The organism is Sphaerochaeta globosa str. Buddy, from assembly GCF_000190435.1.
Lineage (GTDB): Bacteria > Spirochaetota > Spirochaetia > Sphaerochaetales > Sphaerochaetaceae > Sphaerochaeta > Sphaerochaeta globosa.
This window is the reverse complement of sequence record NC_015152.1, coordinates 2,992,056-3,104,235: the sequence shown is the minus strand read 5'-3', so window position 1 is coordinate 3,104,235 and position 112,180 is coordinate 2,992,056. Positions and strand designations below refer to the sequence as shown.

Annotated in this window: 120 protein-coding genes and 2 tRNA genes (2 of these 122 only partly in view); 90 read left to right on the top strand and 32 right to left on the bottom strand. The window is 50.2% G+C overall.

What is annotated here, in order from left to right; all coding sequences use genetic code 11:
- From SPIBUDDY_RS14515 to SPIBUDDY_RS16460, 3 genes are all read left to right on the top strand, one after another.
- Positions 1-206: the end of an IS1/IS1595 family N-terminal zinc-binding domain-containing protein gene (locus SPIBUDDY_RS14515; protein WP_013606063.1), read on the top strand. Its footprint begins 802 nt before the window's first position; only the last 206 of its 1,008 coding nucleotides appear in the window; the start codon falls outside the window, past its left edge; the stop codon is at positions 204-206.
- A 127-nt stretch (positions 207-333) separates the two neighbouring features.
- Positions 334-1,335 carry an ornithine carbamoyltransferase gene (gene argF / locus SPIBUDDY_RS14510; protein ID WP_013608526.1) on the top strand — a complete coding sequence of 334 codons (1,002 nt, stop codon included), beginning with the start codon at positions 334-336 and terminating at the stop codon, positions 1,333-1,335.
- A 55-nt stretch (positions 1,336-1,390) separates the two neighbouring features.
- A complete protein-coding gene (locus tag SPIBUDDY_RS16460; protein ID WP_013608525.1) occupies positions 1,391-1,516 on the top strand; it encodes a hypothetical protein in 126 nt (41 codons plus the stop codon).
- Here the strand turns inward: SPIBUDDY_RS16460 and SPIBUDDY_RS16245 are convergent.
- Positions 1,506-1,682 carry a hypothetical protein gene (locus tag SPIBUDDY_RS16245; protein ID WP_155816130.1) on the bottom strand — a complete coding sequence of 59 codons (177 nt, stop codon included), beginning with the start codon at positions 1,680-1,682 and terminating at the stop codon, positions 1,506-1,508. The genes SPIBUDDY_RS16460 and SPIBUDDY_RS16245 overlap by 11 nt on opposite strands.
- A 321-nt stretch (positions 1,683-2,003) precedes the next feature.
- On the opposite strand from SPIBUDDY_RS16245, the gene SPIBUDDY_RS14505 reads away from it, so the two are divergent.
- Complete coding sequence (locus SPIBUDDY_RS14505; protein WP_013608524.1) at positions 2,004-2,429, top strand: Hsp20/alpha crystallin family protein; 426 nt, start codon at positions 2,004-2,006, stop codon at positions 2,427-2,429.
- 61 nt (positions 2,430-2,490) lie between these two features.
- Here SPIBUDDY_RS14505 and SPIBUDDY_RS14500 read toward each other — a convergent pair whose 3' ends face one another.
- Complete coding sequence (locus tag SPIBUDDY_RS14500) at positions 2,491-3,924, bottom strand: M20/M25/M40 family metallo-hydrolase (RefSeq protein WP_013608523.1); 1,434 nt, start codon at positions 3,922-3,924, stop codon at positions 2,491-2,493.
- A gap of 97 nt (positions 3,925-4,021) precedes the next feature.
- Between SPIBUDDY_RS14500 and SPIBUDDY_RS14495 the strand changes: the two genes are divergently transcribed.
- Complete coding sequence (locus SPIBUDDY_RS14495) at positions 4,022-4,633, top strand: TetR/AcrR family transcriptional regulator (protein ID WP_013608522.1); 612 nt, start codon at positions 4,022-4,024, stop codon at positions 4,631-4,633.
- A gap of 84 nt (positions 4,634-4,717) precedes the next feature.
- Positions 4,718-7,291: an ATP-dependent chaperone ClpB gene (gene clpB, locus SPIBUDDY_RS14490; RefSeq protein ID WP_013608521.1), complete on the top strand. Its 2,574-nt coding sequence runs from the start codon at positions 4,718-4,720 to the stop codon at positions 7,289-7,291.
- Here the strand turns inward: clpB and SPIBUDDY_RS15915 are convergent.
- Complete coding sequence (locus tag SPIBUDDY_RS15915; protein WP_013608520.1) at positions 7,257-7,850, bottom strand: nucleotidyltransferase family protein; 594 nt, start codon at positions 7,848-7,850, stop codon at positions 7,257-7,259. The two genes, clpB and SPIBUDDY_RS15915, sit on opposite strands and share 35 nt — an antisense overlap.
- A gap of 48 nt (positions 7,851-7,898) precedes the next feature.
- On the opposite strand from SPIBUDDY_RS15915, the gene SPIBUDDY_RS14480 reads away from it, so the two are divergent.
- Entirely contained in the window at positions 7,899-8,627 is a 729-nt protein-coding gene (locus SPIBUDDY_RS14480) for a DUF554 domain-containing protein (RefSeq protein WP_013608519.1), read from the top strand.
- Here SPIBUDDY_RS14480 and SPIBUDDY_RS14475 read toward each other — a convergent pair.
- Together SPIBUDDY_RS14475 and SPIBUDDY_RS14470 are read right to left on the bottom strand one after the other, a co-directional pair.
- Positions 8,596-8,946: a helix-turn-helix domain-containing protein gene (locus tag SPIBUDDY_RS14475; RefSeq protein ID WP_013608518.1), complete on the bottom strand. Its 351-nt coding sequence runs from the start codon at positions 8,944-8,946 to the stop codon at positions 8,596-8,598. The two genes, SPIBUDDY_RS14480 and SPIBUDDY_RS14475, sit on opposite strands and share 32 nt — an antisense overlap.
- 171 nt (positions 8,947-9,117) lie before the next feature.
- Entirely contained in the window at positions 9,118-11,631 is a 2,514-nt protein-coding gene (locus tag SPIBUDDY_RS14470) for a glycogen/starch/alpha-glucan phosphorylase (RefSeq protein ID WP_013608517.1), read from the bottom strand.
- 186 nt (positions 11,632-11,817) lie between these two features.
- Between SPIBUDDY_RS14470 and SPIBUDDY_RS14465 the strand changes: the two genes are divergently transcribed.
- The 45 genes from SPIBUDDY_RS14465 to SPIBUDDY_RS14250 all read left to right on the top strand — a co-directional run bounded on the left by SPIBUDDY_RS14465 (position 11,818) and on the right by SPIBUDDY_RS14250 (position 42,708).
- A tRNA-Thr gene (locus SPIBUDDY_RS14465) sits at positions 11,818-11,890 on the top strand.
- Positions 11,891-11,955: 65 nt separating this feature from the next.
- The gene (rpmG, locus tag SPIBUDDY_RS14460) at positions 11,956-12,135 is read left to right on the top strand and encodes a 50S ribosomal protein L33 (RefSeq protein ID WP_013608516.1); all 180 of its coding nucleotides are present in this window, start codon (positions 11,956-11,958) and stop codon (positions 12,133-12,135) included.
- A gap of 24 nt (positions 12,136-12,159) precedes the next feature.
- Positions 12,160-12,233 (top strand) — tRNA-Trp (locus tag SPIBUDDY_RS14455).
- Between the two features lie 34 nt (positions 12,234-12,267).
- Complete coding sequence (secE, locus tag SPIBUDDY_RS14450; protein ID WP_013608515.1) at positions 12,268-12,447, top strand: preprotein translocase subunit SecE; 180 nt, start codon at positions 12,268-12,270, stop codon at positions 12,445-12,447.
- 9 nt (positions 12,448-12,456) lie between these two features.
- On the top strand, positions 12,457-13,017 hold the full coding sequence (gene nusG, locus SPIBUDDY_RS14445; RefSeq protein WP_013608514.1) for a transcription termination/antitermination protein NusG: 561 nt from the start codon (positions 12,457-12,459) through the stop codon (positions 13,015-13,017).
- Between the two features lie 180 nt (positions 13,018-13,197).
- Positions 13,198-13,629, top strand: coding sequence for a 50S ribosomal protein L11 (rplK, locus tag SPIBUDDY_RS14440; protein ID WP_013608513.1), 432 nt, complete (start codon positions 13,198-13,200; stop codon positions 13,627-13,629).
- A 1-nt stretch (position 13,630) separates the two neighbouring features.
- Positions 13,631-14,320, top strand: a complete 690-nt coding sequence (rplA, locus tag SPIBUDDY_RS14435) for a 50S ribosomal protein L1 (protein ID WP_013608512.1) — start codon at positions 13,631-13,633, stop codon at positions 14,318-14,320.
- Between the two features lie 15 nt (positions 14,321-14,335).
- Positions 14,336-14,860 (top strand): 50S ribosomal protein L10, encoded by a 525-nt coding sequence (gene rplJ / locus SPIBUDDY_RS14430; RefSeq protein ID WP_013608511.1) that lies wholly within the window; start codon positions 14,336-14,338, stop codon positions 14,858-14,860.
- Between the two features lie 70 nt (positions 14,861-14,930).
- Positions 14,931-15,314, top strand: a complete 384-nt coding sequence (rplL, locus tag SPIBUDDY_RS14425) for a 50S ribosomal protein L7/L12 (RefSeq protein WP_013608510.1) — start codon at positions 14,931-14,933, stop codon at positions 15,312-15,314.
- A 173-nt stretch (positions 15,315-15,487) separates the two neighbouring features.
- Positions 15,488-19,006, top strand: a complete 3,519-nt coding sequence (gene rpoB / locus SPIBUDDY_RS14420; RefSeq protein ID WP_013608509.1) for a DNA-directed RNA polymerase subunit beta — start codon at positions 15,488-15,490, stop codon at positions 19,004-19,006.
- 15 nt (positions 19,007-19,021) lie between these two features.
- Positions 19,022-23,302, top strand: coding sequence for a DNA-directed RNA polymerase subunit beta' (rpoC, locus tag SPIBUDDY_RS14415; RefSeq protein ID WP_013608508.1), 4,281 nt, complete (start codon positions 19,022-19,024; stop codon positions 23,300-23,302).
- A 175-nt stretch (positions 23,303-23,477) separates the two neighbouring features.
- The gene (gene rpsL, locus SPIBUDDY_RS14405) at positions 23,478-23,852 is read left to right on the top strand and encodes a 30S ribosomal protein S12 (RefSeq protein ID WP_013608506.1); all 375 of its coding nucleotides are present in this window, start codon (positions 23,478-23,480) and stop codon (positions 23,850-23,852) included.
- Between the two features lie 18 nt (positions 23,853-23,870).
- The gene (rpsG, locus tag SPIBUDDY_RS14400; protein ID WP_013608505.1) at positions 23,871-24,341 is read left to right on the top strand and encodes a 30S ribosomal protein S7; all 471 of its coding nucleotides are present in this window, start codon (positions 23,871-23,873) and stop codon (positions 24,339-24,341) included.
- A gap of 394 nt (positions 24,342-24,735) precedes the next feature.
- A complete protein-coding gene (gene tuf, locus SPIBUDDY_RS14395) occupies positions 24,736-25,926 on the top strand; it encodes an elongation factor Tu (RefSeq protein ID WP_013608504.1) in 1,191 nt (396 codons plus the stop codon).
- A gap of 64 nt (positions 25,927-25,990) precedes the next feature.
- Complete coding sequence (gene rpsJ / locus SPIBUDDY_RS14390) at positions 25,991-26,299, top strand: 30S ribosomal protein S10 (protein WP_013608503.1); 309 nt, start codon at positions 25,991-25,993, stop codon at positions 26,297-26,299.
- Between the two features lie 17 nt (positions 26,300-26,316).
- On the top strand, positions 26,317-26,937 hold the full coding sequence (gene rplC / locus SPIBUDDY_RS14385; protein WP_013608502.1) for a 50S ribosomal protein L3: 621 nt from the start codon (positions 26,317-26,319) through the stop codon (positions 26,935-26,937).
- Between the two features lie 11 nt (positions 26,938-26,948).
- The gene (gene rplD / locus SPIBUDDY_RS14380; RefSeq protein WP_013608501.1) at positions 26,949-27,578 is read left to right on the top strand and encodes a 50S ribosomal protein L4; all 630 of its coding nucleotides are present in this window, start codon (positions 26,949-26,951) and stop codon (positions 27,576-27,578) included.
- 11 nt (positions 27,579-27,589) lie between these two features.
- Positions 27,590-27,892: a 50S ribosomal protein L23 gene (gene rplW / locus SPIBUDDY_RS14375; RefSeq protein ID WP_013608500.1), complete on the top strand. Its 303-nt coding sequence runs from the start codon at positions 27,590-27,592 to the stop codon at positions 27,890-27,892.
- Positions 27,893-27,906: 14 nt separating this feature from the next.
- The gene (gene rplB / locus SPIBUDDY_RS14370; protein ID WP_013608499.1) at positions 27,907-28,731 is read left to right on the top strand and encodes a 50S ribosomal protein L2; all 825 of its coding nucleotides are present in this window, start codon (positions 27,907-27,909) and stop codon (positions 28,729-28,731) included.
- 9 nt (positions 28,732-28,740) lie between these two features.
- Positions 28,741-29,013, top strand: coding sequence for a 30S ribosomal protein S19 (gene rpsS, locus SPIBUDDY_RS14365; protein ID WP_013608498.1), 273 nt, complete (start codon positions 28,741-28,743; stop codon positions 29,011-29,013).
- 17 nt (positions 29,014-29,030) lie between these two features.
- The gene (rplV, locus tag SPIBUDDY_RS14360; RefSeq protein ID WP_041380836.1) at positions 29,031-29,393 is read left to right on the top strand and encodes a 50S ribosomal protein L22; all 363 of its coding nucleotides are present in this window, start codon (positions 29,031-29,033) and stop codon (positions 29,391-29,393) included.
- On the top strand, positions 29,394-30,101 hold the full coding sequence (gene rpsC, locus SPIBUDDY_RS14355; RefSeq protein WP_013608496.1) for a 30S ribosomal protein S3: 708 nt from the start codon (positions 29,394-29,396) through the stop codon (positions 30,099-30,101).
- A gap of 6 nt (positions 30,102-30,107) precedes the next feature.
- Positions 30,108-30,524 (top strand): 50S ribosomal protein L16, encoded by a 417-nt coding sequence (gene rplP, locus SPIBUDDY_RS14350; protein WP_013608495.1) that lies wholly within the window; start codon positions 30,108-30,110, stop codon positions 30,522-30,524.
- A gap of 4 nt (positions 30,525-30,528) precedes the next feature.
- The gene (gene rpmC / locus SPIBUDDY_RS14345; protein WP_013608494.1) at positions 30,529-30,735 is read left to right on the top strand and encodes a 50S ribosomal protein L29; all 207 of its coding nucleotides are present in this window, start codon (positions 30,529-30,531) and stop codon (positions 30,733-30,735) included.
- Between the two features lie 15 nt (positions 30,736-30,750).
- Positions 30,751-31,002 (top strand): 30S ribosomal protein S17, encoded by a 252-nt coding sequence (gene rpsQ / locus SPIBUDDY_RS14340; protein WP_013608493.1) that lies wholly within the window; start codon positions 30,751-30,753, stop codon positions 31,000-31,002.
- Between the two features lie 15 nt (positions 31,003-31,017).
- Positions 31,018-31,383, top strand: a complete 366-nt coding sequence (gene rplN / locus SPIBUDDY_RS14335) for a 50S ribosomal protein L14 (RefSeq protein ID WP_013608492.1) — start codon at positions 31,018-31,020, stop codon at positions 31,381-31,383.
- Positions 31,384-31,393: 10 nt separating this feature from the next.
- Complete coding sequence (gene rplX / locus SPIBUDDY_RS14330) at positions 31,394-31,699, top strand: 50S ribosomal protein L24 (protein WP_013608491.1); 306 nt, start codon at positions 31,394-31,396, stop codon at positions 31,697-31,699.
- Complete coding sequence (rplE, locus tag SPIBUDDY_RS14325) at positions 31,699-32,250, top strand: 50S ribosomal protein L5 (RefSeq protein WP_013608490.1); 552 nt, start codon at positions 31,699-31,701, stop codon at positions 32,248-32,250. The genes rplX and rplE overlap by 1 nt, the downstream gene beginning before the upstream one ends.
- Positions 32,251-32,262: 12 nt before the next feature.
- Positions 32,263-32,448, top strand: a complete 186-nt coding sequence (locus SPIBUDDY_RS16085) for a type Z 30S ribosomal protein S14 (RefSeq protein WP_013608489.1) — start codon at positions 32,263-32,265, stop codon at positions 32,446-32,448.
- Positions 32,449-32,457: 9 nt separating this feature from the next.
- Positions 32,458-32,856: a 30S ribosomal protein S8 gene (rpsH, locus tag SPIBUDDY_RS14320; protein ID WP_013608488.1), complete on the top strand. Its 399-nt coding sequence runs from the start codon at positions 32,458-32,460 to the stop codon at positions 32,854-32,856.
- Positions 32,857-32,867: 11 nt separating this feature from the next.
- Positions 32,868-33,413, top strand: coding sequence for a 50S ribosomal protein L6 (gene rplF, locus SPIBUDDY_RS14315; RefSeq protein ID WP_013608487.1), 546 nt, complete (start codon positions 32,868-32,870; stop codon positions 33,411-33,413).
- 16 nt (positions 33,414-33,429) lie between these two features.
- The gene (gene rplR, locus SPIBUDDY_RS14310; protein WP_013608486.1) at positions 33,430-33,789 is read left to right on the top strand and encodes a 50S ribosomal protein L18; all 360 of its coding nucleotides are present in this window, start codon (positions 33,430-33,432) and stop codon (positions 33,787-33,789) included.
- A gap of 9 nt (positions 33,790-33,798) precedes the next feature.
- Complete coding sequence (gene rpsE, locus SPIBUDDY_RS14305; RefSeq protein WP_013608485.1) at positions 33,799-34,311, top strand: 30S ribosomal protein S5; 513 nt, start codon at positions 33,799-33,801, stop codon at positions 34,309-34,311.
- 4 nt (positions 34,312-34,315) lie between these two features.
- Positions 34,316-34,504: a 50S ribosomal protein L30 gene (gene rpmD / locus SPIBUDDY_RS14300; protein ID WP_013608484.1), complete on the top strand. Its 189-nt coding sequence runs from the start codon at positions 34,316-34,318 to the stop codon at positions 34,502-34,504.
- A gap of 1 nt (position 34,505) precedes the next feature.
- The gene (gene rplO, locus SPIBUDDY_RS14295) at positions 34,506-34,937 is read left to right on the top strand and encodes a 50S ribosomal protein L15 (RefSeq protein ID WP_013608483.1); all 432 of its coding nucleotides are present in this window, start codon (positions 34,506-34,508) and stop codon (positions 34,935-34,937) included.
- 14 nt (positions 34,938-34,951) lie between these two features.
- Positions 34,952-36,268: a preprotein translocase subunit SecY gene (gene secY, locus SPIBUDDY_RS14290; protein ID WP_013608482.1), complete on the top strand. Its 1,317-nt coding sequence runs from the start codon at positions 34,952-34,954 to the stop codon at positions 36,266-36,268.
- Positions 36,269-36,283: 15 nt separating this feature from the next.
- Positions 36,284-36,397 carry a 50S ribosomal protein L36 gene (gene rpmJ, locus SPIBUDDY_RS16080; RefSeq protein ID WP_013608481.1) on the top strand — a complete coding sequence of 38 codons (114 nt, stop codon included), beginning with the start codon at positions 36,284-36,286 and terminating at the stop codon, positions 36,395-36,397.
- A 55-nt stretch (positions 36,398-36,452) separates the two neighbouring features.
- Entirely contained in the window at positions 36,453-36,818 is a 366-nt protein-coding gene (rpsM, locus tag SPIBUDDY_RS14285; RefSeq protein ID WP_013608480.1) for a 30S ribosomal protein S13, read from the top strand.
- Positions 36,819-36,832: 14 nt separating this feature from the next.
- Positions 36,833-37,210 (top strand): 30S ribosomal protein S11, encoded by a 378-nt coding sequence (gene rpsK, locus SPIBUDDY_RS14280; protein ID WP_013608479.1) that lies wholly within the window; start codon positions 36,833-36,835, stop codon positions 37,208-37,210.
- Positions 37,211-37,228: 18 nt separating this feature from the next.
- The gene (rpsD, locus tag SPIBUDDY_RS14275) at positions 37,229-37,870 is read left to right on the top strand and encodes a 30S ribosomal protein S4 (RefSeq protein ID WP_013608478.1); all 642 of its coding nucleotides are present in this window, start codon (positions 37,229-37,231) and stop codon (positions 37,868-37,870) included.
- Between the two features lie 9 nt (positions 37,871-37,879).
- Positions 37,880-38,932: a DNA-directed RNA polymerase subunit alpha gene (locus SPIBUDDY_RS14270; protein WP_013608477.1), complete on the top strand. Its 1,053-nt coding sequence runs from the start codon at positions 37,880-37,882 to the stop codon at positions 38,930-38,932.
- Positions 38,922-39,380, top strand: a complete 459-nt coding sequence (gene rplQ, locus SPIBUDDY_RS14265) for a 50S ribosomal protein L17 (RefSeq protein ID WP_013608476.1) — start codon at positions 38,922-38,924, stop codon at positions 39,378-39,380. Before SPIBUDDY_RS14270 ends, rplQ begins: the two co-directional genes overlap by 11 nt.
- A 211-nt stretch (positions 39,381-39,591) precedes the next feature.
- On the top strand, positions 39,592-41,124 hold the full coding sequence (gene rny / locus SPIBUDDY_RS14260) for a ribonuclease Y (protein ID WP_013608475.1): 1,533 nt from the start codon (positions 39,592-39,594) through the stop codon (positions 41,122-41,124).
- A 7-nt stretch (positions 41,125-41,131) separates the two neighbouring features.
- A complete protein-coding gene (locus tag SPIBUDDY_RS14255) occupies positions 41,132-41,932 on the top strand; it encodes a TIGR00282 family metallophosphoesterase (protein ID WP_013608474.1) in 801 nt (266 codons plus the stop codon).
- On the top strand, positions 41,932-42,708 hold the full coding sequence (locus SPIBUDDY_RS14250; RefSeq protein ID WP_013608473.1) for a TlyA family RNA methyltransferase: 777 nt from the start codon (positions 41,932-41,934) through the stop codon (positions 42,706-42,708). Before SPIBUDDY_RS14255 ends, SPIBUDDY_RS14250 begins: the two co-directional genes overlap by 1 nt.
- Here the strand turns inward: SPIBUDDY_RS14250 and SPIBUDDY_RS14245 are convergent.
- Positions 42,701-43,231, bottom strand: a complete 531-nt coding sequence (locus SPIBUDDY_RS14245; RefSeq protein WP_172634209.1) for a GerMN domain-containing protein — start codon at positions 43,229-43,231, stop codon at positions 42,701-42,703. The genes SPIBUDDY_RS14250 and SPIBUDDY_RS14245 overlap by 8 nt on opposite strands.
- Positions 43,232-43,307: 76 nt before the next feature.
- Here SPIBUDDY_RS14245 and ptsP point away from each other — a divergent pair, with 76 nt between their 5' ends.
- The 14 genes from ptsP (at position 43,308) to SPIBUDDY_RS14175 (ending at position 61,740) form a co-directional block, all read left to right on the top strand.
- Positions 43,308-45,041, top strand: a complete 1,734-nt coding sequence (gene ptsP, locus SPIBUDDY_RS14240; protein WP_013608471.1) for a phosphoenolpyruvate--protein phosphotransferase — start codon at positions 43,308-43,310, stop codon at positions 45,039-45,041.
- On the top strand, positions 45,010-46,554 hold the full coding sequence (gene der, locus SPIBUDDY_RS14235) for a ribosome biogenesis GTPase Der (RefSeq protein WP_013608470.1): 1,545 nt from the start codon (positions 45,010-45,012) through the stop codon (positions 46,552-46,554). Before ptsP ends, der begins: the two co-directional genes overlap by 32 nt.
- 2 nt (positions 46,555-46,556) lie before the next feature.
- Entirely contained in the window at positions 46,557-47,264 is a 708-nt protein-coding gene (locus tag SPIBUDDY_RS14230) for an HAD family hydrolase (protein ID WP_013608469.1), read from the top strand.
- A 17-nt stretch (positions 47,265-47,281) separates the two neighbouring features.
- Positions 47,282-49,177 (top strand): SpiroCoCo family coiled-coil protein, encoded by a 1,896-nt coding sequence (locus SPIBUDDY_RS16350; RefSeq protein WP_013608468.1) that lies wholly within the window; start codon positions 47,282-47,284, stop codon positions 49,175-49,177.
- Positions 49,178-49,347: 170 nt separating this feature from the next.
- The gene (locus tag SPIBUDDY_RS14220; RefSeq protein ID WP_013608467.1) at positions 49,348-49,980 is read left to right on the top strand and encodes a nucleotide exchange factor GrpE; all 633 of its coding nucleotides are present in this window, start codon (positions 49,348-49,350) and stop codon (positions 49,978-49,980) included.
- Between the two features lie 90 nt (positions 49,981-50,070).
- Entirely contained in the window at positions 50,071-52,002 is a 1,932-nt protein-coding gene (gene dnaK / locus SPIBUDDY_RS14215) for a molecular chaperone DnaK (RefSeq protein ID WP_013608466.1), read from the top strand.
- Between the two features lie 101 nt (positions 52,003-52,103).
- On the top strand, positions 52,104-53,243 hold the full coding sequence (gene dnaJ, locus SPIBUDDY_RS14210) for a molecular chaperone DnaJ (RefSeq protein WP_013608465.1): 1,140 nt from the start codon (positions 52,104-52,106) through the stop codon (positions 53,241-53,243).
- Between the two features lie 57 nt (positions 53,244-53,300).
- Entirely contained in the window at positions 53,301-54,056 is a 756-nt protein-coding gene (gene rlmB / locus SPIBUDDY_RS14205) for a 23S rRNA (guanosine(2251)-2'-O)-methyltransferase RlmB (protein WP_013608464.1), read from the top strand.
- A 172-nt stretch (positions 54,057-54,228) separates the two neighbouring features.
- Positions 54,229-55,446: a DUF3798 domain-containing protein gene (locus SPIBUDDY_RS14200; protein WP_013608463.1), complete on the top strand. Its 1,218-nt coding sequence runs from the start codon at positions 54,229-54,231 to the stop codon at positions 55,444-55,446.
- A 141-nt stretch (positions 55,447-55,587) separates the two neighbouring features.
- Positions 55,588-57,222, top strand: coding sequence for a sugar ABC transporter ATP-binding protein (locus SPIBUDDY_RS14195; protein ID WP_013608462.1), 1,635 nt, complete (start codon positions 55,588-55,590; stop codon positions 57,220-57,222).
- A complete protein-coding gene (locus SPIBUDDY_RS14190; protein ID WP_013608461.1) occupies positions 57,219-58,280 on the top strand; it encodes an ABC transporter permease subunit in 1,062 nt (353 codons plus the stop codon). Before SPIBUDDY_RS14195 ends, SPIBUDDY_RS14190 begins: the two co-directional genes overlap by 4 nt.
- Complete coding sequence (locus SPIBUDDY_RS14185; RefSeq protein ID WP_013608460.1) at positions 58,277-59,392, top strand: ABC transporter permease; 1,116 nt, start codon at positions 58,277-58,279, stop codon at positions 59,390-59,392. Before SPIBUDDY_RS14190 ends, SPIBUDDY_RS14185 begins: the two co-directional genes overlap by 4 nt.
- Positions 59,389-59,874, top strand: coding sequence for a DUF6672 family protein (locus SPIBUDDY_RS14180; protein WP_013608459.1), 486 nt, complete (start codon positions 59,389-59,391; stop codon positions 59,872-59,874). Before SPIBUDDY_RS14185 ends, SPIBUDDY_RS14180 begins: the two co-directional genes overlap by 4 nt.
- A gap of 90 nt (positions 59,875-59,964) precedes the next feature.
- Positions 59,965-61,740, top strand: a complete 1,776-nt coding sequence (locus SPIBUDDY_RS14175) for a hypothetical protein (RefSeq protein ID WP_013608458.1) — start codon at positions 59,965-59,967, stop codon at positions 61,738-61,740.
- A gap of 383 nt (positions 61,741-62,123) precedes the next feature.
- Here the strand turns inward: SPIBUDDY_RS14175 and SPIBUDDY_RS14170 are convergent, their stop codons facing one another.
- The 4 genes from SPIBUDDY_RS14170 to SPIBUDDY_RS14155 form a co-directional block, all read right to left on the bottom strand.
- Positions 62,124-64,052: a putative bifunctional diguanylate cyclase/phosphodiesterase gene (locus tag SPIBUDDY_RS14170; protein WP_013608457.1), complete on the bottom strand. Its 1,929-nt coding sequence runs from the start codon at positions 64,050-64,052 to the stop codon at positions 62,124-62,126.
- Between the two features lie 123 nt (positions 64,053-64,175).
- Positions 64,176-65,432, bottom strand: coding sequence for a phosphoribosylamine--glycine ligase (purD, locus tag SPIBUDDY_RS14165; RefSeq protein ID WP_013608456.1), 1,257 nt, complete (start codon positions 65,430-65,432; stop codon positions 64,176-64,178).
- 50 nt (positions 65,433-65,482) lie between these two features.
- On the bottom strand, positions 65,483-66,481 hold the full coding sequence (gene dusB, locus SPIBUDDY_RS14160) for a tRNA dihydrouridine synthase DusB (protein ID WP_013608455.1): 999 nt from the start codon (positions 66,479-66,481) through the stop codon (positions 65,483-65,485).
- Positions 66,478-67,263, bottom strand: a complete 786-nt coding sequence (locus SPIBUDDY_RS14155; RefSeq protein ID WP_013608454.1) for a TatD family hydrolase — start codon at positions 67,261-67,263, stop codon at positions 66,478-66,480. The genes dusB and SPIBUDDY_RS14155 overlap by 4 nt, the downstream gene beginning before the upstream one ends.
- A 187-nt stretch (positions 67,264-67,450) precedes the next feature.
- On the opposite strand from SPIBUDDY_RS14155, the gene SPIBUDDY_RS16455 reads away from it, so the two are divergent.
- The 12 genes from SPIBUDDY_RS16455 (at position 67,451) to SPIBUDDY_RS14095 (ending at position 78,986) form a co-directional block, all read left to right on the top strand.
- Entirely contained in the window at positions 67,451-68,551 is a 1,101-nt protein-coding gene (locus SPIBUDDY_RS16455; protein WP_013608453.1) for a PSP1 domain-containing protein, read from the top strand.
- A gap of 126 nt (positions 68,552-68,677) precedes the next feature.
- Positions 68,678-68,959 carry a 30S ribosomal protein S20 gene (gene rpsT, locus SPIBUDDY_RS14145; protein WP_013608452.1) on the top strand — a complete coding sequence of 94 codons (282 nt, stop codon included), beginning with the start codon at positions 68,678-68,680 and terminating at the stop codon, positions 68,957-68,959.
- Between the two features lie 74 nt (positions 68,960-69,033).
- Positions 69,034-69,360, top strand: a complete 327-nt coding sequence (locus tag SPIBUDDY_RS14140) for an HU family DNA-binding protein (protein ID WP_013608451.1) — start codon at positions 69,034-69,036, stop codon at positions 69,358-69,360.
- A 32-nt stretch (positions 69,361-69,392) separates the two neighbouring features.
- Entirely contained in the window at positions 69,393-71,057 is a 1,665-nt protein-coding gene (gene lnt, locus SPIBUDDY_RS14135) for an apolipoprotein N-acyltransferase (RefSeq protein ID WP_013608450.1), read from the top strand.
- Positions 71,054-72,319 (top strand): nicotinamide-nucleotide amidohydrolase family protein, encoded by a 1,266-nt coding sequence (locus SPIBUDDY_RS14130; protein ID WP_013608449.1) that lies wholly within the window; start codon positions 71,054-71,056, stop codon positions 72,317-72,319. The genes lnt and SPIBUDDY_RS14130 overlap by 4 nt, the downstream gene beginning before the upstream one ends.
- A 140-nt stretch (positions 72,320-72,459) precedes the next feature.
- The gene (gene rho, locus SPIBUDDY_RS14125) at positions 72,460-74,397 is read left to right on the top strand and encodes a transcription termination factor Rho (RefSeq protein ID WP_013608448.1); all 1,938 of its coding nucleotides are present in this window, start codon (positions 72,460-72,462) and stop codon (positions 74,395-74,397) included.
- Between the two features lie 70 nt (positions 74,398-74,467).
- Positions 74,468-74,671: a 50S ribosomal protein L31 gene (gene rpmE, locus SPIBUDDY_RS14120; RefSeq protein WP_013608447.1), complete on the top strand. Its 204-nt coding sequence runs from the start codon at positions 74,468-74,470 to the stop codon at positions 74,669-74,671.
- A gap of 176 nt (positions 74,672-74,847) precedes the next feature.
- Complete coding sequence (locus SPIBUDDY_RS14115) at positions 74,848-76,017, top strand: galactokinase (protein WP_013608446.1); 1,170 nt, start codon at positions 74,848-74,850, stop codon at positions 76,015-76,017.
- Positions 76,014-76,814: a 5'/3'-nucleotidase SurE gene (gene surE, locus SPIBUDDY_RS14110; protein WP_013608445.1), complete on the top strand. Its 801-nt coding sequence runs from the start codon at positions 76,014-76,016 to the stop codon at positions 76,812-76,814. The genes SPIBUDDY_RS14115 and surE overlap by 4 nt, the downstream gene beginning before the upstream one ends.
- Complete coding sequence (locus SPIBUDDY_RS14105) at positions 76,807-77,160, top strand: CxxCxxCC domain-containing protein (RefSeq protein ID WP_013608444.1); 354 nt, start codon at positions 76,807-76,809, stop codon at positions 77,158-77,160. The genes surE and SPIBUDDY_RS14105 overlap by 8 nt, the downstream gene beginning before the upstream one ends.
- Positions 77,161-77,220: 60 nt before the next feature.
- Entirely contained in the window at positions 77,221-78,381 is a 1,161-nt protein-coding gene (locus SPIBUDDY_RS14100) for a cysteine desulfurase family protein (protein WP_013608443.1), read from the top strand.
- Positions 78,378-78,986 (top strand): iron-sulfur cluster assembly scaffold protein, encoded by a 609-nt coding sequence (locus SPIBUDDY_RS14095; protein ID WP_013608442.1) that lies wholly within the window; start codon positions 78,378-78,380, stop codon positions 78,984-78,986. Before SPIBUDDY_RS14100 ends, SPIBUDDY_RS14095 begins: the two co-directional genes overlap by 4 nt.
- Before the next feature lie 45 nt (positions 78,987-79,031).
- Here the strand turns inward: SPIBUDDY_RS14095 and SPIBUDDY_RS14090 are convergent, their stop codons facing one another.
- Together SPIBUDDY_RS14090 and SPIBUDDY_RS14085 are read right to left on the bottom strand one after the other, a co-directional pair.
- A complete protein-coding gene (locus SPIBUDDY_RS14090; RefSeq protein WP_013608441.1) occupies positions 79,032-80,525 on the bottom strand; it encodes a tagaturonate epimerase family protein in 1,494 nt (497 codons plus the stop codon).
- Between the two features lie 13 nt (positions 80,526-80,538).
- On the bottom strand, positions 80,539-82,224 hold the full coding sequence (locus SPIBUDDY_RS14085) for a nucleoside kinase (protein WP_013608440.1): 1,686 nt from the start codon (positions 82,222-82,224) through the stop codon (positions 80,539-80,541).
- Between the two features lie 135 nt (positions 82,225-82,359).
- On the opposite strand from SPIBUDDY_RS14085, the gene SPIBUDDY_RS14080 reads away from it, so the two are divergent.
- Positions 82,360-84,099: an aldehyde ferredoxin oxidoreductase N-terminal domain-containing protein gene (locus tag SPIBUDDY_RS14080; RefSeq protein ID WP_013608439.1), complete on the top strand. Its 1,740-nt coding sequence runs from the start codon at positions 82,360-82,362 to the stop codon at positions 84,097-84,099.
- Here the strand turns inward: SPIBUDDY_RS14080 and SPIBUDDY_RS14075 are convergent.
- The gene (locus SPIBUDDY_RS14075) at positions 84,087-84,617 is read right to left on the bottom strand and encodes a YfcE family phosphodiesterase (RefSeq protein ID WP_013608438.1); all 531 of its coding nucleotides are present in this window, start codon (positions 84,615-84,617) and stop codon (positions 84,087-84,089) included. The genes SPIBUDDY_RS14080 and SPIBUDDY_RS14075 overlap by 13 nt on opposite strands.
- Positions 84,618-84,737: 120 nt before the next feature.
- Between SPIBUDDY_RS14075 and SPIBUDDY_RS14070 the strand changes: the two genes are divergently transcribed.
- Both SPIBUDDY_RS14070 and SPIBUDDY_RS14065 read left to right on the top strand, forming a co-directional pair.
- On the top strand, positions 84,738-85,664 hold the full coding sequence (locus SPIBUDDY_RS14070) for an alpha/beta hydrolase (RefSeq protein ID WP_013608437.1): 927 nt from the start codon (positions 84,738-84,740) through the stop codon (positions 85,662-85,664).
- Positions 85,643-86,908 carry a YihY/virulence factor BrkB family protein gene (locus tag SPIBUDDY_RS14065; protein ID WP_245523782.1) on the top strand — a complete coding sequence of 422 codons (1,266 nt, stop codon included), beginning with the start codon at positions 85,643-85,645 and terminating at the stop codon, positions 86,906-86,908. The genes SPIBUDDY_RS14070 and SPIBUDDY_RS14065 overlap by 22 nt, the downstream gene beginning before the upstream one ends.
- Here the strand turns inward: SPIBUDDY_RS14065 and SPIBUDDY_RS14060 are convergent.
- Entirely contained in the window at positions 86,905-87,708 is an 804-nt protein-coding gene (locus SPIBUDDY_RS14060) for a ZIP family metal transporter (protein WP_041381400.1), read from the bottom strand. The genes SPIBUDDY_RS14065 and SPIBUDDY_RS14060 overlap by 4 nt on opposite strands.
- Positions 87,709-87,802: 94 nt before the next feature.
- Here SPIBUDDY_RS14060 and SPIBUDDY_RS14055 point away from each other — a divergent pair, with 94 nt between their 5' ends.
- Complete coding sequence (locus SPIBUDDY_RS14055; protein ID WP_013608434.1) at positions 87,803-88,294, top strand: hypothetical protein; 492 nt, start codon at positions 87,803-87,805, stop codon at positions 88,292-88,294.
- Here SPIBUDDY_RS14055 and SPIBUDDY_RS14050 read toward each other — a convergent pair.
- Both SPIBUDDY_RS14050 and SPIBUDDY_RS14045 read right to left on the bottom strand, forming a co-directional pair.
- On the bottom strand, positions 88,256-88,651 hold the full coding sequence (locus SPIBUDDY_RS14050; RefSeq protein ID WP_041380832.1) for a hypothetical protein: 396 nt from the start codon (positions 88,649-88,651) through the stop codon (positions 88,256-88,258). The genes SPIBUDDY_RS14055 and SPIBUDDY_RS14050 overlap by 39 nt on opposite strands.
- Complete coding sequence (locus SPIBUDDY_RS14045; RefSeq protein ID WP_013608433.1) at positions 88,652-89,314, bottom strand: Crp/Fnr family transcriptional regulator; 663 nt, start codon at positions 89,312-89,314, stop codon at positions 88,652-88,654.
- An 87-nt stretch (positions 89,315-89,401) separates the two neighbouring features.
- On the opposite strand from SPIBUDDY_RS14045, the gene SPIBUDDY_RS14040 reads away from it, so the two are divergent.
- A complete protein-coding gene (locus tag SPIBUDDY_RS14040) occupies positions 89,402-90,097 on the top strand; it encodes an ATP-binding protein (RefSeq protein WP_013608432.1) in 696 nt (231 codons plus the stop codon).
- Here SPIBUDDY_RS14040 and SPIBUDDY_RS14035 read toward each other — a convergent pair.
- The 9 genes from SPIBUDDY_RS14035 to SPIBUDDY_RS13995 all read right to left on the bottom strand — a co-directional run bounded on the left by SPIBUDDY_RS14035 (position 90,094) and on the right by SPIBUDDY_RS13995 (position 98,158).
- Positions 90,094-91,167: a hypothetical protein gene (locus tag SPIBUDDY_RS14035; protein WP_013608431.1), complete on the bottom strand. Its 1,074-nt coding sequence runs from the start codon at positions 91,165-91,167 to the stop codon at positions 90,094-90,096. The genes SPIBUDDY_RS14040 and SPIBUDDY_RS14035 overlap by 4 nt on opposite strands.
- Positions 91,161-91,907, bottom strand: a complete 747-nt coding sequence (locus SPIBUDDY_RS14030; protein WP_013608430.1) for an outer membrane lipoprotein-sorting protein — start codon at positions 91,905-91,907, stop codon at positions 91,161-91,163. Before SPIBUDDY_RS14030 ends, SPIBUDDY_RS14035 begins: the two co-directional genes overlap by 7 nt.
- Complete coding sequence (locus SPIBUDDY_RS14025) at positions 91,900-93,135, bottom strand: ABC transporter permease (RefSeq protein WP_013608429.1); 1,236 nt, start codon at positions 93,133-93,135, stop codon at positions 91,900-91,902. Before SPIBUDDY_RS14025 ends, SPIBUDDY_RS14030 begins: the two co-directional genes overlap by 8 nt.
- 12 nt (positions 93,136-93,147) lie before the next feature.
- Positions 93,148-94,404: an ABC transporter permease gene (locus tag SPIBUDDY_RS14020; RefSeq protein ID WP_013608428.1), complete on the bottom strand. Its 1,257-nt coding sequence runs from the start codon at positions 94,402-94,404 to the stop codon at positions 93,148-93,150.
- Complete coding sequence (locus tag SPIBUDDY_RS14015; protein WP_013608427.1) at positions 94,404-95,084, bottom strand: ABC transporter ATP-binding protein; 681 nt, start codon at positions 95,082-95,084, stop codon at positions 94,404-94,406. The genes SPIBUDDY_RS14020 and SPIBUDDY_RS14015 overlap by 1 nt, the downstream gene beginning before the upstream one ends.
- The gene (locus SPIBUDDY_RS14010; protein WP_013608426.1) at positions 95,081-96,187 is read right to left on the bottom strand and encodes a slipin family protein; all 1,107 of its coding nucleotides are present in this window, start codon (positions 96,185-96,187) and stop codon (positions 95,081-95,083) included. The genes SPIBUDDY_RS14015 and SPIBUDDY_RS14010 overlap by 4 nt, the downstream gene beginning before the upstream one ends.
- Positions 96,184-96,606 carry a GntR family transcriptional regulator gene (locus SPIBUDDY_RS14005; RefSeq protein WP_013608425.1) on the bottom strand — a complete coding sequence of 141 codons (423 nt, stop codon included), beginning with the start codon at positions 96,604-96,606 and terminating at the stop codon, positions 96,184-96,186. Before SPIBUDDY_RS14005 ends, SPIBUDDY_RS14010 begins: the two co-directional genes overlap by 4 nt.
- A gap of 125 nt (positions 96,607-96,731) precedes the next feature.
- The gene (locus SPIBUDDY_RS14000; RefSeq protein WP_013608424.1) at positions 96,732-97,568 is read right to left on the bottom strand and encodes a pirin family protein; all 837 of its coding nucleotides are present in this window, start codon (positions 97,566-97,568) and stop codon (positions 96,732-96,734) included.
- Between the two features lie 77 nt (positions 97,569-97,645).
- Positions 97,646-98,158, bottom strand: a complete 513-nt coding sequence (locus SPIBUDDY_RS13995; RefSeq protein ID WP_013608423.1) for a ferritin — start codon at positions 98,156-98,158, stop codon at positions 97,646-97,648.
- A 128-nt stretch (positions 98,159-98,286) separates the two neighbouring features.
- Between SPIBUDDY_RS13995 and SPIBUDDY_RS13990 the strand changes: the two genes are divergently transcribed.
- Both SPIBUDDY_RS13990 and SPIBUDDY_RS13985 read left to right on the top strand, forming a co-directional pair.
- Positions 98,287-99,585, top strand: coding sequence for a TrkH family potassium uptake protein (locus tag SPIBUDDY_RS13990; protein WP_041380829.1), 1,299 nt, complete (start codon positions 98,287-98,289; stop codon positions 99,583-99,585).
- An 18-nt stretch (positions 99,586-99,603) separates the two neighbouring features.
- Complete coding sequence (locus SPIBUDDY_RS13985) at positions 99,604-100,275, top strand: potassium channel family protein (RefSeq protein ID WP_013608421.1); 672 nt, start codon at positions 99,604-99,606, stop codon at positions 100,273-100,275.
- Here SPIBUDDY_RS13985 and SPIBUDDY_RS13980 read toward each other — a convergent pair.
- Complete coding sequence (locus SPIBUDDY_RS13980; RefSeq protein ID WP_013608420.1) at positions 100,272-100,793, bottom strand: gamma carbonic anhydrase family protein; 522 nt, start codon at positions 100,791-100,793, stop codon at positions 100,272-100,274. The two genes, SPIBUDDY_RS13985 and SPIBUDDY_RS13980, sit on opposite strands and share 4 nt — an antisense overlap.
- A gap of 123 nt (positions 100,794-100,916) precedes the next feature.
- Here SPIBUDDY_RS13980 and SPIBUDDY_RS13975 point away from each other — a divergent pair, with 123 nt between their 5' ends.
- The 4 genes from SPIBUDDY_RS13975 to SPIBUDDY_RS13960 are packed head-to-tail and all read left to right on the top strand — an operon-like array spanning position 100,917 to position 103,844.
- Positions 100,917-101,819 carry a metal ABC transporter solute-binding protein, Zn/Mn family gene (locus SPIBUDDY_RS13975; protein WP_013608419.1) on the top strand — a complete coding sequence of 301 codons (903 nt, stop codon included), beginning with the start codon at positions 100,917-100,919 and terminating at the stop codon, positions 101,817-101,819.
- Positions 101,820-101,823: 4 nt separating this feature from the next.
- Positions 101,824-102,591, top strand: a complete 768-nt coding sequence (locus SPIBUDDY_RS13970) for a metal ABC transporter ATP-binding protein (RefSeq protein ID WP_013608418.1) — start codon at positions 101,824-101,826, stop codon at positions 102,589-102,591.
- Positions 102,584-103,471, top strand: a complete 888-nt coding sequence (locus SPIBUDDY_RS13965) for a metal ABC transporter permease (protein WP_013608417.1) — start codon at positions 102,584-102,586, stop codon at positions 103,469-103,471. Before SPIBUDDY_RS13970 ends, SPIBUDDY_RS13965 begins: the two co-directional genes overlap by 8 nt.
- The gene (locus SPIBUDDY_RS13960) at positions 103,443-103,844 is read left to right on the top strand and encodes a Fur family transcriptional regulator (protein WP_013608416.1); all 402 of its coding nucleotides are present in this window, start codon (positions 103,443-103,445) and stop codon (positions 103,842-103,844) included. Before SPIBUDDY_RS13965 ends, SPIBUDDY_RS13960 begins: the two co-directional genes overlap by 29 nt.
- Here SPIBUDDY_RS13960 and SPIBUDDY_RS13955 read toward each other — a convergent pair.
- The 4 genes from SPIBUDDY_RS13955 to SPIBUDDY_RS13940 are packed head-to-tail and all read right to left on the bottom strand — an operon-like array spanning position 103,825 to position 109,133.
- Entirely contained in the window at positions 103,825-104,742 is a 918-nt protein-coding gene (locus SPIBUDDY_RS13955) for a helix-turn-helix domain-containing protein (protein ID WP_013608415.1), read from the bottom strand. The two genes, SPIBUDDY_RS13960 and SPIBUDDY_RS13955, sit on opposite strands and share 20 nt — an antisense overlap.
- Positions 104,743-104,779: 37 nt before the next feature.
- Entirely contained in the window at positions 104,780-106,024 is a 1,245-nt protein-coding gene (locus tag SPIBUDDY_RS13950; protein WP_013608414.1) for a hypothetical protein, read from the bottom strand.
- Positions 106,024-106,785, bottom strand: coding sequence for an outer membrane lipoprotein-sorting protein (locus tag SPIBUDDY_RS13945; RefSeq protein WP_013608413.1), 762 nt, complete (start codon positions 106,783-106,785; stop codon positions 106,024-106,026). The genes SPIBUDDY_RS13950 and SPIBUDDY_RS13945 overlap by 1 nt, the downstream gene beginning before the upstream one ends.
- Positions 106,782-109,133, bottom strand: a complete 2,352-nt coding sequence (locus SPIBUDDY_RS13940) for an efflux RND transporter permease subunit (protein WP_013608412.1) — start codon at positions 109,131-109,133, stop codon at positions 106,782-106,784. Before SPIBUDDY_RS13940 ends, SPIBUDDY_RS13945 begins: the two co-directional genes overlap by 4 nt.
- A 150-nt stretch (positions 109,134-109,283) precedes the next feature.
- Here SPIBUDDY_RS13940 and pyk point away from each other — a divergent pair, with 150 nt between their 5' ends.
- Positions 109,284-110,717, top strand: coding sequence for a pyruvate kinase (gene pyk, locus SPIBUDDY_RS13935; RefSeq protein WP_013608411.1), 1,434 nt, complete (start codon positions 109,284-109,286; stop codon positions 110,715-110,717).
- On the opposite strand, the gene SPIBUDDY_RS13930 is transcribed toward pyk, so the two are convergent.
- Together SPIBUDDY_RS13930 and SPIBUDDY_RS13925 are read right to left on the bottom strand one after the other, a co-directional pair.
- Positions 110,718-111,461, bottom strand: coding sequence for a hypothetical protein (locus SPIBUDDY_RS13930; RefSeq protein WP_013608410.1), 744 nt, complete (start codon positions 111,459-111,461; stop codon positions 110,718-110,720).
- Between the two features lie 127 nt (positions 111,462-111,588).
- A protein-coding gene (locus SPIBUDDY_RS13925; protein WP_013608409.1) for a GGDEF domain-containing protein crosses the window boundary here: on the bottom strand, positions 111,589-112,180 show its 3' end. It continues 1,076 nt past the right edge of the window; the window shows 592 of its 1,668 coding nt (coding positions 1,077-1,668); the start codon falls outside the window, past its right edge; it ends in the stop codon at positions 111,589-111,591.

Here is a 112,180-nt window from a genome sequence, read left to right as displayed (position 1 = left end):
ACGAAATCAACCAGCGCTGTCGACAGCTCAAGCAGTTCCTGAACTCGCATTCCGGTTTTGACAGAGCCAATCTCTCTGATTACTTGAACCTCTTTGCTTTTATTGTCAATCCTCCCAACGACCCGTACAAAAAGATTGAAACTCTACTCAACAGGGTTTTCGAAAACCCTATTTCGCTCAGTTACAGAGAGAAATACTCAAACTAACGCTCTATTTGCAGTTGGCGACCAACACTGTGCAAAAGAGGGTTTATAAAATAGGATAAATATGCATATAAATTGACAGATATTGTATAAATATGTACAATTGATATTCATTACTCCGGAGGAACCCATGAAAGGACGCAGTTTTCTCACGCTCAAGGACTTCACGACAGAAGAGATACTCTCTCTTTTGCAATTGTCGATTGATTTGAAAGCGAAAAAGAAAGGCCAAGGCTGCCCCTCCAAATTGGAAGGGAAGTTGCTTGCAGACAAAAACATCGTACTTATCTTTGACAAGAGTTCCACCCGCACCCGTTGTTCTTTTGAGGTGGCTGCATTCGATGAAGGGGCACAAGTCACCTTTCTGACCAACAGCCAGATGGGCAAGAAGGAGTCGATCGAGGATACCGCCAAGGTGCTGGGAAGATTGTACGATGGTATCCAATACCGCGGCTTTTCTCCGCAGGTAATTCGCGATCTTGCAAAGCACAGCGGCGTCCCTGTATGGAACGGGCTTACCGATGACGACCATCCCACCCAGGTGTTGGCCGATGTACTGACTGCTATGGAGCATACCGGCAAAGAGCCTAAGGATATTACGTTTGCCTATATCGGTGATGGCCGAAACAATGTCTGCAATGCCCTGATGATCGGCGCTGCCAAGTTGGGTATGGATTATCGCATTGCAGCACCCAAAAAGCTGTTTCCCTCCCCGGTTCTCCTTGCTGAACTTAAAGCGGCGGCTCTTCAGTCGCAAGCCAAGATTTCAGTAACCACCGATCCGTACGAGGCAGTGAAGGGTGCGGATGTCATCTACACCGATGTTTGGGTCTCCATGGGGGAAGAAGATCAGACAGCGGACAGGATTGCACTGCTTAAGGACTATCAGGTAACCATGGACCTTTTAAAGGCTTCAGGCAAAGCTGATGTACTGTTCGAGCACTGCCTGCCTTCCTTCCACGACCTGAATACCACCGTAGCACAACAGATTCATGCACAGTTCGGTCTGCGCGAGCTAGAAGTCACCGATGAGGTCTTTAGAAGCAAGCACTCGGTAGTCTTCGATGAGGCAGAGAACCGCATGCATACAATCAAGGCCGTAATGGTTGCAACCCTGACGGATTTGACCTGATTTTTCTGTTGCCTTGCTCCTCTTTGATGATACAGCACAAAGAGGGGCAAAAAACATGACTGTCTATCACACGCTTCTTGAGGAACTGTACCAACGACTCGGATCGTCTAAGCAAATGGTTCTTGCAACCAGTCGCAAAGACCGTACTACGGCAAGAATGATGAGCTGTGTCATCCCCTGAGAAGTGGCAATGAGTTCTTTGCCAAAGCGTACCAAGGCGAGTATCCCGGTTCTTTTGCCTTGTATTCAAGGATTGCCACAGAAGTTGTCTTCAAGGTTGACCCTACCTTGATTACGTTGTACGAGTATGAGAACCAAGAGCCGGTGAGAAAGATATTTTGTTGCAAAGAAAAAAATAGTATGAGAATTCACCGCTTGGTGGCTCTTGATGGACCGCTTTGGTAGAGTCAGAAAGGCTCTACCGTATCAAATTGACCCAATAACAGTGTATTCCCTCCAATGGGGGTATCGGATTGCCCCATGTAGGTTCCGCAGGGTGCTGAATGTATGAGGTTATGTGGGTATGATAGAATAATATAAAATAATATTATATAAGTAGATAAAAGCAATTATACCGTGTTTATCGGAACTTGGCACGCTTGTTGCAATTGTGTTATCGAACCCGAAAAGGGAGAGAAACAGAATACAACAGAACACGGAGGTGTACTATGAAATACTTAGCAAAACGTGATTACGATTCCCCGATGGTGTCAGCTTTTGACTCGTTGTTCAATGACATGCTTGGCGACTGGGGTCTGACGCCTTCCAGGTTTCCTGCTGTAGACATCATCGAGAATGAGGATGCCTATGTCTTGGAAGCTGAGCTTCCAGGCTACAAGCAGGAGGAAGTGAAGGTACATGTCGAGAAACACGTACTGAAGTTAAGTTCCACCAAGCAGGGCAAGAAGGAAGAGAAGGAAAAGAGAAGGCTCGTAACCGAACGCTGCTACCAGTGCTTTGAACGTTCCTTCACCCTGCCTGAGGATGTGGATGAGGAGAAGATTGAAGGAGTATTTGCCGATGGTCTTCTGAAGCTCACCCTCCCAAAGAAGGAAGTGGCCAAGCCGAAAGCAATTGAAGTAAAGATTAAATAAACGGTTGAGGAAACCTATCCTGTACATGCAAGACCCCGCTTTGAGTGGGGTCTTCGCATGTTCAGGCTTCGATCAGCGTTGCATAGAAATTAACTGCATGTTGGATATTTTCCACACTGATGCGCTCATCGGGGGCATGCATGCGGGCAACTTCACTTGTATCCATACGTACCGGTGTAAAGCGATAGATACACTGGCTCAAGTTCTGGTACTTGCGGGCATCGGTGGCTCCGAGCATCAGATAGGGGGTTACCAAGACATTGCCGAAACACGCAGTGATGGTTTTCCGTATGTCCGTAAACGCTTCTGCTTCGACGGGGCTCACCTCGGATGGGGCTGTAAAGCGAACTACCTCGAGTTTGACCGCAGGATTGCCGATGACCTTTTTTATCCACTGAAGCACTTCTTGCTGTGTTTGGGTGGGTAGCAGTCGGATATTCACGGTTGCCGTTGCCTTCTCTGCAATGACATTGCTCTTGTCGCTTGCCGCAATCATCGTCGGTACAATGGTGGTTCGTATCAAGGCATTCATTGTTGCATTCCTGCTGAAGACGAGCTTCAGCAAAGGCTTGGTGATCCAACGATTCAAAAAGAGCAGCCGGTAGGCAAAAGGCCCCCGCCTTCCGAGTGATTCCAGCATCGCCTTGACGGGGGACGTACATCTGGGGGGCATGGCTTTCCTCTCCAAACGGGAGGCGGCCCGGCTGACCAATCCCAATGCGGTGGGGAAGGAGGGGGTGGAAGAATGGCCTGCTTTGCAGGACGCAGACAGCTCGACATCCATGTAGCCTTTCTCGGCTATACCCACTACTGCAATATCCTGTTTGAAACCCTTGATGTATCGTTGGCTGACCACGCCTCCTTCATCGAGGACGTACGCGAATTGCTGCCCTTGTTTCTCAAAATAGGAAGCGATGGTATGGGCTCCCTCTTTCGATCCGTTGCATTCCTCATCGCAGCCGAAGGCGACAAAGAAGGTTGTTTTTGGGTGTTTCCCCTCTTTGAGCAGTGACTCAAATGCGGTGAGGATGGCGATTGTCTGCACCTTGCAGTCGAAACTGCCTCTTCCATAGAGAAATCCGTCTTCGATGACACCGCTGAACGGAGGATGTGACCATGCTTTTTCCTGCGCTCCTACGACATCGAGGTGTGCAGTCAAGAGAACCGGCAGGACTTGCGTGTTCTCACCTTCAAAACGATACACAAGATTATAAGCACCCACATCCGTTGTGATGCGGCATTTTTCACAGAGGGGATAAGCCTTGGCAAGCAAATCGGCAAGACGGGTGAATTCGTTCCAATCGGTTTGATTTGTGTCTTGGTGGGAAACGGTTCTGCACTGTACGGCCTTGCTCAGCACCTCAAGGGCTTTTTCCCCATCGATGGTCCTCCCAGGCTGTGATGCCATTCCCTCTGGTTGTTGGAGAACAATCGTACGTATGATTACGATGGACGCAAGGAGCAGAAATATACCTGCAAGGAGAGATAAAACCATGCTGATTCTCCAAATCCATTCTAGTGTTTTTTACATTATAATGATATATTGTACAGTAACAATAGTTTTGTAGCGGAACCAGGGAGTAATAACACGCATGCCCAAGAAGATAGATCATGAGCAGAGGAAGGAGAAAATCCTGCAAACAGCCCTGAAAGTGTTTGCGCGCGAAGGGTATCGTGACTCCAATCTCTCCTTGATTGCCACCGAATGTGGCATTTCCCGGCCTACCATCTATCAGTACTTCAAGGACAAGGAAGAAATTTATTACTATGCGGTGAAACTGGTTACCGGCCGGATGTTCAATAAGTACGCCACGTTTGCCTGGTCGACCGATCAGAACTATATCGTGCGCATCACCAACATCTGCCTGGATATCATGCAGACAGCCAGTGAGCATGACGGAGAGCTGACCAGCTTGGTCGATGTCATGCTGCAAATGAAGAAGGAAGGCAGGGATTTCAACGAGATAATCCTGCGCCGAACCGCAAAACTCACCATTCTCTTCAAGCGACTGCTTCGGATGGGAATCAAGGCGGGAGACATCATTAGTTGTGATGTGAACCGGGTGGCGGATCATTTGCTTTTGCTGCTTGAGTCCTCCTGTTTCCAGGTGGCGTTCCTCGATACCTTCGATATGCAGCACTCCAAGCATCTGGTAAGCACCTATCTGGCTTTCTATAGTGCGAAGGCTGTTCCTAGCCGGTAAGGCAAAATCTCAGTATATTTGCTGTGTACAGGATAGGGCCCGACATGGGCCAGGTTTCTTCATGCCTGAAGATGAGGAGCATCCATGAATATTGATACGATGACCATCAAATTGCGTCAGGCACTCTCTGATGCAGATGTACTAGCGAATGAACACGGTAATGCAGAGATTACCACCGAACACCTGATCTTGGCCCTGCTGGACCAAAAAGAAGGGCTGCTGCCGCCGCTTCTGGAGCGGTTGGGGGTTCCTTTGAAGCAGGTGAAAGAGAAGATCGAGGACCTGGTTAACCGACTTCCCAAAGCCTATGGCTCGAATGTCCAGCGGTCTCTTTCCGCCCAGCTGGGCAGCGAGTTGTATGCAGCGGACAAGGTGGCTGCTGAATTCAAGGACCAGTATCTGAGTGCCGAGCACGTTTTGCTCGCGATTTTGGATGATGGCAGCCAGGCAAGCAAGACGCTCAAAGCCTTGGGATTGACCAAGGATGCGGTAATGCAGGCTTTGCAAAGCATCCGGGGGAACCAGAGTATCCAAAGCGAGGACCCTGAAAGCCGCTACCAAGCCCTAGAGAAGTACTGCAGGGATATGACGACTCTTGCCCGTCAAGGAAAGTTGGACCCTGTTATCGGCCGTGATGAGGAGATCCGCAGATTGATGCAGGTCCTCTCCCGAAAGACAAAGAACAATCCAGTTCTTATCGGTGAACCCGGTGTAGGAAAAACCGCCATCGTTGAAGGGCTCGCCCTGCGCATTGCCTCCGGTGACGTACCTGAGTCGCTCAAGGGCAAACGTTTGCTCAGCCTGGACGTCGGTTCATTGGTGGCCGGTGCCAAGTACCGTGGAGAGTTTGAGGAGCGACTGAAGGCTGTAGTCAAGGAAGTCACTTCCAGTGAAGGGGCGATCATCCTGTTCATCGATGAATTGCATACCATCGTTGGGGCGGGGGCCAGTGAAGGTTCAACCGATGCTTCAAACCTCATCAAGCCAGCTCTCAGCCGCGGCGAGCTTCATACCATCGGGGCAACAACCTTGGATGAGTACCGCAAGTACATCGAACCGGATAAAGCCTTGGAGCGTCGCTTCCAGCCGGTCTATACCAAGGAACCATCGGTGGAGTCGACGATAGCCATCCTTCGCGGGCTTAAGGACCGTTACGAAGTGCACCATGGGGTGCGGATAAAGGATGAGGCGTTGGTGGCGGCGGCTACATTGAGCAACCGGTATATCACCAACCGCTTCCTTCCGGACAAGGCAATCGACTTAGTGGATGAGGCGGCAAGCCAGCTGAAAATGGAGATTGAGAGCCAACCGGATGAGTTGGACCAGGCCGAGCGCAAGATACTGCAGTTGAACATCGAGGACCAAGCTCTGAGCCGTGAGACCGACAAGGCAAGCAACGAACGGCGTGAAAAATTGCACAAGGAGCTTGGGGAGCTGAAGAACAAGCGTGATGCCATGCATCTGCAGTGGGTCAACGAACGATCGTTCATTGCCAAGCTTCGTGAGCATAAAGCCAGGTTGGAACAGTTGAATCTCGAGGAGCAACGAGCGGAGCGCGAAGGCGACCTTGCAAAGGCTGCCCAGATCAAACACGGCCAGATTCCTGAGTTGATGCATCAGATCGAAACGATGAACCAGCAGTTGGCCGGCGTGCAGACAGAGGGCAAGCAGATGCTGCGTGAAGAGGTCAGCGAGGATGATATCGCCCGCATCGTCAGCAATTGGACGGGCGTACCGATTGCAAAAATGAAGGGCAGTGAGATGGAAAAATTCCTGCATCTGGAAGAGACGCTTGCCAAACAGGTGGTCGGTCAGAGACAGGCGATACAAGCGGTAAGCAATGCCATCCGACGTAATAAGGCCGGGATTGCCGACGAGCACAAGCCTTTGGGGACCTTTTTGTTTGCCGGACCTACGGGAGTGGGAAAGACTCTGCTCGCTAAAGTCCTTGCGCAGCTGCTTTTTGACGATGAGAAGTCCTTGACCCGTATCGATATGAGTGAGTATATGGAGAAATTCTCGGTCAGCCGACTCATTGGTGCGCCTCCGGGATATGTAGGATATGATCAAGGCGGTCAACTTACCGAGGTAGTCAGAAGGAGGCCCTATTCGGTCATTCTTTTCGATGAAATCGAGAAGGCTCATCCGGATGTCTTCAATGTACTGCTCCAACTGCTTGACGATGGTCGTCTGACCGATGGGCAGGGCAGAGTGGTCGACTTCACCAATACGGTGATCATCATGACCAGCAACCTGGGTAGCCAGCAGCTGCTTGCTTCCCAAGACCATGCAGAGGGGGTGAAGTTGGTGACCCAGATCATTAACAACTCCTTCAAACCGGAGTTCATCAACCGTCTGGATGAGATCATCGTTTTTGAACGATTGGGAGAGGACCAGATACGCCAAATTGTAAGCCTGCAGCTGAAACAGCTCCAATTGCGGCTTGAAAAACGCGGTTTCTCACTGAGTTGGGATTCCGAAGTGGTGGAATTGCTCTATCGCGAAGGTTACAATCCTGCGTTTGGGGCGAGACCCATCAAGCGGGCCATCCAAAGGCTGGTAGAGGATCCATTGTCGATCCAGCTGCTTGGCGGCCGTTTTGCCCCGGGTTCTGCAATCCGTCTTACTTTGCAAGGCTCTGAGGTGGTTGCTCTCTAGATAGCAGTGTCTGATAGTCTTGCAGCGTATCGATGTCCAGGATGTAGGCTTCATCGTCTACCTCTATTTCCTGAACGGGATACGCTGCAAGCAGTGTTCGCATGGTGAACGGGTCATTCTGGCTTTTAATAACCTCCAGGAAGGTCGATGAAAGCAGGACCGGATGGCCCAGTCTGCCTTTGTAGCTGGGTCTGGCTGCCTGAGCTGTGCAGTGCTGCATGAGGAATCGATAGTGCCTCTCCTCGATGAGGGGCATGTCCGAAAGGGAGATGAAAAAGCTTTCCGTCTCTCTGAGGTGACAGGCACCGCAGCGGGTGGAGCTTCCCTGACCCCTCTCATACTCAGGATTGTGTACGACCAAAAGGTTGTCACAGAATAGGTCCTTTATTGCCTCTTGTACTGCATCGGCCTTAAACCCGGTCACCACTACCGTGTAGAGGCCGGCGAGCAATGATTGCCTTACCGAGCGATGGACCAACGTCTCTCCTTGATAGGAGAAAAGCAATTTTTTTCCTTCGCTGCGTGAACCAAGACCGGCGGCCAACAAGAGATTTTGCATGCTGCTTCCTTGAGTGAGTATTGCAAAACTATTATACTCGATGCCATTATGATTGCTACCTATTTCAATGCCCTCATGATTATTGTCGGGTCCTTGCTCGGATTATTACTGAAGAACAAGCTCAAGGCTTCGTATCAGGAGGTGGTTTTCACCTCGTCAGGCCTTGTTACCTTGGTTATCGGCATTTCCATGGCGATGCAGACAGGTTCGTATCTGATCCTGCTCTTTTCTGTGGTCCTTGGCGGTTTTATCGGGTATGCCTTACGAATCGAGGACGGGGTGCTCGCACTCGGCACGTGGATGGAAAGACGTTTGTCCAGGGGTAGGGGCAATGCAGAGAGTGGACGCAATTTTGCCTTGGGCTTTCTCAACGCATCCCTCTTGTTCTGTAGTGGTGCCATGACGGTTGTAGGGTCCATCCAAGCAGGGACTGTGGGGGATTATCAGCTTATTCTGGTCAAATCAATCATGGATGGATGCATGGCGATTATTTTCAGTGCAGTGTATGGGCCCGGGGTTTTGGCAAGCGCGTTGTTTGTGTTGCTGTATCAGGGGTTCTTCACGCTTGCAGGGGGAGCCATAGCCCCGGTACTCGGCGATGCAGGGATTAACGAACTCGCTGCAGTAGGGGGCGTGTTGTTGATGATGATCGGTTTTGGTTTGCTGGACATCCGCAAGAGTAAAACAGGTAATTTCCTCCCTGCAATGATTGTTGCACCGCTGTTGGCTCTAGCCTCACCGATGTTCAAATCTTTCGTGCAAGGGATTGGTTTCTGAGATAGGCAAGCAATGGTTTGAGACAGTACACTTCTTCCGGTTCAAGATCGTCGATCCAGGTCTTGAGCTCCTTCTTGCATTCCGGGATATCCTCGGCAGCTTCGTCCTCGTCTTGAAGTTTGTAATCAAGGCCGTATTCAAGCTGCTCTATGGTAACGCCGGACTTCTCTGATATTTTGAGTAGAACACTCATGGGAGGACGTCTGTCTGTCTGTACCCAGCTGGAGAGTGTACTCCGCTTCACGCCGAGTTGGTTGGCTAAATCAACCACCGATGGAGCGCGCAGCAACAGTTTTACTCTCTCCCAGAATTTTTGCATGCTATGAATATAGCAGTGGAGAGGCTGAAATGACGATAATGTGTCATTAAAACATACTATTTTAGTAACATTAAACTAAGTCTTTTAAATAGAAAACAATAAAATATCAGTGTATGACGAAAAAATATCACCTCGCTGGCCGAGGTGATAATCCTTCGTCGATAGTGTTGTCTACTTGCGTTTTCTTGCGTCCTGCAGAGCAGTATCTTCATCTGTATCCTTGGCAACCGGACATGCCTGAATATTCCAGATATCCTTGGCATACTCAGCGATGGTACGGTCACTGGAGAATTTTCCGCTTGAGGCAACATTGAGAACGGCCCGATGATTCCATTCCGTACTGTCCTTGGCATACAGTTCCCTTGCTTTGCGGTGGGCATCGCTGTACATCCGTAGGTCTGCAAAGTGGTAATATCGGTCCCCTTCCTCAAAGAGGCTTCTGCGAAGAGGCTCAAAGATGTTGGGTTCATTCACATTGAAGTAGCCGCTGAACAACAAGTCGATTGCCTTCTTGATTTCATCATCCGCCATGACAACAGAGAAGGGGTCGTAGGTATGGCTGAGTTTGGCAATTTGCTCTTCGGTATGTCCAAAGATGAACATATTTTCCTTTCCTGCTTCCTCTGCAATTTCCACGTTTGCACCATCCATCGTACCGATGGTCAAAGCCCCGTTGCACATGAATTTCATGTTTCCGGTTCCTGAGGCTTCCGTGCCTGCAGTTGAGATTTGCTGGGAGAGGTTCGTGGCGGGGATGACGATCTCAGCCATGGAGACTCGGTAGTTGGGCATGAAGTGAATAGCCAGGCGGTCGCGGGTGACAGGATCTACATTGATCACCTTGGCAATATTGTTGATGAGTTTGATGATCAACTTTGCATTCACATACCCGGGTGCCGCCTTACCTCCGAAGAGGAATGTGGTGCTTTCCATGTTCTTGGTAGCCTCACCGTCGTTCTTCAGGTCGTTGTAGATGAGCAGAATGTTCAGCGCATTGAGCAGCTGCCTCTTGTACTCATGTATTCTTTTGACCTGCACATCAAAGAAGGAGTGAGGGTTTATGATCATCCCACTTTCCGTTTTCAGGAAAGCAGCACAACGGACCTTGTTCTCCTCCTTGATTGCCTTGAAATCCAAAAGGAAGTTCTTGTCTGCAGCAAAGGCCTTGAGATCGGAGATTTTGCTGAAATCGGTAATCCATGCATCACCGATGGCACTCTTGATCAGGTCGGCAAGTTTGGGGTTTGAGGCCAGCAGCCATCTCCTTTGGGTGATGCCGTTGGTCTTGTTGTTGAATCGATCGGGGAAAATCAGGTTGAACTGGGGGAACATCTGCTTTTTAAGCAGTTCGGAGTGCAAGGCTGCAACGCCGTTGGTGCTGTGGCTGCCGATGATCGCCAAGTTAGCCATTCTGACCTGCTTCGGATTGGACTCCTCGATAATACTGATTTTTCCGAGCATTTGCGGTTGCAGCGGGAAGTAGGAGACGGCCTGTTGCAGGAATCGATGGTTGATCTCATACATGATTTGCATATGACGCGGAAGAATTTTCGCCAGCATCGGCAGAGACCATTTCTCCAAGGCTTCAGGCATGAGCGTATGGTTGGTGTATGCCAGCGTCCTGGTTGTGATATCCCATGCACTGTCCCAATCGAGTAACTCCTCATCCAAGAGGATACGCATCAATTCAGGTACTGCGAGGGAAGGGTGGGTGTCGTTGAGCTGGATGGCTGCAAAGTCGGGAAGGAGAGACCAGCTTTTGTTTTCGCGTTTGAAGCGTCTGATGATATCAGCCAGTGAACAGGCGACAAAGAAATATTGCTGCTTCAGCCGCAATTCCTTGCCCATATACTGCGTATCGTTGGGATAGAGGACTTGGCTGAGGTTCTCAGCGGAAATTTTGGAGCGCACCGCTTCGGTGTAGTCACCATCGTTGAATTCATGAAAGTCAAACTCATCGGGGCTTTTGGCCGACCACAGCCGCAAGGTATTTACCGTCTTGCAGCCATAGCCGATGATCGGGGTGTCGTATGCAATGCCGTGTACGGTTTCACTGCCGATCCATTTGAATTGGTCCTTGCCGCGTTCACGGATGACCCGCACCTCTCCACCGAACTGTACGGGGTAGACTACATCCGGTCGCAGGACCTCCCAAGGATTTCCGTCCCGCAACCAGTTGTCCGGTTGCTCTGCCTGCCAGCCGTTCTTTATCTGCTGACGGAAAATGCCGTAGTTGTAGCGGATGCCGTATCCATAGGCAGGAATCTCAAGTGTTGCCAAGGAGTCCAGAAAGCAGGCAGCCAGTCGACCGAGTCCCCCGTTCCCCAATCCTGCATCGGGTTCCATTTCACTGAGTTCCTCATAGGTGTAGCCGAGAGAGGCGAGGGCTTCCCGTACAGGTCCCTCCAAGCCGAGATTGATGACATTATTGGTCATAGCCCGTCCCATGAGGAATTCAAGGGAGAGGTAATAGACGCGCTTTGCGCTTTGCTGCCTCTGTGTCTTTCTGCTGAGGTTCCATTGATGGATGATTCTATCGCGGACCGTGAGGGCGAGGGCGGTATAGCGGCCCTCTTGGGTGGTATGGTACATATCAGCGTCTTGGCTGTACTTGAGGTGCTCAGCGAAGTCCTGAGCTATGTCTTTCGCAGTATGGCCGTAACGTGTTTTTATCTGATCCTTCATAGGAACTCCTTGTAATTGGTACAAATAACGCTTATAAACTATATATGATAGAGGAGTTATGGGCAACAGGTCCAAGTTTTTCCCTAATATTGGTGATGTATATTGACAAAAAGAACGCACTCTGGTAAGTTTGCTTCTGCATGTTGCAGGTTGGTTTACTCGTGGATGCCCTGTAATATGACCGACGCCCTTGTAGCTCAGTCGGTAGAGCACCACCATGGTAAGGTGGGGGTCAACGGTTCAAATCCGTTCGAGGGCTCTTTTTTTATCCCCTTCCGGTTTAGTTGGATGGGTATGAGGTGAAAACTCACCGAGGAGCATGAAATGGGTGAAGCAAAGAAGAAAGGTCCCGTGGAGAAAATTGCTCTCCAGTGCACCGAATGCAAGCAGAAGAACTATACCACCGAGAAGAATCGGAGAAATACTCAAGGTAAGCTTGAGTTGAGCAAGTATTGTCCGTTTGAGCGCAAGCATACCTTGCACCGCGAGACAAAGATTAAATAAGGTAGTTTCGATCGAGAAGCAAATAGGCCAATAGCTCCAATTGGTAGAGCGCTGGTCTCCAAAACCGGATGTTGAGGGTTCGAGTCCTTCTTGGCCTGTTGGCTTCTCGATCTTATCCACAAGGAGCCTTTCATGAAGAAGTTTTTTAAGTATTTCAAGGAGTCCCACCAGGAACTAAAAAAGGTTGTCTGGCCCTCCCGTGAAGCTGTCATTTCTTCGACTAAGGTCGTACTTGTTTCCACAGTCATCGTCGCAGTATTCCTTGGGTTGGTGGATTTCCTCCTGCTCAAGGGTGTGTTGTTCGTTCTGTAAGGCGGCGACATGGCAAAGGGCTGGTACGTAGTACATACTTATTCGGGATACGAACAAAAGATTGAGCGAATCATCAACAAGATGCGCGAGACCGATACGGACTTCGCGCTCGTTTGCACTGATGTGAAGGTCCCCTTTGAGACCGTCGTTGAAGTGAAAGACGGGGTGAGACGTGATGTGAAGCGCAAAATTCTTCCTGGATACATCCTCGTTGAGCTCGACTTGCCTGATCACAGTTGGAAAACCTGGTGTTCCCAGGTTAAGCGCATTCAAGGGGTAACCGGTTTTGTTACACCCAACGATAGTGTGAAACCGCAGCCGTTGAATGCCGCCGAGGTGAAGAGCCTCTTCCAGAAGACCGGTGATCTACCTGCTGAAAAGGTATTCAAGCCTAAGCAGTCGTTCTCCATTGGGGAACAGGTTCGTATCATTGAGGGTCCGTTCGACTCCTTTACCGGAGTCATTGAAGAAGTCAATCTTGAAAAGGCCCGCATGCGGGTCAGCGTTGGAATTTTCGGACGCTCCACTCCGGTTGAGGTGGATTTCCTGCAAGTAGAAAAGATTCTGTAGTCGTCTTAAGGACTGGATGCCTACAAGAGAGTTTTCTGATTTTTTACAACCGAGTCCTTTTGTGTGTGATTACTCCCTCATCTTGTATGAGGTGGGAGCCTGATCGTATGACAGGCGTTAAGACCAGCGCGAAATCGAAAAACCACCCGATGGGTGGGATTGTCGCGTAAGGAGAGAAACATGGCAAAGAAAAAGGTAACTGCAGTCATCAAATTGCAGTGCCCTGCCCAGAAGGCTACGCCGGCACCCCCGATTGGGCCCGCGCTTGGACCTCATGGTGTCAGTGCCCCTAAGTTTGTCCAGGAGTTCAACGAAAAAACGAAGAACTACGAAGCTGGACTTATTCTTCCCGTCATCATTACTGTGTATGCCGACAAGAGCTTCACGTTCATCCTGAAGACTCCCCCTGCTGCCGTCCTTATCAAGAAAGCTCTTGGTATTGCCAGCGGAAGCGGTAGTCCCAACAAGGTGAAGGTTGGCAAGCTTTCTCAGGCACAGCTGACCGACATTGCACAGACCAAGCTTGAAGACCTCAACGCCAATGACATTGAGGCCGCCAAGAAGATCATTGCAGGAACTGCCCGCAGTATGGGCGTAGAGGTGGAGCAGTAAGATGAAACACGGAAAGAATTATCGCGAAAGCATCAAGAAAATTGACCGTTCCAAGCTCTATACCTTCGAAGAGGCTTCCGCCCTGGTAAAGGACGTTGCATTTGCAAAGTTTGATGAGACCGTTGAGATCTCTGTCAAACTTACCCTCAAGAAGAGCCAGAGTGTTCGTGACACGGTAGTACTCCCCCACCAGTTTTCCGCCCAGAAGCGTGTACTTGTATTCGCAAAGGGTGAGAAGGCAGAGGAAGCTCGCCAGGCCGGTGCCGCATTTGTCGGTGACGACGACCTGATCGAGAAGATCCGTGGCGGTTGGATGGATTTTGATGTGGCTGTAGCCACCCCTGATATGATGAAAGACGTCGGTCGTCTCGGTCCTATCCTTGGTCGCAGAGGCTTGATGCCGAACCCCAAGACACAGACGGTAACTTTTGACCTGAAGGCTGCTCTCGCTGAGCTTACCAAGGGCCGTGTAGAGTTCCGCTCCGACAAGACCAACGTTATTCACATCGCTGTAGGAAAGATTTCCATGGATGCCGACAAGGTGAGCGAAAACGCTCGTGTTGTCGTCAAGGAAATCATCCGCAAGAAGCCTTCCGATGCTAAGGCTGACTTCGTAGTCAGCATCGCCCTTTCCTCCACGATGGGTCCTGGTGTCAGGGTCAACGTGAAGGACCTGATGGCTTCGGTATAAGAGGAGATGCATACAATGGATTACAAGACTCGTATTACCCCCGCCAAGGAAGAGGCCGTAAAGGCATTGAAGGATGAGTTCAGCCAGTATACCGGATACATCTTCACCGATTACCGTGGAATGACTGTTGAACAGATTACCAATCTGCGAAGAACCCTCATGAAGAAGGACGCTGCCTACCGTGTTGTAAAGAACCGGTTTGCAAAGATTGCTTTGACCGAACTGAACAACCAGGCTGATGCTCAGCTGGTTGGTCCGACCGCCATTGCACTTGTCCGTGGTGATGAGGCGAATATTGTAGCTAAGGACCTGTTTGCCTCTAGCAAGGAGGGTTCCCCCCTCCAGGTTAAGGGTGCAATGCTCGATGGTAAGTTTTTCACTCCTGAAGAGGTTGAGGCTTTCAGCAAGCTCCCGACCAAGCTGGAATTGATTGCTTCCTTGATGGGCACCATGAAGGCCCCGGTGCAGAAGCTGGCAGCAACTTTGCTTGCCTATGTCGAGAACAATGGCGGTTCTGTTTCCGCCACCGAAGAGAACTGAACACAGTCTTAGTCTTCACAGGTAACCTGCTATGACTGTGCAGACAAAACTTCTATAAGGAGAAGATAATATGGCTACTAAAGAAGAGATTTTGGAATCGATCGCAAAAATGTCCGTAATGGAAGTCGCTGACCTCATCAAGATGATGGAAGACAAGTTTGGTGTAAAGGCTGCTGCCGCCGCTGTTGCTGCCGGCCCCGTTGCTGAAGCTGCTGCTGCAGTGGAAGAACCCACTGAATTCAACGTCATCCTCAAGGCTTGCGATCCGACCAAGAAGATTGCAGCAATCAAGGAAGTCCGTGCTATCACCGGCCTCGGCCTGAAGGAAGCAAAGGACCTGGTTGAAGCAGGTGACAAGGTTGTTAAGGAAAGCGTCAGCAAGGCCGATGCAGCTGCTCTCAAGGAGAAACTTGAAGCTGCTGGTTGTACTGTTGAAGTTAAGCCCGTTGACTAATCTTGGCATGGGGGACCGGATTGCTATCTGGTTCCCTGTTCTTGATTTTTGTAAAAGGGCCAACGCCCGGTTCATTGAGCCACCGGATAGACACCGGTGGCCTGTTGTGTCTATCGTTTCCCTCTCCATAGAGGGATGCTGTCTGTTTCTCAATTGACTTTGGAGGGTACATGATGGTTGCCAAAGGCAAATCCATAACACGCACGTACATCGGTTCTGAATTACATGAAGTCTGTGAACTGCCCAACCTTATCGGGATCCAGCTTGATTCCTATGAGAGATTTTTGCAGCTTGAACGTTGCAAGCAGGGATTAGGTCCGGATTCGTCGTACGGGCTTGAGGAAGTGTTCCAGTCGACATTCCCCATTGACAGCCCCAATGGTGAGATGCGTCTCGCTTATAAGGGGTATACGATTGACCTTGATAATATCAAGTTCTCCGAAACGGAGTGCAAGAAGAAAGGTCGATCCTTTAGTGTGCCCATCAAAGTCACGATCAGCCTTGAGTTCTCCAATGGAGAAATGAGGGAGAAAGAGATTTTCTTTGGTGATATTCCGCTGATGACCGACCGTGGTACCTTTATTATTAATGGTGCCGAGCGCGTTGTGGTCAGTCAGATTCACCGCTCCCCCGGTGTCATTTTTTCGAATGAGAAAGATGTCTACTCCTCCAGGATTATTCCCTATCGGGGTTCTTGGTTGGAGTTTGAGATTGATGATAAAAAGCATTTGATCTTCACCAAGATTGACCGAAAGAAGCGTATTCTAGGTACGCTCTTTCTGCGTGCAATCGGGTTTGACACCCGTGAGAAGATTCTTGAGCAGTTTTACAGTTCCGAAACAGTAGAGCTTGCAGATGATTCAGACTTGAAGTCAAACTTGGAAAACAGGTATCTCTTCAAGGATGTCTATGCACAGGTCGAAAAAACCGAGAAGAAGGTTTTGCGCGCCGGTGACATGCTGCATGCCCACGAAATCGACGAGTTGCTCAAGCTCAATGTTCATGAGGTGCAATTAGTCAACCTCCGTGGTGAAGGAACCCTGCACAGTGACATGATTCTCAATTGTTTCGAGATTGAGGATGCCAAGTATACTCGTGAAGGCTGCGATGAACCTACCAAGGAAGACGTACTTTCCCCGATTTTCTCAGTCTTGATGCCTGGTGAGATGATTGCCATCGAGCGTGCAGAGAAGGACCTTCCTGATATGTTCTTCTCCAACCGCCGCTATGATCTCGGTTCTGTAGGACGTTACAAGTTCAATAAGAAGTTTGGAACCGGCACTGAAGAGGAAGAGGAGAATGCTTCCACCGATTTGACCGTTCTCACCCCGCAGGATATCGTCAATACGATGGATTTCCTGATCAAGGTGTTTATCCGTGAACATAACGTCGATGATATTGACCACTTGGGCAACAGGCGTGTCCGCTCGGTCGGTGAGCTTTTGCAGAATGCGCTGAAGAGTGCTTTCGCCCGCATGGAGCGCATCGCCAAGGAGCGAATGAACCTGGAGACCGGTTCGGTCAAACCGCAGGACCTGATTTCGATCAAGCCGATTGTGGCAGCCATCAAGGAATTCTTCGGAAGCAGCCAGCTTTCGCAGTTCATGGACCAGGTCAATCCGCTTGCTGAGCTTACTCATAAGAGAAGGCTCAATGCACTCGGTCCCGGTGGTCTATCACGTGATCGTGCGGGCTTTGAGGTTCGTGACGTTCACTACACCCACTATGGTCGTATCTGTCCCATCGAGACTCCTGAAGGACCAAACATCGGTCTGATTGTCTCGTTGGCAAACTATACCCGCATCAACCAGCATGGCTTCTTGGAAACCCCCTATCGCAAGGTAGTAAACGGTGTGGTGTCCAAGCAGTATCGCTATTTGGATGCAAACGATGAAGAGAAATTCTTCATCGCCCAGGCTTCGGCAAAGCTGGATACTGATGGAAACTTCCAGGAAAAAGAAGTTCCGGTGCGCAGAAGTGGTGATTACTCCACCAAGCCGCCTGTCGAAATCAAGTACATGGACGTTGACCCGAAGCAGGTAATCAGCGTTGCAGCCTCCTTGATTCCATTCCTCGAGCACGACGACGCCAACCGCGCCCTGATGGGTTCGAACATGCAGCGTCAGGCAGTTCCCCTTGTATTCCCCGAAACCCCGCGCGTGGGTACCGGCATGGAAGCAAAGACTGCTTATGACAGCGGTGTATTGGTGAAGGCAAAGCGCAGTGGAACGATTACCTACGTCAGTTCGGACCGTGTAGTGATCCAGCCTGATTCGGCGCAGATCCAGGGTCAGTTGGATACCTATGAGATTCAGAAGTACCAGAGGACAAACCAAGATACTTGTTTCAATCAGAAGCCGATTGTTTCTTTCGGCCAACATGTTGAAGCCGGTGCTGTTCTTGCCGATGGACCTGCAACGCAGAGTGCGGAGTTGGCCCTCGGTCGTAACATTCTTGTCGGATTTGTTCCTTGGAACGGGTACAACTATGAGGACGCCGTCCTTATTAGTGAACGGGTAGTCAAGGACGATATTTTCACTTCTGTGCATATCAAGGAGTTCACCACCGATATCCGCGAGACCAAGCTCGGTCCTGAGAAGCTGACCAGGGATATTCCCAACACCAGCGAAAAAATGCTCGAGCAGCTCGACGAGGATGGTATTGTACGTATTGGAACCGCAGTCCGTCCGGGCTCGATTCTGGTAGGCAAGGTAACACCCAAGAGTGAAAGCGATACTACTCCTGAGTTCAAGTTGCTCAACTCGATATTCGGTGAGAAGGCCAAGGAAGTCCGTGACACCTCCCTGAAGGTTCCCCATGGAACCGAGGGTACCGTCATTGACATTCAGCGGTTGAAGCGAAGCAATAATGATGAGCTTCCCCCGGGTGTCGAGGAGACGGTGAAGGTCCTCATTGCCACCAAGCGCAAGCTGAGGCAGGGTGACAAGATGGCAGGACGACACGGTAACAAGGGTGTTGTAAGCCGAATTCTTGCCGAGGAAGACATGCCTTATATGGCCGATGGCACGCCTCTGGATGTCTGTTTGAACCCGTTGGGTGTTCCTAGCCGAATGAACATCGGACAGCTGATGGAGACCCAGCTCGGTTGGGCTGCTGTGAAACTGGACAAGTGGTATTCCACTCCGGTATTCCAGAGTGCTTCCATGGCTCAGATTGAAGAGAAAATGCGCGAGGCAGGTTTGCCTGAGAACTCCAAGACTGTTCTCTATAATGGTCTTACGGGTGTCCCCTTCGTGAATCCTGTATTCTGCGGATATATCTACTATTTGAAGTTGCACCACCTGGTCGATGACAAGATGCATGCCCGTTCAACCGGTCCCTATTCACTGGTAACCCAGCAGCCGCTTGGCGGTAAGGCTCAGTTCGGTGGTCAGAGACTTGGAGAGATGGAAGTATGGGCACTTGAGGCGTATGGCGCTGCCAACACGCTGCAGGAGCTTTTGACCATCAAGAGTGACGACATGAACGGACGTGTCAAGATTTATGAGAGTATCGTCAAGGGAGAACCGGCCACTACTGCAGGAATGCCCGAGGCATTCAATGTATTGGTTCAGGAGATCCGTGGCTTGGCTCTGGATATGTCTGTGTATGACTCCAAGGGTCGGCAAGTGCCACTTACTGAACGAGATGAAGAGTTGATCGCCAAGCAGTCGAAAGGCTCCCTCAACTAACCAGGAGAAGTACGGATGAAAGAAATTCAAGATTTCGATAGCATCATGATAAAGCTGGCTTCGCCGGAGCAGATCAAGGATTGGTCCTACGGTGAGGTGAAGAAGCCGGAGACGATCAACTACCGCACCCTCCGTCCGGAGCGCGATGGTCTCTTCTGTGAAAAGATTTTCGGTACCACCAAGGAGTGGGAATGTTACTGCGGCAAATTCAAGTCGATCCGATACAAGGGTGTGATTTGTGATCGTTGCGGTGTTGAGGTAACCAATACCAAGGTTCGTCGTGAACGTATGGGTCATATTACCTTGGCAGCTCCCGTTTCCCACATTTGGTATTACCGTTCCGTTCCAAGCCGCATGAGCATGCTGCTCGATATTACCCGCAACTCGCTGCAGAGTGTTCTCTATTATGAGAAGTATGTAGTGATCAATGCAGGAGACACCAACCTCAAGCCCAAGCAACTCCTCTCTGAAGAGGAGTATTGGCAGGCACGTGAGCAGTACGGTGACTCTTTTGAGGCCGGCATGGGTGCTGAGGCTGTCAGAAAGCTTTTGGTAAACCTTGACCTGGAGGAACTCTCCCGCGAACTTCGCGAACAGATGCGCCTCAAAGGTGACAAGGCTGACAAGCGCCTGCTCAAGCGTATTGAGGTATGTGAGAACTTCCGCGACAGCGGCAACCGCCCTGAGTGGATGATCCTTACCGTTATTCCTGTAATTCCCCCCGATCTCAGACCTATGGTCCAGCTCGATGGCGGCCGTTTCGCCACCAGCGATCTGAATGACCTGTACCGTCGTGTGATCAACCGTAACAACCGTCTCGATCGTCTGGTCAAGCTGAATGCTCCGGACATCATCATCCGTAATGAGAAACGAATGCTTCAGGAAGCGGTTGATGCTCTCTTTGACAACTCCAAGCGCAAGCGGGTAGTCAAGGGTGCGAGCAACAGGCCTCTGAAGAGTCTGTCTGATATGCTGAAGGGCAAGCAGGGGCGATTCCGTCAGAACTTGCTTGGAAAGCGTGTTGACTACTCCGGTCGTTCGGTTATTGTTGTCGGTCCCGAGTTGAGAATGCACCAGTGCGGCCTTCCTTCGAAGATGGCTCTTGAACTGTACAAGCCCTTCATTATGAAGAAGCTGGTACAGGATGGCGTTGTCTACAACATCAAGAAGGCAAAGAGCCTGGTTGAGGAAGAGACTGATGCCGTGTGGTCCATCCTTGATGAAGTAGTCAGGGAGCATCCGGTACTGCTCAACCGTGCACCTACGTTGCACCGTTTGGGCATACAGGCCTTCGATCCCGTTCTCGTCGATGGAAAGGCAATCAAGTTGCATCCGTTGGTATGTCATGCCTACAACGCTGACTTCGACGGTGACCAGATGGCTGTCCACGTACCGTTGACGCATGCTGCTCAGCTCGAGTGCTGGACACTGATGCTCAGTGTTACCAACCTGCTCGACCCAGCCAACGGCAAACCAATCGTATATCCTTCTCAGGACATGGTTCTTGGTATCAACTACCTGACCCGTGACATGAAAGGGGCTGCCGGCGAGGGCAAGTATTTTGACAACATCGGAGAGCTGGAAATGGCCATTGATAGTGGTTTGCTCTCCTATAATGCAAAGATTCGCTATAAGTTTGCCAATGGTACCAAAATTGATACCACTCCGGGCCGTGTGCTCTTCAATGCCGTCCTTCCCAAGAGTGTTCCGTTCCAGAACGCAACCCTCGGTGATAAGGAGCTTAAGGCATTGATTGGTGATACCCTGAAGGCCAATGACAACTCCATCGCCGTTGAGATGCTCGACTCCATCAAGGATGTCGGTTACAAGTATGCAACGCTCTTTGGTGCAACCATTGGCCTGTCGGATATGATCGTGCCTGCTGCAAAGCAGGAACTGGTCACCAAGGCGAACAACGAACAGCAGAGAATCCTTGAGCAGTATCGTCAGGGTCACATCACCCAGGAAGAACGGTACAACAGGGTCATCGAGGTCTGGACCCAGACCAATGACCAGCTTACCGATGCTTTGATGGGTGAGTTGCGTGTAAGCCAGAACGGCTTTAACCCGCTCTTCCTGATGGCTGACTCCGGTGCTCGTGGATCGAAGACGCAGATCAGGCAGCTCGGTGGTATGCGTGGTTTGATGGCAAAGCCGTCGGGCGACGTCATCGAGTTCCCCATCAAGTCGAACTTCAAGGAAGGACTGTCGATCATCGAGTTCTTCATCTCCACCAACGGTGCACGCAAGGGTCTGTCCGATACCGCACTCAAGACTGCTGAGGCAGGTTACCTTACCCGTCGTTTGGTTGATATCAGCCAGGATGTGGTGATCAACGAGGACGACTGTCACACGATCAATGGTATTTGGCGAGGAGCCCTTAAGGATGGTGATGAAACCGTCGAATCGCTTGCTGAGCGCATTGTCGGCCGCTGTCCTGTTGAGGATGTTCTGCACCCCTTCTCCCGTGAAGTCATTGCTATGGCGAACGTCGAAATCGATGAAGCTACTGCAACGAAAATCGAGGAAGCCGGTATCGAAAAAGTATTGCTGAAGACCGTGTTGACCTGTGAGGCCAAGCATGGTGTATGCCGTAAGTGTTATGGACGCAACCTTGCTACCAACCGACCGGTTGTTATTGGCGAAGCAGTGGGAATCATTGCCGCCCAGTCCATCGGTCAGCCTGGTACCCAGCTTACGATGCGTACCTTCCATGTCGGTGGTACTGCTTCGACGAGTTCTGAGGATAACAAGCTTACGTTCAACTATCCTGTGCTCATCGGTACTATTACCGGAACCAGAGTCATTCGCGAGAGCGACTCGGTCAATGTATTCACCCGAAAGGGTCACATTGAGTACTTCCGTGTCAATGCCATCATCGATGAAGGAAGTTACGATAAACTGCTGGTTGAGGATGGATCCATCGTAGCCAAGGGAACTCCGTTGTACCTGAAGAAGGGCAAGGAAGTGACCAGTGAGGAAAATGGATCGGTGAAGATTGTTGGCCCAAGGGCCTATCTTGTCGGTCATTCCACCAGTCAAGTGGTCAAGACTGGTTCCGAGCTGTTGGTTGCAAGTGGACAATTTGTGGATGCAAAGTCTCCGATTGTCTCCTTCGACCCGTTCAGTGAACCTGTGTTGGCTGAAGTAGCCGGTTTTGTCAACTTCGTTGATATCAAACTGGGCACTACCTTGATTGAGGAAGTGAACGAGGAAACCGGTAACATCGAGAAGAAGATTACCGAGCACAGCTTGGAGTCACTCCAGCCCCGTATCGAGATTACCAGTGCTGAGCATGGGAAAGGCGATGTCGAGGCAGTGTATCTGCTCCCTGGTGGTTCCTATCTGCAGATCAAGGATAATACCAAGGTCTTCAAGGGTACCATTCTGGCAAAGTTGCTCAAGGAAGGTATCAAGACTAAGGATATCACCGGTGGTCTTCCCCGTGTTGGTGAACTTTTCGAGGCACGCAGGCCCCGCAATGCTGCAATTCTTGCCCAGGTCTCAGGCTTGGTCAGTTTTGCCTCGATTGTCAAGGGAAAGCGAACCATCGTGGTTACCGACCCCTTTGGACATGAGTACAAGCACATGGTACCGATGGGAAGGAACCTCCTGGTCCGTGACGGTGACTCGGTAGAGGCTGCAGAAGCATTGTGTGACGGCGCTGTCGATCCACACGACATCCTGGACATCCTTGGGGAGAATGCACTGCAATCCTTCCTCGTGGACGAGGTTCAGGAGGTCTACCGCATGCAGGGTGTACAGATCAATGATAAACACCTTGGTGTTATTGTCAGGCAGATGCTCCGCAAGGTCGAGGTTGTCCATGTTGGTGATACCAACCTGATTCATGGGCAGCAGGTTGATAAGTATCGGTTCTTTGAGGAAAATGATCGGGTAATTACCGAAGGTGGTGAGCCTGCAGTTGCACGCCCGCTGTTGCTTGGTATCACTCGTGCTTCCTTGAGCATCGACTCGTTTATCAGCGCAGCCTCCTTCCAGGAGACTACCAAGGTCTTGACAAACGCAGCAATTGCTGGTAGTAAAGATGAGTTACGCGGTCTGAAAGAGAACGTCATCATCGGCCACCTTATTCCTGCTGGAACCGGCATGAAGAAGTACCGAGATGTAAAACTCAAGGACGAAGAATTGCTTGCACTGCAGCAGAAAGTTGATGCGGTCAAGGAATCCAGGCGTCAAGAGATGATTGATGACGATGATTTCGACGTCGAAGATTTGGCAGACATGAAATCCGTAGGTGATACCGTGGATGTGGACGATTCGGACGAGGAATGATGGATGCGCCTGTCGGCGTATTCTGAAGCCTGGGAAGATTCGTGTAAAAACCACACTATTGTGTCCATGCTGGGTACGGATTTTACATACGAGGTGCTGCCCGTAGGGGCGGCACAGATCCCTGCTTTTGTGAGAGGCGGTGGATCAAAGAAAGAAAAGGGAGTGTGTCTACAAGATGCCTACTATTAATCAGCTGATCAGAAAGGGGAGGACAAGTGTCCGCAACAAGACTAAGTCCCCAGCCCTTGAAGGTTGTCCCCAGAAGCGTGGTGTTTGCACCAGGGTCATGACCGTCACCCCGAAGAAGCCGAACTCTGCTCTGAGAAAGGTTGCACGTGTGCGCCTTTCAAACGGTATTGAAGTAACCGCGTACATCCCCGGTATCGGACATAACCTGCAGGAGCACTCTGTTGTTCTTCTGCGTGGTGGAAGGGTCAAGGACCTTCCCGGTGTTCGCTATCACATTGTTCGTGGTGCCAAGGATACCCTCGGTGTTGCAGATCGGAAGAGAAGTCGTTCCAAATATGGTGCGAAGAGACCCAAGGCTTGATAAGGGAGGAGATAGAATATGTCAAGAAGAACTACTGCTCCCGTTAGGGAAGTTTTGCCCGATCCCGTATATGGGAGTGTCATTGTTGAGAAGTTCATCTGCCGCATGATGGTGGATGGCAAGAAGTCCATCAGTACCAGGATCATCTACCAGGCTATGGCTAGCCTTGGTGAGAAGACTGGAGATAAGCCGTTGGATGTATTTCTCAAAGCTTTGGAAAACGTAAAACCTGTTGTAGAAGTTAAGAGCCGCCGTGTCGGTGGTGCCACCTATCAGGTTCCTGTTGAGATTCGCGACAATCGCCGTGAGGCGCTTGCCATGCGCTGGGTTATTACCGCTGCTCGTAACCGCAATGGTCGCAGCATGGCTGAGAAGCTTGGTGCCGAACTCCTTGATGCTTACCAGAATACTGGTTCTGCTTTCAAGAAGAAGGAAGATACCCACAGAATGGCAGAAGCCAACAAGGCCTTCAGCCACTACCGCTGGTAGTCCTGCAAACCCGACAAGAACCGGCTTTTTTCAAAAAAAAGGCCGGTTTTTTCGTATCTTTATATAATTAAAGAGTATTGCTTGACATAAAAACTGCTTTCGCATATAGTGCATAAGGTGTCCGCAGAGCTATGTCTATGCGGTGCTATGAAGAGCCAAACCAATTATTGCAGAAGCAATAGTAAGGTGGTTTCAGGCAGTACGAAGTTTTTTTTAAAACTTATACTATGTCGTCAGGATGGATTCTCCAGGCCTGAGGACCTCTGGAATCCTCTTATGTTTTGTTTCCAAGTAATTAGTTTGTCTCAACCGGAATGGTAAAGGCTTTGGGCCTTTATGAGCACATATTAATTATTTTTTGTGACAGTCAATGGAACGTCACAAGGAGGAAATGATGGCAAAAGAGAAATTTCAGAGGAACAAGCCACACGTAAACGTAGGAACCATCGGTCACGTTGACCATGGTAAGACTACCCTTACTGCTGCAATCACCATGCACTGCGCTAAACTGTTTGGCGATAAGGCTCTTGCTTACGATGCGATTGACAACGCCCCTGAAGAAAAAGAGCGTGGTATTACCATTAACACCAGACACGTTGAGTACCAGTCTACCAATAGGCACTATGCTCACGTTGACTGCCCGGGACACGCTGACTACATCAAGAACATGATCACCGGTGCTGCACAGATGGACGGCGCCATCATCGTCGTTGCAGCAACTGACGGTGCAATGGCACAGACCAAGGAACACATCCTTCTCGCTCGTCAGGTTGGTGTACCCTGCCTCGTTGTATTTATCAACAAGTGCGACCAGGTAGACGATCCTGAATTGATCGACCTCGTTGAGGAAGAGATGCGTGACCTTCTTCGTGCACAGGGATTCGATGGTGACAATGCTCCTGTAATCCGCGGTAGCGCTTACGAAGCAATGACCCAGCCCGACAACCCCGAAGCCACCAAGTGCCTCGACGAACTGCTTGATGCAATGGACAACTATGTTCCCCTTCCGGAACGTGCTGTTGATCTGCCCTTCCTGATGCCGATCGAAGACATCTTCTCCATCTCTGGTCGTGGTACTGTTGTTACCGGTCGTATTGAACGCGGTATCATCAGAGTAAACGAACCCGCCTCCATCGTTGGTATCAAGGATACTCGTGATACCGTCGTAACTGGCGTTGAGATGTTCAACAAGTTGCTTGATGAAGGTCAGGCAGGTGATAACATCGGCGCACTGCTGCGCGGTGTTGACAAGAAGGACGTTGTTCGCGGCCAGGTCTTGGCAAAGCCCAAGTCGATCATGCCCCATGCAAAGTTCCTCGGTACTGTCTACGTCCTGAGCAAGGATGAAGGCGGCCGTCACTCTCCGTTCTTCGGTGGATACCGCCCGCAGTTCTATTTCCGCACCACTGACATCACTGGTACGGTAAACCTGCCTGAAGGCAAGCAGATGGTTCTGCCTGGTGACCACACTGAGATTATCGTTGAGCTGATCCACCCGATCGCCATGGACAAGGGCCTCCGCTTCGCTATCCGCGAAGGTGGTAGAACCGTTGCTTCCGGTCAGGTTACCGAGATTACCGACTGAGTGTATTGACGATTGTCTTGCCATCATCGGCTGATGGTGGCAAGGCCCGTTTTTTGGAGGAATAATGGCTAAAGAAAGAATTCGAGTAAGGTTGAGAGGCTTTGATATTGAGCTTGTTGAACAGAGCTCCAAAGCAATCGTAGAAACTGTCGTCAGGGCTGGCGCTACCGTGTCAGGACCTGTTCCTCTCCCGACTCGTATTAACAAGTACACTGTCCTGAGATCGCCCTTTGTCAATAAAAAGTCTCGTGAACAGTTCGAGATGAGAACCCACAAAAGGTTGATTGACATTTTGGATCCTACATCAAAAGTCATGGATGCCCTCATGAAGCTTGAGCTCCCTGCCGGTGTGGATGTAGAGATTAAACAGTAAGAGAGTTGAGGTAAGAGATGTTAGGGCTTATCGGCAAAAAAGTTGGAATGACACAGGTGTTTGATGCGCAAGGCAGGCTCACACCCGTGACTGTAATAAAAATTGAGGGCAATGTTGTTGTCGGGGAACGCACTGACGAGAAGCACGGATATAGTGCTGCCGTTTTGGGTTCTGTTGACAAGAAAAAAAGCACTATCACCAAGCCATATGCTGGCCAGTTCACCGATGTGTGTGAGCCGAAGAAGCATGTCATTGAGTTCCGTGATTTTGATAAGGAACTCACTGTTGGCGAGGTATTGGGCGTGGATATATTTAAGGACGCCACTTTTGTGGATGTCACTGGGACTACGAAAGGTAAGGGTTATGCCGGCGGTATCAAGCGTCATGGCTTCTCTGGCGGTCGCGCTACCCACGGTTCCAAGTTCCACCGAGATATCGGTGGTACCGCAATGTCATCCACCCCTGCTCGCACGTTCAAGGGTCACCGAATGGCTGGCCATATGGGTAATGAGAGGATGACAGTTCAAAACTTGAAAGTCGTCCGTGTCGATGAAGAGATGCAGGTCCTTATGGTTAAGGGTGCTATCCCTGGCCCCGCCCAGAGTGTCGTCATCGTCAAGAAAGCGATCAAGAAGTAGGGGCGAGATATATGGAAACGAAAGTCTTTTCAATCGACGGCAGTGAAGTCAGAAGCATTGAGTTGAATGATCAAGTGTTCAACAGAGAGGTTAGTGACGGATCCATTTATTATGCCGTAAACAACGAGCTTGCAAACCGCCGTGTCGGCACTGCATGCACGAAGACCCGCGCTGAGGTCCATTACAGCAACGTAAAACCATACAAGCAGAAGGGAACTGGTAACGCACGTGCCGGTGACAAGAAGTCTCCCGTCTGGGTTGGTGGTGGTACGATTTTCGGACCCAGACCGCGTGATTATAGCTACACCCTTCCCAAGAAGATGAAGAGGCTTGCTATGAAGAGCCTGCTTTCTTTGGGAGTCAAGGAGGAGCGCCTCGTAGTAGTTGAGGATTTCTCCATTGATAGTGGCAAAACCAAGGATTTGGACCTGATCATCAAGAATTTTGTGAAGGATGAGACGAGAACTATTCTTATCCTGAAGGATGATGATGTGATGGTACGCCGCGCTGCGAAGAACATTCCGTACCTGCGTGTTCTCTCATACAACAGACTTTCTGCAAAGGAACTGCTGTATGGAAGAAAGCTCTTGGTTCTGGAAGGTGCCGCTAAAAATCTTAACGATTTCTACGGCGACAAATAAGGGGACCGGAAATGAGAGCAGACCAAATTATTATTGAGCCCGTTCTGAGCGAAAAAACAAACATTGCTCGTGAGGGTGAGACAAAAAAGTACACGTTCAAGGTCCGGATGGACAGCAACAAATTCCAAATCAAGGCTGCTGTAAAAGAGCTGTTTGGTGTTGAGGTTGCAGATTGCAATGTGATGATCGTAAAGGGCAAGCCGAAGTATTCCCGCGGCAAGGGTGGTAGCATCCTTGGCAACACCGGTGATTGGAAGAAGGCTGTCGTAACCTTGGCCAAGGGTGCATCCATCCAGGCCATCGAAGGCGTATAAGGAGAAGTTGGAAAATGGCTCTAAAAACTTACAAGCCCAATACTCCCGGCCTTCGCCAGAAGACCACTTTGGTCTTCAGCGAGCTGACTGTCAGCAAGCCTGAGAAGTCCTTGACCATCGGCCTCACCAAGAAGGCAGGTAGGGATACTTTCGGGCGGATCAGTGTTCGCCGTAGAGGCGGTGGCCATAAGCGTGCATATCGTATTATCGACTTCAAGCGCGACAAGTACGGGATTCCCGGAACTGTCAAAACTATCGAATACGATCCGAACCGCAGCGTTAACATTGCCTTGGTATTCTATGCCGACGGCGAGAAGCGCTACATGATTGCTCCGAAGGGACTGACTGTAGGAACCACTGTGGTTTCCGGACCCGATGTATCGATTCAGAGTGGCAATGCTCTTCCCTTGAAGAAAGTTCCCCTTGGATTGATGGTTCACAACGTTGAGCTCACTCTTGGCCGCGGTGGACAGCTTGTTCGCTCTGCTGGTCTTGGTGCAACCGTTGTTGCTAAGGAAGGTGACTATGTTACCCTCCGCCTCCCCTCCGGTGAAATGCGCATGGTGTTTGGTGAATGCTACGCTACCCTCGGGCAGCTCGGCAATGAAGATCATATGAATGTCAGCCTCGGTAAGGCAGGTGCAAGCCGCCACCTGGGAAGAAGGCCAAAGGTTCGCGGTGTTGCAATGAACCCGATCGATCACCCACATGGTGGTGGTGAGGGTAAGACTGCAGCTGGACGCAACCCTGTTACCCCATGGGGTAAGCCGACCAAGGGTGGAAAGACTCGTTCCAAGAAGAAGCCTTCCGGTGCCTTTATTGTGAAGAAGCGGAAGTAGGAGTAGAAAGTGGCTAGATCAATCAAAAAAGGTCCTTTTATCGAGAAGAAATTGTATAAGAGGATTCAGGAGTCTCTCAAGACTAATCAGAAGCAGATGATCAAGACTTATTCCCGCTGTTCAACGATCATCCCTGAAATGGTGGGATTCACGATTTCTGTTTATAACGGAAAAACCTGGATTCCTGTATTTGTGACGGAAAACTTGGTAGGACACAAGCTCGGTGAGTTTTCACCTACCAGAATCTTCCGCGGGCACGCATCCGACAAGAAGGTTGGTTAAGCGCAATGGGTACTAATATGGAAGAAAAGAAAGGTTACTCAGCAACTGCAAAGTATCTGATGGTATCTCCTTCCAAGGTTCGCCCCGTCGCCAATCTTGTGAGGAATAAGTCCTATGTGGAGGCTGTTGCAATACTTGAGGCTATGCCCCAGAAGGGATCAAATTTGATCCTTAAGGTTTTGCAATCCGCTTGTGCAAATGCTCTTGATCAGAACAAGAAGATCGATGAAGAGAATCTTGTGATCATGGAGTTGCAGGTTAACGAGGGTCCGAGGCTCAAGAGAGTCTGGCCGAGATCCCATGGAAGACGGGATATTCTGCTTAAGAGGATGTCACACATTACCGTCGTCGTTGACGAAAAAGCAAGCGTGAGGAAATAAATGGGCCAAAAAGTTAATCCTATTGGACTCCGTCTTGGAGTCAACAAGACCTGGAAGTCCAAATGGTATGTGGACCCCAGGGAGTATGCAGAAACTCTGCATGAAGATTTGAAGCTGAGAAAAGCTTTGATTGAATGCCCGGAAGTTCAGGGTGCTGAAATTTCGGATGTGGAAATCATTCGCAAGCCTCAGCGCATAACGATCGTAATCACCACCAGTCGCCCCGGCATCATTATCGGAAGCAAGGGCGCCAATGTTGAGAAGCTTGGTGCACGTCTGCAGAAGCTTTCCAACAAGAAAGTGCAGATTAAGATCAAGGAGATCAAAAAGCCCGAGGCAGATGCCCAGTTGATCGCCATGAACGTTGCCAAGCAGCTTGTTTCCCGCGGTTCTTTCCGCAGAGCAATGAAGACTGCTGTTTCCAAGGCAATTCAGAGTGGTGCTCAGGGTGTAAAGATCAGGCTCAGCGGTCGTATCGGTGGTGCGGAAATTGCACGCTCTGAGTGGATGAAGGAAGGACGTGTTCCTCTTCATACGCTACGCAGCGACATCGACTATGGTTTTACTACTGCTAATACTACCTTTGGTGTCATTGGTGTCAAGGTTTGGGTATTCAATGGTGAAATCTACGATCGCGCAATCAAAGACGACGCCGGCGGGTTGGTAAGAAAACCCGGCAAGAGCGAAAGCCTTGAGGCAAGGAGTTAGTAGGCCATGCTTAGTCCAAAGAGAGTAAAATATAGAAAGAAGCAGCGTGGCACCACCGATGGTGTTGCACATCGCGGTATTACGATTGCTTTTGGTGAGTATGCCCTGTTGGCTCTCGAGCCGAAGTGGATCACAAACCGCCAGATTGAGGCAGCACGTGTTGCGATGACCCGTCATATTAAGCGTGGTGGTAAGGTATGGATCAGGATTTTCCCCGACATGCCCTACACTAAGAAGCCCGCTGAAACCAGACAGGGTAACGGTAAAGGTGCCCCCGAAGGGTGGGTTGCTGTAGTAAAGACCGGTGCTGTCATGTTTGAAATGGGTGGCGTTACCGAAGAGTTGGCTCGTGAAGCACTGGCGCTTGCAGCGTCCAAGCTTCCGATCAAGACGAAGTTTGTCGCCAGAAGGGAAGTGGAGTGAGATTATGAAAAATTCATACAATGATTTAACCCTTGACGAACTGGCTGCCAAGAAGGAAACCCTGCATAAAGAGTATTTCGACCTTCGTATGGGAAGAGTGCTCGGGCATGTGGAAAATCCTCTTGCTGTTCGTACCATTAGACGGAACATCGCTCGTGTGAATACCCGCATTCGCGAATATGAGCTCGGAATCCGGAAAGCGGCAAAGTAAGGGAGAGCGATTCAGATGGAAGCTAACAAGAAAAGTTTTACCGGCCAGGTGGTCAGTGACAAGATGGACAAGACAATCGTCGTGGCTATCTCCTCCAGAAGACTGCATCCCCTGTATAAGAAGTATGTGACCACCACTAAGAAAGTGAAGGCACATGATGAAAGGAACGAGGCCAATATCGGCGACACAGTACGTGTTGTTGAAAGCCGCCACATCAGCAAAGATAAGTGCTGGCGTCTCGTGCAGATCGTCGAGCGCGCTCGGTAATAGGAGAGAGACGATATGGTACAGATGCAGACGTATTTGAATGTTGCGGACAACAGTGGTGCCAAGCAGGTGCAGTGCATCAAGGTGCTTGGCGGTAGCCACCGGTATGTTGCTGGTGTCGGCGATATTATTGTAGTTGCTGTAAAAAATGCCTTGCCCCACGGCGCCATCAAAAAAGGTGACGTTATGAAGGCAGTCATTGTTCGAACAAAGAAGGAATACCGCCGACCTGACGGTACCTATATCAGGTTCGATGACAACGCTTGTGTTATCATCGATGCCAACAATAACCCGCGCGGCAAGCGTATCTTCGGGCCCGTAGCTAGAGAGCTGCGTGACAAGTACATGAAGATCGTTTCACTCGCGCCGGAAGTGTTGTAGGAGTGTGCACATGAAGCTTAAGAAGAACGACACCGTACTGATTATTGCTGGAAAGGACAAAGGTAAGTCTGGCAAGATCGTAAAGGTAGACCGTGAGAATGAGAGGGTCGTCGTCCAGGGTGCCAACATGGTCAAGAAGACCATGAAAAAGAAGAATCCGCAGGATAAGGGCGGCATCATGGAAATCGAGGCTCCGATCCACGTTTCCAACGTTGCGTATGTCACCGGCAAAGGTGAACCTACCAGGATCGGGTACAAGTTTGATGAAAGTGGAAACAAAGTCCGCTACGCCAAGAAAACCGGGGAAGTAATCTAATGGAAAAGTTCGTACCAAACCTTAAAACGAAATACCTTGAAACTGCGGCACCTGCCCTGTTCAAGGAACTTGGCTACACCTCCAAGATGCAGATTCCTGCCCTGGAAAAGATTGTTGTCAGTGTTGGTGTCGGCGAAGCTATTACCAATAAGAAGCTTCTCGATGCTGCTGTTAAAGAGCTCGAGCAGATCACCGGTCAGCATGTCTTGAAGACTAAGGCCAGAAAGTCCATTGCTAACTTCAAGGTCCGCGAGGGCCAGGAAATCGGCGCTATGGTCACCTTGCGCGGTGACAACATGTGGTTCTTCCTGGAACGGTTGATTAGTGTTGCTCTTCCCCGCGTCAAGGACTTTAAGGGTGTAAAGCCCAATGCCTTTGATGGTCATGGAAACTATTCGCTTGGTATCACTGAGCAGATTATTTTCCCGGAAATCGACTTCGACAAAATCGAGCGTGTCAGCGGCTTCAATATTGCCATTGTTACGACCGCGAAGACCGATGAAGAAGGCTACGCCCTGCTTGCAAAGCTCGGCATGCCCTTCAGTAAATAAGGGTGGAGACATATGGCAAAAAAATCATTGATCGTAAAGGCCAATAGGGAGCCCAAGTTTAGTTCCAGACACGTTAATCGCTGCAGAGTTTGTGGCAGACCCCGTGGCTATATGCGCCAGTTCGATATGTGCAGAATCTGCTTCCGCAAATTGGCAAGTGAAGGCCAGATTCCTGGTGTTACCAAATCTAGTTGGTAGGAGAGAAAAATGGCTGTAAGTGATCCAGTTGCTGATATGCTGACCAAAATCAGAAATGCTAGTTTGGCTAAGCATGAAAAAGTAGATATTTCCACTTCTAAGATGAAGCTTCAGATTGTGAAGATTCTCAAGAATGAAGGATTTATCAAGAACTTCAAGAAAGTAACGAAGGATGGTATTTCCTACATCCGCGTTTTCTTGAAATATGATGAGACGCAGGGTCCTGTATTGCACGGGATTGACCGCATTTCTACCCCTGGCCGCCGGATTTATACCGGTTACAGGGATATGCCCCGTGTGTACAACGGACATGGTGTTGTTGTAGTATCCACTTCTGCTGGTATCATAACCGGTAAGAAGGCGACTGAGAACAAGGTCGGTGGTGAGCTGATCTGCTCTATTTGGTAAGGTGGTATAAAATGTCCAGAATTGGAAAATTGCCAATCACAGTACCTCAAGGGGTCAAGATTGCCGTCACCGATGGTGTTATCCATGTTGAAGGTCCGAAGGGAAAGCTCAATTGCCCTACCCGTCCTGAAGTGGTACTCACCATTGAAGGTTCTGTCGTTAAGGTTGCTCCTAAGGATGAGTCCAAGGAATCTAATGCTTTCCAGGGTCTCTATCGCCAGTTGATCAACAATATGGTTTTGGGAGTTTCCAAAGGTTTCTCTCGCACCCTTCTGATCAACGGTGTTGGCTATCGTGCCGACCTGAAGGGAAATCTGCTGACTTTGAACCTCGGGTACTCCGTAATGATTGAAGTTGTTCTTCCCCAAGGAATCACTGCTGTTGTAGAGAACCCCAACAAGGTTACCTTCAGCGGAATTGATAAGCAGCTTGTCGGGCAGACTTGTGCCGAGATTCGTTCCCTCCGTGGACCTGAGCCGTATAAGGGTAAGGGTATTCGGTATGATAACGAGGTCATCCGTCGCAAGGCTGGTAAGACCGCTTCGGCAAAGAAATAGTGGGTAGGTAAGAAAGATGAATAGAGTAATCGACAAGAGAAAGAAGCTTGCTCGGCGCAAGCATCATATTCGCAAGAACATCTCCGGTACTGCCAGCAAGCCAAGGATGAGCGTATTCCGCAGCAACTCCCACATGTATGTTCAGGTTATCGACGATGTAGCAGGTAGCACCCTTGTGTCTGCCAGCTCCATGGAAGCTGAACTGAAGGGCTTGAAGAACACGATTGCAGATGCTGCTAAGCTTGGTGAGGCTGTTGGGAAGAAAATGCTCGAGAAGAACATCGATACTTGTGTGTTCGACCGTAACGGCTATCTGTTCCACGGCATTGTCAAGAGCATCGCTGACGGCGCACGTAAAGCCGGCGTCAAGTTCTAGGGGGAAACTGTGGAAAGATCGAGAGAAAGAGATAACAATAAGAACGACGGGTATGTTGAAAAGCTGATCAAGCTTAACCGTGTTGCCAAGGTTGTCAAGGGTGGTAGAAGGTTCTCCTTCTCAGCTCTGGTAGTCGTAGGTGATCAGAACGGTAAGGTTGGATACGGATTTGGCAAAGCCAATGACGTAACTGAAGCTATCCGCAAAGCCGTCGATCGTGCAAAGGCTAGTATGATTGTCGTCGCTGTGAAGAAGACTTCCATTCCTCACGAGATCATTGGCAATTACAAGAGTGCAAGCGTATTGCTTAAGCCCGCAGTGCCCGGTACCGGTATTATTGCCGGTGGTGCAGTGCGTGCCATTTGCGATGCATGCGGCATTAATGATATCCTGAGCAAGAGCCTTGGATCTAAGAACTCCATCAATACGGTTAAGGCTACATTTGATGCGCTTGAGCACCTATTTGATGCGAAGCTTGTTGCTAAGAATCGGGGCAAGTCCCTGAGTGAGATGTGGGGGTAATATGATGGCTGAAGTTAAGAAGATCAAGGTCACCCTGATCAAAGGCCTATCAGGTCGCCTGCCAAATCAGCGCAGGACTATCAAGGCTTTGGGGCTCAACAAGATTTCCAGCTCGGTTGTACATGATGCCACCCCTGCAAACCTTGGGATGGTCCGTGTAGTAGCTCACCTTGTGAAAGTCGAGGAGATGTAAGATGGGACAGATTAATGCACCGAAGGGTGCAAATATGAAAAAGACTATCGTAGGTCGTGGCGCTTCCTCAAAGGGTCGCTCCTGCGGTAGAGGTCATGATGGACAGAACTCCCGCTCCGGCGGCGGCGTCCGTCTTGGCTTTGAGGGCGGTCAGAATCCTCTGTATCGCCGTGTCGCTCGTAGGGGTTTCTCGAACAGCGTCTTCGGTCAGGAGTACGTAGTCGTGTCCCTGGATGTGATTTCCGCCAACTTTGAGGATGGAGATGTAGTTACCCTCGACGCCCTTAAGGACGCTGGGTTGGTTAAGGGTTACAATGCACAGGCCAAAATCCTGAGCAATGGGGAACTGACCAAGAAGGTAGTCATTGACGGACTGAAGGTTTCCGCAAGCGCAATCGAAAAGATTAAAGCTGCGGGCGGCGAAATCAGATAACAAAGAAGGGCTTTATGGCAAACTCCTTAGTTGAGATGTATAGAATTAAGGATCTTCGGAAGAAGATTTTCATTACCCTGGGCCTGTTGATTGTCAGCAGGGTCGGGGCCGTGATTCCTATTCCCGGGATTGATCCGGAAGTTCTGAAACTGTTTTTTCTTTCACAGAGTTCAAGTTCTAACATCGGTTTGACTGAGTATCTGAACTTTTTCTCTGGCGGAGCATTTTCCAACTTCTCACTCTTTATGCTTGGCGTTATGCCTTACATCAGCACACAGATTATTGTGCAGCTGTTGATGTTGGTCATTCCCTCGTTGAAGAAGCTGGCTCAGGACCCGTCAGGCCATAAGAAGATTCAACAGTATACCAGGTATGGTACTATTGTTGTTTGTCTGATTCAGTCGTATGTAGTAACCATCTACGCCAATTCCATTCCCGGCGTGATGACTATGGGTATCGTTCCCTTCACGTTGGTAGCAATGCTGACTGTGACAACCGGTTCGATGCTCTTGATTTGGATCGGTAATAAGATCACCCAGTGGGGTATCGGAAACGGTATCAGCTTGTTGATCTTCGCCGGTATCGTCGCAAGATTCCCCGAGGCCATGTCGGTCTTGTTCAGAAGCATCTCCGCGGGTGTTCTGAATCCGATTGTAGTCTTGGTGGTGTTTGTGATGTTCTTGGTGGTTGTCGCTCTCGTCGTGTATGAAGAGCAGGGTGTCCGCAAGATTCCCGTGAACTACGCTAAGCGTGTGGTAGGCCGGAAGATGTATGGTGCACAGAGCACATATATCCCTATCAAGGTCAACCCCTCGGGCGTAATCCCGGTAATTTTTGCAAGTGCATTGCTCTCCTTCCCGCTGCAGATCGCTACTACCTTGGGCCCAGAAGTAAGGTGGCTTGCCGCCTTTGCTAATTGGCTGAATCCGCAGGGTGCCCCCTATCTGATTATCTACGCCCTGTTGATCATAGCGTTTGCTTTCTTCTATACGCAGGTGTCTATGAACCCGGTTGAGATGGCCAAGCAGATTCGTGAGAATGGTGGCTCGGTGCCCGGTGTCCGGACCGAGAAATTGGAAGAGTACCTTACCAGGGTTCTCAACCGCATCGTTCTTCCCGGCTCCCTTTTCTTGGCTTTTATCGCCTTGATTCCCACGCTGGTACAGAAGTTCTTTAACTTCCCTTCGACTGTGGCCATGCTCTTTGGTGGAACGTCACTGCTGATTCTTGTCGGCGTTGACTTGGATACCATGCGTCAGATTGAGGGTATCATGAAAATGCACCACTACGATGGGTTCAATGTGGGTGGCAAGAAGTCAAAACATATTTAGGCTAGGAGCTAGAACATGAAAGTAAGAGCAAGTGTCAAACCGATTTGTGACAAGTGCAAAGTAGTCAGACGGAATGGGGTAGTCCGCATTATTTGTGACAATCCCAAGCACAAGCAGAGACAACGATAACAGGGTTCGCGGCGCAAGCCTTCCAACTCTATAAGAGAAATTCAGGAGGCCATGAATGGCGAGAATTGCAGGTGTAGATTTGCCGAACAAGGCAGTGAAAATCGCCTTGACCTATATCTACGGGATCGGTAGGTTTTCGGCGGTTGAGATTTGTGAAAAAACAAATATTAATCCCGATACCAACATCAACACCCTTTCCAGTGAGGATCTTGCAGTACTTCGTAAGGTAATCGAGGAAGAGTACAAGGTTGAGGGACGTCTGAGAACAGAAGTCGCTCTGAATATTAAGCGCCTTATGGACATCGGCTGCTATCGTGGCCTTCGTCATCGTAAGGGTCTTCCGGTACACGGACAGCGGACGAAGACCAATGCCCGTACTCGCAAGGGTAAGAAGAAGACCGTTGCGGCTAAGAAGAAATAAGGAGCAGGTACCATATGGCTACAGCAAAACGTAAAGTCAAAAAAACGGTATACGAAGGAAACGTCTATATTCAGGCGACCTTTAACAATACCATTGTTACCGTAACCGACCTCAACGGGAATGCGGTATCTTGGGCAAGTGCTGGCGGACTTGGGTTCCGCGGTGCTAAGAAGTCCACTCCCTATGCAGCACAGACCACTGCCGAGAAGGCAGCCAAGGCTGCTATGGATAGTGGGTTGCAGGAAGTGAATGTATTTGTGAAGGGACCTGGTGTTGGCCGTGAAAGCGCCATCAGGACGTTGGGTGTGCTCGGACTTAAGGTTCGCTCCATTCGTGACGTCACCCCCATCCCCCACAATGGATGCAGACCTCGCAAGAGTAGAAGAGTCTGATGAGGAGATAGCAGTTACATGGCAAGATATACTGGACCTAAGTGCAGATATTGCAGAGCCGAGAGGACCAAGTTGTTCCTCAAGGGAGAGCGTTGCCACAGCGGCAAGTGCCCGATGAACGACACCAAGTCCACCGGCCTTCCGGGCAAGGATCCCCGAGCCCGTTCAAAGAAGCCGACCGACTACGGTTTGCAGCTGCGCGAGAAGCAGAAGCTGAAGAGAACCTATTGCATGCTCGAGAAGCAGTTCAAACTGACCTTCGACGAAGCAGCAAGAATTCCCGGTAAGACTGGTGAGAATTTGATCATGCTTTTGGAGCAGAGGCTCGACAACGTGGTGTTCCGTCTCCACTTTGCAGCCAGCCGCAACCAGGCAGCTCAGTTTGTCAACCACGGCCACATTTTTGTGAATGGAAAGCGTGTGAGCATTCCTTCCTATCGCCTTCGCCCCGGTGACGTAGTCAGCGTTGGAGTAAAGGGTCAGAAGATGCTTATGATTAAAGAAAACCTCAAGGAATACACCAAGTCCGGTGTCTGCCAGTGGCTGAGTCTGGATGTGGATGCAATGAAGGGTACCTTCGTAGCAGTTCCGAGAAGAAGTGAAGTCACCGAGCTCGAGAAGATTAACGAGCAGCTGGTTGTCGAGTTGTATTCCAGATAAGGAGTAACCATGGCACGCAAAAACCTTCTGAAGGGCTTCAAGAAGCCCAAGGGGATTACCTTCGAACACAGCGCAGTTGAGCCGAATTATGGTAAATTCATCGCCTATCCATTTGAGAGAGGTTTTGGAACCACGATTGGTAACACGCTTAGGAGGGTGCTCCTCTCATCGATCCAGGGGTATGCCGTCACTGCCGTAAAGTTCACCAGCTTCAATGAGGATGGTGTTCCCCACCTGATTTCCAGCGAGTATGAACAGCTTCCTGGTGTCCGCGAAGATATCGCTGACATCATTGCTGCTCTGAAGAAGTTGCAGATTAGGATGCCCGAAGATTCGGAGGGAACCAACCTCCTTATCGAGTGCAAGGGACCCGGCATTGTAACCGGCGCAAACTTCGAGCGTGACCAGGTTGAGATCACCAACAAGGATTTGGTTCTCTTCACGATGATGGATGATGCCAACATCGAGATGGAAGTCCAAATCGACCTTGGCAGGGGCTATGTCCCGTCTGAAATCAACGAGAAGTATGTGGAAGAGATTGGGACTATACCCATCGACGCCACGTTCTCACCGGTTACCCGCGTTAAGTATTCAATTGAACCCACCCGTGTCGGCTATCGTAGCGATTACGACAAGTTAACACTGGAAATCTACACTGATGGTACGATTGCACCACAGAATGCTCTTGCTGAAGCTGCAAAGATTGCGAAGGAATACTTCCAGATCTTCATCAATTTCGACGAGACTCTGATCAGCAATAACGATGAGGTGGACGAAGAGGAAGAGAGAGTTCGCAAGATTCTCAATACCTCGGTTGAAGAGCTCGAACTTACTGTTCGATCCAGCAACTGCTTGAAGAACGCCAATATCCGTACGATTGGTGATCTCACCAAGAAGACTGAGGAAGAGATTGCAAAAACGAGGAACTTCGGTAAGAAGAGCCTCCAGGAAATCAAGGAAAAGCTGAAAGAATGGAATCTCAGTCTCGGGATGACAGACTACAGTGTTCTGAAGACAGCAATCAAAGTACCTGGGAACAAGGAAGAAGAGAATGAAGCATAGGATTGGATTCAATGCGCTTAGTAGGAACTCTGCTCACCGCAAGGCCCTCAAGCGCAACATGGTGACCTCCCTGTTCAGATATGAACGGATTGAGACCACCAAGGCAAAGGCTCTGGAAGTTCGCAAAATGGCAGAGAAGATGATTACCCGTGCCAAGATTGACAGCGTTGCAAATCGCCGTCAGATCGCCCGGGACATCACCGATGAAGCAATTTCTGCAAAGCTTTTCACAGAGATCGCCCCTTTGTTTGTCGAGCGGAAGGGCGGTTATACCCGCATCCTGAAGACCGGCAACCGACTCGGCGACGCTGCCGAGATGGTAATCCTCGAGCTGGTTGAGAAGACCGCAAAGCCCGAGAAGAAGGCTGAAAAGAAGTCTGAAAAGGCTGAGAAGAAAGCCGAAAAGCCAGCCAAGAAGGCTGAGAAGAGTGACAAAGAGGAAAAATAAGCCTCTTATGGGCCTCTTCACTGACTCTAAAACCCGTATGGGTGAAGCCGCTGTTGTAATGACGGCGGTTTTTTTATTGGCATGTATACCGGTACGATTATCCCTAATTATCTGAACAATCTGTACTTATAGGCATGATAGTGTTACTTTCAAGCCTTGACAATTCCAACAAGCGTACGTATCATTGTACCATTATAATAGGGGGTAGTATATGGAACGTATACTTATCATCCTCCTTAGTTGTCTTATTGGTATCATCTTAGGTTGGTTAAGCCGTTGGCTGTATGCGAAATTTAAGCTTACCTCGGTCGAACAGAGAGCGATCAGGCTGAACGAGGAAGCGATAAAGGAAGCGGAAGCAAAGAGCAAAGAGCTCTTGCTTGAGACTCGGGATCAGTTGTTGAAAGAACAACAACAGCAGGAACGAGAGGCTAGAGAAAGGCGAAGTGAGCTGCAACGCTTGGAGAGGAGACTTCTTCAGAAGGAAGAGAATCTCGAGCACAAGCAGACTGAATTAGATGCTATCAGGAAGCAATTAGGAGACCGGGAAGCAGGACTTTCCCGGAAAGAACTTGAGGTTGCCGAGAAAGAAGGCAGCCTGATTACAGAACTTGAACGTATCGCTGGTATGTCCGCTGATGAGGCTAAGAACATCATCATGGAGACAATGTACAACGATGCGAGGAGAGATGCGCAGCTCATGATCAATAAGATTGAGCAGGAAGCGCAACTTTCCGCTGACAAAAAAGCGCGTGATATCGTAGTAACCTCAATCCAGAGGCTTGCCACGGAAGTCGTCGGTGATGTGACAATCAGTTCGGTAAGTCTGCCCAGTGATGAAATGAAGGGCAGGATTATTGGTCGTGAGGGAAGAAACATCCGTACGCTTGAAACCCTCACCGGGGTTGATGTCATCATCGATGATACTCCAGAAGCTGTGGTCATCTCGTGTTTTGACCCGGTCCGCAAGGAGATCGCCAGAGTGGCTTTAGAGCGTCTGGTTCAGGATGGACGTATTCATCCTGCACGTATCGAAGAAGTCGTCAACAAAGTCACCAAAGAAATTGGAAGAATTATCGCCGACGAAGGGGAGAAGGTCATTTTCGATCTTGGTATCCATAATGTCGGTCCGGAAACCATTCGTGCATTGGGAAGGTTGCATTTCAGGACCAGTTATGGCCAGAACGTGCTTAGCCATTCCAAGGAAGTAGCTATACTTTCCGGTATGATCGCCAGTGAGATCGGAGCAAACAGCGAGCTTGCGATGCGCTCTGGGTTGCTTCACGACATCGGCAAGGGTATTGAGACTGAGAGTGATGCGAACCACGCAGAACTTGGCGCCGATATGGCCAAGCGTCTTGGTGAGGACCCGAGGGTGGTTAATGCCATTCTGGCTCACCACAATGATACCGATCCTCAGACTATTGAGGCGGTCATTGTGCAGATTGCAGATGCAATCAGTGCCGCACGCCCTGGAGCCCGTCGTGAAACTTTGGACAACTACATCAAACGCCTTGAATCTCTTGAGCAGATTGCTGAGAGCTTCTCCGGTGTTGACAAGGCCTATGCCATCCAGGCAGGTCGTGAGTTGAGGATTCTGGTGAACAACGACCAGGTCACCGACGATGGAGCCAAGGAGATCGCCAAGGGCATCGCCGGCCGCATTGAAGCTGAACTGAGATATCCGGGCCGAATCAAGGTGACCATCATCCGTGAGATGAGGGTCGTCGAATACGCTAGGTAGGTTGTTCGTGGCTGATGCAAAAACATGTGTTGCCCTGCTGCTTGGGGATGTCTGTGGACAGCCCGGAAGCAGGGCGCTTTTTCTTGGATTACATACTCTGGTCAAGGAGTATCGTGCTGATGTGATCGTAGTCAATGGCGAAAATGCAGCCAATGGCTTCGGTCTTTCAGCCGCTCTGATGGACCAGTTTTTCTCCCTCGGGGTCAATGTGATTACCAGTGGCAATCATATCTGGCAACAGGATGACCTCAGGCCTCTGCTCGATAGCGAAAAGCGCTTGCTCAGACCTGCAAACTACCCACCCCAGGCTCCCGGGCATGGGGCGGTGGTGGTAGACATCAAGAACTATAAAGTTGCTGTGCTGAATCTTCAAGGTCGCCAATCGATGAGCAGTATTGACTGCCCGTTCCGAGTGGGCATGGATCAGGTACAGCGCTTAAGAAAGCAAACACCCTTGATTCTGGTCGATTTTCATGCGGAAAACTCCGAGGAAAAGGAAGCACTTGCCTTTCACTTGGATGGCAAGGTCTCCGCTGTGGTGGGAACACACACCCATGTTCAGACTGCTGATGAGAAAATACTCCCCGGAAAAACCGCCTATATCACCGATTTGGGTCTCTGTGGTCCATCGGCAAGCGTCATCGGTTCCGATCCCGCTGTCTCGATTGCCAAACAACTGACACAGATGCCCCTGCGTACCGAGATTGCCAATACAGCACCCCTGTTGCAAGGAGTATGTATCAGCTTGGATGTCGCAAGCGGACAGGCCCTTTCGATTGAGAGATTCTCAAGGTTGTACGATATCTGATGAAAGCTCGCAAGGTTGTACTGCTTCAGGCCTTGAGCCGGCAGTTTGACGAGTACACCAAAGACCAGCTCACTGCTTTCATTGTATGCCGCAATGTGTTGGTGGACGGGGTACTCGCTACCGATCCCCGCTTTTTGGTTGACCCCAACGCATCGTTCTCTTTTACGTTTGATACCTATGTTTCCCGTGGTGGCTACAAACTGGAACATGCACTCGACCAATTTGGGTTGGGTGTGCAGGATTTGATTATGCTCGATGCCGGTTCTTCCACCGGAGGTTTCACCGACTGCCTGCTCAAGCGGGGTGCCAAGCTGGTGCACAGCGTCGACGTTGGGTACAACCAGCTCGATTGGCGGCTGAGAACCAACAGCCAAGTCATGGTGCACGAGAAACAGAACATCATGACCCTCGAAGCGCTCGATCCTGCTTGTGACGCCGCTGTGTGTGACCTCTCCTTCCGTTCGATTGCAGGGGCTGCAAGCCATATTCTCTCGTTGTGCAAGGATGGATGGTTGGTCTCATTGATCAAGCCGCAGTTCGAGGTTCCCAAGGGATTGGCAAATTTCAATGGAGTGGTTCAAGATTGCACTATTCTCATGCAAGTCATGCGTAAGGTGTATGATTTGCTTGCAGAAGACGAGGTGGGGATACATCAATTGGCTAAGAGTCCGATAACCGGACACAAGGGAAATATTGAGTTTCTTGCATTGTTGAAGCTGAAGCCTGGCTTGAGCAAGAGCGAGCTGGATGAACACTTGGAAATCTTGGTCAGGTAAGCCGCTTCCCTTCGACGAGAATCACCACATCTTTGACCCGGGAGAAGTTGAGTGCAGTCCGACGTATTTGGTGCCTGGCCGATTCGAGATCGGAGGAGAGCAAATACTCCTTGGAGAAGTCCACGAAGAGGATTCTCGATGAAAGGGTGACTCCTCGGAGTGTAGTATCGGGGTGTATGTAGCTGACTGCTCCAGACTTTAGGATTTCCAATGTAGGACCGGCAAGCAGTGCTTCAAAGGTGTCGTGGTATGCACTTCCTCCCAAGCGTTCCTGGCGAACGGCATATTTCTGGTAGGTTTCTGGAAACAGTACAAACACCACTTCCACATTGCGTTTGTTTGTTTGGGTGGATTGTTCGGTCATGCTGCCTTTCAGCACCGCCAGCACACCACTATCGTCAATGGATTTCTTGACTCGCGGATAGCTGAGCACCACCACTGCGAGGGTGAAAAGCAGCCAGATGAGAAACAACACCAAGGTGTGGCGTTTTCTCGGTTTTTCTGTGACGATTGGATTTTCCATCGGATGCATTCTAACAAATCGTAGGTAGTGTTTCCAGCTTTACATCAGTAGATAAAGTCCGTATAGTACATTACATATGAGGATATTCAAGGGGATAGCAGCTTCCGAGGGGTTGGCGAAGGGAAAGGCGTTGGTGCATCATCACGCTTTGATGACTGCAGAGAAGCAACATATCCTGGCCGATGGTGTCCCCGGGGAGCTGGAAAAGTTTCGGGGTTCACTAGTGACGGCAAAGCATACCCTGCAAGAGCACAATGTAAGTGATATCTCCAAGGAGTCGAAAGATATTCTGGAGACGCACTTGCTCATGCTCGAAGACCCTGAGTATATCCAGCAGATTGAAGCGTATATCACCACCAACCTCGTCTGTGCCCAATGGGCTATCGATTCAGTTACCTCCAGCATGGTAAGTCTGCTCGACCAAACTGATGATGAGCTGTTGCGGGAACGTGCCGTGGATTTCAAGGATGTCTCACTGTATTTGATTGATGCCATCAAAGGCAAAGGTCAGCGACGGATGGAGCACCTGAATGAGGATGTAATCCTTGTTGCCGATATCCTGATGCCCAGTGAACTCTTTGCCATGGACAAGACTCATATTTTGGGTATTTGTCTCGATGGCGGGGGAAGGGCCAGCCATGTGGCGATTCTGGTACGTGCCTTCAATATTCCCACGGTACTTGCTGCAGGCGGGGCCTCAAAAACGGTCAGCGACGGCGACGAGATGATCATTGACGGTACCTATGGTGAGGCGTTCATCAGACCCGACCATACCGTTTCGCAGATGCTCGATGAGCGGTATGCGCGTTGGCAGCAACATGAGGTGGAGCTGCATCAGATGGCTACTCTGTCGAGCACCACAACCGACGGCCACGAGGTGCTGCTGAAGACCAATATCCAGACAGCCAATGAGGTGGAGGCGGCTCGGGCCTGCGGTGCTTCCGGTATCGGTCTGTTCCGTTCTGAGTTCCTGTTTATGGAGTCTTTGGAAAATCCGTCAGAAGAACGGCAGTTTGAGGCTTACAAGCAGGTCATTGAAGCTATGGCACCCAAACCGGTAACCATCCGAACCATCGATATCGGTGGGGACAAGGTGGTCAGCGGTTTGGGTATCGATGAAAAGAACCCGATCCTCGGATGGAGGGCGGTCAGGTTCTGTCTCTCTCGCAAGGATATCTTTACCGTACAGCTAAGGGCGTTGCTCCGCGCCAGTGTCTACGGAAAATTGCAGATTATGTTCCCCATGATTAGCGGGGGGGAAGAGTTGAATGCGGTCTTGCACCTCCTTGAGCATGTCAAGGAAGAGTGTCGAAGTGAACGCATTCCCTTTGACCCCTATATCAAAGTGGGGACCATGATCGAGGTACCGTCTGCAGCCTTGTGTGCAGACATTCTGGCCAAGAAGGTGGACTTCTTTTCTATTGGAACCAATGACTTGATCCAATATACCATCGCCGTTGATCGGGGAAATGAGAAGATTGCCTACCTGTATCAGCCATTTCACCCCGGTGTGCTGCGATCGATCAGAATGATCGTCCAAATGGCACACCAAAACAATATACCGGTAAGCCTCTGTGGGGAGATGGCTTCCGATCCGTTCTGTTCCGTGCTGTTGGCAGGAATGGGACTGGATGAATTGAGTATGGGATCCCAAAGCCTGCTTCAGGTTCGAAAAATTCTTCGCTCTGTCTCCTACCAGGAAGCGAAGGAGCTTGCCGAGCACGTGCTGGAAATGGACTCCTATCTGACGATTACCACCTATATAAGGGAGTGGATGCATGACCGATTCGATCATTTCACCACCATCTGAGAACGTTGATACCCAGGTAAAGATTCCTGTGGTATCCATCATAGGACGGCCCAATGTGGGCAAGTCCACCCTCTTCAATCGCCTTATTGGAAAACGACGAGCCATTACCGACCCCACGCCCGGGGTTACTCGTGATCTGATACCCGAACGCTGGCTGTTGGGCAACCATCCGGTTACCCTCATCGACTCCGGCGGAGTGAAAGTAGATCGTGACAGCATGGATGACCTGGTCGCCCAGAAGAGCCTTAGTCTCTTGGAGCTCAGCGATGCTATCGTTTTCATGATGGACTGCACTGAAGTAACAGCCGAGGACCGGGAGTTGCTTGAATACTTGCGCCCGTTCACTGAGAAGATTGTCTTGGTAGTCAACAAGGTTGATGACCCCAAGCGAGAAAACCTGCTCTGGGAATACTATGAGTACGGGTATCAACGGATATTGGGTATTTCAGCAGCACATGGACTGGGTATCGAGGAGTTGGAAGACACTCTTCTGGGCATGCTCAATCTTGTAAGTCTCGAAGAGGCTCCCGAAGAGGAAGAACGGGTAAAGATTGCCATCCTTGGCAAACCCAATACCGGCAAATCTACCTTGACCAACCTGCTCGTCGGAAAAGACATCTCAATCGTCAGCGATATTGCAGGAACCACCCGTGATGTAGTCATGGGCTCCTTCAACTACAAGGGCAGTGACTTTACGGTGCTCGATACTGCTGGTATCAGGCGCAAGAGCAAGGTCGATGAGGATGTTGAGTACTACTCCGTCAACCGTGCAATCAAGACCATTGATGAAGCAGACGTAGTGCTGCTGATGATCGATAGCGTGGAAGGCCTTGCCGACCAAGACAAGAAGATTGCCAATCTCATCGTGCGCCGTGGCAAGGGTATCATTCTGGTACTGAACAAGATTGACTTGCTCACAGGAATCGGCAATGAGTTGGAAGCAATCAAGGACCGCATCAGGTTCTTGTTCCCCATTCTAAGCTTCGCACCGCTGACTTCCATCAGCGCCTTGAAGGGTCAGGATATCGGTAAGTTGCTTGATATGGTCTGGACTGTCTGGAAGCAGCTCAACAAGCGTGTGGAGACTGCACGGCTTAACGAGGCGATCAAGGAGTGGGGCGAGGCCTACCAGCCCCCGCGCGGCAGCACAGGCCACTACAAGGTGTACTATGGCACGCAAATCAGCGCAAACCCTGTGAAGTTCCTGTTTTTTGTAAACAGGATTAAGGACTTCCCGCAGATTTACATCCAATATTTGAAGAACTGCATCCGCAAGGACTTGGGCTTTACGCTCATTCCCATCGAGGTTGATCTTCGTGAGCGAAGACGCAATCCCTCGCTGAATGAACGCGGACCGAAACCGCAGGCCAATCCTACGCCCCAAAAAGAGGTCAAGCGCAACACCGGCGGCAAGGCTTTTGCCAAGCCGAAAGCTAATAAGCCTGGAAACAAGGCCTCTGTCGACAAGACACGCAAGCGAAACGAGAAGCAGGGCAATCGGGGGCGGGGTTAGGGATGGGGTTCTTGATTGAACAGGGCATCAGGGTTCTATGCCTCGATATTGATGGAACCCTCTATCCCAAGCGGATGCTCAATACTAGGATGCTTCGCTCTTCATTCCCTTCGCTTCGCTTAGCTATGGCCTTCAATTGGGCGCGAGCCGAGTATCGTCGAATCCAGGATGAGGAGCCGACACTCAAACCGAGTCGTGAAGGGTTGCTCGACCTCCAGACTCGGTTGGTCTGTGGTCGGCTGGGACGTCCATTGTCTGAACAGAGTCTGCAAAAGACTCGTAGTGCCATCGATAGGCAGTTCTATCAGGCTTGGGAGCGATCTTTTCGTTCGATCAAGGCATATGATGGAATGCGGGATGCTCTGGTGCAGGCGAAGCAACATGGTCTTGTCATAGCCGTGTTCAGTGATTTTCCTCTTGCCAAAAAGCTTGAAACACTCGGTATCGTCGACCTGGTGGATATAGCCTACAGTTCGGAGGAGAGTGGGTATCTGAAACCGAGTGGCAATGCATTCTCTTTCTTGCTTGAGCGTCTGGCTGTCCAACCGGACCAAGTCCTCTTTATGGGAGACAGCTATTCCAAGGATTGTCAGGGTGCAAAGAGGGCTGGTATGTACTCCTGCCTGATAACCTCGGCAAGGACGAAAGTCTACCCTGATGCTGATCTCGTGATCGGCTCTTGGAAGGAGTTTGCTTCTCTGGTACTCTGACTACATGGAGGTGCGGTATGGGACTTGAACTATTGCTTCCTGTGATTCTCTTTCTGATTACGTTGGTCATTATCTACTTGTTGAGAGTGGAGGATAAACGAGACCGCCGTCTGGATTTGATGAAGCAGAAGGTCAGTCTCTTTTCCCGAGAAGTGGAATCGGCTCGATCCCAGTTCAAGGATACCGCCCAACAGGTCGAGGAGCGTGTCAATCATAGGATTGAGGCTTCGAACCAGATGCTCATGCGTCTTGACAGCCAACTTACAGAACTCGAAGTTCGCAGTGATGACCTTGCCAAGCTGCAAGGAGTGCTTACAACCTATCGCGACTCTTTAACTAAATTGGGTGCCACCACTGCACAGGTTGAGGCACGTATTGAGCAGGTAAAGGAAGAGGTGCAACGCATTGAAGCGGTGCAGACAATTATTGATGGATTTGATGCAAGAATTGAATCCTTCAGGAATTCACTCGCTTCAATGATAGAAGAGGGAAGTGAAGCAATCTCCAATCAACAGCTGAAAGTGAAGCAGCTGTTGGATACTTCCTATGCAAAACTGCAGGAATATGAGAGTGAGGTCCAGGAGGTTGAGAGGGCCAATCAAGCGCGAGTCGCCTCTCATGCTGAGATGCTCAAGAGCCATGAAGCTGCTTCATTGGCAGTGCTCTCCGGCCAGCTTGCCAAAATTCGTCAGCTCGGCGATGAGAGTGATCAGATTATTGCTTCCAACGAGCATGCTCTTCAACTTTCGCGCGAGCAGGCTTTCCAGGATTTGAACGAACAAAAGAAAAACTATGAAGCAGTCAAGACTGATGTCGAAAAAGCATTGGTTCAGCAGAAACAGACCATGCAGCAGCTGGCAGAAGAAGTCAACACGCAGTCGCTGCAATCCTTGAAGGCTTTCTCCCAAGAATGCAATGCCGAGATGGAGAATCTGTTTACCCATACCATCACCAAGACTGATCAGGCGTTCCAAACCATGATTCACACGATTACCAGCTTCATCCAGGAGTTGCAGGAACGAGTCGTGCAGGCCCAGCAGATGAGCGAGCAGCTTAAGACGCAGGAGCACGTGAATCTGGAAACGTATGCCAACGAGATTCAGGAATTGGTCAAGCGCTACGATGACGTCCAGGAGAATCTTAGAAGAGGCAATCGCAAGCAGGAAGAACTTGGCCAGGTGATAGCATATCTTAAGGATGAAGCAACATCGTTGCATAAAAATCTGGAGCATCTGAATAAAGAGAAAGAAAGTATTATCACATCCAATACTCAGCAGAGCAGCAATGTTGCAGCTCTTGCCGCTTCATTGGCTGCCCTCGCTTTGCAATTGAATCAGAAGCAGGATGAGTTGGATACGATTAACGAAACCATCCAGGAGCAACAGCAACAGTTACAAGCTCATGTATTGAAAGCTGAGGCTCAAGAGAAGGCTAGTTCTGAAACAGAAGAACTGCCTGAAACAGAAGAACTGCCCGAAACAGAAGAACTGCCCGAAGCAGAAGAGCTGCCCGAAACAGAAGAACTGCCTGAAACAGAAGAGCTGCCTGAAACAGAACAGCTGCCTGAAACAGAAGAGCTGCCTGAAACAGAAGAGCTGTCTGAAACAGAAGAACTGCCCGAAACAGAAGAACTGCCCGAAACAGAAGAACTGCCCGAAACAGAAGAGCTGCCTGAAACAGAAGAGCTGCCTGAAACAGAAGAGCTGCCTGAAACAGAAGAGCTGCCTGAAACAGAAGAGCTGCCTGAAACAGAAGAGCTGCCTGAAACAGAAGAGCTGGATGATGCAGAAGAGCTGGATGATGCAGAAGAGCTGGATGATGCTTTAAAGAATAAAAATGCCTGGGTTGAGTACGTTCCTGAAGGGGAAGAAGAAGAGATTACTTTGGATGAGGAAGAGGATAAAAATACTTGACGCTTCCTCTTGAGTGTGAGTATGTTATCTGCATGCCCGAGATCGGGCTACTCTTTATGATATGAATGGTTATGATTCAGAGCCTGGCATGAAGATCTTTCTGTATGCCGGGCTTACAAATAGACATGTGCCAATTTCTGATTTTGGTGTGTGGGAAATCGAGGGACGGAATGGATAAGAAAGAAAAGAAAAGCAAGTCTGATGATCAGAGTGAAGTGAAAACCGCAACCCAACAGGCTGTTGAAAATCAACAAGAGGTGCCGACTTCCTCAGAAGCTGCAGGACAGGAAGCTCAGAGCCCGTCTGAACTTGAACAGAAGGAGTTGGAAATCGTGCGATTGAAAGAACAGCTTGCGACGGCTCAGAGTGATCTCGCTTCCCTGAAGGAACAGATGCTTCGTGACCGTGCAGACCTTGAGAATTATAGAAAGCGACTCATCCGTGACAAGGATGATTCAATCAAGTTTTCCAATGAGAGTCTGATTAAGGACCTTTTGCAGCCGCTTGATGATTTTGGACGTGCTTTGGAAGCTGCAGAGTCTACCAAAGATTATGCTAAAGTGCATGACGGCGTACTGATGGTGAATGCTCAACTCTATGCAACCTTGGAGAAGAATTGGGGCCTTCAGAGAATTGAATCAGTCGGAAAAGAGTTCAATCCTGAAGAACATGAATCCTACATGGTTGTTGTTGATGATTCACTGGAAACGGAAACTGTTTTGGAAGAGTTCATCAGCGGGTACAAATTGCATGGTCGTGTCATTAGGCCTGCAAAGGTAAAAGTCGGTAAGCCAAACGTTTGACGATTGACTGCCGTATGAGTACCTTAGGTGCAAGGGAATACATCCCTCAACTGAAAATTGTTAGTTAATTTGGAGAGGAGAAATATAAAAATGGGAAGAATTATTGGAATTGACTTGGGTACCACCAATAGCTGTGTTGCAGTTATGGAAGGTAATGATCCAGTGGTCATCGCAAACAGCGAAGGCCAGAGGACAACTCCCAGTATTGTTGCATTTACCTCCAAGGGAGATCGCTTGGTAGGTCAGCCTGCAAAAAACCAGATGGTCACGAATGCAGAGAACACTGTTTGGTCCATCAAGCGCTTTATGGGACGCAAATACCATGAAGTTCCTTCTGAACTTGGAAAAATACCCTATAAAGTAACCACCAAGAATGGTGATGAGATAAAAATTGATATCCGTGGTGAGTCTTATTCTCCTCAGGAAATCTCTGCAGCAGTCCTGCAGAAAATGAAGAAGACCGCTGAGGACTACCTTGGTGAAAGTGTTACCGAAGCTGTCATCACGGTTCCTGCTTACTTCAACGATGCTCAGAGACAGGCAACCAAGGATGCCGGAAAGATTGCCGGTCTTGATGTAAAGCGTATCGTCAACGAACCTACCGCTGCAGCCCTTGCCTATGGTTTGGGAAAAGATGCATCCAAGGAAGAAAAGATTGCAGTGTACGACCTTGGTGGTGGTACGTTCGATATTTCCATTCTTGAATTGGGCGATGGCGTTTTTGAAGTAAAGTCTACCAACGGTGATACCCACCTCGGTGGCGATGACTTTGACCAGAGAATCATCGAATGGATGGTCAGCGAATTCAAGAAGACCAACGCCATTGATCTGGCCGGTGATAAGATGGCATTGCAGAGACTGCGTGAGGCAGCAGAAAAGGCGAAGATCGAGCTCTCCAACTCGACCAGCACTGACATAAATCTGCCGTTCATTACCGCTGACAGTACCGGTCCGAAACACCTGCAGATGACGCTTTCCCGTGCAAAGTTCGAGCAGATTGTTGCTGACTTGATTGAGCGCTCCAAGCTCCCTGTCAAGAATGCACTCCGAGATGCCGGTCTGACTGCTGCTGATATCGATGAGGTTATCCTCGTTGGTGGATCAACCAGAATCCCCGCTGTCCAGGCTGTAGTCCGTGAACTATTCGGCAAGGAACCCCACAAGGGTGTAAACCCCGATGAAGTTGTTGCCATGGGCGCTGCCATTCAGGGTGGAATTCTTGGTGGAAACGTCAAGGACGTACTGCTTCTGGATGTTACTCCGCTCTCCTTGGGTATTGAGACCCTCGGTGGTGTCTGCACTCGTTTGATCGAGCGCAATACGACCATCCCTACCCGCAAGAGCCAGATTTTCTCCACTGCAGCTGATGGTCAGACTGCTGTGAGCATTCATGTTCTGCAGGGTGAACGCGAGATGGCATCCCAGAACAGAACGTTGGGCAAGTTCGACCTGATTGGTATTCCTGCAGCTCCTCGCGGCGTTCCCCAGATTGAGGTCACCTTCGACATCGATGCAAACGGTATTGTCCACGTTTCTGCAAAGGATCTGGGCACCGGCAAGGAGCAAAAGATTCGCATTGAATCCTCTGGCGGTCTCAGCGATGCTGATATCGAAAAGATGGTCAAGGAAGCTGCTGCTCATGCTGAAGAAGACAAGAAGGAACGCGCCCGAATCGATGCCCGCAACGAAGCTGACAGCCTGATCTACTCAACCGAAAAGTCCCTGAAAGAGTACGGTGACAAGATCACTAGCGAAGACAAGGCAAAGATTGAGAGTGCCATCACCGACCTCAAGAGAGTGATGGAGAACCAGGGTGCAACTGCTGAGGAAATCAAGGCAAAGAATGAAGCCCTGCAACAGGCAGCCTACAAGCTTGCCGAAGAAGTGTACAAGCAGAGTGCTTCTCAGGGTGCTGCCCAGGGTGCCGATGCTTCCCAAGCGCAGGAAGAGCCTTCTGAAGCTCCGAAGTCGAAGCACAAGAAGGACGGCGTTGAGGATGCAGACTTCGAAGTCGTAGACTAAGGAGTCGGTAACAGGGTACTATAACGCAACGGCTTACCATCATGTCGGCTTCGGGCCGACATGATGTTTCTAAGGCCAATCTGTTCTAAGGAAGTCGCATCGTGGCGAAACGTGATTATTATGAAGTGTTAGGGGTCGCCAAGGCCGCAACACTTGAAGAGATTAAGAAGGCATACCGCAAATTGGCGATTGCCAACCATCCCGATAAGAATCCGGGGGATAAGGCAGCAGAGGAACGCTTCAAGGAAGCTACCGAAGCCTATGATGTCCTTGGAGATGATAAGAAGCGCAAAATGTATGATCAGTACGGCTTTGCGGGTGTCGATGGTGCCAATGGTGGCAATCATGACTACTCCAATGTCTACCGTGATTTCAGCGATATTTTCGGTGGTGGATTTGGTGGCGGCGGTTTCGAGGACATTTTCAGCTCCTTCTTTGGAGGAGGTTCTCGAACACAGGGCCGAAGTAACCAGCGTGGCCCGGAAGCCGGGTCTTCCCTGCGTTATGATGTGGATATTGATTTCAAGGATGCTGTATTTGGGACGAAAATCGAGGTTGCTTATTCCCATCAGGTAGCCTGCGAGGAGTGTCACGGTTCTGGCTCCGAAGGGAGCAGTGGAACCAAGATTTGCCCCACTTGCAACGGTAGCGGTCAGGTAAGACGCAACAGCGGTTTCTTTGCCATCGCAAGCACCTGTCCCACCTGTAATGGAAGCGGCCAAGTGATTGAGAACCCCTGTTCCTCCTGTCATGGGACGGGCTTGAAGCGGAAACAGCAAAAGGTCAAAGTGACCATTCCTGCAGGAGTCGATACGGGAAGCAGGGTAGTACTGCGCGGCATGGGCGATACTGGCCCTAACGGCGGTCCCTCTGGTGATTTGTATGTATACATCAATGTGAAGCCTCACAAGTATTTTGTAAGGCAGGATTATGATTTATATTGCCAGATTCCAATTTCGATTACCCAAGCTTCATTGGGAGCCGAGATGCAGGTCCCCACTATCGATGGTCAATCGATCAAGGTCACTATTCCCTCGGGTATCCAACACGGGAAAATGCTTCGGGTGAGGGAGAGGGGAGTTACCAAGCTCAACTCAACCGATCGAGGCGATATGTATATCAAGCTGATGGTGCAAGTCCCCAAACGTTTGGGTATGAAGGCAAAGAAGCTGATGCAGGAACTTTCGGATGCAATGGGTGAAGACACATCCCCGAATCCGGTTCCATTTGATGAAGAATAACATGGCCAGGGCTACCGAATTCGGTAGCCCTGTTGCCCACATTACGAGGAGCACCATATGGGTGAGAAGATTATTGGCTTTCATGCCATTGAAGAAGGACTAAAAGGAGCAGCCTCAGGGTCTGTTCTCTATCTTGTACGTGGCATGGGAAGCAATACCCAGGCGTTGGAGCGACAAGCTCTGCTTACCGGCAAGGTACTCGTTAAGAAGATTGCAAAGGTTGAGATGGACCGCATGGTCGACCAAGCCGACCATCGGGGAGCGGTACTGGACCTTATGGTGCCCGGCAAGGGATCAGGGGCTCGGATTCCTGCCATGTCGGTGAAGGAATATTGCGCCACCCTCAAGGACGATGATTCGGCTTTGGTTTTGGTACTGGATGAGATTACCGATCCGCAGAACCTTGGTGCGATACTTCGTTCGGCAGACCAATTCTCCGTTTCGTTGGTAATCATTCCCGAACGACGCAGCGCCCAAGCCAATACCACCGTAGTGAAGGTTTCCTCCGGTGCTGCCCAGTACGTGCCATTGGCTACGGTTACCAACATGAATCGTGAAATTGAGTACCTCAAGAGCCAGGGTTTCTGGGTCTACGGTGCATCCATGAGTGGGCAGGCTGTGTATAAGACAGTATTCCCCAAAAGAACCGTGTTGGTAATGGGCAATGAGGGTAAGGGAATCGGGCAGCTAACACAGAAGCTCTGTGACCATATGGTTACGATTCCGATGAGCGGGCATATCGATTCTCTGAATGTATCCGTTGCGACCGGGATTCTGCTCTATGAAGTGAGAAGGCAGCAAGCTACCAAGTAAGACAAATCAAGTTGTGTGTATAGGGGTACAGGGTTCTTCTGTACCCTTTTTCTATATCTATGCATACATTTTGCATTGAGTTGCATAAATAAAACAAACTTTTCTTGTGTTATGGCTATCTTTTTCGTATCATGGTTTGTGGGATATATCCCAATCAAGGAGATAAGTAGAAATGAAAAAGACGTTAGCTCTTGTTCTTTGCATCCTGCTGGCCTCTGGTTTCTTGTTTGCACAAGGTGCACAAGAGACTGCTGCCGCAAAACCTGCTGCCAGTGACTTCCATGTTGGTATTGTCACCGGTACAGTTTCCCAGTCTGAAGATGACCTGCGTGGTGCTGAACGCCTGATTCAGGAGTACGGTTCTGTTTCCACCGGTGGCATCATCCAGCACGTCACCTATCCTGATAACTTCATGGATGAAGCCGAGACAACCATCAGCGTAATCAGCGGCCTCGCCGACGATCCGAAGATGAAGGCAATCATTGTCAACCAGGCAATTCCTGGAACCACTGAGGCTTTCCGCCGCGTCAAGGAAAGAAGACCCGACATTTTCACCATCGCTGGTGAAGCTCACGAGGACCCGGGCGTAATCCAGACTTCTGCAGACCTTGCTGTCAACAACGACTTCGTGGCCCGTGGCTATCTGATCATCCGCACCGCTCACGAGCTCGGATGTGACACATTCGTACACATCTCCTTCCCCAGACACCTCAGCTATGAGACCATGAGCCGCCGCGTTGCCATCATGCGTGCAACCTGTGAAGAACTTGGTATGAAGTTCGTGCTTGAGACCGCTCCCGATCCGACCTCCGACGTCGGTGTTGCCGGTGCCCAGCAGTACATTCTCGAGAAGGTTCCCGCGTGGATTGAAACCTATGGCAAGAAAGCAGCCTTCTTCTGCACCAACGATGCTCACACCGAGCCCCTGCTCAAGCAACTTCTGGCTTACGGTGGTTACTTCATTGAAGCCGACCTCCCCAGCCCGTTGATGGGCTATCCTGGAGCTCTGGGCATCGACCTTGCTGCTGAGGCTGGCGACTTTGCCGCTATTCTCAAGAAGGTTGAAGCTTCTGTTGTTGCCAAGGGTGGCGCAGGCCGCTTTGGTACCTGGGCTTATTCCTATGGTTACACCACCACCGCCGGCCTCGGCCAGCATGCCATCAACGTACTCAAGGGCGAGAGCGAACTGCTCAAGCTTGCTGACATCATGAAGGCATATGGTAAGTACACCGCTGGCGCAAAGTGGAATGGCGCATTCTACACCGATGTCAACACTGGTGTTCGTGCTCGCAACCACATCCTCATTTATCAGGACACTTACATGATGGGTAAGGGTTACATGGGCAATGCTGACCTCATTGTTCCCGAGAAGTATTTCTCCATCAAATAAGGTATTCTAGTTGAAACTTTGAGGGGGAGAGTGATACTCTCCCCCTTTGTACCGCTACATGAAAGTTAATGTTGGAACGTGGTCGTGACTGTTGTCTGCTTGCAGGCAAGAGCCACAACCAAGTTTGGAAGGATAGAACAGATGAATGAGAACGATGCTCCCTTGCTGGAGATGAGACACATCAGCAAGGACTTTTTCGGTAATCAAGTACTCAGCGATATCAATTTCTCCCTGAAAGAAGGGGAGATTTTGGGCCTCGTCGGGGAGAATGGTGCTGGAAAGTCCACCTTGATGAAAATTCTCTTTGGCATGGATGAGATCCATCAAACCGGTGGATTCGGCGGGGAAGTCTTGATGCATGGACAGAAGGTTGCATTTTCTTCCCCCATTGATGCCTTGGCGAAAGGAATTGGCATGGTGCACCAGGAATTTTCCCTGTTGCCGGATTTTACAGCCACAGAAAATATTTTGCTGAATCGTGAACCGCTTAAATACACTTGGCTCAGCGAAGTGTTCGGAGAGCGGATGAATCTCCTCAACCGTGTAGAGATGGAAGAGATCTCCAAGCGTGCCATCGGGCGTCTGAATGTTCCCCTTGACGCCGACATGGTAGTTTCACAGATGCCTGTAGGACATAAGCAGTTCACCGAAATCGCACGAGAACTGAGCAAGGAAGCTACCGAGGCTACAGAAGGAATAAAACTCCTGGTACTCGATGAACCGACCGCGGTACTTTCTGAACAGGAAGCCGACAGTCTGCTTGCTGCCATGCGTAAGCTTAGTGACGCAGGGATAGCCATTATTTTCATTACCCACCGCTTACAGGAAATTATCGATGTCTGTGATACCATCATGGTCATGCGTGACGGTAAGATTATCAAGACCGTTCCTGCCAAAGGTGTTGTGATCACGGAAATCGCACGATGGATGGTCGGTCGTGATGTAAATACCGCTCAGCGGCAAGCTCGAAATTTCGACTATGAGAAGTCCCCGGTAATTCTTTCAATGGAGAACCTGTGGGTGAACATGCCCGGTGAAACGGTCCGGAATGTGAATCTTGAGGTCCATAAGGGTGAGATTCTGGGTATCGGCGGCATGGCTGGCCAAGGAAAGCTCGGCATCCCCAATGGTGCGATGGGGCTGTTCCCTGCCGGTGGGAAGATTACCTTTGAGGGGAAGCAGATTGAGTTGAACAACCCCCGTAATTTTCTGGACGCCGGTATGGCTTTCGTGAGTGAGGATCGTCGTGGTGTTGGCCTGTTGCTCGATGAGACACTGGAATGGAACGTCTCGTTTACAGCGATGCAGGTTCAGGAGAAATATCTTAAGAAGTACCTGGGTGGGGCCATCAAATGGCGTGACCAGGATGCAATCGAAGAAGAAACAAACAGCTATGTAAAGCAGTTGGAAATACGCTGCACCAGCACCAAGCAGAAAGCGAAGGAGCTGAGCGGTGGCAATCAGCAGAAAATCTGCCTTGCAAAGGCATTTGCTGTTGCTCCGAAACTTTTATTTGTCTCCGAGCCCACGCGGGGCATCGACATCGGGGCCAAGAGCCTCGTGCTCAAAGCCCTGAGGAAATACAACGAGGAGAGTGGGACCACCATAGTCATGATATCCAGTGAACTTGAAGAACTTCGAGCGATTTGTGACCGGATCGCAATTATCAGCGACGGTAAGGTGTTTGGCATTCTTCCGGCATCCACCGACAGTGCGGAATTTGGACTGTTGATGGTTGGACAGACAAGTCAAGCGCAACAAGGAGGGAGTCTATGAACTTCGAAAAGCTGACAGCTTCGATCAAGGGCATGGTGCACTCCTTTGGGCTTCCCCGTGTAATCATCGCCTTGTTCTTGTTGGTTCTCTTCATTCTTGCTCCGTTTGTGGGGGTAAATGTAGGAACCAGTCTCTCTGATACGCTCAATCGCTTTGGCATGAACGCAGTCATGGTTTTGGCCATGGTACCGATGATTCATAGTGGTTGCGGGCTGAACTTCGGTCTTCCCCTGGGCATTATTGCAGGCCTTCTTGGTGCAACCATCAGCCTGCAAATCAATGTTCCGGGGCCGTTCTCATTTGTTTTGGCAATCCTGCTTGCCACTCCGTTCGCCGTCATTCTCGGCTGGGGGTACGGGCAGTTGCTCAACCGGGTCAAAGGTGGGGAGATGATGATCGCCACCTATGTTGGATTCTCCAGCGTAGCTTTCATGTGCATCATGTGGCTTCTGCTGCCGTTCAGCAATCCCACCATGGTCTGGGGGTTCAGCGGGTCCGGCCTTCGTACCACCATTTCGGTGGAAGGGTACTACCTGCATGTACTCAACGATTTACTGTCGATTCGGGTTAGTGACCATTTGCTCATTCCTACCGGTATGATTTTGTTCTTTGCTCTTCTTGCCTTTGCCATTTGGGCCTTCCTGCATACCAAAACAGGTACCGCTATGACCGCTGTCGGGTCGAACCCGGTGTTTGCCCGAGCTAGCGGCATCAACGTCGACCGTATCAGGACCTTGAGTGTGGTCATGTCAACCTGGCTCGGGGCAATCGGCATTCTGGTGTATCAGCAAAGCTTCGGATTCATCCAGCTTTATATGGGTCCCTTCTACATGGCCTTGCCGGCAGTTTCGGCAATCCTTATCGGAGGTGCTTCGGTTAATAAGGCTTCGATCCTGAATGTTGTAATCGGTACCTTCTTGTTCCAGGGTATTGTCACCATGACTCCGTCAGTCATGAACTCGATGATTCACACTGACATGAGCGAGGTTATCAGAATTGTGGTTTCAAACGGTATGATCCTCTACGCCCTGACCAGAAAGACGGAGGCAGTACGATGAAACTCCAGATGACTACTATGCAAAAAGTACTTCGTTTTATGGCAAACAATACCGTGCCAATCCTATTCTTGGTGATTTGTGCATTTGGTATTCCTCTCAGTGGATACTCTGCTAATTATTTGCTAAGTGAAATTATTATCCGTATTGTCAGGAACTCCTTTTTGATTGTAAGCCTCCTGATTCCCATTTTGGCGGGCATGGGGCTGAACTTCGGTATGACTCTAGGCGCGATGGCAGGCCAAATCGGCTTGATCTTCATCAGCGACTGGGGCATCGTAGGTATTCCGGGTATGCTGCTGGCGATGATTATTTCCACCCCCATCTCCATTGTGCTGGGGTGGTGGTGCGGTAAAATCCTGAACATGGCCAAAGGCCGTGAGATGGTTACCAGCTATATCATCGGTTTTTTCATGAACGGTATTTATCAGCTGATCGTTCTCTATGGTATGGGAGCCATCATTCCAATCCGTTCAAACGCCTTGTTGCTTCCCCGTGGGTATGGTATTCGCAATACCGTCAACTTGATTGGTATCCGCAAGAGCTTGGATGACCTGTTGACGGTTAGGCTTTTCAATATTCCCATCCCTCTTGCCACCTTTGCTCTCATTGCGATTCTCTGTCTATTTGTGCTTTGGTTCAAGAAAACCAAGCTCGGACAGGATATGCGGGCGGTTGGCCAGGATATGGAGGTTGCACGGGCAGCTGGAATACGCGTTGAGCATACCCGTATTATCTCGATTATCATTTCCACCGTATTTGCCGGCTTTGGCATGATTGTGTACATGCAGAATATTGGAACGCTTAACACCTACAACAGTCATATGCAGATTGGTATGTTCAGTGTGGCGGCCCTTCTTGTAGGTGGCGCAACGGTTGCAAAGGCAAATATCAGAAACGTATTTCTTGGTGTCATTCTGTTCCACCTGATGTTCATTGTTTCTCCGATGGCAGGCAAGAACCTCATCGGACAAGCCCAGCTTGGCGAGTATTTCCGGGTCTTTGTCTCCTATGGCGTCATCACCATCTCACTGGTTCTTTATGAAGTGAGAAAGAAGCGGGACGAGAATATTGCAGGTCTTGAGCTTGCAGCCGAGCAGGAGGTGAAAGCATGAGTATTACCTTCAATCGAAAAACATGGATTCGTCTTGCCTGTATTGTTTTAATTCTTGTATTCTCCGTTTTCCTCTTCTTCATCGGAAGAATGCATACAGTTCTCGTCGACAACAAGACTGTTACGGTCAATGGAACCGAGGTCAAGGCTCTGCAGTTGGTGGAGGTTCAGCTCAACAAGCTTGATGGACTTGAACTAGCCGCCCGCGACCGTGACAAGTTCGAGGTAACCGGCCAGACCCATAAGGTGACCGTAATCTATACGGACTCCAATTGGGAAGAGCACACGATTACCCGAAAGTTTACAGTCCCCTTGATGCAGGACATGGTTATGGTTCTTGTTCCTGCCTTGGTTGCCAATGCAGATGCGGATCAAAGCGTCTGGCTTCAGAACTATGCTCCTCCTACCTATGCTATTACCGCAGCTCAAGTGGAGGAATCAGTAGTAACCGATGACCTGGCCGGCTTGATTACCGAATTGTAACTTCAACAGAAAAAGAATTGAATTATTGGGGGGGTGCTATTTGGCCCCCCTTCATTTATACTGGTGAAAATTATCAAAAAGAGGTCTCTCATGCGAATGTTTCGTGCATCGTTACTCGTTTTGCTTATTGCACTGACGCTTTCACCACTTTCTGCATTCTCAAATCAGCAGAAAATATTTAGTTTGGATAGCGATGTCTATTCAGCCATACAAACTCTCTATATTGCCCAAGGGCTCTCCCTCCCTTCAACAACCGGACCTTATAGCCAAGCTGAGTTGGCCTTGATGCTAACGAAGCTCAAACCTGACAACCTGAGAGGAAGTCTTGCTGCAACCTATGACTATGTAGTTCAACAACTGGATATCCAGCCTAAAGTTTTGGGTGACGGCATAGGCCTCTCCTGGAACCTCGATGTAAACCTGGAAGCCTATTACCATACCGATACCACCAATTTCACCGGCAGGGATACCTGGGAAAGAGGGTATATTGATCAGAAACCTCTTTTGGCCATCGGCTTGGAAACCTGGCCTGCCGACCATTTCTATGGGTATTCGGAATTTACTGTGGCAAACACCAATACCTTGGAGAATGGGTTTGGGACTACCCCCTTCGCCAGTAATGTGATCATGCTGCCTCCAGCTCTGATGCCGGATTTGGACTTCAACATGCCTTATAGGGCCTTCGTTGCAGCAGGAGGGGACCATTGGACCTTCCAGCTTGGTCGTGATAGGCTGAATTGGGGTGCAGGAACGAGTGGCAACCTTATGCTCAGTGATACACTGAAGTATCACAACATGGCCCGTCTCACCACGTTTTCTGACAAGTTCAAATATACCTTTGTGGCATCGTTTTTCCCGCATCCTTCGAGTTATTTCGATACCCCGACAAATTCACAGACTGATGGCCCTCTTCTGGGTGATGGACAAGGATCTGTACTCAAGGGAATCTACATGTTCATGGCCCATCGCTTGGAGTGGAGAATGCTTCAGGACAAACTGGGGCTTACTGTCACTGAAAGCATCATGTACCAGAGTGAAGAAAATCTTTTGGATCTGAGGATCTTCAATCCTGCCATGATTTTCCATGACTACTACATCAGAAGCAATGCCAACTCCATCCTTGGCTTTGAGCTAGACTTCACCCCATTTCGTGGCTTGAACATCTATGCCCAAGTCGCCGTTGATGAATTTTCGCTTCCCGGTGAACCCGTACCAAGTGCAACGGTTACCAATTATCCGAATACGTTTGGGTACCTTGCAGGAATCCAAGGAGTACTGCCCATGAAGAAGCATGTAGGGTACGCATCGCTTGAGTTTGCCTATACAGATCCGTATCTCTACCTTCGTTATGCCTCTACAAGCGAGCCTGATACGAGTGCGTATGACGCCTATGGGATACAGTATGTAGGGGTAATCCGCGAATTCACCAATTACCAAGGTACACGCTACAACCCGGAGTTCCTTGGCTATACCTATGGCAACGATGCTTTGGTTGTGAATCTCAATGGGGGCGTGAAGTCGTTTGGAAGATGGAGTGTCTCATCCAATATATTCTATATGGCTCACGGTACTTTCGACATGTTCACTATCTGGGATCGTGTAGGAGGCAGCACGGGATCTCCCTTGGTTACTACTCCCACTGACAATGGTGGTGATAGTGCAGGAAACTACAACGACAATACCTATGCATCCCGAAACGCAGTATCCTATACCTTTGTTGCAGGTGTGAATGGCTCCTATCAGCTTACCAACGGTCTCTCGGTCTTTGGCCAGGTTGATTACATCAGCATCAGCAACTACAAGAACAAGAGCGGTGTTACCGCCGGAGATGTGCAACTGACCCTTGGTGCTATGTATCGAATATAAAGGAGAATATGTATAGATAATCGGCAAGTATATGTATATAAAGGAATGGTATAGCAAGAATAATCGGGATTCTGGAACGTCCCATGATCCCCTTTGTTTCTGAAAATCCATAGTACACTGCGAGAATTATGAGTGCCTCAGATACGGTATTGATTGACGGCAGAGGGTAACTGAGGATAGGATGAAGGTACAGAAAGACTCTGTTTTGTGTTTCCTTCTAGACATTGTTCTTTCTGGGAGAGTTCTGAGACGATTTCTTCAGACCGTTCCCTTTGCGTGGGGGGATCGAACAGTTGGCGGCTGCCTGGGGAGGTGGCCGCCTGTCTTGAGAGAAGGTGGATGGTCGGCAATGAGGCTTCGTAGGGGTACGGAGCCTCATTTCTTCAGACTTTGGGATTGATTCTCAAATTACCTGACAGCCATGCCAAAAGTTGGGCTTCCGGTACCGGCTTGGAGAAGTAGTATCCCTGTACGAATTGAATCCCCTGTCCCTTCACCATTTGCAGCTGTTCTTCCGTCTCCACTCCTTCGGCGACCATGCTTTTACCAAGATATTTCAGCATTCCGGCAATAAGGACGAGTAGTTCATAGTTGTTGGTTGCGTTCGAAACCACGCTTCTGTCAAGCTTGACGAAGTCGAACGGCTTGCTTACCAGCGTCTCCAAATTGGAATACCCGGTACCGAAATCATCGAGGAGAAAATGTATTCCTCGTTCAGAAAAGGCATTCCAATTCTTTTGTACGGAATCAGAGGGGCTGAGAAGCACTGACTCCGTTACCTCAAAACTAAGTTTTCTTGCATCCACCCGGGTCTGCTCGATGACGTCGAGAATCCGATGGGCAAATTCTGAAGAGTTCAAGTCATCAGCAGAGATGTTGATGGAAATGTGAGATAGATGGGATGTCTGCTGCTCATGAGTTTTCAACAGTGTGCAGACCTTTCGTATGATAATCTCTGTCAGTGGAGAAATGAGGCCTGCCATCTCTGCGGCGGGAATGAACTCTCCGGGAGAAATCATTCCAAGACGCTCGTCCTCGATGCGCATCAACGCTTCAGCAGCGATAATATGGTGGTCCTGCATATCGATGATTGGCTGATAATGGACCTTCACCATCGACTCATCCCTCACTGCTTTTCTGAGGACCGAGAGAATATCGAGTTTTCTCTGGCGCAAGGGGATCAGTTTCTGGTTGAAAATGATTACCGAAACCCTTCGCCTCTCCTTGATCTTGACCATGGTAAAGTCCAGTGAGTCAGCGATTTCTTCCAAGGTATTCGTTTTCAGGGGAGTCTCGACAATAGCAATATTGATGTGACAGACGATAGGCACGTCTTCAATGATAAACCCTTCATTGGTGATGGCTCTGATGCCTTGAACAATTCGCACTACGCCATTATGGGTTTGGCGTGGAAGAATGAGAGCGAACCGATTGCCGAATAGCCGATATACAGAACCCAGTGTAGTAAATGTGCTGAGTTTGGCTGCAAAAAGCTGGAGGAAGCGATCCCCATAGGAATTGCCGTAGCGTTCGTTGATCAATCGGAAGTTTTCGATATCCAACATCAGAATCGTCGTTTCATGACGGGTGTGCACGATATGCTTGAGGTGCTCATAGTAGGCAGTGTAGTTGGGGATTCTCGTCAACAAATCCAAGGTGAGTTCTCTTCTTTGCCAAACCAGGTAACTGAGCAACAGCATGAAGGTGCTGCTGAGACCTAAGAGATACGGTTGGCGGAACCACTGAAAGAAGATGAGGGAGAGAAGCAGAAAGAGGGACGAGAAGAGAAACAGTATGCGGATGTAACTGGGTATTTGTCGCCAACGAGAGAACAAGGAAATTACCTGAATAAGAATGAATAAGCTGCTCAGTAAGTGCATATACAGCAGGCCGGGTCCTTCTATGAATCTTCCGGCATCAGAGAAGATAAACAGTCTGTTGAAAGCGAGGTCGGTAAATGTGACAATAGCAGCCAGGGTGAGGATGCTGACCTGTACCCGTTCGAGAATGCGTGCCGTCCTTTGATGAAGGAGACGGCGTTCGATGGCACGCATCCAAAAAAGGATATAGGTAGGAATGGCCAGCATGTGTATAAGGGTTGCTACTCTTGAAAACCAAGGAAACAGTGTAAGGTAGCCCCGCATGGATAGGTGGACGATGATGGAAATACCGAGATAGAACAGATAGGAGAACGCAACCGAGGTTATGGAGTCTTGCTTTGGGTGTTTGGAATCTTTTTGGGAGCGCCGATGTTCGATGAGTATGGCAGCTACAATAAAGAACGATATAATCTCAGCTACAATTAACTCCATTGGGTCCTCTACTTCCTGTGGCTCAATTCTACTCTTAAATGTGGAAGGCATGCAAATTAATTCAGCCCCGCATCAAAAATGTGCTGTGCTGAATACAAAAAATCAAAGCTATGTTGCTTGTAGTTAGTTCTCGAAGAAACGGTCGCCGATATCCTTGCGGAACCATGCACCCTCAAAATGTACATGCTTGACGCCTTTATAGGCATTCTTATTCGCATTCATGATATTGTAGCCGACACCGACAACTGTGACACAACGGCCACCGGTAGTGACCAATTTACCTTCAATTTCCTGAACACCGCCGAAGTAATAGCGAGGGGCTCCTTCGAAGGTGTTGAGCATCAAAGAAGCAGGCATTGGCTCCAGGTCCTTGCCGATGATTGGCTTCTCCGGATAGCCTTCGGAGGCGACAACCAAAGCTACCGTGGACTTGGTGGATGCTTCGAGGGTGATTGAGGAAAGGGTATCGTGCTTCATTGCATTGAGAATATCGACAATGTCTGTTTTGATCAGGGGTACAAAAGCCTGGGCTGCCGGATCGTTGAAACGCACGTGGTAGTCAACAAGAATCGGACCACGCTTGGTGATGATGACGCTGATCGTCAATACACCCTTGTAGGCCATGCGCTCGGCCTTCAATCCGAACAGAGTGGGCTCGATGATGGTATCGACCAAGGCTTGGCTTACCTCCTCCTGGAGCGGCACAGGGCAAATGGAGCCCATACCTCCTGTAGGAAGACCTCCCTCTTCAGCTTTCATGTAATCGCTGCTGGTGGGCAGGGCGAGGTAGCCTTTGTTGTCCAAAAACAACGTGACAGTAATGGGAAGGCCGTTGAGGTGCTCTTCCAATATGATAGGGCTGGTTGCAAGGATGTTTTTTGAAAACTCCATCAAGGAGTGGTAATCCGAGGAGTCAATCATGACACGACTCGGTGCAATGGCATTACTCTTTACGACAAATCGCTCACCCTCATGGCGCTTAAGGTATTCAGAAAGTTTCTGCTCATCGTCGAAGAGAGCATGGGTGGGGGTGGGGATGTTGTGCCGGTCGGTAAACATACGGCTGAAGTTTCGATCACCCTCAAGTTTCAATGCTCGGCTTGGGGCTCCAAAGGTGTCGATGCCCCTTTCATTAAGGTAATCGATAACTCCGGTGAACAAGGGGGCTTCAGTACCAACGAAGACAAAGTCGATCCCATGGGTGCTGCAAGCTTCATAGACCTGCTTGGGGTCTGAGGGATCAATAGCAAGATTGGTGGCGATGGACTGCGTCCCCACATTGCCCGGAGCAACGAACAATCCGTTGATCAGGCGGCTTTGGGAGAACCACCATGCAATGGCATGGTCTTTGGCTCCGGAACCTAACACTAATACTCTCATTGCACTTCCTTACTCTCAGCTTACTCTCATAAACGTACCATTTTACGGCTTCACAGGTCAACAAGTGGGCTGAGAGCGTCGAGGTAATGCTCACGCTTTACAGCCTGCACAACAGCCTGTTTTATCGGTGACGTATTGGCTATTCCCTTGAGGTAGGAACAGGTGTGCTTGCGCATTAAGGTGCAGGCGGTTTTCTCCCCGAAGGTTTCGATCATCAAATCCAAATGTCGGATAATGGCTTCTACACGCATTAGCTTTGTTATCTCCGGCTTTTCCCTGCCTTCAAGAAGAGCTTTAGCCTGAGAAAAAATGAAGGGGTTTCCAATAGCGCCGCGTGCGAACATGACAGCATCGATTCCAGTTTCCTGCAGCATGCGTATGGCATCCTCGGCAATGAAGAGATCTCCAGAACCAAAGACGGGAACAGTATATCCATGCGTAAGGCAGTATTGCTTGAGAGCCCTCAGCTTGGACCAGTCTGCAAACGGGGCATAGCCTTGGCTTCGCGTACGGGCATGCAGGGTGAGTGCCGATGCTCCACCATCCAAGGCAGCTTGGGCGAACTCAAGAAAGTTTTCACTTTGTGCATCCCACCCGGTACGGAACTTGACCGAAACCGGGATATCGACCTCAGCGGTAATGGTTCTCACCACATCGGTGATCAGCGATGGCGTTTTCATCATCGCAGAACCTGCCCCTGTTTTGGTAACCTTGGGGACTGGACATCCGCAGTTGATATCGATGACTTCGGGATGGAAAGGTAGCAATTGCTCAAGTGCTTGCTTCAGCGAATCGGTATTGCTCATGAAGAGCTGGATTGCATATTGCTTCTCATTTGGGGCACGGTACATCAGTTCCATGGTTTTTTCACCCTCACGGGAGAGCCCTTCTGCGCTGACCATCTCGGTGAAAGTGAAATCGGCTCCATGTTCGATGCAGAGCGTTCTGAATGGAATGTCCGTATAGCCGGCAAGCGGTGCAAGAAAGAGATTTCCCGTTGTGTGTACCGCACCTATCTGGACAGGGTGATAAAGTTGCTGTTCGTTCATACGTCCTTTGGAAGTGCAAATGCCTTCAGGCTGTTAGCATAAAGGCTTTCAGAAAGCTCTTCAAGAGAGATCTCTCTGAGGGAGGCAAGGACATTGGCTGTTTCAATCAGATAGTGGATTTTATTACGCTCACCTTTATACGGATAGGGAGTCATGAAAGGGGCCTCACTTTCAATGACAATCCTATCCGAGGGAAGTCTCATGGCGACCTCCTGAAGGCTTCTACTATTTTTGAATGTGAGGTTACCTGCAAATGAGAACATTAAATTCATAGAAAGGGCTTGTTTGGCAAAATTCCAGTCTTCGCCGAAACAGTGAAGGATTCCACCCTTAGGAGGAAGTTTCTCAGCAAGAATAGGAAGCAGGTCCTCGGCTGCACTCCGGTTGTGGATGATCACCGGCAGATCGAGGTGACGGGCGATTTCCAGGTGCCTGAGCAACAACTCAATCTGCAGCGTTTTGTCACCGCCGAACATATGATAGTAGTCCAAGCCGGTTTCCCCGATTGCTACAATGCGTTTCTTCTGCTGGGCGTGGGCGATTACCCGTTCCTCCCAATCCTTGCCGGGATTGGCGACCTCGGTGGGAGAGACCCCCACCGCATGATAGATGGAATCGGCACTCTCTAAGTTGGCATACGTACGTTCGAAGTCAGACAGGCTATTGCAGATACTTACAACGTGTTTGACCGACTTGACTTTTGCAAGTTGGACTGCCAGCAGTTGTTCCATCTTGTCATCCTGCAACAACCCGATGTGGGCGTGCGTATCAAACAGTTGCATACCGACTCCTTGAGATGCCTTCTCAACATATTGGGAGATATGACTAAACTATAGCATGGCCAAACAGGGTCGTCAACGTTGTAACTCGTATACTGTCAATCACTTATAGAGATGTATATACAGTTTGACAATTTCTTGTGCACGTGGTAGCTTTACAACGTTAGTGCCCTTTTGGCAAAGGATTTGCATGAAAAAAGAACGAATGCGTGCTCCAGAAGGCCAAGGTCAACGGACCAGACCTTCACGAGCCTATATATATTTGGTGAAAAACCCCTCTTCCAACGAAAGCAGCATCTGTGCCTGGGATTCCGTATTGTACCCCGGTACGTCAGTGGTGGCCCCTACGCGGTATGGACTTGATTTGGGGATAATCGTGGCAAGTGCAGACAGGTTGGGCAAGGAGTATACTCCCGGTTGCGACCAGTGTCAGGGTGCTTGCCTGCACGGTGAGTGCCTTCCTAAGGAAGAACAGGAAGAAGAAGCAATAATCGCCGAACCTGAAGAAGAAATTGAAATTCTGTACAGCAGCGAAGCGGATGAAGATCCCTGCGACTCCTGCAAAGGATGCAACCCCCATCCCGAGCCCAAGGAAGTTGATCTCTCAGGAGAAACCCTGTGGATTGACCGCTTGGCAACGCCTGCTGATTTGAATCGGTATCAGGAACTGGTGGAGAAAGAAGACGAGGCCATGCGCGTTTGCCGCGAAAAGATTGCCAGTCACAAACTGGACATGAAGTTGGTCACTGCACACTTTTTGATCGGTGAACCGAAAATTATTTTCTTTTTTACTGCAGACGTACGAGTGGACTTTCGGGAGTTGGTAAAAGATTTGGTTTCTGTTTTCCGAATCCGCATTGAACTGCGGCAAATCGGGGTGCGTGATGAAAGTCGCGTGCTTGGCGGTTTGGCTGTCTGCGGAAGGGATTTCTGCTGCCATAGTGTGACCGACAAATTGAACCCGGTTTCCATCAAAATGGCGAAAGAACAGAATCTTTCCCTGAATTCAATGAAAATTTCAGGTCCCTGCGGTCGACTTCTGTGTTGCCTTTCTTACGAATTTGACTTCTATGTAGAGGAGAAACGCAACTATCCCCCGGAAGGAAGTAAATTAAAAGTCGGATTTGAGTTGATGAAAGTTACGGAAGTCAACATACTGTCCAAGCGAATTTTACTCAATGGAAGCGAAGGCCGCATGTTGGCAATCCCTCATTCAGCGGTATTTTTTAACGAGGAATCTGCTCGTTGGGAGATAACGAAGGAGTATGCGGATGAATTTTTGTCAAATTGAAGTAAAGCATTGTATTGACCGATTTTATAGACTGTGATATGTTTTTACACCGTCGGCCCTGTGTTGCCGACTTCATATTTCATTTAAATAACTACGTATTCAAGGTAATATGTTTGGAGGTCTTACGTGATTAACAGGTCTGCTGAGAAAAGAGAGCGACAGAACAGCGTCAGGAGAATGAGGAACCGTGCAGCAAAGAGTACCATGCGCACTGCTATTAAGAAGTTTGAAGCCGCTGTGGTCTCCAATGACAAGGATACTGCTGCTTCTGCTCTGGCGCTGAGTCTTCAACTGCTTGACTCCACCGCAAGCAAGGGAATTATCCACCAGAACACTGCCAGCCGCAAAAAGTCCAGATTGCAGGCAAGGTTCAACAAATTGAGCAACCAGGCCGCTATCCAGGCATAACGGCCATGTTTTCCCTAGCCGATAGTGGTATCGGCTTATGTTCTTATGCAAATACTGTGAGTTAAGGAGTTACCATGGCAGGACCAAAATTGACAAAAGCAGCCATTATTGAGAGTCTCCATGAGAAGCATGGACTGAATAGAGCCGATATCCATCAGATTATCGACGAGTTCTTCGAAGAAGTGAAAGATGGTCTGAAGAATGATCAAGTCATCGAGCTCCGTGGATTTGGAACCTTCGAGGTTCGTACCCGCAAGGGCAGGGAGAAAGCTCGCAACCCCAAGACTGGTGCTATTGTTGCAGTCGAGACACACGGGGTCGCCATCTTCCGTCCTGGCAAAGAGCTTAAGGATTTTGTGTGGGAATTGCGTGACAACAAACCAGTGAACGAGAACGACTGAAGTTTCACGCGTTTGAATTAGGAGAGCATCTCTTGATTGATTTGAATCCCAAACGGAACCTCAGAACGGTTTGTTCTGAGGTTCTTGTGTTATTGGCAGCGGCATTTCTTTACTCATTTGCCTTTCCGGGCCTTGTATCGGCCAATGGGTTGGGTTTTATTGGGTTCTTTGCCTTAGTCCCAGTTTTTGCAGTGATTCGTAACACCACCTGGAAATTGACACCGGTGTATGGCTTTTTCTACGGCTTCGTGTTCTACCTCTTCTTCAATTACTGGCTGAAGACATTTCACCCGCTTGCCATTCTGATCGTCCCCATTATCAAGGGCGGTGAGATGGTCGTGTTGTTTCCAGCCCTCAAGGCTGCACAGAAGTTGTTCAAGAAGTATGGGTATGTGGTCGAGGGCATAATCTGGGTGGCCTATTCGTATATAAGCCAGGACTGGTTTGCCGGTTATCCCTATGGGACGTTGGGCACCGCCGCCTACCAATATCTTCCCTTTATCCAGATTGCTGAATTTACCGGTATCTGGGGGGTGACCCTTCTCATGGTCCTGCCTCAGACCTTCTTGGCTTTCATCCTCTTGGAAACGATGCGCAACCGTCTTGAGAGCTTTTCTGCGTACTGCAGGCAGCATCTGATTTTTTTGGTTTCCTACGCTATTGTACTGGTGGCAACCCTTATCTATGGTTTTGCCAGTATTTCCTACTGGAGAGCACAAGAGCCTGAAAAAACCTGGAAGGTTGCTACCATCCAGCACAGTGCCGACACCTGGAAGGGTGGGTACACAACCTATAAGAACAACTTCAACAACCTGCGGCGGATGAGTCTTGAAGCTCTGCAATCTGATCCGGACATTATCCTTTGGTCGGAGACAGCGTTTGTTCCTTCGGTTGCCTGGCATGAGAACTATCCCTCCGACCCGGCCACCTCGGCCTTAGTCGAAGAATTTGTTGCCTTTGGCAAATCCCTGCCCATTCCGTTGGTAACCGGTAACCCCGAGGGTGTGATCGACGATGCTGGCCAATCGGCTCTGCTTTCCGACGGCAGTTGGAACCGCAAGGATTTCAATACGGTCATTTTCTTTGAGGATGGCGAGATTAAGAATACGTACCGTAAACAACACCTTGTTCCGTTTACCGAACATTTTCCTTACGAGAAAGAGTTGCCTTTGCTTTACAATCTGTTGCTGGCCAATGACTATAACTGGTGGGAAAAGGGCTATGAGAGTGTGGTTTTCGAAACCGAGGAAGGGGTGAAATTCTCTACTCCGATCTGCTTTGAGGATGTCTTTGGATATTTGAATGCCCGCTTTGTTGCCAACGGGGCGGATGTCATCGTCAACATGACCAACGATGGCTGGTCGAAAGCCGTGTCTGCAGAGATGCAGCATTTGGGCCTGGCCGTATTTCGTTCCATCGAGAACCGCCGGACCACCGTACGCGGTACCAACAGTGGCATGACGTGTGTAATCGACGTGACAGGGAAGATCATTGAACCCATGGAGCCCTTCAAGGTAGGCTGGCGCATCTATGACGTTCCCGTATTCACGGGAGAAGTCCATGGTACCACCTTCTATACACGACACATCGACTGGTTCGCCTTCTTGGCAATCTACTTGTCGTATTTATTGCTTGGGTTGGGAGCCCTCAATCACCTTATACACTTTATTCGAGAGAGAAGGCAGAAGAGAACATGACCTATATCAGTGCAGCACTCTTTATTATCGGGACTGAATTGACCCGCGGTGTCATCGCGGACAAACATTGTCAGGTTCTAGCCAGCCAACTGACCCAACTAGGATACCGGGTGGACCGCATGGTGCTGGTACCTGATGACGGAACCATTGGCGAGGTCCTCAAGGAATGCGTTGATACGTGTGATATTGTCATTCTGACCGGGGGCCTCGGCCCTACCAGTGACGATTTGACCCGCTCCATCGTAGCCCAAATGGCACAAGTTCCCTTGGTACGGGACCAGGCAACCTTTGATGCATTGTATGCGCGTATCGGTGAGCGGATTTGGGGAGCCAACGAGCAGCAGACTATGATTCCCCAAGGCTTTGCAGCCATTCCCAACCCGTATGGAACAGCCGCCGGCTTTATGGGCATCATCCCTGAAGGCGAACGAGAGATTGTCTGCATTGCCATGCCGGGCCCTCCCAGAGAAATGGACCCCATGTTTTTCGACCAGGTTCTTCCCTACTTGGCACAGTTGATCGGTCATGATGATTTTTCGCGTAGTGAATACTCAACCTTTCTCATTCCTGAAGCAAAACTCGACGAACTCTGCAGGCAAGCAACATTTAATGGGCTACAGTGGGGGACTCGTTTCCAGGATTTGAAGATCAGCCTGTATCTGGTGGGAGGGAATGAGGAAGAACGCTCTGAGATGGCAAATCGTCTCAACTCTCTTGTTGGACCTTCATTGCTTGTCGCCGGTGATATAATGCCTGCTCAGCTGCTGACCGATTTGTTGGTGGAAAGAGGTGAGACCATAAGCTGTGCTGAAAGTTGCACCTCAGGCTTTATTGCGAAGCTGCTTACCGACCAGAAGGGGAGTTCAGCCTGGTTCTATGGAGGAGCAGTCACCTATGCCAATGAGGCGAAAATGGCGATGCTTGGGGTACGTGATGCAACCTTGCAGAATCATGGTGCTGTCAGTGAGGCCTGTGTTTTGGAGATGGCTGAAGGTATGCTCAAATCGTCGAATACCGACTGGGCCTTGTCTGTCAGTGGCATAGCCGGTCCGGATGGCGGAAGCAACGAGAAGCCGGTGGGAACCGTATGGTTCGGCTTTACTTCCAAACACCGTTCAAGTGCGGCAGTGAGAGTGCAACTTACTTCCTATGGTCGTGATTCTGTCAGAAGAAAGGCTTCCGTTGTAGCCTTGATTCTTGCAAGTCAGTATATCAAAGGAGCTTGCTTGCTTGACACTGTGAAGAAGTGGCAATATATTTAGAGAACCAATCGCGGGAAATTATCAGTGTACCGTTAATTTTGTTCCCGCATATTCTTACATCCTGTATCACAGTTTAGGAGTCGGGCTATTAATGTACCTCTTTGGTACGTGTAAATCCCTGTTCCGTTGGAGTTTATCCTATGTCTTCCGAAGAATTAGTGCAAACTGAAGCTGCGTTGTCAGTACCCTCTGAGCCTGATAAGGCCAAGAGACCGGTACGGCGTATCACCCGTAAAAAAAGCCCTGTGGTTGCAAAAGCGTCAGAAAATGTTGCTGATCAGAGTGCCGTACAAGAGGAAGACAAAGAGTCCTCGGAACAGAAAAGACGGAGAGGCAGACCCAAAAAAGCCACCACCAAGCAGAGAGAAGATCGATCTCAAGCCCAAGATGATCAGCAACCGCAACTTGATTTGAATGTTGAAGATAGAAATCAGTCGGTACGAGAAGATTCTTTTGCTCCTGTACAACAAACTCAAGGTGAAACCCAAGAGGATTCGCAGCCCTATCAGAGGCAGAGTCAGGGTGAGCAAAGATCTCAGAACCAAAACCAGAATCAAAACCAGAACCAGAACCAGAATCCGAACCAGAACCCAAATCTGAGTCCGAACCCGAACCCGAATCAATATAGAAAGAATCCGCAATTTAATAAAAACAACAATCGCAACCAGCAAAATCGGCATCCCAAAAACTCCTATCAGAAGAGCCAGAGTTTTGGTCCGAACCGCTCAATGCGTCAAAACCCGAATGAAGAACCTTCGTATGACCTGAATATTGAAGAACATCCGGAAGCTCCCGTTCTGAAGCTGGAACAGTATACCAATATGTCCATTGATGAACTGCGCAAGGTAGGCATAGAGAAGGGACTGAATGCAGAAACCATTCTTGATTTGCGAAAGCAGGAAATTGTAGCTGAAATTCTAAGGATCCATAGTGCAACCGGTGGCGTCATTGTGGGAACCGGTACCCTGGAAATTCTTCCCGACGGCTTTGGGTTCCTGAGATCTCCCTCCAACAGCTACCTCTCTGGACTCGAGGATGTCTATGTCTCTCCCGCTCAGATCAAGAGCCTGTACTTGAAAACAGGTGATGTAGTCTATGGACAGGTGCGGACTCCCCGTGAGAGTGAGCGTTTTTTTGCCATCCTGAAAATTCTGAAAGTAAACGGTGATGAACCGATTGTTGCTAAGATGCGCGTTCCTTTTGACAACCTGACTCCGCTTTTTCCTGATCAGAGATTGCGATTGGAAACTGTTGAAGAGGATATGTCGGTTCGTATCATCGATATGTTCTGCCCTATCGGAAAAGGCCAACGCTCTCTGATCGTCGCTCCTCCGAGAACCGGTAAAACCGTCCTCTTGCAGAAGATTGCCAACTCCATCAGCACCAATCATCCGGAGGTTGTTCTCATGGTCCTCTTGGTTGATGAACGGCCTGAGGAAGTGACCGACATGCGCCGTCACGTCAACGGAGAGGTAATTGCCTCAACCTTCGACGAACAGGCAAGTCGTCACGTCCAGGTTGCTGAAATGGTCATTGAGAAAGCCAAGCGGCTTGTTGAGCATAAGAAGGATGTTGTGATTCTGCTCGACTCAATCACCCGTCTTGCCCGTGCGTACAACCAAACAGTACCGGCAAGCGGAAAAATCCTCAGTGGTGGTGTCGATTCCAATGCCCTGCACAAGCCCAAGCGTTTCTTTGGTGCAGCCAGAAACATTGAGTTCGGAGGAAGCCTTACCATTATTGCTACTGGTTTGATCGAAACCGGATCGAGGATGGATGAGGTAATTTTTGAAGAGTTCAAGGGCACCGGCAACAACGAAATCATTCTGGATCGCAAGCTCGCAGACAAGCGCCTTTTCCCAGCTATCAATATCAAGAAAAGTGGAACCAGGCGTGAAGATCTGTTGCTGCCTCCTGATGAAGCGGCCAGGATATGGCTCACCCGTAATGCAGTCAATGATATGGACGACCAAGAGATGACTCCGTTCCTCATTGACAAAATTCGGAAGACAAAGGATAATGAGGCGTTCTTACGCTCTATTAATACCGGGATTCCTACGAACTCTGCGGGCTACTAGATCCAAAAGAATTTGAAACCAGTCTGCTGCGTACAGCCAGCAGAACACATATCCCTGGAGGAATTTGAACATGAAAGACGGAATTCACCCTCGCTATGAATTAGCTGAGATTCGTTGCTCTTGCGGCAACGTAATCAAGACCAAGACCACTGCCAAGAGCTTGGAGCTGGAAATTTGCTCCGCTTGCCACCCCTTCTTCACCGGTACCCAGAAGATGGTTGATACCGCTGGACGTATCGAACGCTTCAAGAAGCGCTACGGTCTGGAGAAATAAGCATGTAGTAAGAAGCCACCAGCAATGGTGGTTTTTTTACGCTATTTGCAACACAGTTCGAGCATCTTTCGATTGGGTTGAGAGATGCAAGGGCATCAAAATGTACAAAAGTAGGTTTTCTGTTGCATTATCGTTACAAGTATCCTAAAATTGACCCATAAAAATTAGGTTGGGGCATGGATAACGTCATCAAACAACATGTTAAAGAGTACGGAGAGACTCCTCTCGTAATAGCTCAAGTGCCGGGTACCTGTACCCTGCTGGGTAGCTATGCGGATGCATGCAAGGGGTGGTCCTTGGTTGGCACCGATGCCTCCACACTCTTTGTGGCTGTTTCGCTGCGAGATGATCAGCTGGTGAGGCTCACCAATGCCACCCTCAATGACCGAAAGCGCTTCTCCTTGGGGAATATCAAGTATAGAAAAGAGGACCGATGGGGCAATTACCTCAAGGGTGTCATTTCTGTTCTCTCTAGCGAGGGAGTTGTTTTTACAGGGCTGAACATCACTGTTGAGGGGAGTCTCTTGTACAGCGACAACCAAATGGTCAGCACTTCGTGCTCGCTGGGCACTGTCCTCGCACTCGATGCCCTGATGGGCCTGAAGCTCGGACTGACTTCTCTGATCAGGATCGCCTACCAAGCGAATACCACATTCAACAGTGAACCGTGCAGAGTCAGCGATTTGCTTACTATGCTCAATGGCAAGCCTTCCAACGTGTTGTTTTTTGATCTGCAGCATGTGACCTACAAAGAGATTCCCTTTCCCTTCACTGAAGAGAATGAGGACTATGTCGCCATTGTGGTCGACAGTAAGATTTCCCCTAATGCAATGCGTGAGGAGATCAACAGCAAACGCAAGGCCATTGAGCGTGCTTTCGGAAAGCTCAAGGAGCTGAAAAGTGGTGGCTTCTTGCGTGACTTTCCAGAAAGTGAACTCTCTGCCCGGGTTGTCCCCCTGGACGAGGAAGCCCGCCATATCTGTGAATATGTGCTGATGGAGTCGCATCTGGCCAATGATGCAGCTTCCCTGCTGACCACCAAGGATGCCTCGCTGTATGGCAAGCTGATGAACCGCGTCCAAGCGGGTCTGAGAGATTTGCTTGAGGTTACCTGTCCTGAAGTGGATTGGCTTACCAAACGTGCCTCGGAACTCAATGGGTGTCTTGGTTCTGTTCAGATTTCCAATGGATTTTCCGGCAATATCATGGTCCTCTTGAGTAAACAGGCGCTTCCAAGCTATATTAGCCGTCTGGAGGATTATGAGCACATCTTTGGTTTCCACCCACGTTGGCATATCTATAGTGGGCATGAAGCTGCAAAAGTTGTTCTCCCTGAGTATAGATGAAAATACTGCTGACAAATGACGATGGATATCAGAGTGAAGGACTGGCTGCGCTGTCCGAGGCTTTGGTGCATAGCGGTCACGATGTTTGGGTGTGTGCTCCTTCCTCAGAACGCAGTGCGAGCAGCCACTCCATGACACTACGAGGCGAAATTGTCATTACCGAATATGAGAAGAATCGGTTCCACTGCAGCGGCACTCCTGCCGATTGCATCCTCTATGCCTCCAAAGGCAAGATTTTCCCCATGGAGCCCGATCTGGTTATCAGCGGCATCAATCACGGCTACAACATCTCCACCGACATCCTTTACTCCGGTACCGTAGGGGCGGCTCGTGAAGCAGCCTTGACAGGCCTGAGGTCCATAGCGGTCAGCTGCAGCCGCAGCAAGGATGGAACATTCCCCTTTGCACGCACATCGGCGTTTGTGGTGGACCACCTGCAGGAATTTTATCCATTGACCAGCAGCGAATGCATCATCAATATCAATGTTCCCGGAGAAGGCAACGGCAAGTGGAAAAGCGGGGTGCTCAGCTACCTCGAGTATCATGATGCCGTGGAGACCAAGCGGGAACAGGAAAATCGGTTTTTCGATACCGCTGCAGTGCGGTTCGGGACCTCGGTAGTGCTCGCCCTCAAGGGTGGTGTGCAACCGATCCAACGCTGTGATACCCAATTTTCCGACTTTCAAGCTGTTCGTGACGGATATATCAGTGTAACAGCACTTTCCATTCTCCCCCCGGTGCACCACAAGGTGCAAGAGGCCCTCGATGCAATGAGCCGGGAGGCTGATCGTGGGTAAGTGCTGGGAAGAAAAATGCACCAAATGCGGACTCTGTTGCCATGAGAAGGCCGTATACGGTCGAAACCTCGTAATAGACTTGGATTCTTGGTGTGAATTTTTCGATCCGGCTACCAAGCAGTGCACGGTGTATGCGAAGCGATTCGTCCAGTGTGCCCGCTGCAAAAAAATGACACGGCTTAAGGCCATGTTTGCCACCTACCTGCCTGATAGCTGCGGCTATGTGGGCTGGGCACGGCATAATCACCTTCGTTTTGCCAAGCGGCGCTTCATTCGTTACATCCATAGCAAGACCTGTCCCCCTGAAGACTCTGACGACCCTCTCTACGATGCATTTCGTGCTTGAGATGTGTGCGGCTTGACCCTTTGGGCCGTGCTTCACTATGGTTGTATATGAGGTTTTAGTATGGAACAGCACAGTATCTATTTGGATAACAATGCTACTACAGCGATGCATGAAGATGTCATTGCAGCAGTGCATCAAGCCAATATGCTTTACGGGAATGCTTCCAGCATGCACATGGCCGGACGCCAGGCAGCGCTTGCCATCGAAGAGAGTAGAGAGGCCCTTGCCTCCCTCATCGATGCCGAGCCTTCGTGGATTGTCTTCACCAGTGGTGCAAGCGAGGCAAACAATACCGTCTTTAATATTTTCAAGGAACGCATCGACCTTGGCTCGAAGCGTAATCGAATTATCACCACCACCATTGAGCATCCCTCAATCATTGAGACAGTCAAGTATATGAAACAACTCGGCTGCAAGGTCGACGAATGCCCGGTTGACAGTACCGGACTCGTTGATATGGAGGCAATGAAAAATCTTCTAGGTGATGATGTCGCCCTGGTTTCGGTGATGCTTGGCAACAACGAAACCGGTACCATCCAACCGGTTGGTGAGATAACGGAGCTTGCACATCAGGTGGGTGCCTATGTGCATACCGATGCAACCCAGGCCATCGGCAAGATTCCCGTTTCAATGAAAGAGCTGGGAGTGGACTATCTCAGCCTCTCGGCACACAAGTTCTATGGCCCGAAGGGTATTGGAGCATTGGTTGTCAAGACCAAAGCGCCCTATGCTCCCTTGGTTCATGGAGGCCACCAGGAAGGTGGAAAGCGTGCTGGAACGTACAACACAGCTTCCATCGTAGGGTTGGGAGTGGCTGCTAAAATCGCCTTGCGTGACCAGCCGTCCGAATGCGAAAAACTTTGGAAACTCCGGGAAATGCTCAGAGTCGGCATTCTCGAACGCATCAGCAATGTGGTCGTCAACGGCAACCAAGAGCATTGTCTGCCCGGCACCCTCGACGTCTCGTTCCCCCATGCAGAAGGGGAGTCCATTCTGCTCTATCTCGATATGGAAGGAATAATGGTTTCCACCGGGAGTGCCTGTGCAAGCGGGTCGCTTGAGCCCAGTTATGTACTGCTGGCCTCCGGGGTGGATATAGAGCTTGCCCACGGCTCCATCCGGTTCAGTTTCGGCCGATACAATACCGAAGAGGACGTAGCATATGTCCTTGAGAAGCTGCCGCCGATCATCAAGCGTTTAAGGGAGATGTCAACACGATGACCAATTTTATGAGTCAATGGGTCTACACCCCGGTGGTGAAAGACCATTTTATGAATCCAAGGAATACGCTCAAGGAGAATGAGCAATTCGAAGCTGATGGAATCGGCGATGTTGGTTCCTTGGCCTGCGGCGACCAGATGCAAGTCATGATCAAAGTCAAGGATGACAAGATTGCGGACCTGAGATGGCTTACCTATGGATGTGCTTCGGCTATTGCCAGCACGTCGATGATGAGTGAAATGGCCCTGGGTCTTACGCTTGATGAAGCGTATCACCTCACCCCTGCCATGATCACCGAAGCATTGGGAGGCCTTCCCGAACACAAGTTCCACTGCTCGGTTCTTGGAGACAAGGCACTGCGTGCCGCAATCGACGACTATTTGGAGAAGCAGGGCAGGGAGAATCCCTTCAAGAAACATGTAGCCAAGGTTATTTGTGAATGCAAGAGTGTTACCGATGTCCAAATTGAGGACTTGGTGAAGACCGGACAGGCCAAGACGCTTGAGCAGCTGCAGGAAATTACCGAGTACGGGACAGTCTGCGGAAAGTGCAAGCAGGCGGTCAGCGAACTCTTTGATGAGTTCAAGCATATCTACAACGTCTGATTGAGAGTTGAGAAGAAAGGCGGCCGGAAGGCCGCCTTTTCTGTCTTACCGGGAGAATCCCAACAGTGCGAGATGCTTGGCGATGTGCTTGGCGAGCAGGGCTCGATAGCCCTCTTCCTCTCGCACCAGCAAGTCAAACAACTCATCACCGATCAGCTTTCCACCCAACTCATTCTCATCGAGCAGCAGGTAGCCGTAGGTGATATGCAGAAGCTGGCGTGCATTGTCATCCTCAAGGTAGTGCCAAAGCTCGTTGTCTTGTACCTCATCCAGGTCCCTGATGGCATCGAGTTTGGTAGACACATGGTAGAATTTTTTTGCATCGGCGAACCGCTTCAATGCATGGTTGTGCATCCTGCGATAGAGCGAAGGGTCCTTCTGTGAGACCAGGCGCACCGCTTCAAGCCAGTTTGTTCCCGCAGTCTTGACATGAAAGCTTCCCTTGATCGTCTTTGCCAGGATGGGGAAAATGCTGAACTTATCACTGCCTGAGTGAATGCTGAGCCGATAACCAAAATGACGCGCGATAACAGCATGCTGCTCAAGATTCTCAGAGAAGAGGCTTAGGTCTCCGATGTAGTCGATTCCTTTCTGGAATTCGCCGATAAAACGGGGTGCAAGCGTAGCAATCGTCACGTGTCTTCGTTTCAACTCCAAGGCGATGAACAAGTGGCTTTTGGGATCGGTCGGAGTGTCGGTCTCATCGATGGAGATTTCAAAATCAACCGGTTTTGGTGATGTGCTAATGTACGTTTCATACACGAGTTGGATAAAATCCAAAGCTTTGTGGTACGTCAGTACATCCTGCATCAAGTGCTTGCGGTCAAGTTTGAGCGTATATTCGCCGATGGTCAGCAGCTGTTCCTGATAGAGACGCTCGTACAGCTCTCGTATCTGCTCCTCAACAGCCTGATAGCGTGCGAGCAGTGCATCCTCGTCCAGGGACTGAATGGAGTTGTCAATCTGTTCGGAGGAGTCAAGGGTGATCATCGTAGCACCTTGGGAGAGCGATTTCTCGATGTCTGGGCACTTCTTCAGGTGATCACCGTCAGCTCCGTAACCGGTAGTATAGCCTTCCTGGAATACAGCATAGGCAGCCGCATCGATGACATCGTCGAATGTCCGGTTGGTGAAGTTGAGCTCCCTGATCGACTGCTGTGCGAAGATTGGAAATACATTGGTACCCTTAAGGGCCTCGATATGACCGGCTGTGGCTTCTCCGAGTCGGTCACCCAAACCAAGAGAGGGTCGTCTGGCAGTATTGGCAACCGGAATGGTGTAGGGCAGATACTTGTTGAGAACGAGGCGGTTTGCATGATTTGCCGGGCATATCTTGCACAGAGGGAAATTCTCACCACTCAGTTCCTCAAACACGGGACCACTGCCCTGACAAACCAAATATTTGTTTCTTCCCGCTCGGATCAGGGCAATGAGGCACTCTCCGAGGCTGGTGACCGATCTCTCATACAGCCTGACCGGCTTGCCCAGTCTGGCTTCCAATACTTGGGTATTGATCTGTTTGGAATCGTATAGTTCCATAGGAGCTCCTTTGTCAAATGACGTCAAACTCGCTTCCACCGATGAATTCCCGTAACAGGGAATCCGGCGGAACGAGCGTGTCGGGGATGGGATTCACATGCTCCAGAAACCTTAGCAGCCTGCGGGCAGTCTCATAGGCTGACCCGGCCGACGGTTTCACCATCTTCAGAAGTGGTTGGGCATAGGTGGTCAACACCCCCAGTTCATAATCGAGGGCACTGTTAATCAGCACATTTGCATTGTTCTGATAGGGGAAAATGTAACGGTCTTCACCGCGTTGCACCGAAGGCCACATGTTGAGGGTAGTTTCTGCTTTGGTCCCGCGCGTGCGGTTGTCACGAATCATGCGCCTGATGATTCGATTGTCAGTCGTGCTGATTCGGTTATGGTCATCGAGGTTCAGCTGAGTCAAGGCTGAGATATAGACTCTGAACAAAAGATCGCTTTCCAGCGAAGCTGTCAATTGCGGGTTCATCCCATGGATGCCTTCGATGATGATGAGCGTCCGTTTATCCAACTGAACAGGTTCTGGTTCATAACTGCGTGTGGCGGTCTTGAAGTCGTACTTGCAAAGCCGCACTGCTTCCCCTCGGAACAAGCAGGCAAGGTCATCCTGGAATTTTGCAACATCGAGTGCTTCCAGCGCTTCAAGGTCGGGTTTATTGAACTCGTCCTTGGGTGCTTGGCTGGGTGGGAGATAATAGCTATCCAATGAAATTTTTATGGTATTCTTGCCCAGCACCTGTAATTGGATGCCCAGTTTATGGGCAAATGTGGTCTTGCCGGAGGAAGAAGGCCCTGCGATGAGGACTGCTTTGACACTGCTGTGCAAATTGATCTGGTCGGCGATGCTGGCGATTTTCTTCTGTTGCAGAGCTTCAGCAAGGCGGATGAACGATTCAATCGTGTTTTGGTTTCCCATCTGGTTCAGTTGACCCAGTGATTGGATTCCGAGGATGCTCCCCCACGCCTTGTACTCCTTGAAGACCGAGAAGAGCAGCGGATTGTCCACGAATGGGTCCAGCGACTTGATGTTGTGCGACCGGGGATAGCGCAACAGCATGCCCTTTTCCTGATACGGCTTGAGTTCCCATACCTTCATCAGACCGGTTTTGTTGAGTAACGGCTCATAGGAGATATCCAAGTACCCGCTGAGGCGGTAGAGGTTCACCTTGGGTTCATTGCGGGTGGACAGCAGGGCGGCGGTTTGATCGAAATGATTCTGTTCAAAATAGGTGAGGGCACTCTGATAAGGCAGGGTGATCTCCTCGATACTCAGGTTTTGTTCGACCAGCGTTCGCATAGCTTGCTCGATTGCAAGAATATCACTGCCGCTGAGCATCAATTCGTCATCAAAGCTGAAATAATACCCGTCGCCCAGTGAATGCCCGATTACCAGACGGCGCTGGGGATAGAGCATCGATACTGCGGCACACAAGAGATAGCACAGGGAGTGCCGGTAGATGCGTTTGCCCATATCTCCGAACAGGTGTACCGGCTCTACGGTGCAGTCAGAAACCAAGGAACGAGAGCAGGAGTGTAGTTCATGATTGACCAAGGCGCCAACGATCGGATCGTTTTCGTAGACAGGGATGGGGCATGTTCCCTCAATCTTGGCCTCAAGCAGGACATCCTCAACAGTGGCTCCAATCGGCAAGGTAATACGTTGTCCCTGGATAGTCACATTCATATTTCTCATAGACAAATAATACAGGTTGGAATTGTATGCGGCAAGGGGAAAGCATTTTTTGCAATTTCATGCTATACTGAGTGCTCCAATACAAATCCCCGAATTTTCATTGACAGCAACGAGTGAGGTAGGTACCCTTTGTATATGAAAAAGAAGCGTACATTAGCGTTCCCTTATCGGCAACGCTTGGTATTGCATATAGATATTGCATCAGAATCATTTGAAATCATCCCCCTCTCCGAGGATGATGCGAAAGCATATCTTGGCGGGCGGTTGCTCGCACTCGAGCTATGGAGACGATTTGCCGTTTTTGATGAACTTGGGCCCAGACACTATGAAAGCGGTAATCCTGTAGTCTTTGCTCCCGGCTCTGCCTCTGATTTGTCGATGTCCTGTCCCACCTCCTATACCATTGTCACCAAGAGTCCCCTTACCGGAAAGCTTGCCGTCGGCAGTGCCTGCTCATCCCTTGCTAAAGCAATTGCAGGTGCAGGCTATAGCGCCATTGTCATTACCGGTCGTGCCCGAAGGCTTTTGAGCTTCAAAATCCAAGATGGGGGTGTCAGCTTTGCTGCAGCTGAGGAGTTCCATGACCTGACCACTGTCGAGGTTGCCAAAAAGACGGGAGCGAACCATGTGGTCGCTATCGGGCCGGCGGGCGAGCATCAGGTAGCCCATGCCTCGCTTGTTGCAAACAATCAGAACATCAGATGCGGTGGGGTTGCACTGGTTTTCGGCCTGAAAAATATAAAATTCTTCACTTTGGATGTAGCTGCAACCGGTAGGGAATCTTACGATCCCCATCGTTTTGGCTTGCTTAACAAGTCCTATATGCAAGCATTGAGCAAGAGCCGTATTGGACGAACGGTGGCCAAGGAAGGCACATTGGCACTGCTTTCGAAGGCAAATCACCATGGTTGGGCTGCCATTGACAATTATTCAACGCGTATCGATGGGCGCTTATGGGGCCTGTGCGCGCGCTCCTGTGATGAGCAGGTGGGTGAAGAAGAATTCTTTTGCCCTGTCGGAGAAGAGAAATCGGGGATGGACCTGCAAAGTGCTATGGCTTTAGGTTCCAACCTTGAACTTTTTGATAGCCGCAGTGTGCAACAGTTGGTTACCCGTTGCTTGGAAAATGGTCTTGATCCGATCAGTGCAGGGGCAGTCCTTTCGTGGGCACGCAAGAGCCGTATGGATGGTTTGTTGGGCTTTCTGCCGGATATGCAGCGTTCCAGTGCCATGCTCTCGCTCAGGCTTCTCGATGCTATGGCTTATCAGCATGGGAATGGGGAGCAGTTGGGAAAAACCATGGATGAGTTGGTTGGTACCTATGGGGGGGCCGAGCACGCTTTCGCTGTCGACAACCTTCCTCTCCCTCCTTTCGATTACCGTGCCCTTCCGGTGCAGGCCCTGCTTGCGTCACTTGGGGATGAGCGGTTGGTATATGGAGAGTTGCTGTGGGGAAACCGCTACCGGCGAGGCAATGAGCGCATTCTTGCTTCCTGGGCTTTGTATGTCCAACAACTATCCTCGGCCATGGAAAGTGTGGGTCTCTGTCCCCTGATGTTGCTGACTTCTTTCGCCCATCCACTTTTTCACTTCCCTTTCTGGAAAAACAAACGCAAAAACTATACGTGTCTAGCGGCCTTTGCCTCGTTAGGGGAAGGCTATGAGATCCACGCACAAAGGATGATGGAAATCGGGAGAAAGGCACAGACGCTGGAGCAGCACATCAACAGTCTGTTCGACGGCGCGCAGCATTCCACAGCAAAGCTCCCCGATCAGCTTCTGGTCAACGGAACAAGCAACTACCGAAGGTCGCAAATTGTTCCCCTTGCCAGATTGTTGGATGCCTATCAGAGCCTTTTGCGTCACATGAAGTAGTATTGCATTGAGGGTAGCGGTCGGTCATCATCAAGGCTGCGGATGCTTATCCCTTCTTCAAATAGTAGTGCATAAGTAGGCCCCAAGGGAGTTCTCGGGAAGGTGGTCGAGCCCGGATTTATCGTAATGATCCCATCCTCCTGCCTCGCAAGATGCGGGGTATGGGTATGCCCACTGATGAAAATATCGCCGGTTTTCATATCCAGGCCGTAGGGAGAGGGAAAACGGTCTCCATGCGTCATTACCAGCGTTCTCTCCCCCCACTGCAATCGTTGAACCAAAGGCGGAAGATGTATTTTGGCATTGCTGAACTCGTAGGAGCCGTCGCAGTTTCCCCGAACCAATAGGGTTTCGGCTTCTTGTGTGAGCAACGTTCTGAATTCAGGTGAATCGGGAGGACAGAGATCTCCGGCTATGAGAATTTTCTCGGCTTGGTACTGCTTGGCACGCCCGACCAGCAGGTGTAATGCAAAAGCTGATCCATGAATGTCACTTGCTAAAATCAGGGTGGGAAGCATGAGGTTGCATTCTCCTACAATATTTTCCTTAGAGTGGAAATTTGGTTCTTGTGATGTGCGCACAATATTGCTATCATGATACGGGAATTATATAAAAATAAACAAGACGGGGAGGGGCCTATGTCCAGTATCAGGGAGCTGGTTTGCAGCGATGGGGAAACAATTCAGTATCGCGTTTGGGTTCCTGAAGAAAGGCAGATTGACGGAGTGCTCCTCATTTTGCATGGGATGGCTGAACATAGTCTGCGCTATCAGCGATTTGCTGCCTATCTCAATTCCAAAGGCATTGCTGTCTATGCCCCCGATCATCGGGGCCATGGGCAGACAGGTCTTCAGGAAGGGCAGACGTTGGGGTATTTTGCTGAGCGCGAAGGGTGGCAGCGTGTAGTTGAAGATGCCTTCGACCTGACCAATGTAATTCTTGCTGAATTCCCCAAGAAACCTCTCTTCCTCCTTGGCCATAGCATGGGATCCTTTCTTGCCCGTTCGCTGATGGTTGAACACTCGGACCTTTTCGATGGTGTCATTATTATGGGAACCGGTGCTTCACAGGGTCTGTTGGGAAAAGTAGGGAAAATGATCGCCCGCTCGCACGTATCCAAACATGGCGCCAAGTATCCCGATGCACTCCTGGACAAAATGAGCTTCGGTTCCTACAACAAGAAAATTCCCAACCCCCAGACTCCTTTTGATTGGCTCTCCAGGGACAAGGAGCAAGTTGCTGCCTATATTGCAGACCCCTTGTGCGGTTTTGTATGTACCGCCAAGTTCTTTGAGGACTTGCTTGACGGGGTGCAGATGGCCAACGATCCGGTTTTGGTGAAAAAACTGCCGGTTGACTTGCCGATGTTGCTCATCAGCGGGGCAAAGGACCCGGTGGGTGATTACGGAAAGGGCGTTCGCAAGGTATACGAACTCTATCGTAACCGAGATATCACCGACCTCACCTTGTTTCTCGTCCCGGACGCAAGGCATGAGTTGCTGCAGGAGACGAACCGCCTGACAACCAAGGATTACCTCTACAATTGGATGAGAAGAAGGATATAACAGTGACGCTGTGGAGTGTCGTACAGCAAAACCTCAAACGATTGGGTAAGTTTTTCTCCATCGTCTTCAGACAGGCGATGAAGGATGACATTCTCAATGCGGCCTCGGGTTTGGTGTATTCAACGCTCCTTGCCATTGTTCCCGCCTTGACGTTTATGTTTACATTTTTCAAGGCTTTGGGGGTTCTTGAACCCCTGACCGACTTTCTTTCACAATGGCTTGGGGAACTTGCCGGTTCTCAGGCTGGAGGCGAGTTGATGCTTCTTCTGGACCGATATACCCGCAACGCAACAAGCCTGGGGGTGGTCGGTTTGGTTTCTTTTCTCATCACCATGGTCCTGCTCATCAATAAGGTATGGTCGGCGATCAATCGGATTTATCGTTCATCGCGCAGCCGTAATCCACTCAAGCGCTTTGCCGGGTATGTCACCTTCCTCATTATAGCAAGTCTGCTGTTGGCAGCTTATGTGAGCGTGCAGTCGGTGATGGCATCGTGGTATCTCGATTTGTTGGGAGTATCAATCGGCAGGTGGTCGAGTGTCCTGAGAACACTTGCTCCCTCGCTCATTGTCGCCATCATACTCTTTCTGCTCATCTATTTTGTTCCCAATACGAAAGTAAGGTTCGATGCCGCATTCCTGGGCAGTCTTGCAGGGGTGGTGTTCATCGGTATTTTCAGCAAATTCACCACCATCCTTACCGCGATGGCCACCAACTTTTCGGTCATTTACGGATCGTTTGCTGCAGTTTTCTTATTCCTGTTCTTCTGTTACGTCTTTTGGGCGACGGTATTCTTCAGTGTCGAGCTTGCCTACGTCCACCAGTTCCGTCCCGATGCTGCCAGTTTCATCGGCCTGCCGCAGAGTCCCGCCCTGCAGCTCTCGGAGGGAACCAACATCATGATGCTCATCGGCAGCAATTTCAGGGATGGAAAGGGGGCGACCTCGGTTAGGGAGATGCTCGACCGGCTTGCCATCCCGTTCAATCGTCTCCAGGGTTTCTTGGCACTATTGGCTGAACTGAACTTCATTACCTCCACCAACAACAGCCATACCAGCTTCATTCCCAAACAACCGCTGGAAAGCCTGCGGCTGCAGGATTTGGTAACAGGGCTCTATGGCTTTGAGACGATTGATGAAGTGGAGCACGATACTGCCGGGGAGGCTGTGGCATTGCAGGTTCAGGACCGCGGCATTGCCAGCCTTGGGGCCCTGACCATAGAAAACTTGCTTCAGAGAATCTAGCCTAACGCAACGTCCAGAATCATCATGATAGTGAAACCAAGCATTGTTCCCAAGGTAGCATAGTGGGTTCCCTTGTGGTCGCCTGAAGCAGCTTGGGCTTCAGGAATCAACTCCTCAACCACCACATAGATCATAGCTCCGGCTGCAAAAGCAAGCGCGTAGGGGAGAATGGGGGTCACCCGGGTGACCAGAAGGGCTCCCAGCACGCCTGCGATGGGCTCCACCAAACCTGAAGCCTGTCCGTACATGAAGCTCTTGGTCCGGCTCAATCCCTCTCGACGAAGTGGGATGGAGACTGCCGCTCCCTCTGGAAGGTTTTGCAGTCCGATGCCGATCGCTACAACGAGTGCTGCACTGAGGTCGCCTCCGGTAAGGGCTGCAGAACCGATGGCAACACCGACTGCCAAACCTTCAGGGAAGTTGTGCAACGTGATGGAGAGAACCAGCAGGATGGATCTGCGAAGGTGGGTTGGGATTCCTTCCTCCTGGCCTTCCTTGGAGCCGATGTGGGTATGCGGCAGCAAATGGTCGCTGATGTACAGGAAGAGTCCGCCAAGTAGAAAACCTATCGAAGCAACCGCATAGGAGGGAATGGGACCTCCTTGCGCCAATTCAATTGCCGGTGCCAGCAAGGACCAGAAAGATGCTGCAATCATGATACCGCTGGCGAAGCCCAGCAGGGTGTTCATCACATGCTTTTTGATGGTCTTGAAAAAGAAGACGAACGAAGCGCCCAAGGCAGTCATCGCCCAGGTGCCCATAGTAGCCAGAAATGCCAGGAAAATTGGATTGCTGCTCATGCCACTAGAATACGAAGAGGCCTGCATGCGGTCAAGATGCAATACCTCTTGCCTAGAAGTGTTTGCTCAGGCTAATGTGGGGGTGGAGGCTCTTATGTTGTTAGACCCGAAAACCCAACCTGCAATCGACGCACTCATTTGGCATTCGTTTCCCGATGAGAAGGATGGTATCCTTGCAGATGAGATATGGAAGTGTGGTACGCTTGTCTGTACCATACTCAAGAACCCTGCGAGCAAGAGCGGGGAAGATTTGGTGAATATCCCCTACTCAATGATTGTCAAACGCGGAAAGAAGGTAATTCTTGCCGTATCTCTCGAGCAGGAGGATTTGCGTTCGCTTTCCTACAAGCTGGGGTGTTCGCTGCGTGAACTGCAGGAGGACTACCATACCAAGGGAAATTTTGCAGAACTCCGTGGATATGTCTACACCAATCAGGTGCGTGAGGACCTCGGCCCCTATGAGGGAGGTATGGATCTGCAAAGCATCAGGGTTTTTCTGTTGGAAACTGTTTGCGATACGTTCGATATTCTCTCAGAGCCCGTCCAGCTACAGGCTGAAGACGAAGTTGCCGGAAAAGCTCACTGATGATTGTGCTTTCTCTTCTTGCCGTGCATAGGGGAAGAGAATGCCCGAACTTCCGTTTTCAATTGCGGTGGGTGTGTACAAATACGAGCTTGTTGGGCCTGCTACCAAGGTTGTAGTCTGATGCATGGCACGGTCACTGACCAGTGCCTTGATCAGCATTCCTCCCAGTTCGATGAGCACCCAGTCGCCTTGGCGGTAGCCTGCCTGCAGCAAGTCGTTCTCACTGACAGAGAGTTGAAAGAGCGGTCTATCCGTTGCGTTGACGACCTCTAGGGCAAGGCTCTTGGGTTTGGTACTTGTGCAGGATGTAAACAGCATTACGGCCAAAAGGGCCAAAAACAATATTTTGCGGTTCATTCAAGCCTCCTCGTGCAGGGTAAAGGTACTTTTTTGATACTCCAACAAGCCTTCGGTACGCATTTTTGAGAGCTCGCTGGACATGGCACTGCGTTCAACACAAAGATAATCGGCCAGCTGTTGGCGATCGAAGGGAATGGTGAAAGTCCGATTGTTTCGTTTCTTTGCCTCTTCGGAGAGATAAGAAAGAAGTTTCTCCCGGGTGCTCCGCTTGGTGATGTGGTTCATTTTTTTCATCAGTTCAAGGTTTTTCTGGGATAGCAGCCTGACCATGTTCTCAATGAGCCCCTGATGAAAAACACAGCCTTTCTGGCACGTGGTGATGACTTGGTGGATATTCAGGAAGAGCACCGATGCCGGTTCGCACGTGATGACGGAAACCTCGCTTGGCAGTTGTGTGCAGGCGACGGTCTCGGCAAAGCTGTCCGCAGAGCCAAGATTTGCAACAACCGTTCGGTTTCCCCAGAAATCGTGGCGTACGATGTTCGCCGATCCACAGAGGATGATTCCCATCTCCTCGGTGTGCTCGCCTTCACCGATGATGGTGTAATCCTTGGGGAAATCAGATTTTCTTGCTTTCAGACAGGTGAGCAGGTGCTCAATATTTTCTGCGTTGATTTGCTGAAACAATACTGATTGCAGCAGAACGCGTACTATTTCCATAGGATTTCCTTTTTTGTTGCAAAAACAACATAACAATACCTGTACCCATGCTACCATACCCCTCGATTTGAGACAATGGAGGAAACTATGATCAGACAGATGATTACGATAGAGGAAGAGAAGTGCAACGGCTGCGGCCTGTGTGTCAGCGCTTGTCAGGAAGGTGCCATCGGCCTGGTCAACGGCAAGGCAGTTCTTTTACGCGAAGACTACTGTGATGGATTGGGCAATTGCCTGCCTGTCTGTCCTACCGGTGCCATCAGCTTTGAGGAGCGGGAAGCCCCTGCGTTCAACCATGAGGAGGTTGAGGCTTTCATGCAGAATCAGAAACCCGTGTTCAGTTGCCCCGGCAGCCAAATCAAGGTCATGAAGGAGAGCCAAAGGGAAAGTAGCCCCAGCACCCCCTCAACGCCTGCTGCCAGCCAGTTGCGGCAGTGGCCGGTACAAATCAAGCTTGCCGCCCCCAATGCAGCGTTCTTCAACAACTGTGACCTGCTTATTGCGGCCGACTGTGCGGCGTATGCGCATGGCGACTTTCACAATACCTTCATTCGCAACCGTGTCACACTCATCGGCTGTCCCAAGCTCGATGAAGGAGACTATGCACAGAAGCTTACCCAGATTTTTACCAACCACGATATCAGAAGCATTACCGTGGCACGTATGGAGGTTCCCTGCTGTGGAGGCCTCGACGGGGCGGTCAAGCGCGCCATCGCTGCCAGCGGCAAAATCATCCCCCTGGCGGTGGTGACCATCTCCACCGAAGGGGAGATCCTGCGTTAATAGATCCAGGATACGCCCAAGGTCAGTCCTGCTGCACTTGAACCATTCCAGTTGAATACATCGCCGCTCTCTCCAAACGGGGCGGCGATGTTTGTAATCAGGCTGAAGCCCTCAAACACCGACCAGGAGGCTCCGCCTGTAAGCAGGATACTCAGATCCAGCGGGGAAACAATGGCTCGTACGCTGTAGGAGAGCGAGCTGGTGGGGCTGTACACAACCTCAGGGTAGAAAAGCAGTGCACAGGTGGCATCGCTCTGGCTCTCAAACTTCCAATTGCCGAAAGGCCGTGCGAGCAGTTCCAACCTGAGAGAAAGGTTCTTGTCTTGTGGCAAATACACCACGTGGAACAGCCCTGTGCTTATCAGCCATGAGTCCTGAATATCGGAAGCATTCGGATTGGTCTGGGGAATGGTGACTGAGGATGAGAGGTACCAGTCAGGCCCTATGTTTCCCTGCAGGCTTGCGTAGAGCTTGTGCACCCGGCCGGTTTCTTCCTTAGTCAGGTAACCACCTTCGACTTTAGTCTCGCCTACATTGGTATAGAAACGTGCACCAAGGCCTATATCCTCGGCCTTTCCGGTCTTACTGGGAAGTACGACAGCCTCGGCAAAGCTGAAGAATCCCAATGGATAATTCACGCTTGCCATCCAGTCGGTTTCACTTCTCAATTCCGCCTGTGTAAGGCTTACTGAGACAGAAGAACTGCCATACAGGATATCGCCTGCATTGAACAACATGCCATCCCCCCAGCTGAGCCGGGTCTTTCCGACAGTCAGGCGAAAGGAAGGAAAGCGGGCCCGTAGGTATGCTTTTCGAATGAAATCGTCAACAGAAGGTATAGCGACACTAGGAGTCCCCAAGGAGATCTCTCCGCGTACATTCCCTGAATTTTCCGAACTGATGGTCAGCTTCAAATCAGGAATCATCCTGTTGCCCCATTGTTCGGTTGAGGGAGTGTAGGTGAATGCACTTAAAAGATTCATCTCCACCACAGGACTCTGTGCAGCACTGGTCCCAACAAGGATACCGGTTAGGAGAATGCTGATAAGTAGAAGACGTCTGCCTACCATGTCAAATTCTCCAAGGTAAAGATTTTTCGATCTAAGGGAATATTTACTTCCAAGGTATCCAAGGCCATGATGGTCGCGCTGTCGCGCTTCATCTTGTCCTCAATGCGGCTCTCCTTGGGAAGTGTTCGCCCTTCCACTACGATTGTGGCAAGCACTTGCATCTCTTTGAGCAGTCTGCCTTGGGCTGTTGAGTAGGAAGCTTTCCATACCAGATAGGTTTCCTTATCCACCCAGATTTTCTGAATCGGGTAGGCTACCTGGCGTGTTTTTGCCGTCAAGGTAAGAACATGGCAGTCCCGGCCGTTGACTAACTCACTACCGTCAAGCTTGACCGTATAGTCATCCAGGGTGTTTTTCTCTTCGGTCATGTCTTCGTAGGAGATATCTGAGCCGAGCATCGATTGCCTGAGCGCTGCCCCTTGCAATCTGATCAACTCCTCGGCATCGGGATAGAAGAGATACAAGCTACCCTTGGTCCTAAGAATTTTCTGCCCCCGCTCTGCGGTACTGGTGAATTCGATGAGTGAATCACTGGAGCCCTGCGACCATGCCTTGAAGGTACTCTCCTTCACACCGAAACGGTCGGTGGTCTTGATGGAACCATTTGAATAGGAAGTCTCGAAGGTCTGCATTCCGTCCATGGTACGGATGATATCCTCGGCTGTGATTGCCGCAAGGGAGAACGGTATACAGAGCAGACACACAAGGGTGACTGCAACCAGACGGGTACGATTAGACATAACGGAGTGCCTCCACTATTTGGATTTTTGATGCTCTCCTGGAAGGAATGAGCGTCGAAAGCGTTGCGATGAGAATAGCGTAGAACCAGACAAAGAGAGCTATCCACCAATTGACCTGAGGATAGAGGATGGAAGAAATCTCCATATCCACCCCGCTCATTGCTTCGGTGAAATTCAATCCGACTTTGCCCAGGACGGCTATGATGATCAGACCGATGAGGGTTCCCATTGTTGAACCAGCCATGCTGATGAATGAACCTTCCAGCAAAAAGAGACGGGTCAGTTCCTTGCCTTGCATGCCCAAGGCCCCCAGCGTTCCTATTTCACGCATTCGTTCATAAATGACCATCATGGTGGTATTGATGATGACCGTACTGCCCAGAATGAAGAATACACCAGCCATGACATAGTAGATTAGCTTGGCCATGGAGAGCAGGGAGTACATCATATTCAAATCCTTCCAGGCCTTGGTCTCGGTTTCCAAGCCAAGCGAGGTTGCAAGGAGGCTCTTCACCTCTTGCGCTACCTCCTGTTCCTTGAAGCCCTCGGCAACCTGGAGCAGTATCTCCTGAGTCTGGCCTGGCATACGCAACAGGTACTGTGCCCTGTCCAAGGGGATGTACAGCGTCTTTGAGCTCAAGCCGCCGACCGGAAAACTTGCGATCCCGACGATCTCAAAGGTCATGGCATTCGAGCCCCTCAGGGCGGTGGAGGTAAGGACTGTAACCTTATCATTGATGTTCAGGCGCAGTTCATGTGCCAGGATGGCCCCGATAAGCAGTTCGTTTTTCCCCTCTTGTGGAATTCTTCCCTCAGTGAGCAAGGAAGGAAAGTCAATGAATGCAACTTCAGTTGCAAAATCGACACCAACACCCAGGGCTCCATTGTTTTTGCCGTTGAGGTAGAGATTAGCTGGAAAGTTGATGCGGCTGGTTGCCGCTTCAACACCTTCGACGGAGGATGCAAGCGGAAGCACTGCATCGACTTCAAGGCTGAGATGCAAGGGATTGTACCGTTCATATTTCTCAAATGACTCATGCCGGATCCTTACCTCACCGGTATAGTAGGAGGTCAGGTTGGTCTGCATGTCGGCTTCCATGCATTCAAGCAGGGCCAAGAGTGCCATGATTGCCATGGCCGACACGGCAATGGCAATGGCCGAGAGCGAGGAACGGCGAAGATTGCGAAAAATATTGCGAAATGCCAGAGCAGGTAGTTTTGTCGTCATTGCCCTTTTCTCCTATTGATGGTGCAGGCAGGTGGGAATATCCAACTTCAATGCCCTGCGGATGGGTAGGAATGCAACCAGCATGGACAGTCCGATACCGCTTATAAATGCCTTTATAAAAGTCGGCAGGCTCCATGCACCCCGCATGACATTCTGAATCCTGAAGCCGATGTCCATATCCCTGAACATGAAACCGAAGTCAAAACCTACATTCACCAAGTATAGATTGGCAAGAATTCCCAACAGCAGGCCGACCACTGAACCCAACAATCCAATACCCCCTGCTTCAAAGAGGAAGGCCAAGAGAATGTCACGGTCCTTCATCCCCAACGCACGCATCATGCCAAGTTCACGCATACGCTCATACATGGCCATCAGCATGGTATTGGAAACTCCGACGGCTGCAATGATGAATACAAGAAAGAGAATCAAACCGGTTCCACCCTGCTTGGCTTCCAGAATAGCCAAGTAGTCACGGGCAAGGTCCTGCCATGTGTAGATTACCAGGTCGGATTCGATGGCGTTCAGCTTGGTCTGTAAACGCTGTGCGATTTGCTGAAGGTCGCTTTTTTCCCCAAGCATGATGTCGATGCTGGACACCGACCCCTCCATGCCAAGGTAGAGATCGGCAGCCTCGATGTCCATCATGACCAAGGTTCGGTTCACATTGGGGTTGGGGCAGTTGACGATACCGACAACCTGCATGTCGAAAGCCTCGTAGAAGCCTCCCTTGCCACGGGTGACCAGGGTTACCCAGTAGCCGACCTTTGCTCCGATATCCTCGGCAAACCATCTACCGAGCACGATTCCGTCCATCTCTCCGCTTTTGAGGAATCGACCTTCGACAAGGGTATCCTCAAAACGATATACCTCAAAGTCGGTCTCAGCATTGATGGCCGTAACCTGCACACTCATATTGCCATCCTCACCAAAATCATCCTGGTAGAGGATCATATCGGCGGCAAAGAGCGTGCGTTCGGTTGCAGCAATCCCCTCAGCCTTGAATACATCAAGGATTTCCTTCGATTTCTCGATGGAAGCTTCCAGCGGGAAAAAGTACCGGTCTTCCCAGTAGGCGGAATCGTGGACTCTCAAGGAAGCAGTCTCATACCAGCGAAGGTTGCGCATCGACTCCAGTTCGGCTCCAAGAAGAAGCGAATCGACAAAAACATACATCATCAAACCAAATGCGATGGCTACAGCGGTTATGGCTGTCCTGCGCTTGTAACGCATCAGGTTCTTCGCTGCCAGTTGCAGGATGAATTTCATCACTGTCTCCTTTCATCGCTTACGATGGAACCGTCGTGGAGCTGCACCAACCGAGTGGCGTACTCCATGACCATTTTGTCATGCGTGGAGAAAATGAACGTGGTACCATATTTCTCATTCATCCGTTTCATCAGTTTAAGAATTTCCTCACCGGTTTTGGAGTCGAGATTGGCAGTCGGCTCATCGGCCAAAATAATCTGGGGTCGCTTCACCAAAGCTCTGGCAATGGCAATTCTCTGTTGCTGTCCCCCGCTGAGGCGAGAAGGGCGACGGTTTTCCATACCTTCTAGGCCGACTTCCCTGAGGACCTCGTAGGTTCTCTGCTTGATCTCGGATTCAGCTACATCGAGCAGCGAGAGGACGAAGGAGACATTCTCGTAGGCGGAGAGGACGGGAATGAGGTTGTAGGTCTGGAAGATGAATCCCAGATTTTGCCTTCTGAAGGTAGTCTTCTCTTCCTTGTTCATCGTGCTGACCTTCTGGTCGTTGATGATGATCTCTCCCTCATCGATGGCATCGATGCATCCGATGAGGTTGAGCAGGGTGGTTTTTCCTGAACCCGACGGCCCTGCAATGGAAAGAAATTCTCCCCCTTGGATTTCCAAGGAGACCTGCTTCAAGGCACGAACGATACTCTCACCAGTTTTATAATTGCGACTTACCTTCTCAACCTTGATCATTTCTTTGGTTCTCCCTCTTCAGTCTTGGATTGCTTGTGCTTGAGTTCTTCAATTTTTTGCATGGAGGCAGTGCCCATGACAGCACCGAAATCCATATGGTCGAGAATGGATGCAGGCATAAGCATCATGGAATTATTCTGCCTGATCCCTTCATAAATCATATTCATCGAGCGTAATTGCAGGGCAATGGGGTCATTTGCATAGTGAGCTGAGGCCTCGGTAAACTTTTTGGCAATCTCCACCTCGGCTGCTCCGAGAATGATGCGTGACTCTTTCTCCCGCTCCGCCTGTGCCTGTTTGCTCAGGGCGTCTTCCAGCTCCTTGGGGATGATAATGTCGGTAATTTCAACCGAGAGGATGGTGACCCCCCACGGGTTGGTCTTTGCATCCAGTGCCTGCTGGATCTCCCGGCCCAGTTCTTCTCGTTTGCTGAGCAGGCTGGATAGTGGATGTTTGCCTATGGAGTCGCGCAGTGCCGTCTGGGCGGAGAGAATGACTGCCTCGGTGTAATCCTCGACCTCCAGAATTGCCTTCTTTGCATCCCATATCATCCAAAAGGAGAGAGCGTCGACATGTACCGGCACCGTATCCTTGGTCAAAGTCTTTTCCGCACTGAAATCGGTTGCCCTGATACGCATGTCGATGAACTCAGCAATACGGTCGACCAACGGGATGAGGAAAAAGAGGCCAGGTCCACGTACCGTATGGAATTTGCCCAGTCTCAGGACCAAGACCTTGTCCCAGTGGTAGACCAGCTGGAAGGAGGCGGAGAGCAAAAGACCAAGGGTGGATAGGAGTGCTATGGGGTAGAGGTACAGCGAAAGTCCGCCGACAATGCCGACCCACAACATGAGAATAAGAGCCATCACAATCGCCCAAATGGGGATGAGGGCGACCATCAAGGCGCTCACAAAGGTTGCCGTACTGACCGATACGATGGCTTGCAGGTTTGTGTAGGGGTAGAGCATGAGCTGGAGAACCGCCCCAAGGGCCAAAAAGATGGCCAGACACAGAAACGAGATTGAGCCATAGCTGAAGTCTCGCTTGAGAACAAACCCCTTCATGTTCTTGATTCGTTCAATTTTTCTCTGATACAGGTTCATGATGTTTCCTCGTTTTTTTGGGTTTCCGTGCCTAGGTCCACAATGGATTGTTGAATTTCAGCAAGTGTGAATCCATAGCTTGAAGCCTTGGTAAGAAATTCCTTGGTGATTTGGGAGAGAATACGCTCGCGTTCGATAGCGTCGAGGGTTACCTTCTTGTCACTGATGAAGGTTCCACAGCCTTGCTGGGTTACCACGATGTTACGAATTTCCATCTCAGCATAGGCACGTGCCACGGTATTGGGATTGATGCTCAAATCAACGGCTAGGCTGCGCACGGTAGGCAATTGTGCCCCCTTCTCGAGCCTCCCATCGGAAATGGCCATCTCCACCTGGAAAATGATTTGTTTGTAGAACGGGACTCCGCTCTTTACATCCAGGCTGAACTCCAATTTTGGTTCCTCTTTCAGCTTAGCCAACGTGTAGCTCCTTTCTTGTACTATTGTACTGGTGTATTAGTACAATGTCAACAAAAGCTTCTGGGTGTCTATCCAAAAAAAACAGCTGCCAAAGAGGGCAGCTGGTAGGGACGGAGAAGTATCTCTTATGTGTGCTTGATGAAGGTACCTTCGCGCAGCTCCCGCTGGGCGAGCGTGAGTTCTTCACGGGTGTTCATCACAATAGGGCCTGCCCAGGCGATTGGCTCACCCAGTGGTTTGGCACTATAGAGGAAAATGCGTGCACCTTCTGATCCTGCTTTCAGCGAAAGCGTGTCACCTTCCCCGAAGAGGACCGCCCTGTGAAAGGGAACCTCTTGGTTGTCGGTGTGCACCGAACCGCGCACGATATAGATGAAGAGCGTGTTCGTTGGGTTCACAGAAAGGTCCCACGCTATGTTCGCCTCCAGCTTGATGTCGAGATAGAGCGTCTTTACATAGTCACCTTGCTCCGCTCCTGATTTGCCCTCATAAAAGCCGCTGATGATGCGAACCTCGGATCCCTGTGCCCTGACCACAGGAATCTGGCTCTCACGGATGTCCCGATAGGCAGGGTCGGTCATTTTATCCTTCTTGGGCAGATTGATCCACAGCTGGGTGCCGAGCATCAGGGGGCTTGTTTTAGGCATTTCTTGGTGAATGATGCCGCTGCCACCGGTCATCCATTGGCAGCAACCATTGTTGATCGAGCCGATGTTACCCATGCTATCACCATGCTCGATTTCCCCTTCGATGAGGTAGGTGACTGTTTCGATGCCCCGGTGCGGATGCCAGGGAAAGCCTTTAAGGTAATCCTTCGGGTCTGAAGAATCGAAAGCATCCAACATGAGGAAGGGATCGAACTTCTGGACATCGTTATAGCCGATGATGCGGACCAATTTCACTCCTGCACCGTCATACTGTACGGTTCCCCCGGTGATACGCTTGATGGGTTTTAGTTGCATGGAAACTCCTTTCTCTACTCAAACACCATGCTGCCCGCCTGGTATTGCAGCAGGCGGGCACTGGACAATTTAGCTGGTTACAGAACCAAGGAAGGTGGTGTGAAGACCCTGGCTGAAAGCTCCTGGTTGAGCAGATACAGGCCGCGGGCATCCGACCCGAAGACTTCGAACTTCTGGATGTTCTCCTGTGCGTTCATCTCTTCCTCTCCCTGTTCCTTGATGAACCAGTCGAGGAACTGCTGAGTCCTGAAATCTTTTAGCTTAACGGATTCCTCATAGATGGTATTAATGGATGCAGTCACATACTCTTCGTGTTTCAAAGCTTCTACAAGCGGAGCCTTGAGGTCGGCATAGGTTTTAGATGGGTCAGCGAGGGCTGTGAGTTTGACTGCCTGACCATTGTTCAGCAAGTACTGGCGCATGAGCATGGCATGACTCATTTCCTCCTGGGCCTGGACTTTGAACCAGTTCTCATAGCCTAGAAGGCCTTTTTCGGCATAATAATTGGCTATATCCAGATAAAGATACGCTGAAAAAAACTCTTTATTAATCTGTTCGGTGATCAGTTTGGCAATAGTGGTTGCTAGCATGCTTACATCTCCTTGAATCGTAAGTTTGGATATATTAAGAGTATACTAGTAAGAATGGGTATCGACAATGTAATTCGAAGAGGGGGGTGTTGCACATCAATATTCTGAGGAGTAGACTATGCTTCATCATGAAGAAACCCTTGAGCAAACGCATGCAACCCAATCATTTGTTACTAGTGGGTTTCCTGCTGATTATTCTGTTTGGATCGTTATTACTCAGCTTGCCCATCGCCCATAATCCAGGCATTGATCTTGCCTATATTGACGCACTCTTCATTTCAGCCAGTGCAGTCTGTGTCACTGGTTTGGTCACTGTCGATGTTGCGCTTACGTTCTCACTTTTTGGAAGAACCGTCATCGCGGTTCTCATCCTGTTAGGTGGTTTGGGCTTTGCCGCCATAGTCATCTCCTTCAGCCTGCTGTTGGGCATGAACGTAAACCTGTCCAAGCGCCTGTTCATCAAGGAAGCGTATAATCTCTCCTCAATGAAGGGGACGCTGGGGATTGTCCGAGCAGTGCTTATTTCCTCTTTTCTGATTCAGGGCGTGGGGACGGTGGTGGAGTATTTTGTATTCCGCCAGGCTTATTCGCCATTGGACGCTTTCGGACACGCCTTGTTCAACACCATCAGTGCTTTCAACAATGCAGGATTCGACCTGATGGGAGGCTATCGCAGTCTCACTGTCTATCAGGACAATCTTGTTATGAATCTGACGACTGCTTTGCTCATCATTCTTGGAGGATCTGGCTTCTTTGTTCTTGCCGATTGCGTAAGAAACCGAAAATGGTCTACTTTGAGCATGCACAGCAGAATTGTCATTCTAATGAATGCTTCGCTGATTACCCTCGGCCTGTTGTTTTTCATGGCTGTCGAGCATCTCAGTCCCCTTGCCGCTTTTTTCCAAAGCGTAACAACCCGAACCGCGGGCTTCAACACCGTCGATATTGCAGCCTTTTCCCAAGCCGGGCTGTTCTTTGCAATGATTCTCATGTTCATCGGTGCTTCCCCCGGGTCGACCGGTGGAGGTATAAAAACTACTACAACCTTTGCTTTGTTGCTTAGTCTCGGATCGCTCATGTTCCGCCGCGAACCGGCAGCCTTCAAGCGCAAGGTGAACAGTGATAGCATCCTGAAGGCCTTCCAGGTATTGTTGCTCTCTTTTCTGGTGGTCGTGCTCGGGAGCATGACCCTTGTATTGATCGAAGGTGGAAATTTTGATTTTCTGGCCGTTCTGTTTGAAACGGTCTCCGCCTTTGCCACCGTTGGGCTCTCGTGCGGCATTACCCCGTCACTTTCAACAGTTTCAAAAGTGGTGCTCAGCCTTATTATGTTTGCAGGAAGGGTGGGTCCCATTACCATAGCCACCAGCCTAAAGGCAAAGCCTTCCCACCTTGGGTATATAGAAGAACAAGTGTTTATCGGTTGATATGAGGAGTAGCAGGATATGAAGAAAGAGTTCGACCCGAATGCGTTTGGAATTATTGGACTGGGACGCTTCGGCCTTGCCCTTGCCCTTGAGCTTACCAAGGCGGGAAAGCAGGTAATCGTGTTGGAGATCGAGGCCGAGAAGCTGGATGCGATCAAGGACCAAATCGAGAATATTTATCCGATCAAAACCATTACTGCCGAAGTACTGGAAGAATCGGGCATCTCCCATTGCCATACTGTCATTGTCTGCATCGGCAAGGATATTGAATCCAACATTCTGGTAACCATGAGCCTGGTCGAGCTTGGCATTCCCCGCGTCATCGCCAAGGCGACCAGCACCAATCACGGCAAGGTCCTTGAGAGAATCGGAGCCGAGGCAGTCTTTCCTGAAGTGGAAATGGGGACACGACTTGCACACTCCTTGGTTTCCACAGGTACCTTGGACTTTCTAGAGCTTTGCGAGGACTTTTCCATTGCCAATATTATTCTATCGACTACGTTCGCCAACCAGAACGTGGCACAGGTGAATCTGCGCAAGCGGTTCCACCTGAATATCATCGTGGTGATACGCAACGATAAAGCCATCAGCGAAATCGGTCCTGAGCTTGTTTTGCTGGAAGGAGATGTGTTGGTGGTAGGCGGCTCCAATGAGGCGATTAAAAAGTTTGAGCGGGCGAACGAGCTCTAGTGGATAGTCTGCTTCCCTAGGCATAAATCCTGGGCGAATTGCCAATAGTCTTGGGTATTCTCCCTGATTTGAACAAGCTCTTCCTCGCTGAGTTTACGGATTACCCTGGCAGGGGAGCCGAGAATGAGGCTTCCATCAGGATACTGCTTGTTGGGAGGGACCACCGACCCGGCACCGACTAGACATTGCTTTCCGATATGGCTTCCGTCCAGTACGATTGAGCCCATGCCGATCAGACAGTCATCCTCAATCGTGCAGGCATGCAAAATGGCACCATGGCCGATGGTGCAACGTTTTCCCACAACCAAAGCTCGGGTCTTGGTCACGTGTAGTACGCAATTGTCCTGGATGTTCGTCTGCTCGGCGATGGTGATGCTGTTCACATCGGCTCTGAGGGTGGCATGAAACCATACGCTTGCCCCTTGATCGAGCTGCACCTCTCCGATGACGTCGGCAGATGGGGCTATATAGCATGTCTCTGCGATTAGGGGGAAATGGTCATTGTGTCCGGCTATCATATAATCTCTCCATCTCTCTGAATTGAATCATATTCCGGTACGTATGTATAGAGATGATTTTGCGAATGACTTGCAAAAATTGTAAGACTTCACTATCTTGTACCTACCCTTTGAGGAGGTACCATGCGTACTCGTATTTTTGTCATTTTCCTCCTTCTTTCATCCGCTCTGCTCTTTGGCAGTGGGGCAAAAGAAGCTACAGATACACGTTCAAACCCGATTGTGGTAGTGAGCATCCTGCCGCACGCCTATTTTGTCGACCAACTGGCCAACGATATGGTCGAAGTAGTCACGTTGGTAGGAGAGGGGCAGAATCCCCACTCGTATGAGCCATCCCCTTCGCAGATGGCCCAGTTGGCAAAGGCCAAGCTTTGGGTTCTCAGCGGTACGGATTTTGAGCTTTCATTGCGTGAGAAGGTTGCCAATCTCTATCCCGACCTTCTGGTGGTGGACGGCACCCAGGGCATGACGTTCCGTCTGCTTGAGGAGCATGACCACGAAGAAGAGGGTGAGCATGATGAGGATGAAGGAAATAGCCTGAACATCGACCGCCATACCTGGCTAGGCCACCAGCAGGTAAAAGTGTTGCTTGCAAACACCAAAACAGCGTTGCAGACCGCACTCGATCCTGTCCAAGCAGATAGTGTCGAAAGTAACTACCAGGCGTTGGTAGGTGAAATAGATACTTTGTTCAGCTCACTGCAAACACAGCTCAAGGATTTGTCGGGTTCCACCGTCTTCGTCTATCACAACTCTTTCGGCTATTTCTTCGACTCCTTTTCCATCAAACAAGAGGCCGTAGAGACAGGGGGGAAAGAGCCGACTGCAAAAGCACTTGCTGCCCTGATCGAAAAAGCAAAGGCTGAGCAGCCCAAGGTAATCTTTGTGCAGAAGCAGTTCCCCGTTGCCAGTGCGAAAACCGTCGCCGATACTGTCTCTGCCGTCGTGGTAAGCCTCGATCCTCTTGCCTACAATTGGATGGAGAGTATCCAGACCATGGCCGATGCACTGCTGAAGGTACGGTAACCCAATGGAAAATGCACCTATTGCGCTTCAATTCTCCTCAGTCTCCTTCTCCTATCCCGCCTTGGACGTCCTTGAGGATGTAAGCTTTCATTTTCATACAGGTGAGTTCATCGCCCTTGTCGGGCCCAACGGATCGGGTAAGACAACGCTGCTGAAGTTGATCCTTGGTCTTGAGGAGCCGCAAGCAGGTACGATAAGCTTGCTCGGTCAAACTCCGAAAAAGAACCGAAACCGTATCGGTTATGTGCCTCAGCATGCATCCTACGACCCGACCTTCCCCATTACGGTGGTGGAGGTTGTCAGCATGGGATTGGTGAGCCCGACCAAGCGGGGCAAGCGAGAAGCGATGCAAAAGCAAGCTCTGTGGGCCCTCAAGCAAGTAGAGCTTGAGAGCCTGGCATCCCGTTCATACAGTGAGCTCAGCGGCGGGCAGCGTCGCAGGGTGTTGGTAGCAAGGGCCCTCTGTGCCAAACCGAGCATGCTTATACTGGATGAACCTGCTGCCAATATGGACAAGGAGAGCGAGCGGCGCCTGTATGCCACCTTGGCCCACCTCAAGGGTGAAACTACAATTCTCATCGTCACCCACGATATGCGTCAGGTATCCGACCTCACCGATCGGGTTTTCTGCATCGATGCCCACAAGGAAGGAAAGGTGGGAAGGACCGTCGTGCAGCATGCATTGGAAAACTTCGACGATGGAACCAAGCGCATCCTCCACGATGTTCAGCTTTCAGGCGACCAATGCCAGAAGGAGAGCCTCAATGGATAATTTCTTCAGTTTCTTTACCGCCTTGGTCTCCCCCGATTTTCCCTTTGTCCGAAATGCCTTTCTGGCCGGGCTGCTCTCCTCGGTGCTCTTCGGCGTCCTAGGTTCGGTGGTGACGGTCAAACGCATTGCAGGCCTTGCTGGGGCGATCAGCCATGCAGTCCTCGGGGGTATCGGTATTGCCTTGTACCTCAGTGCAACCGGCAAGGTCCCGAATCTCAGCCCGATGGTGGGGGCGATAGTCTTTGCCTTGCTTTCGGCAGTCATCATCGGAACGGTTTCCTTGAAGTCAAAGCAACGGGAGGATACGGTCATCCAAGCCATTTGGGCCATTGGAATGAGCATCGGGGTGCTTTTCATGGCAAAGACTCCCGGTTACACCGACCCGTCCAGCTACCTCTTCGGCAACATTCTTTTGATATCCAACCAAGACCTCGTGTTGCTCTTCCTGCTCGACTTGGTGGTGGTTTTTCTTGCTTGGCGCTTCTATCCCCAGATCGAGGCATCAGCCTTCGATGAAGAGTTCGCCCAAGTACGGGGCATTCCCACCCGCGCTGTATTTCTGATCATCCTCTCGGTGACCGCAATTGCCGTGGTGCTTTTGCAGACGTTCGTCGGTATTGTCATGGTGATCGCCATGCTCACCCTGCCGGCAGGAACAGCCGGCTATACAGCAAAGAACCTGGCCTCGATGATGGTCGGCTCTACGTTGTACGCCTTCTTCTTCTCCTTTTCCGGATTGGCGGTAGGCTGGATGGCCGACGTCCCGGTTGGAGCCATGGTAGTGGTTGTTGCAGGGGCATTCTTTTTGGGAAGGGCTGGGGGAAATCTCCTGAAGAAACGGAGGAAGAGTCATGACCAAGGCACGAAAAGCCCTGCTTGAGGTGCTGAGGATGAGCAAGGAGCCGGTTTCGGCTTCCTCTCTGGTACAGCATCCTTCTATTCAGTTCGACCAGGCTACTGTGTATCGGAATCTCCACTATCTGGAACAGATGGGGATGGCCGACTCTTTCATTCTTCACTGCACCGAGCATGGTACCGAGCGGTACTATAGTTATCGAAGCAAGGAGAATGGTGTGCATCATCACTGGTTCCACTGCCAAACCTGTCACCGGTTCATCGACTTGGGAGATTGCCAATACGAAGAGCAGCTTAGCCGATGGGAAGAGGCCTATGGCTTTACTGTCTGCGACCACACCTTCTTTTTGACCGGTGTGTGCAAGGTCTGCAAGGATGCTACTGCTTCAGTGAATTGAAGAGCTGCAGGCGGTTGTTCACCTCCAGCTTTGCATAGATGTTCTTGATGTGTGTTTTTACCGTGTTGGGTGAAATGAACAGTTTCTTTGCAATCTCCTGATTGCTCAACCCTTCCACCAATAAGCTGACGATCTCTGCTTCCCGGTCTGAAATTCCCAGCTTCTTCACTTTTGTCTTCGTGACTCTGCCGGCCATCTCATAGGTGAGGAAGTAGCGTCGGCTGATGAAGTAATACAAATAGACCGAAAGTACGGCAAAGCTCAGATACACCAGCTTGAACGCAACCTGCCTGAAGAACAGCAGATCCAAGGGGAATAGTCCGATGAGGGGTAGGAAGGTGTAGCAGATGCCTTTCAGAAGGCGTTCTTCCTCCCAGGTTGTTGCTTTTTTTGCATAGATATACCCCAGAACCCCATGGATGACCAAGAACATACTGGCACTGAAGAAGTGGAAGTGCATCGTATCGGTAAGTGCCTTGACCCAACTGCCACCGCTCTTTGCAAACACAATCCAGAGGCTGAGGATGAAGAACAGAAGAATCAGGAGGGTAAGAATGCGATTACCCAGATGCTTCTGTTCCTCAGTTGCCCTGATAAGCTTGATCAGGTACCTGCTGAGCATCAGAAGCAGCACGGTGGTAAGTAAAATAGAAAGCAGTGTAGCCCCCAACGCGTAGGTTTCATAGGAACTTGAAAGAAGTTTTGTTTCATCCAGAACCCTGCTCAGGTAGGTAGTCAGCAAGGTCAGCCCCATTTGAAAACTCAACGGGATGAGCACGGTGAGAAACGAACCGGTATACGAATCGCTCATGCGTATGCGTAAGAGAACGCACAGACAGGTAATGGAGACCACCAAGGCTGTCGTCAAAAAGAGCAGGATGTCCGATAGAATTACCATAGAGGCCCTCTAGGGCAATCCTATCACACCCGGGAAGCTAGAACCATGCCCTCATCCCGACCTTCAATGAATCATTGTCATCCCACGTTTTATATATGCTGCTTTTGCTTCCCAGCGCCCCATAGACTGTTGTCTTGAAAAATACCTGCAAATCATCCAGCAACGCATAGGAAAGACCGGCCAACAGGGCATATCCTTCGCTCTCGACTTGGTAGGTGAGGGCGGCCCTGGTTGTCAGTCGTTGCTCAAGGAATGGGTATTCAACAACCAGTATGAGGGTGTTCTCATATGCTTTCCCATCAAAGGAGGCAAGGTTGTCCACATCCATGGGGTTGGTGGTATTGAAATCCAGGACATATTTGCCTTGGTAAGCGAGTGCAAGGAAGGCTGAAGTTGCAGGATGGGTGTACGAAAGCTCTGCAAGATAGGCGAACTTGCTGTTGTACAGGCTGCTGGCAGTCCCCTCTTCGTCCTCGCTGAGGAAAAAGCCTCCTTCGAAAGCCAGGGTGAAGGGATCGAGAAACAAGCTGCCTTCCAGAGCAAAGAGCTGGTAGCGGGTATAGACCAACGTCAAAGCGGTAGGGGCAAACGTTCCTGAATCAAATGCCGTGACACTGAAGCCCGGCTCCGGATGGTGTCCGTTGTAGTACAGCAGAGCGGCATCCAACGTGCCCAAGGAAAGGCGATACCGTCCTCCCGCCTCCCACGAGGTGAGATCAAGGGTATCCGTTTCGGTAACTGCAGCCGAGGCAAAGGCAGCGGGGATGAGGCTGTACCTGCCTTCGGTGACCAGATATGAGGGCAGAAAGCCTGGTTTGAACACTACCTCCACAGAACTGTCCTCCCAATAGGAAGAGAGCAGCGCCATCAAGGAAGGCCGCTTCATTGCCTCCAGGTCGTCAACGAACCCCGCCCGAAGATTGCGGGATGAGAGTACATCGACCACATGGTTTGTGCTGGCACTTCCCCAGGGATGGGTGAACAACCCTCCTTTGATCGTCATGTTCCCGGTAAAGAGCGAGACTGAAAGGTCGGTTGCCTCCAATCGGTTCGCCAACGAGTCGTATTGCAGTTGTGCCACTGCACGGTAGCGCTCTTCGTTCTGCTCCAAGGCAAATGAGAGGTCTGCCTGCCTCAAAAACTGTTTGTCACGGTAGAGCCCGCCGGCAGCTTCCACTTGGAAGGTGGTTGTTCTGCTAGGCTGCTCCTCGAAGAACAGGTCGAGGCTGTACAGCGGCAGCAACAGAAGACAGACTAAGAGAGTCAGAAGTATGCGTTTCATTAGAGCCTCCCGGTTTCCAGGAATTTTTGGGTGAAGTACCCGTTGCTGAGCGGAACATCGAAACGGGTTTGCAGCATTTCCAGGCGCGTAGCATGGCCGGTAGCCTCTGTTTTCATCGTTAGGATTTTGGTAATGGGCTTCCCATTGACGATATCGGTCTCTTCGGTAACCAAGCTTTTGACCAAGGTGTCCCCATCGAGGTCATAGAATTCGACACGCAAAGGCAGGTAGGTTGTCTTCTCGACTACCGTAATGGTTTTCCCGTATGTCTTTTGCTCGTACGGGGTGGATTGAATACGCCAGCTCTTTGCATCCTCATCCAGCAACAGGTGCTGTGCTTGGTTCTCGTCATAGGTGGTGGAAGCCATATCGGCATAGGAGAAGTCACTGCCCATGAACGAGCCGCCCTCCTCGGACGATCCGATGCGCCGGCTTCGCTTTAAGGCAGGCAGGTAGATCCACTGCTCGTTTTTTCCTCCTTCCATCTCAAGGGAGAGAAAACGGGTATTGCGTACATTTTCAGGGGAGAGAAAGACTGTCAGCGAGGATGTCAATCCATCCTTGGTCTGACTCAGGGTTTGGATTCTGCGTTCACGCATCTGACCGTTGGGTTCGATGAGGGTGAGTTTCAGGTCGAGGGCGGATGTCTGTGAAGTTTGGATTTCCATCACCTTGGCCATGATTTGGCCGGCTGAGGGGGCCGACCATGCCAAGCTGGAAGCGAGGATGAGCAATAGCAGAGTAGTAAGCGTGCGTTTCATGAAGTCCTCCTGGTAATGAGTGAGCTGTAATGTACCTTGATCGCACTGAGAACCAGCAGGGCGCTCAGCGATGCGCTGATCATGGCGATGGAAAAGAGCAGTCCCATGTTTGCAATCGGGCTGAATCGGCTGAAGACCAATCCCGAGAATCCCAAGGCTACCGAGGCCGCGTTTGCAAGAATTGCCTTGCCCGTAGTCTGCATGATGGTCGCCAAGTCCTGATCGTTTCGTTGGAATGCCGCTATCAGGTGGATGGCATAATCCACTCCCACCCCGATGCAGAGAGCTGCAAGCAGGCTGGTGATGATATCCAGCTTGATGGAAAAAATGGCCATGGCGGCAAAAATGGAAGTAAGAGCAAAAAGACAGGGAATAAGGCTGAGGGTTGCAAGCTTTGCCGACTTGAAGGTAAGGAGCACCAAAAACCAAACTGCGATGAGAGAACTGAACAGGGAGATGACTTGGCTCTTGGTTACCAAGTCAGTGAGAGCAAGGCTCACCGCTTCTCCGCCTCCAATCTCCACTGACCAGTCTTTCGGAAAGAGGGTGGGGATCAGGGAGGTAAGATTTCTGAGGGTTTTTGTATCGGAATCCTTGAGCAGGACGGTGATAAGCATGCTGTCCGGCTGCAGCGGGTCGTTGATGAAGGCGTCGAGGGAAGAGCTGTAGAGCAGCAGGTATTGGGCTATGAGATTGGATAGTTGCTGTTCACTCTCAAGTCCATAGCGAGCAGGATCAAGCGGTATCTCATACCGACCCATTCCTCCCGCTTGGTCAAGTGATGGCTCATACAGTTCCTCACTGGCTTCTTCAGCGGATAAGTCCGAGAAGAAATCGAATATCAGTTCGGGTTCTTCAGATTGTACGGCATTCACTTCATCGCCTGGGCCGAGCAGCTGGTTCATCCGCTTCACAAAGGGAAGAATGGACTGCACAGCTCCGACATGCTCCTGCTTTTCTATGGCGGTAATTGCTGCTTCCACCGTAGTGAGTGTCTTTGGGTGCAGTACCTGCTGTGTCGGTTTGATCATAACCGATAGGGAGAAGCTTCCCTGCATCCGCCGGTTGTACGAGAGGGTATCCTGCACCAAGGGGGATGATTTTCTGAAGAAGGCTAGGATATTCGTGCCTTCCTCGAGGTTGCTGTAGGAGAGTGGAAGGACTATGACCAGGAACAGAAGTGCGCTGAGTAAAACGGCTTTCCCGTAGTGATTTGAAAGGGTGCTTCCCACCCCTATCCAGACACCCCTCGCTACTTTCTTACGCACTTCCTTGCGTACAGATTTCTTATACACCAGACGAATAAGGGCCGGAAGCAGGATCAAGGAACTTGCGGCACAGATTACTACGCCGATGAAACTGAGCAGCCCGAAGGTCCGAAATGGCAACAGCGGGCTGGAAAGCTGGGCAAGAAACCCAAAGGCAGTGGTCGCTGCCGCGGCTAGAATGGGATAGGTATTCCGCTTCACTACCTTGGCCAGGGCGGGTTCGACTCCCAGTTCCTCATATTCCTCAAAGAAGTGGCTGAAAATATGGATGGTATAGGCACTGCCCACAATGAGAAGCAAAACCGGTATCAGCATGGTTGCCATGGTAAAGGTGATACCGGTGATGCTCATAATGCCCAAAGTCAGTGAACTGCTGAAAATCAGGGGTACGAGGCACAGCAGGGTAGCTTTGAGGCTTTTCAGAAAGAGGTAAAGAATGAGCATGATCAGAGTGGCGACAATCGGGACGAGGAAAGCAAGGTCAGCAAGTAAACTGATGCGTATTTGTTCGGTTACGACCGGTAGTCCCAGGATGGAAGTCTCCAAGGTTCCCTCTACAGGAGCAAGCACCTGCCTGAGCGAAGCAAGCAGGGCGGTAGGCACATAATCAATCTGTGTTTGGATGAGTATGGATGCACTCTTTCTGTCCTTGCTGAGGAAGGTCCCTTCATAGAGACTTGGCCAGTTGGCGATACGGCTTTCCAAGTCGGCAATGCTGCCTAGTGTAAGTAACACTACATCCACTCCGGTCTCAGATGGCTCAAGGTGCTTGAGGTTGGTTATCGAGCTGACTTGTTTCACTCCCCCAAGTTTCCCAATCTCCTCGGTGAGGGAGGCTATGAGCTCAAGGTTGTTTTTTGTAAGAATGCCCTTTTCGTCATACAAACTTACAACAAGGGCATCGAGGGAGCCGAATTGCTCCTCGATCCGATTGTTTGTCTCCACCACCGGCGCATTGGAAGGGATGAACACGTCGGTTGAGGAGTCGACCTTCAGTCTTCCAATTCCCAGCAGGCTGAGAACAGACACAAGCAGGCAGGTGACGATAATTATCAAATCTCGGGTTCGTTGGTGTTCCATACCTGTACTGTAGTCGTTTCAAACCAGGGTACAATCGCCTATTCAGAGCATTTTGAATCACCTTTATGGGTGAGAGGCTTCTCACCTTGCCTATTTCGCATGCTTTACAAAAGGCGATACATCTATGATGATTGTTGCAGGGGGAACCTCATGAACTATACCAAAATTGTTGCCACACTCGGACCGGCTAGTGAATCCTATGAAATGATACAGTCCATCCTTGAAGCGGGGTGCAGGGTTATCAGGCTGAACTTCAGCCATGGTTCGCACCAGGAACAGCAAAAGCGCTACGATACTGTGCGCAAGGCAAGCGAAAAACTGGGGTTTCCCGTAACCATCCTGATGGACCTGCAGGGTCCGAAAATCAGGCTCGGCCAACTCGAAGCGAGCTCCTATACACTTAAGAAAGGGGAGAAGCTCATTATCACCACCCAACCGTGTGTGGGAAACCGAAGTCGTATCAGCATCGACTATCCGAACCTCCACGAGGAAATCCTCATCGGTCAGCGCATTCTCATCAACGATGGCCTCGTAAGTTTGGTGGTTGAGCAAGTACAAGGTCAGGACATCCATTGCAGGATGCAAGAAGAAGGGACTTTGTTCCCCAGAAAAGGGGTGAACCTGCCCCAGGTACCGCTGAAGCATCTCAGCTCCTTCACCAAGAAGGATGAAGCGGACTTGGCTTTCGCCTTTGCCAACAACCTTGATTACGTTGCCCTCTCCTTTGTTCGCAGCGGCGATGATGTCCGCGCCCTGAAGGCTCATATGCTTCAACACTACGGAAGGATGATTCCGGTCATCAGCAAGATTGAGAAGCCCGAGGCGGTGGAAAACCTGAACGATATCATCAGGGAGTCCAGTGTCATCATGATCGCCCGAGGGGATTTGGGGGTGGAGGTTCCTGCTGAGGAGGTTCCCCTGATTCAGAAGTCCATCATCCGCAGTTGCATAGACAGTGGTACTCCGGTGATTACCGCAACGCAGATGCTGGAGTCGATGATGCACAATCCCCGTCCCACCCGTGCAGAGACGAACGACGTTGCCAATGCGGTCCTTGACGGTACCAGTGCGGTCATGCTCAGCGGTGAAACAGCGGCAGGAGAGTATCCACTACAGGCTGTAACCACCATGGCACGCATAGCGAGCCTGGTTGAACGCAGCGCGGCCTTCCGCCGTCAGGTATTCAATCAGATCAGCACCCTCGACCCACAGCGCAAGCAATCCAAAACCGAGGCCGTGGGACTGGCCACACGCGAGCTCGCCCTCTCCATCGGCGCCTCCTATATTGCTTGCTTCACCCAATCGGGATCGACTGCCCGCTTGATTGCCAAATTCCGTCCTTCGGTACCCATCATTGCATTCTCCCCGTTGAAAGAGGTAGTACAGTACCTTGCCCTCTCGTGGGGTGTCACACCCATACTCATTGAACCGCAGGACTCGGTCGATCAGTTGCTTGCCTATGCTCCTTGGTATCTGAAGGAACATGGTTTGGTAGAGAAGGGACAGTCGGTGGTCATAACAGCAGGAGTGCCGGTTGGCAGCTCGGGCAAGACCAATATGATCAAGGTGGTGGAGATAGAGTAGCTAGGGTCTGAAGGAGATGGAAGCACCAAGACTCAGAGCTCTTCCCTTGTGGTCGAAGAGGTCCAAGGCACGGATATCCATGGCGATGAAGGTCGATTTGACAAACTCGATGGGAAGGATTCGTATGCCCACATTAATCAAGCCGCGGTTGTCTGCATCACCGGCCGACGGGGTGGCACTGTAACTTACATTGCCGAAATCCATAAGGAAGTCGACTTTGCCTTTGAAAGTTTTCTGCCAAAGCGGAGTCTGGAAGGCCAAGGCGAAGTTGATGTTGGTGTTCATGCCTTTCATCAGGGAGTAGCCCAACAGGAGCGTGGTCTTGGAGGGAAAGTCCATGATTGAGCTGTCGAAGGTGGAAGCAAGGTATATTTGTGCAGCCAGCTCATCAGTTATGGATACCCCGCTCCATTGTCCGAGCAGCCCGACTGCAAGACTGGTGGTTCCTTTCTTGCTGAACCGCCATTTTGCCTGTAATAAAAGGTCGGTATCCTCAGCAATATCGACTGCGAAACTTGTCTCCATCGCATCGGAAAATGCAATCTGCAGCGACGGAATATGAGCTGCCCCATCCTTGGTGAACGTGGCACTGTACGAGGTGGTGACCGCACTTGCATTGGTGCTGGGCGTTACTTCGGCACTGGGAACGACAATATACCCTGAGGACCCTGCAAGGGTCGTATTAGCTGTAAGACCGGCAGAGAATATCAGCAAAACAAGGGAAACAACGATGCTTCTTTTCATACAATGCTCCTTCTCTAAGGGTGTCGAATTACCTTGCATAGGTCAAGGATGAAAGACAGCGATATCCAAGAAGAAACCCAAAAATGGGGGGACACCCTTCCCTAAACTGCCATAGTAATGGCTCGAATCAGGCCTTCTTTACCTTCATGGCACTCTTGCACCGATACATGGCTACATCGGCACGACTTACTACTTGGGCAAACTTCTCTTTCTTCTTGGGGATGAAAATATCATACCCTACTGCAACCTGATAGCTTGCTTTACCGCTGGCGGTGAAGAATGCGAGCACTGCATCGGACAACTTTGCCATTTGCTCATCATCAACCCAAGGGATGAGGGCTATGAACTCATCGCCGCCGTACCGATAGATAGTTGCTGAGGCCGGTAACAGCCTGGTGATTCGCTGGCCGAAATCTCGAAGGACACTATCCCCGGATTTGTGCCCTTGGGTATCGTTGATCTCCTTGAGGTTGTTGATATCCATCATCAGGATACCCAATACCTCTGCTTTTCTATCACTGCAGATTCGTTCCACCTCTCGGTCGTAGGAGGTTCGGTTGCCCACACCGGTGAGTGTATCGGTGAAGGCAAGCTGCTGCAAAAGTAGTTCTTTGCTCAGTTGTTGTGTTTTCAGCTTTATCAGGGTGAGGCTGTGCCAAAACAGGATGGCTGCAGAAAGTGCCATGCCAAAGTGAAGGATGACGGCGCTCTCGAGTAGG

Coding starts and splice junctions, on each gene's coding strand:
- argF (WP_013608526.1), top strand. CDS start 334: ATGAAAGGACGCAGTTTTCTCACGCTCAAGGACTTCACGACAGAAGAG.
- SPIBUDDY_RS16460 (WP_013608525.1), top strand. CDS start 1,391: ATGACTGTCTATCACACGCTTCTTGAGGAACTGTACCAACGACTCGGA.
- SPIBUDDY_RS14505 (WP_013608524.1), top strand. CDS start 2,004: ATGAAATACTTAGCAAAACGTGATTACGATTCCCCGATGGTGTCAGCT.
- SPIBUDDY_RS14500 (WP_013608523.1), bottom strand. CDS start 3,924: ATGGTTTTATCTCTCCTTGCAGGTATATTTCTGCTCCTTGCGTCCATC.
- SPIBUDDY_RS14495 (WP_013608522.1), top strand. CDS start 4,022: ATGCCCAAGAAGATAGATCATGAGCAGAGGAAGGAGAAAATCCTGCAA.
- clpB (WP_013608521.1), top strand. CDS start 4,718: ATGAATATTGATACGATGACCATCAAATTGCGTCAGGCACTCTCTGAT.
- SPIBUDDY_RS15915 (WP_013608520.1), bottom strand. CDS start 7,850: ATGCAAAATCTCTTGTTGGCCGCCGGTCTTGGTTCACGCAGCGAAGGA.
- SPIBUDDY_RS14480 (WP_013608519.1), top strand. CDS start 7,899: ATGATTGCTACCTATTTCAATGCCCTCATGATTATTGTCGGGTCCTTG.
- SPIBUDDY_RS14475 (WP_013608518.1), bottom strand. CDS start 8,946: ATGCAAAAATTCTGGGAGAGAGTAAAACTGTTGCTGCGCGCTCCATCG.
- SPIBUDDY_RS14470 (WP_013608517.1), bottom strand. CDS start 11,631: ATGAAGGATCAGATAAAAACACGTTACGGCCATACTGCGAAAGACATA.
- rpmG (WP_013608516.1), top strand. CDS start 11,956: ATGGGTGAAGCAAAGAAGAAAGGTCCCGTGGAGAAAATTGCTCTCCAG.
- secE (WP_013608515.1), top strand. CDS start 12,268: ATGAAGAAGTTTTTTAAGTATTTCAAGGAGTCCCACCAGGAACTAAAA.
- nusG (WP_013608514.1), top strand. CDS start 12,457: ATGGCAAAGGGCTGGTACGTAGTACATACTTATTCGGGATACGAACAA.
- rplK (WP_013608513.1), top strand. CDS start 13,198: ATGGCAAAGAAAAAGGTAACTGCAGTCATCAAATTGCAGTGCCCTGCC.
- rplA (WP_013608512.1), top strand. CDS start 13,631: ATGAAACACGGAAAGAATTATCGCGAAAGCATCAAGAAAATTGACCGT.
- rplJ (WP_013608511.1), top strand. CDS start 14,336: ATGGATTACAAGACTCGTATTACCCCCGCCAAGGAAGAGGCCGTAAAG.
- rplL (WP_013608510.1), top strand. CDS start 14,931: ATGGCTACTAAAGAAGAGATTTTGGAATCGATCGCAAAAATGTCCGTA.
- rpoB (WP_013608509.1), top strand. CDS start 15,488: ATGGTTGCCAAAGGCAAATCCATAACACGCACGTACATCGGTTCTGAA.
- rpoC (WP_013608508.1), top strand. CDS start 19,022: ATGAAAGAAATTCAAGATTTCGATAGCATCATGATAAAGCTGGCTTCG.
- rpsL (WP_013608506.1), top strand. CDS start 23,478: ATGCCTACTATTAATCAGCTGATCAGAAAGGGGAGGACAAGTGTCCGC.
- rpsG (WP_013608505.1), top strand. CDS start 23,871: ATGTCAAGAAGAACTACTGCTCCCGTTAGGGAAGTTTTGCCCGATCCC.
- tuf (WP_013608504.1), top strand. CDS start 24,736: ATGGCAAAAGAGAAATTTCAGAGGAACAAGCCACACGTAAACGTAGGA.
- rpsJ (WP_013608503.1), top strand. CDS start 25,991: ATGGCTAAAGAAAGAATTCGAGTAAGGTTGAGAGGCTTTGATATTGAG.
- rplC (WP_013608502.1), top strand. CDS start 26,317: ATGTTAGGGCTTATCGGCAAAAAAGTTGGAATGACACAGGTGTTTGAT.
- rplD (WP_013608501.1), top strand. CDS start 26,949: ATGGAAACGAAAGTCTTTTCAATCGACGGCAGTGAAGTCAGAAGCATT.
- rplW (WP_013608500.1), top strand. CDS start 27,590: ATGAGAGCAGACCAAATTATTATTGAGCCCGTTCTGAGCGAAAAAACA.
- rplB (WP_013608499.1), top strand. CDS start 27,907: ATGGCTCTAAAAACTTACAAGCCCAATACTCCCGGCCTTCGCCAGAAG.
- rplV (WP_041380836.1), top strand. CDS start 29,031: ATGGAAGAAAAGAAAGGTTACTCAGCAACTGCAAAGTATCTGATGGTA.
- rpsC (WP_013608496.1), top strand. CDS start 29,394: ATGGGCCAAAAAGTTAATCCTATTGGACTCCGTCTTGGAGTCAACAAG.
- rplP (WP_013608495.1), top strand. CDS start 30,108: ATGCTTAGTCCAAAGAGAGTAAAATATAGAAAGAAGCAGCGTGGCACC.
- rpmC (WP_013608494.1), top strand. CDS start 30,529: ATGAAAAATTCATACAATGATTTAACCCTTGACGAACTGGCTGCCAAG.
- rpsQ (WP_013608493.1), top strand. CDS start 30,751: ATGGAAGCTAACAAGAAAAGTTTTACCGGCCAGGTGGTCAGTGACAAG.
- rplN (WP_013608492.1), top strand. CDS start 31,018: ATGGTACAGATGCAGACGTATTTGAATGTTGCGGACAACAGTGGTGCC.
- rplX (WP_013608491.1), top strand. CDS start 31,394: ATGAAGCTTAAGAAGAACGACACCGTACTGATTATTGCTGGAAAGGAC.
- rplE (WP_013608490.1), top strand. CDS start 31,699: ATGGAAAAGTTCGTACCAAACCTTAAAACGAAATACCTTGAAACTGCG.
- SPIBUDDY_RS16085 (WP_013608489.1), top strand. CDS start 32,263: ATGGCAAAAAAATCATTGATCGTAAAGGCCAATAGGGAGCCCAAGTTT.
- rpsH (WP_013608488.1), top strand. CDS start 32,458: ATGGCTGTAAGTGATCCAGTTGCTGATATGCTGACCAAAATCAGAAAT.
- rplF (WP_013608487.1), top strand. CDS start 32,868: ATGTCCAGAATTGGAAAATTGCCAATCACAGTACCTCAAGGGGTCAAG.
- rplR (WP_013608486.1), top strand. CDS start 33,430: ATGAATAGAGTAATCGACAAGAGAAAGAAGCTTGCTCGGCGCAAGCAT.
- rpmD (WP_013608484.1), top strand. CDS start 34,316: ATGGCTGAAGTTAAGAAGATCAAGGTCACCCTGATCAAAGGCCTATCA.
- rplO (WP_013608483.1), top strand. CDS start 34,506: ATGGGACAGATTAATGCACCGAAGGGTGCAAATATGAAAAAGACTATC.
- secY (WP_013608482.1), top strand. CDS start 34,952: ATGGCAAACTCCTTAGTTGAGATGTATAGAATTAAGGATCTTCGGAAG.
- rpmJ (WP_013608481.1), top strand. CDS start 36,284: ATGAAAGTAAGAGCAAGTGTCAAACCGATTTGTGACAAGTGCAAAGTA.
- rpsM (WP_013608480.1), top strand. CDS start 36,453: ATGGCGAGAATTGCAGGTGTAGATTTGCCGAACAAGGCAGTGAAAATC.
- rpsK (WP_013608479.1), top strand. CDS start 36,833: ATGGCTACAGCAAAACGTAAAGTCAAAAAAACGGTATACGAAGGAAAC.
- rpsD (WP_013608478.1), top strand. CDS start 37,229: ATGGCAAGATATACTGGACCTAAGTGCAGATATTGCAGAGCCGAGAGG.
- SPIBUDDY_RS14270 (WP_013608477.1), top strand. CDS start 37,880: ATGGCACGCAAAAACCTTCTGAAGGGCTTCAAGAAGCCCAAGGGGATT.
- rplQ (WP_013608476.1), top strand. CDS start 38,922: ATGAAGCATAGGATTGGATTCAATGCGCTTAGTAGGAACTCTGCTCAC.
- rny (WP_013608475.1), top strand. CDS start 39,592: ATGGAACGTATACTTATCATCCTCCTTAGTTGTCTTATTGGTATCATC.
- SPIBUDDY_RS14250 (WP_013608473.1), top strand. CDS start 41,932: ATGAAAGCTCGCAAGGTTGTACTGCTTCAGGCCTTGAGCCGGCAGTTT.
- SPIBUDDY_RS14245 (WP_172634209.1), bottom strand. CDS start 43,231: ATGGAAAATCCAATCGTCACAGAAAAACCGAGAAAACGCCACACCTTG.
- ptsP (WP_013608471.1), top strand. CDS start 43,308: ATGAGGATATTCAAGGGGATAGCAGCTTCCGAGGGGTTGGCGAAGGGA.
- der (WP_013608470.1), top strand. CDS start 45,010: ATGACCGATTCGATCATTTCACCACCATCTGAGAACGTTGATACCCAG.
- SPIBUDDY_RS14230 (WP_013608469.1), top strand. CDS start 46,557: ATGGGGTTCTTGATTGAACAGGGCATCAGGGTTCTATGCCTCGATATT.
- SPIBUDDY_RS16350 (WP_013608468.1), top strand. CDS start 47,282: ATGGGACTTGAACTATTGCTTCCTGTGATTCTCTTTCTGATTACGTTG.
- SPIBUDDY_RS14220 (WP_013608467.1), top strand. CDS start 49,348: ATGGATAAGAAAGAAAAGAAAAGCAAGTCTGATGATCAGAGTGAAGTG.
- dnaK (WP_013608466.1), top strand. CDS start 50,071: ATGGGAAGAATTATTGGAATTGACTTGGGTACCACCAATAGCTGTGTT.
- rlmB (WP_013608464.1), top strand. CDS start 53,301: ATGGGTGAGAAGATTATTGGCTTTCATGCCATTGAAGAAGGACTAAAA.
- SPIBUDDY_RS14200 (WP_013608463.1), top strand. CDS start 54,229: ATGAAAAAGACGTTAGCTCTTGTTCTTTGCATCCTGCTGGCCTCTGGT.
- SPIBUDDY_RS14195 (WP_013608462.1), top strand. CDS start 55,588: ATGAATGAGAACGATGCTCCCTTGCTGGAGATGAGACACATCAGCAAG.
- SPIBUDDY_RS14190 (WP_013608461.1), top strand. CDS start 57,219: ATGAACTTCGAAAAGCTGACAGCTTCGATCAAGGGCATGGTGCACTCC.
- SPIBUDDY_RS14185 (WP_013608460.1), top strand. CDS start 58,277: ATGAAACTCCAGATGACTACTATGCAAAAAGTACTTCGTTTTATGGCA.
- SPIBUDDY_RS14180 (WP_013608459.1), top strand. CDS start 59,389: ATGAGTATTACCTTCAATCGAAAAACATGGATTCGTCTTGCCTGTATT.
- SPIBUDDY_RS14175 (WP_013608458.1), top strand. CDS start 59,965: ATGCGAATGTTTCGTGCATCGTTACTCGTTTTGCTTATTGCACTGACG.
- SPIBUDDY_RS14170 (WP_013608457.1), bottom strand. CDS start 64,052: ATGGAGTTAATTGTAGCTGAGATTATATCGTTCTTTATTGTAGCTGCC.
- purD (WP_013608456.1), bottom strand. CDS start 65,432: ATGAGAGTATTAGTGTTAGGTTCCGGAGCCAAAGACCATGCCATTGCA.
- dusB (WP_013608455.1), bottom strand. CDS start 66,481: ATGAACGAACAGCAACTTTATCACCCTGTCCAGATAGGTGCGGTACAC.
- SPIBUDDY_RS14155 (WP_013608454.1), bottom strand. CDS start 67,263: ATGCAACTGTTTGATACGCACGCCCACATCGGGTTGTTGCAGGATGAC.
- SPIBUDDY_RS16455 (WP_013608453.1), top strand. CDS start 67,451: ATGAAAAAAGAACGAATGCGTGCTCCAGAAGGCCAAGGTCAACGGACC.
- SPIBUDDY_RS14140 (WP_013608451.1), top strand. CDS start 69,034: ATGGCAGGACCAAAATTGACAAAAGCAGCCATTATTGAGAGTCTCCAT.
- SPIBUDDY_RS14130 (WP_013608449.1), top strand. CDS start 71,054: ATGACCTATATCAGTGCAGCACTCTTTATTATCGGGACTGAATTGACC.
- rho (WP_013608448.1), top strand. CDS start 72,460: ATGTCTTCCGAAGAATTAGTGCAAACTGAAGCTGCGTTGTCAGTACCC.
- rpmE (WP_013608447.1), top strand. CDS start 74,468: ATGAAAGACGGAATTCACCCTCGCTATGAATTAGCTGAGATTCGTTGC.
- SPIBUDDY_RS14115 (WP_013608446.1), top strand. CDS start 74,848: ATGGATAACGTCATCAAACAACATGTTAAAGAGTACGGAGAGACTCCT.
- surE (WP_013608445.1), top strand. CDS start 76,014: ATGAAAATACTGCTGACAAATGACGATGGATATCAGAGTGAAGGACTG.
- SPIBUDDY_RS14100 (WP_013608443.1), top strand. CDS start 77,221: ATGGAACAGCACAGTATCTATTTGGATAACAATGCTACTACAGCGATG.
- SPIBUDDY_RS14095 (WP_013608442.1), top strand. CDS start 78,378: ATGACCAATTTTATGAGTCAATGGGTCTACACCCCGGTGGTGAAAGAC.
- SPIBUDDY_RS14090 (WP_013608441.1), bottom strand. CDS start 80,525: ATGGAACTATACGATTCCAAACAGATCAATACCCAAGTATTGGAAGCC.
- SPIBUDDY_RS14085 (WP_013608440.1), bottom strand. CDS start 82,224: ATGAGAAATATGAATGTGACTATCCAGGGACAACGTATTACCTTGCCG.
- SPIBUDDY_RS14080 (WP_013608439.1), top strand. CDS start 82,360: ATGAAAAAGAAGCGTACATTAGCGTTCCCTTATCGGCAACGCTTGGTA.
- SPIBUDDY_RS14075 (WP_013608438.1), bottom strand. CDS start 84,617: ATGCTTCCCACCCTGATTTTAGCAAGTGACATTCATGGATCAGCTTTT.
- SPIBUDDY_RS14070 (WP_013608437.1), top strand. CDS start 84,738: ATGTCCAGTATCAGGGAGCTGGTTTGCAGCGATGGGGAAACAATTCAG.
- SPIBUDDY_RS14060 (WP_041381400.1), bottom strand. CDS start 87,708: ATGAGCAGCAATCCAATTTTCCTGGCATTTCTGGCTACTATGGGCACC.
- SPIBUDDY_RS14055 (WP_013608434.1), top strand. CDS start 87,803: ATGTTGTTAGACCCGAAAACCCAACCTGCAATCGACGCACTCATTTGG.
- SPIBUDDY_RS14050 (WP_041380832.1), bottom strand. CDS start 88,651: ATGAACCGCAAAATATTGTTTTTGGCCCTTTTGGCCGTAATGCTGTTT.
- SPIBUDDY_RS14045 (WP_013608433.1), bottom strand. CDS start 89,314: ATGGAAATAGTACGCGTTCTGCTGCAATCAGTATTGTTTCAGCAAATC.
- SPIBUDDY_RS14040 (WP_013608432.1), top strand. CDS start 89,402: ATGATCAGACAGATGATTACGATAGAGGAAGAGAAGTGCAACGGCTGC.
- SPIBUDDY_RS14035 (WP_013608431.1), bottom strand. CDS start 91,167: ATGGTAGGCAGACGTCTTCTACTTATCAGCATTCTCCTAACCGGTATC.
- SPIBUDDY_RS14030 (WP_013608430.1), bottom strand. CDS start 91,907: ATGTCTAATCGTACCCGTCTGGTTGCAGTCACCCTTGTGTGTCTGCTC.
- SPIBUDDY_RS14025 (WP_013608429.1), bottom strand. CDS start 93,135: ATGACGACAAAACTACCTGCTCTGGCATTTCGCAATATTTTTCGCAAT.
- SPIBUDDY_RS14020 (WP_013608428.1), bottom strand. CDS start 94,404: ATGAAATTCATCCTGCAACTGGCAGCGAAGAACCTGATGCGTTACAAG.
- SPIBUDDY_RS14015 (WP_013608427.1), bottom strand. CDS start 95,084: ATGATCAAGGTTGAGAAGGTAAGTCGCAATTATAAAACTGGTGAGAGT.
- SPIBUDDY_RS14010 (WP_013608426.1), bottom strand. CDS start 96,187: ATGAACCTGTATCAGAGAAAAATTGAACGAATCAAGAACATGAAGGGG.
- SPIBUDDY_RS14000 (WP_013608424.1), bottom strand. CDS start 97,568: ATGCAACTAAAACCCATCAAGCGTATCACCGGGGGAACCGTACAGTAT.
- SPIBUDDY_RS13995 (WP_013608423.1), bottom strand. CDS start 98,158: ATGCTAGCAACCACTATTGCCAAACTGATCACCGAACAGATTAATAAA.
- SPIBUDDY_RS13990 (WP_041380829.1), top strand. CDS start 98,287: ATGAAGAAACCCTTGAGCAAACGCATGCAACCCAATCATTTGTTACTA.
- SPIBUDDY_RS13985 (WP_013608421.1), top strand. CDS start 99,604: ATGAAGAAAGAGTTCGACCCGAATGCGTTTGGAATTATTGGACTGGGA.
- SPIBUDDY_RS13980 (WP_013608420.1), bottom strand. CDS start 100,793: ATGATAGCCGGACACAATGACCATTTCCCCCTAATCGCAGAGACATGC.
- SPIBUDDY_RS13975 (WP_013608419.1), top strand. CDS start 100,917: ATGCGTACTCGTATTTTTGTCATTTTCCTCCTTCTTTCATCCGCTCTG.
- SPIBUDDY_RS13970 (WP_013608418.1), top strand. CDS start 101,824: ATGGAAAATGCACCTATTGCGCTTCAATTCTCCTCAGTCTCCTTCTCC.
- SPIBUDDY_RS13965 (WP_013608417.1), top strand. CDS start 102,584: ATGGATAATTTCTTCAGTTTCTTTACCGCCTTGGTCTCCCCCGATTTT.
- SPIBUDDY_RS13960 (WP_013608416.1), top strand. CDS start 103,443: ATGACCAAGGCACGAAAAGCCCTGCTTGAGGTGCTGAGGATGAGCAAG.
- SPIBUDDY_RS13955 (WP_013608415.1), bottom strand. CDS start 104,742: ATGGTAATTCTATCGGACATCCTGCTCTTTTTGACGACAGCCTTGGTG.
- SPIBUDDY_RS13950 (WP_013608414.1), bottom strand. CDS start 106,024: ATGAAACGCATACTTCTGACTCTCTTAGTCTGTCTTCTGTTGCTGCCG.
- SPIBUDDY_RS13945 (WP_013608413.1), bottom strand. CDS start 106,785: ATGAAACGCACGCTTACTACTCTGCTATTGCTCATCCTCGCTTCCAGC.
- SPIBUDDY_RS13940 (WP_013608412.1), bottom strand. CDS start 109,133: ATGGAACACCAACGAACCCGAGATTTGATAATTATCGTCACCTGCCTG.
- pyk (WP_013608411.1), top strand. CDS start 109,284: ATGAACTATACCAAAATTGTTGCCACACTCGGACCGGCTAGTGAATCC.
- SPIBUDDY_RS13930 (WP_013608410.1), bottom strand. CDS start 111,461: ATGAAAAGAAGCATCGTTGTTTCCCTTGTTTTGCTGATATTCTCTGCC.